Raw genomic sequence first — 113,243 nt, 5'->3', positions numbered from 1 at the left:
GTACAAGGAGATCACGCCGGCGAACTTCACCGAGGGTTCGCAGATGTTCAAGCGCAACGGCAAGTACTACTTCATGTGGTCGGAAGACGGCTGGACCGGCCCCAACTACGCGGTGTCGTACGCGATCTCCGACTCCCCCACCGGGCCGTTCACCAAGATCAGCCGGGTGCTGAGCCAGGACGCCGCCGTGGCACGGGGTTCCGGCCACAACTCCGTGCTCAACGTGCCGGGCACGGACATCTGGTACATCGTCTACCACCGCCGCCCGCTGAGCCGCACCGGCGCGAACGACCGGCAGATCGCCTACGACCGCATGACGTTCAACGCCGACGGCACCATCCAGCCGGTCACCATGCGGGTGAAGGACAACTTCGACGACAACAACGCCGTGGGATGGACCACGCACGGCGGCACCTGGTCTGCGCGCCGCGGCCGGTACGAGACCGGTGCGTCCTTCGGCGGGAAGTCGTTGCTGGACACGAACTTCACGAACTTCGTGCAGGACGTCGACGTGATCCCGAGGTCCGCCACCGGTGACAGCGGCGTCGTGTTCCGCGTGACGCAGGCGAGCACCGGCACGGACGGCTACCGGGGCTACTACGCCGGGATCAGCGGAGCCGGCCAGGTCGTGCTGGGCAAGGCCGACAACAACTGGACGCCGCTCGCGTCCGCACCGGTGACCGTCCGGCCGAACGCCCGGCACCACCTGCGGGTGGAGGCGATCGGCTCGTCGATCAAGGTGTACGTCGGCGACATGAGCACGCCGAAGATCTCCGTGACGGACACCAGCCATCCCAGCGGGGCCAACGGTGTGCGCGTCTTCAACACCGCCGCGGGCTTCGACAACTTCGCCGTCGCCCACCGATGAGGTTCCGGTGTGAGCCGGCCCCGGCCGGGGCCGGCTCACACCGGAATGGCCGCTCAGCTCCCGCGCGGAGCCTCAGCCGCTCGCGTCGCTGAGCGGCTGAGGACACCGGCCGCCAGGAGTCGTCAGCAGCTCGAAGTGCCACATCTCGTTGGCGTACGCCTGGCACAGCCCGTAGTCCGCGCCGTGCTGGACGAGCCAGTCGGCGGCCGCGGTCGGCCCGATGTCGATCGCCTGGCCCGTCACGTGCTTCGACTTCTCCGGCGGGTGCACGAGCTTGCGCGCTTCCTCCTCACTGCGGTACAGCGCGATGGCCTCGTCCAGCAGGCGCTGCTGGTACTCCGCGCTGCGCCAGCCCGAGGTCACCTTCAGCTCCACCCCGCGCGTCCTGGCGTCCGCCGCGGCCGCGCGCACCGCGGCCAGCAGGGCAGGGTCGAGGTTGGCGATGGCGGCGTGCGCGCTGTCGTCCACGGAAATGCTCTCGTTCTCGGGGATGCTCCCGTTCTCCGCCGCGCGGGACGGGGCGGCAGGGGGTGGACCCGCTCCGGGCGCGGGTTCCCGCTCCGGCGCGCAGGCCGTCAGCACGACGACGAGCACGGCGATGAGAGCGGTTCCCCGCCTCCCGCCACATGAGTTCCCGCGGATCGCCGTCACAACCTGATCTCCTCGCGATCGGTGCCGAGTTCAACGCTCCCGACACTGCACGAGTGATGTCATCGGCCCGCGCACGGACCATGCGCGTTGTGCAACGACCCGTCGACAACCCGGACTTCCGTCACCAGGCGAGCGGCAACGCCGAGAGGTAGTCGCCGAGCTTCGCCGCGATCAGGCGGTGGTCGCGCGCGGAGAAGTGCCAGTCGCAGCCGAGCCGGTCCAGCGCCGGGTCGCCGTAGTTCCAGTGGTGGACCCGGCCGTCGCCCTGGTTGTTGCGCTCCTGCACGACCTGGCGGGCCGCGTCGGCGAACGCGCCGGACGCCTCGGGCACGCTCACGACGATCGATGCGGTGGCGCCGTGGCGGCTCCGCAGCCTGTCGAGGAACCCGTGGTAGGCGGACCTGTAGGCGGCGACCAGGCTTTCGTGGCTGGGCCACTGCTCACCGGGGTTGAGCGCGGTGGAGAAGTCGTTGGTGCCCAAGCCGACGACGACGACCCGCGGGCGCCAGCTCCCGGGGTTCTGCCACACGTCGCCGTCGACGTTCAGCAGTGCGCGGTCGTAGTAGGTGCGGTAGCTGGTGCCCGCGGAATGGCCGTTGTAGTTGCGCACCATGCCGAGCCCGGAGAACGCGTTCACCTGGTAGTCGGCGTTCAGCGCGCGGGCGGTGAGCGCGGCGAAGCTCACGTCGGTGTTGGTGTTGCGGGTGACGCCGCCGTTCGCGGAGCAGTCGCGGGTGGTGGACAGGTTGCCGTAGCCGGCGGTCAGCGAGTCGCCGATGAACTCGATCTGCCGCGTGCGCGCCGCGGGCTTGGCGAGAACCGCACCGCCGGCCGCGGCGACGAACCCGCCGAACTCCCCTGCCGCGTGAGGGCTTTCCGTCCGCTTCACCAGCCGCACGTGGTGCTCGGCGTCGGTCAGGCCGTTCACCCAGTGCGTCGTCCTGCCGGGGGTCACCAGCGTCGCGACCGTCGCGCCGTCGACCTGCACGTCGTAGTCGTTCGCCGAGTCGTCGAGCACGATCCCGACCCCGGTGCCGCGGAACCGGCCCTCGAAGTACACGCCGGGCCAGCTGTACCGGCCGGACGCCGTGACCCGTCCCGCGGTGTGCGCCCCGGCCAGCGGCCCCGGCGCGGGCACCGAACCCGTGCACGCCGTGCCGTTGAGGGTGAAGCCGGTGGGCACCGGGTTCGCCGAACCGCTCGTCCTGGCGACGAACCCGATCCCGGTGCTCGCGCCCGTGCCGAGCGAGCCGTTGTGACCGGCGCTGTCGACGACAACCTGCGCACCGGACTGGCGCGCCGACCCGTTCCAGAGCTGGGTGATCGTCTGACCCGCGCCGAAGGACCACTCCAGCCGCCAGCGGCCGACCGCGTCACCGAGGTTCGTCACGTCCACGGAGGCGCTGAACCCGCCCGGCCACTCGTGGGTCACCTGGTAGGCGATCCGGCATCCCGCGGCCGTCGTCGGCGCCGCGCTACCGCTCGTCGTGAGCACCGCTGTCAGCGCGGCCGTGAGGACGGCCGCCACGGCCGATTTCAAGCGGTGCACTCGCGTTCCTCCGTCGGCCGGCTGCGGGCTGTGCGTGTTGGGGGGAACGTCCCCGGCCCGACCGTAGCTTCGAACGGGGTCGAACACGAGACCGTTCGGTGTTCGACGACCACGGCGGTCGAACCCCGTCGAAGCCGTTCCTGCGTTCCGGCCCGCGCTGCCCGGCGATGACGTACCGGGACTGGCCGATGACGACGTCCGGGGGGCAGCGCCGGGGAGCTGCCCCGCCGAACAGGGCTTGCGGCAGCACGATCGGATCCGTCGGCGCGCTTCGGTCAGGCACCGTCCCGACCGCCGAGCGACCGAAGCCGGCCGCACGTGCCCCGGCCGGCTTCGGTCCCGCTGGTGGTCCCGCCTACGCGGTGTGCAGGCTCAGCCCGTAGACGCCGAGGATCTCGTTGATCGGCTGGAACCACGTGCGGCCACCGCTGGAGCAGTTGCCGTAGCCGCCGGAGGTGACACCCTGGGCCTGGTCACCGGTGATGAACGAGCCGCCGGAGTCGCCGCCCTCGGCGCAGACGCTCGTGCCCGCCATCTGGTGCACGTCGCCCTGCGCGTAGCGGATGGTCTCGTTGCGGCTCTGGATCACACCGCAGTGCCACCTGGTCGTCGAGCCGGAGCGGCAGACGGAGGTGCCGATCGGGGCTTCCCACGAGCCGCGCACGAGCACGTCGCTCACGGTGCCCCAGCCGAGCACGACGGGCACGGTCCACCAGCCGCCGCCGACGCGCACCCACGCGTAGTCGTTGCCGGGGAACGAGGAGCCGGCGAAGTTGCCCTGGAAGGAGCGGTCCCAGCCGTACACCGCCTGTCCGTTGCCGCCGCAGTGGCCCGCCGTGACGTAGCCGCCGTGGACGGAGAAGCCGATGGAGCACCGGACGTTGCCGGTGTAGTAGGGGTCGCCGCCGACCGTGCCCGCCGCGAACGGCTCGGGCTGCTGGACACCCGCCGTGTTGACGGTGATGGCGCCGAACTGGCGCGCCTTGTCCAGGAACGCCGCGACCTCGCCGGTCTGCTTGCCCGGCTCGACGTTCACGACGACGGTGCCGGACCGCGGGTCCGGGTGCCAGCTCGCCACGGCGGACGGCACCGCGCCGGCGGCGGACAGCGCGTCGAGGCGGTTCTTGTGCGCGGCCATCGATCCCGCCGAGCGGCCGACGACCTTCGAGACCGCGCCGGTGGCCTCGACGCGGCGCGCGGCCGCCTGGTCGGTCACGGCGACGACCAGCCGGTTCTGCGCCTGGTCGAACCAGCTCCCCGCGTACGCGGTGCCGGCCTCCGCCTCCGCCCGCGGCGCGATCACCGACGCGCGCTGCTCCTTCTCCAGGCGCAGTCTCGCCTGCTGCTCGGTCAGCCCGAACGCCGAGCTCATCGCCGGAAGCAGCCCGGGAGACATCTCCTTCGCCGACGCCGGCAACGGCGTGACGAGGGTGGTTCCGACCAGCGCGAGCGCCAGCGCCGGCACGATTCTGGGCAGGGTCAACCGCATGCTCTTCTCCTTGTCCGTGCAGGGATCGCCACCGGCCCCGTTGCCGGAGGCGACGAACATGAGAGCGCTCTCAAGGTGCAACAAACAGGCCGGAGCGGTCAACCCATGACACAACACCTGTCCGTTCGTGAACAGCGTCGTCCCGGTGCGCACCTGACAGGTGTGAGGCCTTCGTGTGAGGTGGACGGCGCTCGGCTCGTGCGGCGACGATCTCGTTCAGGATCAGCATTCTCGTTGTCCTGCAACAGGATCCGGGAGGGTGGTGTGGGATCAGGTGGTGTGGAACCGGCGCACCGGTGAAGCCGTGGCGCTCGGCGCCGTGGTTCGGGCGGCGGCTCCGCGTGGCCCGGTCCTCGGCAGCACTCGAGCCGAGGTGACCGTGCGGCGCGACCACATGGCGGCCAGCGCGCCGTACGGGTCACGAGCGCCTGGCCGCCACCGCGGGTCAGAGGTCTCCGCCCGGCCGGCGCCCGGCGGAGAGGGCCTCGACCTGCTCGGCGGTGAACGGCGGGCCGAGCAGGTCCTCGCGCAGGGCGTGGCAGCGGAACATGTCCGCGATGTAGTGCATCCGGTCGGGCAGGTCGGCCCAGTCCCGCGCGGCCGTGCCGGCCGGGCTGTCCGGGGTCGGGTCGACGGTCGCCAGCAGCGCCAGCAGCTCCGGGTCGGACAGCTCCGCGAGCAGCGGCGGGAACGTCGCCGGCAGGTCGTCGCTCAGGTCGAGCAGCTCACCGCCCGGCAGCGCGAGGGTCATCAGGTGCCGGGTCACCGCCCGGCGGACCACCGCGCGCGCCTGCTCGGCGAGCTGCTCCACGGCGAGGCGCACGGCGGTGCGCCTGCCGAGCACCGTCAGCAGCGCCAGGCGCAGCCACCTGACCACCCGGTTGCCCGGCAGGAGCAGCTCGAACAGGCGGCGTTCGAGCTCGCGGGGGTCGACCACCGGCGCCTGCATGGCCGCGGCGATCTCCGGCTGCAACCGCGTCTGCTCGTGCAGCCCCACCTCGACGTTGGCCAGCAACAACAACTCGGCGCGCTGCTTCTCCTCGCCGGTGGTCATCGCCCGGTGGTAGCGGGTGAAGGCCTGCCGGAGGTAGCGCTGCCCCTCCGGCGGCTCACCGGGGCGCAGAACTCCCGGATCCGCCGCTCGTCCGCACCGGACGCCGCACCGCCGGGGAACTCGGCCAGGAAGCGGGCGAACTCGCGCGCGACCTCCTCGAAGACCTTGAGGTTCCCCCGTGCCGCCGCGGCACTGACGTCGTCGAGCCGCGCGGTCGCCACCACCGCCTCGCGCACCACGCCGTGGGCGCGGTCCAGCACCTCCCGCGGAACACCCCGCCGCAGACCGCGCACCAGCAGGCCGATGCCCGCGGTCACCTCCGGCGAGGACTTCAGCAGGCGGGTCACCGTGCGCGCCAGGTCCTCCCGCCGGATCGTCTGCCCCACCTGCTTGGACGCCCACACCGCGAAGGTGCACCAGTTCGCCGCCCCGCCGGTGCGCGCCGCCAGCGCCTGTGACAGCAGGTGGTAGCAGTGGGTGATCCGGAGGTTGCGGACGACGGGATCGGTGTGCGCCGCGATCCGCTCGACCTCGCCGATCACCGGCGGGGTGCCCTCGCCGAGCTCGTGCACGTCCGCACCGGTCCGAGTCATGGAAACGACCTTCCTCTCCGTGGCCACACCCCGTAGGTCGTCCGCTGAGCGGCGAACGTGACGCCGGAACCGGCCACGACTTCTCACCGGTGCCCGGCGGAACCGCTGACACGGCCGGGTTTCATCGCGTCGAGCACACCCGGCGGGTGGACGGACGAGGTCCCGTTCGGCATGCCGGCCGCGGGCCTCGCGACCCGGTGAGCACCGGCACCGGACGGGCCCGGTGGGCCGTGGGCGAGAATCGCGGTGTGCCCACTGCGAACGACGCCGGCCACGCCCGGCTGCTGCTGTCCGGGAGCGCCGGGAGCGCGGTCACCGAACTGGTGGTTCCGGCGCTGTTGCTGCGCGCACCCGCCCGGAGGTGGTCGCAGCTCGTCCACGTCTACGTGCCGCACGGTCCGACGGTCGCCTTCAGCGCACGGGACCTCCGCTCCCCCGGCATCGCCGCGGCCACCGAGCTCGCCCGCTCGGCGGGATTCGAGGCGGTGGTCCGGTCGCCGGGCGGGCGGATGGTCGCCTACGACGACGGCGCCGTCGTGATCGACCACCTCGACAGCGCCTCTGACCTCCGCCGGGCGGGCCGCTCGACCTTCGCCGGCAACGCCCGCGAGCACGCGCGGGTGCTGCGCTCGCTCGGTGACGTCGACGCCAGGGTCGGCGAGGTGGCGGGCGAGTACTGCCCCGGCGAGTTCAGCATCAACGTCGGAGGTGTCACGAAGGTCGTGGGCTCGGCGCAACGCGTCACCGCCACCGGTTCCCTGTTCAGCACGGTCGTGCAGGTGGTCGTCTCGGAACGGGTGCGCGCCGTGCTGACCGGCGTGTCGGACGCGCTCGGCTACGACCTGCGGCAGAGTTCCATCGGAGGCCTGGCCGACCACGTTCCCGCGCTGACCGCCGAGGACGTGGCCACGGCGTTCGCGGCGGACTACCGCGACCGGCTGGGGCTGACCGACGGACAGGTGCCGGCCGGAGTGCTCGCCCACGCGTCCACCGCCACGCCGGGCGTGCACGGAGGCTCGCCCTTCCACGTCGACGACTGGACTCGGGCGAACCCCGCGCCGATCACCTGAAGGTGGCCGCGGGGCGGCCGCACCCCACCGGAGGACCTCGGGCACACTGCGACGGCAGGCGCGAGACCCCGCCCGGACGGGCGCGGCTCGGCCTTCCGCTGTTCTCCCCCACCACGGAGCTGACGCATGAGCGCACGTTTCCAGGAACTCGACTGGCGCCGGACCCCGTTGGGCGAGCTCACCCTGCGCCGGCGGCTCGACCCCGGCAGCGGCGAGGAGATCCACGAGATCAAGCTCAACGACGAGTTCCTGATGTCCAGCCTGTTCACCGTCGCCGAGGTCGAGCTGGCCCGGCTCGCGCTCGCCGAACTGCCGCGGGACGACCTCCAGGTCGTCGTGGGTGGCCTCGGGCTCGGCTACACGGCGCGAACGGTGCTGGAAGACCCGCGCGTGGGTGCGCTGGTCGTCGTCGACGCCCTCGGCGAGGTGATCGACTGGCACCGGCAGGGGCTCATCCCGGCCGGGAAGGCGCTGGCGGGCGACCCGCGCTGCCGGCTGGTCCACGGCGACTTCTTCGCCATGCTGCGCTCGGGCGAGGGCTTCGACCCGGCGGCGGCCGGCAGGCGGTTCGACGCGATCGTCGTCGACATCGACCACTCGCCGCGGCACCTGCTGCACCCCGGCAACGCCGACTTCTACGAGCCGGAGGGCCTGCGGCGCCTCGCCGGCCTGCTCCGTCCCGGCGGGGTGTTCGCGCTGTGGTCCAACGAGCCGCCCGAGGCGGAGTTCACCGCCACGCTCGCCGCGATCTTCACCGGCGTCCGGGCCGAGGTCGTCAGCTTCCGCAACCCCTTGCAGGACCGGAACTCCACGAACACCGTCTACCTCGCGAAGCGCGCGGACGACGTGCGCGACTAGTGGCTGCTGTGCTCGCGGGCGGGTTCGCCGCGCTCCTCGCGGACGCCTCCGCCGAGCACGTCGTGCGTGCTGAGCGTGGCCCGGTAACCGAAGAGCAGCAGGGCGTGCAGCAGGAACAGCCACAGCCCGAGCGCGGCCACCCCGCCCGGAACGGCCAGGCCGCCGTAGGGAATGGCCCAGTCCACGGGGATCGCGAGGAACAGCACGAACCCGTGCAGGAAGCCGGTGAGCACCGCGCCGACGGCGACCGCGGCCACGAGGACCGTCCTCATCGGCAGCTCGACCGGTCCCACGAAGGCGAACACCAGGCCGACGGTCGCGCAGACCCCCACCAGGTCCAGGTGGAACGACAGCACGACCCCCAGCGCGGTGGACCAGCCCCCTGCCGCGTACAGCGGGGCGACCACCGGCGTGAACGCCAGGGGCAGCGCGACCAGCAGGGGCGCCAGCACGAGCACCGGCAGGAACGCGATCCGGCCGGCCCAGCCGGTCCACCTGGTCACCCGTTCCCCGGCCGCCTGCCCCAGGCCCCGGCGCAGTCCCTCGCCGTAGAGCGTCGCGGGCAGCAGCGCCGCGGCGAGCAGCGGCCAGGACGCGGTCGTCGCCGCCTCGGCCAGGCTCACCAGCGCGGCGGTGGGGTCGTGGGCCCGCGGCAGTGACCCGCCGAGCGCCCGCGCACCGTCGGTCACGAGTGCCGGGCCGAACAACAGCGCCACTCCGCGCAGGGCGAGCAACAACATCGGCACCAGGCCGAGTCCCGCGAAGAACGTCAGGCCCGCGGCCCACAGCAGGAGGTCCCGGCCGCGCAGCGCGCTTCCCGTGGCCGCCGCCACGGCGCGGAGTACGTGCATGATCGGGACTACCCGAACCTGCGCGATGTCACCCATCGGCCTACCGTGGTGGCGTGACCGGTGACGAGGTGAACCCAGTTGCCGGCTGGTCCCGGCTGCACGGTGAGGACGTGTCCGCCAGCAGGCTCGTCGTCGGCTGGCTGCGGCTCGTGCACGCGCTGGCCCGGCCCCTGGACCGCGTTCACCCCGACCTGGTGTCGGCGGCCGGCGTTCTCGTCGCGGGCGGCGCGGTCGCCGCCGCCGGCGGGGGCGGCCGGTGGCCTCTGCTGGCGCTGCTGCTGGTCGTGTCGGCCGGGGTGCTCGACGGGCTGGACGGCGCGGTCGCCCTGCGCACGGGCCGGGTGCGGCCGCTGGGCGCCGTGGTGGACGCCGTCGCCGACCGGCTGTCGGACCTCTCCCTGGTGCTGGTCCTGCTCGTCCTCGGCGCCGAGGTGTGGTGGTGCGCCGCGATCGGTGCGGCGGTGCTGTTGCACGAGTACGCGCGGGCGAAGGCCCAGGGCGTCGGGATGACGTCGGCGGGTGCGATCACCGCGGCGGAGCGCCCGACCAGGGTGATCGTGGTCGCGGTCGCGTGTGCCGGCGCGGGTCTCGCTCCGGGTGGCACGCCCGGCACCGGGTGGAGCTGGGCGGCCGTGTCGGCCCTGGTGTGGGCCGGGTGCGCCGCGGTCGGGTTCGGCCAGCTCGCGGCCGGCATCCGGCGCGAGCTCACGGGCCGGCCGTGGGCGGACCCGGTGGCGTCAGGCCGGTCCCACCAGGCGGGCGACGATCTGCGCTGACATCGCCACGAGCGGCAGTCCGCCGCCGGGGTGGGCCGAGCCGCCGACGAGGAAGAGGCCGGGCACCGGGGCGCGGTTGGCCGGCCGCAGCAGGGCCGTGCGCGGCCCGTTGGACGACGAGCCGTAGATCGACCCGCCCACCGCTCCCGTGTCGCGCGCCCAGTCTGCGGGCGTGCGGACCTCGCGCCAGCGCATCCGGTGCCGGACGTCCAGCCCGCGGTCGGCCATCACCCGCAGGACCCGGTCGGCGTAGGAGTCGGCGAGACCGGGCGCCGTCCAGTCGACGTCTCCCTGCCGTGGCGCGTTGACCAGCACGAACCACGCCTCGTCGCCTTCCGGGGCGACGGCGGGGTCGTCCGGCGCGCACACGTACACGGTGGGGTCCGGCACCGGTCGCGGCCGGCGGCCGAAGATGGCGTCGAACTCGGCGTCGTAGTCGGCGGGGAACAGCACGCGGTGGTGCGCCGGACCAGGCGTCCTCCCGCGCAGCGCGAGGAGCAGGACGAAGCCGGACAGCGACGGCTGCGCCTTCCGCAGCATCCGGCGCGGACGGCGCGAGCGCCGGTCGGCGAGCAGCTCGCCGTACAGGTGCTCGGCGTCCACATCGGACACCACCACGTCGGCGCGCTGGAGCTCGCCGTCGGCCAGCCGCACCCCGGTCACCCCGCCGGCGCCGGTCTCCACCGCGGTGACCGTCGTGCCGAAGCGGAACCGCACGCCGAGGTCGGCGCAGCGGCCGAACAGGGCGTCACCGAGCCGGCGCAGCCCGCCGCGGACGTACCAACCGCCGAACCGCTGCTCGATGAACGGGACCACCGTCATCAACGCGGGCGTGCGGCGGGGGTCGGAGCCGCTGTAGGTGGCGTAGCGGTCGAGGAGCATGCGCAGCCGCGGATCCGTCAGCCGGCGCTCCCCCACCGTGCGCAATGTGCGCCACGGCGCGATGGCCATCAGGTCGCGGACGCTCGCCGACCGCCGCACCAGGTCGCGCACCCCGCCCAGCGGGTTCTGCAGCACCGGTTCGCCGACGAGGTCCCACAGCCGCTCCGCGCCGGTGAGGACCGCACGCCACTGCCGGGCGGCCTCGGGCCCGAACGCGCGGGTGAGCGCGGCCTCCACCTGCTCCTCGGCGTGGGGCATGTCGAGCTCGGAGCCGTCGGGGAAGCGGTAGCGGCACGTCGGCTCCACCGGCACGATCTCGACGAGGTCGTCGAGCGGTGCGCCGGTGGCCGCGAAGAGGTCGCGGTAGACGTGCGGGAGCGTCAGCAGCGACGGCCCGGTGTCGAAGGTGAACCCGTCGCGCCGCAGGGTGCCGAGCTTGCCGCCGTGGCCGGCCGCCTGCTCGCACACGGTGACGTCGTGCCCGGAGCGCGCGAGCCGCGCGGCCGCGGCGAGACCGCCCATGCCGGCGCCGATCACGGTCACTCGTGCCATGTCAGCTGCTCCCCCGCAGTGATCGGCCCTTCCACCGCAGGCGCCCCGCCCGCCGCGCGCGCCACGACCGCGCGACGAGCGTCAGCAGCACTCCCACCGACACGGGGTGGGCGAGGGCGTCGGGCCACACCCGTCCGCCGGTGTGCCACGCGGTCACGACCCGGCCGAGCACACCGGCCGCGTAGCCGACGGCACCGGCGCGCGACCCCGCGAGCGCGGCCACCGGCGGCAGGACGTACAGCCAGGCGAGCACGACCGACAGCGCCGCCGCGGCGGCCGGGGTGCCGGTGGCCGACCACAGCGACTTCTCGTAGCCGTCCCGCACCTGCGCCCAGTCCTCGTACATCCGGCAGGCCGCCACCGTGCTGCCGTCGACGACCGCGCCGCGGCCGCCGCTGCGCTTGATCTGCCGCATCAGCGCCAGGTCGTCGAGCACGGCGCTGGTGATGGTCGCGAAACCACCGCTGCGGCGGTAGGCGGCGGAGTCCACCACCAGGAACTGCCCGTTCGCCGCGGACAACGAGGGCCGGGGCGAGCGCTCGGCCAGCCGCAGCGGCAGGAACACGAGCCACGACCACTGCAGCAGCGGCTGGACGAGGCGCGTCCCCGCGCCGTCGGCGAGCTGTCGCGGGAACGGCGAGACCACGTCGAGGGAGTGCTCGCGCAGCATGGCGACCGCCGCGGCGACCGCGTGCGGCGCGAGCACGACGTCCGCGTCGACGAACACCAGCACGCGTCCACGCGCCGCGTCGGCGAGCTGCGCGCAAGCGTGCGGTTTGCCGGGCAACCCGGCAGGTGGCGCGCTGCCGGTGATGACGCGGACCCGCTCGTCGCCGCCCGCGACCCGGCGCACCTCGTCGGCGGTGCCGTCGGTCGACCCGTCGTCGAGCACGACGACCTCCAGCTCCGGCACGCCCCGCTGCGCCAGCAGCGACCTGATGGTCGGCGCGATCCGGTGCGCCTCGTCCCGTGCGGGCACCAGCACCGACACCCCCTCCTGGCACTGCGGGGGGTCGGCCGGTGGCACCCGCATCAGCCGGGCGTTCACCAGCGCGTGCGCCGTGGCGGCGAGGGAACCGAGGGCGGCGCCGCGCACCGCCGCGGTGAGCAGACGCCTCATCGGTGTGCCCGCCACAGCGCCAGCGCGAACGGCACCGCCACCACTCCCATGAGCAGACCTCCGGCCAGCGCCACCGAAGGGCGGCCGAAGAACGCCGCGTGCGCCCACACCGAGGAGCCGTAGGTCCACAGGTACAGCACCGGGGCCGGTCCCGCCCGCAGGTCCAGCTCCCGGCGAGCGCGTGGGCGGCCGACGCCGCGGTGCAGCGCCGCGATCATCAGCAAGGCGGTCAGCAGCCAGCCGCCGTAGTTGGTCAGGGGGACACCGGTCACGCCGGGCAGCGCCGGGCTGGGATCGGCCCACACCCAGTGGCCGGCGTCGACCATCTGCGGGTCGAGGAACACGTCCCACGCCGCCAAGGCCCACGCACCGGCCACGACGACCAGCCACGCCGGGCGGGCCCCGCCTGCCGCCCGCACGAGGGCCCTGCCGACGAGCAACGCGGGCCAGCACATCATCACCCAGGCCAGGGCCACGACCACCGGCACTCCCGCGACGTCGACGCCGAGCGTGCCCGTGTAGCGGTACTCGCCGAACGGGAAACCCGTGTGCACACCGAGGGTTTCCGCCACCAGGCCACCGCCGCCGGCGACGGTCACCAGCAGGGCCGCCGCGCGCGGTCCGAAGCGGGCGAAGGCGTCGCACACCGAGGCCACCGCGAACGCGGTCACCGACCCCACCGTGGTGAACAGCCGCTCCCCCGGCTCGGTCATGGAGTAGACGATCTGCGCCACCACGACGAGCGCGCCGCAGACCCACGCCAGCGATGCCACGACGCGCACACGGTTGACCGGTCCGCGTTCTCCGGTGAGCCGCGTCCGCCGCACTCCGGCGCCCTGGTTCACGCCGGCCTCCGGCGGCGGGCGGCCGCGCGCAGGAACGGCACGCGCCCCTGCCGGGGCACCGTCCAGAGCTCCGTTCCCGCCACGCCCCACCGGCTGAGCAGGTGGTTGGCGGCGGCGAACCCGGTCGTGGCCGCGCGCTCCATCAGCGCCACCGGCAGGTCGATCCGCACCAGGTCCCCGGCCATCACCAGGAAGTCGTCCGGCGTGGTCACCGCCGGCCTGGCCCGGTAACCGCCGGCGGGGAACAACGGGCAGTCCGCCCGCCACTCGTGCCGCTCGTCGACCACGGTGGCACCCTTGGTCTCGGGGTAGACCTCGGTGAGCTGCTCCCACAACCGCAGCCTGGCCTCGGCCTCGTCCACATCGGACGGTATGGCGTAGCCGTGCAGCTCGACCACCGAACCGCCGGTGCGCGCCGCCCAGGCCCTCGCCTCGTGCTCGTAGGCGTCGAGCACGCTCACGTTGTCCAGCAGGCCGTACCCGCTGGTGCCGATGAAACCGGGCCGGTCCACCGGCCGGTCGAGCCAGTACCGCGAGACCAGGAACGGCGGCGCGGTCCGCAGTCCCGCCACCTGTGCCCGCCAGCGGTCGTCCCCCAGTGCCGGCGAGGACTCCACGAGGCGGCGCAGTCCCGGCACGTCCGCGGCGAGCACCACCGCGTCGGCCTCGACCACACCGCTCCCGGTGACGACGGTGAACCGCCTCGCCCCGCCCCGTTCCACCGCCCGCACCTCCGCGCCGGTGCGCACCTCGGCGCCCAGGTCGGCGAGGCGGCGGCCGAGCGGGTCCCACAGGCCGTGCGGGAACGGGTCCGCCGCGACGTCGAAGAGCAGTCCCTCGTTCGAGCCGAGGAAGTAGATGTGGAACATCACCGCGAGCTCGGCGGCCGACATGTCCCGGGGATGTGCGAAGAAGCTGCGGGAGAACACCTCGAACGCGAGTGCGTGCGCGGCCTCGGGGAACCGGACGCGGTCCAGGAAGTCGGCCGCGTTGACGCCGTCGAGCTCGTCGTAGATCGCCGGAACGGCGACGTCCAGCAGTTTCAGGGCCGCCTCGGGGTTCATGTCCGGCAGGTCGCGCCAGCGGAACGTCGGGCTGCGCCGCAGGAACGCCAGGACGTTCCACGGTGCGGTCGTCGGCAGCCCGGCGAAGGAGTCGCGGTCACCGCCGGCGTGCCAGAGCGGGTAGTCGGCCATCGGCGTCAGCGCACGGTCGTCCTGGTCGACCCTCCTCAGCAAGGCTCGCAGGTTGTAGTACTGCCGGAAGAACGCGTGGAACCCGCGGGTCATCGTGACGTCGCTGCCGTCAGCCAGCCGCGTGCGCCATCCACCGGCCCGGCCGCCGAGGTAGTCCTCGCGTTCGCACAGCACTACCCGCGCACCGCGTTCCGCGAGCAGCGTGGCCGCCGAAAGACCCGCGATACCACCACCTATGACCGCGGTCACCGGCACGTCGTCGACGAACTGAGAACGTCCCGCGGGCGCGGGAATCCGCACCGCTTTGCGATCCTTCACCGCTGCTCCCTCTCCGACCCGCGGTCGTCGAACGTGTGGATGCGCCCGGACACGGTCCTGCCGTGCGTTGACCACGGGGTCCGCGCAGGAGTTGCGTCACGGGCGTTCAGGCGAGTTGGTCGACACGGTCACAATCGCGAGCGCCGCGCCGGGTTCCGGCGTCGGGGGCACGCGGAGCCGAGGCCGGGCATTCCGGCGGTACCAATGGCGGTACGCGCACCGTTCCCTCCTCATCCGCTCCATGTCTGCCTCGACCGTATGGGCAGTCCGGTCGCCGTGCACAACGAGAGCACGGCAGCGGCGGAAGCAGGAGGCGTCGGCCGTGCCGCAGACCCGCGCCGGGCGGCTGGGGCTGGAGACCAACCGTCACGGAAATCGCGCTTCGCCGCACACGACGAAATCAGTCGAATCACGCTCCACTTCTGGCATATATCGGTTGCGACAAGATCAGCGGATCCCCACACTGAGCCGCCGACGCGGCCGGTGGTCGCCTTCGTGGCCGGGAATTGGCCGAATGGGTGGTAGATGTTCGACGTGATCATTGCCGGGTGCGGGCCGACCGGCGCGATGCTGGCCGCCGAACTGCGGCTGCACGACGTCCGGGTGCTCGTGCTGGAGAAGGAGCCCGAGCCCGCGTCGTCGTTCGTCCGAATAGTCAGCCTGCACTCCCGCAGCATCGAGATCATGGCGATGCGCGGCCTGCTGGACCGGTTCCTCGAACGCGGGAGACAGCGTCCGCTCGGCGGTGTCTTCGCCGGCATCCCCGTCCCCGCACCCGAGGGCTTGGACACCGACCACCCCTATTTGCTGGGAGTCCCCCAGCCGGTCGTCGAGCACCTGCTCGAGGACCACGCCGTCGCGCTGGGGGCGCAGGTCCGGCGCGGGTGCGCGGTGGCCGGCGTCGAGCAGGACGACGAGGGCGTGACCGTCGAACTGGCGGACGGGCAACGGCTGCGGACGCGGTACCTGGTCGGCTGCGACGGCGCGCGCAGCACCGTGCGCAAGCTGCTCGGCGTCGGTTTTCCCGGCGAGCCCTCCCGGACCGACACGCTGATGGGCGAGATGGCGGCGGCCGCCCCGCAGGAGGAGATCGCCGCCAGGGTGGCCGAGACCCGCGAGACCACCCCGGTCTTCACCTTCGCCCCCTTCGGCGAGGGCGTCCACCGGGTGGTGCTCCCCGCCGCGTCGGTCAGCGAGGACCGCGCGGAACCACCCACCTCGACGACTTCAAGGAACGGTTGCGCGCCCTCGCCGGAACAGATTTCGGCGTGCACTCCCCGCGCTGGCTGTCCCGCTTCGGCGACGCCACCAGGCTGGCCGAGCGCTACCGGACCGGGCGGGTGCTGCTGGCGGGCGACGCGGCGCACATCCACCCGCCCGCCGGCGGCCAGGGCCTGAACCTCGGCCTGCAGGACGCGGTCAACCTCGGCTGGAAGCTGGCGGCGCGGGTTCGCGGCTGGGCGCCGGAGACGTTGCTGGACACCTACGAGACCGAGCGCCGGCCGGTCGCCGCGGACGTGCTGCAGAACACCCGCGCGCAGGTGGCACTGGCGTCCGCCGACCCCGGCGCGCGGGCCGTGCGGGGGCTGCTGACCGAACTGATGGGCTTCGACGAGGTGAACCGGCGCCTGATCGAGAAGATCACCGCGACCGCCATCCGCTACGACTTCGGCCATGGTCCCGACCTGCTCGGCCGCCGCCTCCGCGACGTCGGCCTGGCGCAGGGCCGCCTCTACGACCGGCTGCGCCGCGGCCGCGGCCTGGTGCTCGACCGCACCGGGCGGCTGACCCCGGGAGGGTGGTCGGACCGCGTCGGCCTCGTCACCGATCCCGGTGCGGCGCTGGACGCTCCCGCCGTGCTGCTGCGGCCCGACGGGCACGTCGCCTGGGCCGGCGAGCACCAGCGGGACCTCGACGGCCACCTCGCCCGCTGGTTCGGCGAGCCGCACCGGACCTGACGGGATCGGCGTCGATCGCCGCACGCGCATTTCGACCGCACGAGTCGAATTGTCGAATGATTCGACGGACCGGCCGCCACCGATGGCGTAGTGAACGGGCTGAACTTTTCGAAACTTGTTTCGAAAAGTCCGGTCAGCAACTCCCTGCGCCCCCTTTCCTGCCCGGCACACCGCGGCGGAACCGGCTCGGCCGAACAACCGTTCCACCTGCGCCTTCGACAAAAGTCCGAGATCGACTTCGCGGCCCGCAGCAGACCGCCGATCCGGACAACGGCGCGGGAAGTGGGCGGAAGCGGGCCCTTGATCGGCCGAACTGTTCCGGTCAATACTGCTGAACGTCTCGAGTCGAGCGGTATCCGGTTTATGGCGCGAGCCGGATCGCTCGCATCGAGCGCGTATTCCCCAGCTCCACCCGAAACCCGTTCCACCCGCGACAGCAGCGGGTGCTCCTCAGAAAGCGCCGAACATGACGCTGACAGCGAAGTCAGTCGCACGAGCCGCGCTCGTGTCAACCCTGGTCGCCGCCGCAGCGGGCGCCGCCGTCCTCGCGGCCTCGCCCGCGAGCGGCGCCGCCTCCACGCTCGCCGCGGCGGCCCAGCAGAGTGGTCGTTACTTCGGCACCGCGGTGGCCGCGAACAAGCTCGGTGACTCGACCTACGTCGGGATCCTCAACCGCGAGTTCGACATGGTCACGGCCGAGAACGAGATGAAGATGGACGCGACCGAGCCGAACCAGGGCCAGTTCAGCTACGGAAACGCCGACCGGATCGTGAACCACGCGCGCAACCAGGGCAAGCGGGTGCGCGGGCACGCCTTGGCGTGGCACTCGCAGCAGCCCGGCTGGATGCAGAACATGTCCGGCACCGCGCTGCGCAACGCGATGCTGAACCACGTCACCCAGGTCGCGAGCTACTACCGCGGCAAGATCTACGCCTGGGACGTGGTGAACGAGGCGTTCGCCGACGGCAGCAGCGGCGGCCGGCGTGACTCCAACCTCCAGCGCACCGGCAACGACTGGATCGAGGCCGCGTTCCGCGCGGCCCGTGCGGCCGACCCCGGCGCGAAGCTCTGCTACAACGACTACAACACCGACAACTGGTCGCACGCCAAGACCCAGGGCGTCTACCGGATGGTGCAGGACTTCAAGTCCCGCGGCGTCCCGATCGACTGCGTCGGCTTCCAGGCCCACTTCAACAGCGGCAACCCGGTGCCGTCCAACTACCACACGACCCTGCAGAACTTCGCCGCCCTCGGCGTGGACGTCCAGATCACCGAGCTGGACATCGAGGGCTCCGGCAGCACGCAGGCCCAGCAGTACCAGGGCGTCACCCAGGCCTGCCTCGCCGTGGCGCGGTGCACCGGCATCACCGTGTGGGGCATCCGCGACAGCGACTCCTGGCGCGCCTCCGGCACCCCGCTGCTGTTCGACAACAACGGCAACAAGAAGGCCGCCTACACCTCGGTGCTCAACGCCCTGAACGGCGCCACGGGCACCACCACGCCGACCACCACCACTACCACGAGCTCCAGCACGCCCAACCCCGGTGGTTGCACCGCGACGTACTCCGAGGGCGAGAAGTGGAACGACCGCTTCAACGGCCAGGTGACCGTCTCGGGCACGGACAACTGGATCGTCACGGTGACCGTCAGCTCGCCCCAGCGGATCATCGCCACCTGGAACACCAGTGCGACGTGGGAAACGGCCAACGTGATGACCGCACGCCCCAACGGCAGCGGCAACACCTTCGGCTTCACCATCTCGCACGGCGGCAACTGGAACTGGCCCGCCATCTCCTGCCGAGTCGCCTGATCCCCGTGTGAGGATCCCGGCCGTCCACCGGGGTTCTCGCGCGGCACCGGCCCGGCAGCGGCTCATCGGCCGCTGCCGGGCCGTTCAGCGTTCGCGGTAGAGCACGAGGTGTTCGTGGTAGAGGATGCCGTCGCGGACGTCACCGGTGGCGGTGAAGCCGAGGTCGTCGAAGTAGTCGATGTGGTCACCGCTCACGGTGTACCGGCCGGTGTAGGCGCGTTTGCGGCCGTCCCGTTCTTCTTCGTAGCGCCCGTTGGGCAGGAGCTCCTGGCGGATGCGACCGTCTGCCGTGACCCACATGCCGACGTGGGGGTGCGGGGCGGCAGCCGGTCGCTTGCCGGTGCCGGGCGCGTGGCCAGCCTTGACCACCAGCGTGGACGCCATCGCGAGCAAGAAGAGCAAGGTCCTGAACACGATCTGTTCCTTTCGTTGTGGCGCATTGGGTTCAGGCCGGCTGCACGGCCTTCATGATCCGGTCGCGGGACGCCCGGACGTCCTGTCGCAGCGCGGACAGGTCGACGTCGAGGACGGTTCCCGCCCACTTGCGGACGCGGCCCGCGATGAACACCGCGTGGATGTTGCGGGGGTCCGAGCCGAGGACGAGGGTGCCGATCGGGTCGTTGAGGGGCATGTTGTTGAGGTCCTCCGCGTGCACGAGCAGGATGTCCGCCTGCTTGCCCGGCGTGATCGAGCCGGTGACGTCACCGAAGCCGATGCTCTCCGCGCCGTGCAGGGTGGCGAAGCCGAGCACGTCGTGAACGCCGATCCGCGTCGGCGTGGCCGTCGTGCCGTACACGGCGTTGACGGCCCGCATGCGCTGGATGGCGTGCAGGGCACGCATCTGCGTGAACATGTCGCTGGCCAATGCGACCTCGACGTCGATGCTGAGGCCGGGACGGATGCCGACGGCCAGTGCCTCGTCGATGGCCGGGACGGCGGTCTCGAGCCCGATCTGCGCCTCGGAGGTCGGCGCGAGGGACACCGCTGCGCCGGTGTCGGCCATCGCCCGCCAGGCCTCTCCCGTGAGGCCGGTGCAGTGGATCAGTGAGACCTCCGGCCCCAGCACCCCCTCCGCGGCCCACCGCAGGACCGCCTCGGACGAGGGCACCCCGAAGACGGCGTCGACGCTGACGCCGATGTCCAGGTCCCGCGCGATGTCCGCGAGACGCGGGCCGTAGGCGATGCCGGGTCCGGCGATCTCGTCGGTGGCCAGCGCGGCCAGGCGCAGGGTGACGAGGCCGCCGCCCGTGGAGGAGCAGAGGTCCCTCAACCGGCCGAGATCGGCAGGCCACTGGCCGTCCCAGTCGCCGAAGTGCGGCCGCATCGAGGCGTGCACGCCGCGGATGCCGGTGTCGGCGAGAGCTTGGACCGCGGCGTCGGAGTGGCCGGCCGTGCGGGAGTTGTGGGAGAAGTCGAGCATCGTCGTGATGCCGCTGTCGATGGCCGTCAGCGCGGCCAGCTTCGTCCCGACGTACATGTCCTCCGGCCGGTAGGCGGGGGCGATGCCCACCAGGGTGGACGTCACGTACTCGCCGAGGTCGTTGACGTCGGGCATGACCCGGCGAAGCTGCGCCTCCCAGGCGTGCCGGTGCGTGTCGACGAAACCGGGCGCGACGATCGAGCCGGTGGCGTCGACGACAACGGCGTCACCGACCGGCAGCTCGGGAGCGACGGCGGCGATCCGGTCTCCCTCGATCAGCACGTCACCCCTGGGCAGGATCCCGAGGCCGGGGTCCATGGTGACGACCGTGGCGCCGGTCAGCAGTACGCGGCGGCGAGGGTCGGAGGTGTGGCTGCGCAGCAGTTCGAGCGTGGTGGACGTGGTCATCACTGCTTCCTCGTGGTTCATCGGGTCAGGTGGGGCCATTTGGTCATGCGGTCGCGGAGGTCCACTGTGGACGCGTTGGCGGAGAACGTCCCGTCACCGCGGTGGTGGAACTCGCCCGCGCCGCGCTTGGTGGCGTCGAACCAGGCGCGCTCGCCGCGCAGGATCCACAGGTTGTAGTCACCGACGAGCCGGTCGTCGGCGACCGTGCACTCGACGTTGGCGAAGCACTCCGCCACCAGAGGCGCCCGCACCACCGCGGCGGGGGCCGGCGTGAGTCCGAAGCGCTGCCACTTGTCGACCTCGCGGCCGGAGGTGTTGCCGACATCGACCACCCGTTCGGCGAGGTCGATGGACGGGATGGCGATGACGCACTCGCCGGTGTCGCGCAAGGCGTCGTAGCTGTGGTCCCACGGGCCGAGGACGAGGCCGATGAGCGCGCCGTGGGCGATCGGCATGTTGAACCCGTTGGTCATCAGGTTGGCGCGGTGTCCGTCCGAAGTGGACACCAGGACGACGGGTCCCGGCTCGATCAGCCGGTGCACGTCGCGCATCGGGTACTCGGTGAAGCCCTGGTGGTCGAGGGCGGCCGTGGTCATCACGCTGCCTTTCGCGCTTCGGCAGCCCGTGCTGCCGGGGGGAACTCCGGGTTCGGTGAGGTCGTGCGACGGGCTCGCTCGCCGCGGTGTCGATCCGGCGGCGGCGCCGATCAGGCGGGAACGTCCTCGTGAGCGGTGGCGGCGGACTTGTCCCGCCACGGCGCCAGGTCCCGCTCGACCCGCTCCAGCACGACCCGCAGCCGGTCGAGGGTGTCCGGGCCCAGGTAGAGGTGAGCGGGCAGGGTGTCGCCGCTGGTGACCTCGTGGATCAGGGCGGCACCCTTGACCGGGTCGCCGAGCTGGGTGTGGTTGGCCGTGCCGGCCCAGTCGAGGGTCACGTGCGCCGGGGTCCCGTCGTAGTCGGCGATCCGCCGCGCGGCGAGGGACAGCGAGCTGCTGTCGAGGAAGTCGGTGCGCAGCACGCCCGGCTCGACCACCATGGACTGGATGCCGAACGGCGCCAGCTCCGCCGCCAGGGCCTCGCTGATGCCGGCGACGGCGAACTTCGACGCGCTGTACAGGCTCACCCCCGGCTCGCCCTCGAAGCCCGAACGCGACCCGATGTGGACGAGCTTGCCCGCTCCCTGGCGGCGCATGACGGGCAGCACCGCGCGGGTCATGTCGATCAGGCCGAAGACGTTCAGGTCGAACAGGGACCGCGCCTCGGCGTCGGAGATCTCCTCCAGCGCGCCGAGCAGGCCGCGACCCGCGTTGTTGACCAGCACGTCGATGCGGCCGAAGCGGTCGGTGGCTGCCCGCACGGCTGCGGGAATGGCCTGCACGTCGGTGACGTCCAGCGCGACCACCAACGCGTTCTCCGCCGTCTTCAGGTCCTCCGGCACGCGGTCCGGATTGCGCACGGCGACGACGACCTCGTCGCCGGCGCGGAGGGCGGCGCGGGCGATCTCCGCTCCCAGGCCGCGGGACGCTCCGGTGATGAACCAGGTGGACATGGGGATCTCGTTCCTTCCGGCTGTCTGCCCGTGCGGGGCGTCTCCCCGCTGACAGGTTCGAGTTTGTCCACGGAGGACAGCCGGAAGAAGGTCGCGGGTTTCCTGGGAGGAACGCACCCACCCAAGGGCGCCGCGACAGGCCCTGGGTGTTCACCCGCATCAACAACCGTGCGGCTTAGTGCACCTCAGCGTGCGCCGCGTCGGCGTGGGCGCGCAGCAGCTCGAACGCCCGCGCCGTCGGGGAAGCGGGCTCCGCCTGGTAGACGACGAGCTGCTGGTGCGCGGCACCGCTGACGGTGAACGTGGAGAACTGGATGTCCAGGTCCCCGACCCGCGGGTGGCGCAAGTGCTTGGTCTCCTGCGTCTTGGGCTTCACGTCGTGACGTGCCCACAGCGTCGCGAACTCCGGGCTGCGGCCGGACAGCTCGGCCACGACCTCGGCGATGCGCGCGTTGTCGGGGTCGTGCCCGTACGCGGCCCTGATCTCGGCCGCGCAGGAGTGCGCCGCGCGCTCCCACTCCTGGTAGAACTCGCGTCCGGCGGGATCCAGGAACACCATGCGGGCGAGGTTGTCCGCGGGCGTGAAACCCTCGTGCAGCGCGGTGGCCATGCTGTTGCACGCCAGGATGTCCAGGGCGGGTCCGAGGACGAACGCGGGCGAGCCGGACCAGCCGTCCACGAGCTGCCGGAGCTGGGCGCTCACCGGCAGGTCGCCGGTGCGGCGCCACGGCCTCGCCTCCGGTGGCTGGACCAGCAGCCACAGGTACTCGGTGGCCGCGGCGTCGAGCCTCAGCGCCCGCGCCACCGCGTCCACCACCTGCGCCGACGGGCTGGACTCGCGGCCCTGCTCCAGGCGCATGTAGTAGTCGCTGCTCATCCCGGCGAGGATCGCGACCTCCTCGCGGCGCAAGCCCTTCACGCGGCGGCGGCCGTGCTCGGGCAGCCCGACGTCCTGCGGCGTGAGCGCCTCGCGCCGGGCCCGGAGGAAGTCGCCGAGAGGTGTGCCGGTCATGACGTCAACTCAACCTGCGCGGCGGCCCGCCGTCAACCTGGGTGGGACGCACCCAGGCTCGGACCCCGTCGCCTCGCCTAGCCTCGATCGCATGAACGGGGAGCGGAACACAGCGCTGGGCGCGTTCCTGCGCACGCGCCGTGCGCTCGTCCGGCCGGAACAGGCCGGGCTGAGCGCCGCGGGCCGCCGTCGGGTCCCCGGCCTGCGCCGGGACGAGGTCGCGCAGCTCGCCGGGCTGAGCGCGGGCTACTACGCCCGGCTGGAGCAGGGACACGAACGTCCCACCCACCAGACCGTGGAGGGCCTGAAACGCGCACTGCGCCTGGACGAGCAGGCGACCGTCGAACTGCACCGGCTGGCTCGTCCCACCGCGCGCCGGCGGAGAGCCGACCGGGTGGAACGCGTCAGCCCCCACGTCCTCGCCCTGCTCGACGACTGGACCGCGGCGCCCGCCTACGTCCTGGGCTGGTCCGGCGACGTCCTGGCGCGCAACGCCCTCGCCGCCGCGCTGCACAGCCGGTTCGTCCACGGCGACAACCTGCACCGCATGATCTTCCTCGACCCGGCGGGTGCGGAGTTCTTCCGCGACTGGACCACCACGGCCCGCGCCGCCGTCGACGACCTGCGCCAGGCCACCGCGCACGCCGGCGGTGAGCGGGCACTGCGCGAGCTGGTCGGCGAGCTGTCCATCGCCAGTCCGCGGTTCCGGCGGCTCTGGGCAGGACCGGAGCACCGCGGCGCCGTCACCTGGGGCAGCCACTTCTTCCACCCCGACGTCGGCGAGCTGGACCTGCGCGCGGAGATCTTCCTGATCGCGAGCGCGCCCGGCCAGCGACTGGTCGCCCTCCCGGCGCAGCCGGGGTCCCGCTCCGCCGACGCCCTGGTGCTGCTGGGCACGCTGGCGACCTGACCGGCGGGCTCGCGCTCAGGCGGTCTCGCCGACGACGACCTGCACGGTGGAGTACTTGCGGCGCAGCTCCTTGAACGGCTGGTACTCCGGCGAGTCCCAGAACTCCCGGACCGCGGCCTTGCTGGCGAACTCGTGGACCACGAGCGTCGACGGGGCCCAGTCACCTTCGAGCACCAGCGCGTTGCTGTCGATGAGGACGTTGCGCGCGCCGGCCTTCTCGATCAACGGCGTCACACCGTCGACGTACTGCTGGAAGCCTTCCGCGTCCGCGACGTTCAGGTCGATCACGACGTATGCGGTCATGTCCGCGTCTCCTCCTGGGGTGATGGCTTGATCACCTATGACGTTAAGGACCCGATGCGGTCTTTCCAATGCGAGAAACGACCCCTGTCATACGCGAAGAGACCGATCCTGTGTCCGTATCATGGGTTCATGGACGTCTTCAGCGACGTGATCGCCACCGTCCGCGCCGGCCGCGCCAAGTTCACGCGCTCCCGGCTGGGCGGCCGGTGGGGCTACGCGTTCGGCCCCTACCCCGGCGCCGGCTTCCACGTCGTCCTCGAAGGCGGCTGCTGGCTGATCCCGCCGTCCGGTTCCCCCATCGCCCTCGGTGCGGGCGACGTGGTGTTCCTGCCGCACGGCGCCAAGCACGGCATGAGCGACAGTCCGGACAGGACGATCGCGGACCTCCCGCGGGCGCCGGAGGGCGGTCCGCCGGACGACGAGCCCGCACCCGGCCAGACGCAGCTGCTGTGCGGCGCGTACCGGCTGGAACGGGGTCAGGCGCACCCGTTCCTGCACAGCCTGCCCGAGGTGATCCACCTCCCCGCCCGCCTCGGTGACCACTCCGCCCTGCGCACCGCGGTCGACCTGCTCGGCGCGGACCTGATCGAAGCCAGGCCCGGCGCCGCCGCGGCACTGCCCGCCCTGATGGACCTGCTGCTCGTCTACCTGCTGCGCGCCTGGCTCGACGAGGAGGCGGCACGGCACCGCCCGCGCGGAGGGTGGTGCGTCGCGCTCACCGATCCGGTGGTCGCCACGGCGTTGCAGCACATCCACCGCACGCCCGCGCACCCGTGGACCGTCCAGGAGCTGGGGGCCTCGGTCGGGCTGTCCAAGACCGCGTTCGCCCGCCGCTTCACCTCGCTCGTCGGCCAGTCCCCGATGGCCTACCTGACCTGGTGGCGGCTGAGCGCCGCCGCGCGGATGCTGCGCGACGGCGAGGCTCCGCTCGCCGCCATCGCCCGCCAGGTCGGCTACACCTCGGAGTTCGCGTTCGCCACCGCCTTCAAGCGGGAGTTCGGCACCGCCCCCGGCAGGTTCCGCCGCCGGCAGCGCGACAACCAGGACGCCACTGGTGAAGCGGCTGGGGCTCTCGGCTCAGGTCGCGGCTGACGGGATCCCGAACCGGGCCCGCACTCCGGGTGAGTGCAGGACGCTCATCGGCGCACCGGAGACCGGCACCTCCGCCGCGGCGACCAGACCGTCGTCGCAGCGGACGACCGTGGCGCGGTGGAGGTCCCACGGAGCATGGTGGTTCGGGAAGAACGCGGTCCTGCCGAACCACGACGTGTGCAGCCCCCACCGGGCCGTCAGGAACTGCTCCAGCGGGCTCGGCCGGGCAACCCGCTCCCCCACCCGCACGGTGAGCGTGCTCGTCGCGTCCCGGTCAGGCCACCTGCGTTCGCACGTGTAGCTGACCTCGTCCCCGTCGCGCCGCAGCGCCATGTCCGACCACATGTACGGCAACCGCACGAGAGCCCGTGCGCCCAGCACGAACACCGGGCTCGTCGCGTCCATCGAGAGGAACGCGACACCACGCCTCCCCTCCCGGTCGACCGTGTAGAGCCGCACGTTGGTCTCCGGGAAGCTCCAGCGGTGCGTCAACGCCGGCCAGCCCAGCGGGGCGAGGCGGAAGGCGACGAGGCCGACGAACGTGCCACCGCCCATCACGTCCGGCCTCGTCCCCGCGGGCAGCAGGTGCTCCACGGCGCCGGGGTCGACGCGCCAGTGCAGGAACGTGACGTCGTTCCACCACTGGGTCAGCACCGAACGGGCAACACGTCGTGGTGCGTCGAAGGTCATGCCGACGATCCAAGCGCAGCCTTGCTGAGAGTCCGGTCCCCGTCGACCAGGAAGCCTCAAAAGTCCACAAAGGAGGGATGCGCTGCCGAGAACCGCGGTTCGTCGAATGCCTCACCACTTTATTCGTCGAGAAATTGACGACCGTCACGAATCTGCCTATCTTCGGGCTCGGCGCATTCCGGAATCCCCTACCGGAGGTCGACGATGACCGCACGTGGCACCACCCTCATGACACTCGTCAGCACCCTGATCGCCATCGCCGGCGTCGTGCTCGCGCCAGGCGCGTCGGCCGCGTCCCTGGTCGAGGTCACCGGCTTCGGCGACAACCCCGGCCGGATGCGCATGCACGTCTACGTGCCGGACGCCCGCCCGGCCGAGCCGGCGATCGTGGTCGCCATGCACGGCTGCGGCGGCTCCGGTCCCGGCTTCCACTCGAGCAGCGAGTTCTCCTCGCTCGCCGACCGGCACGGGTTCGTCGTCATCTACCCGAGCGCGCAGCAGGAAGCCGGGTTCGGCAAGTGCTTCGACACGTGGTCGGACGCGGCCAAGCGGCGCGGCGGCGGCAGCGACCCGGTGTCGATCGTCTCGATGGTGACCTACGTCCAGCAGCGCTACGGGGGCGACCCCGACCGCGTCTTCGCCACCGGGTCGTCCTCCGGCGGCATGATGACCAACGAGATGCTGGCCCTCTACCCGGACGTCTTCAAGGCGGGCGCGGCGTTCATGGGAGTGCCCTTCCACTGCTTCGCCAACGCCGCCGACTTCCCGCCCGGCAGCAGCAGGTGCACCGGCGGAGGCGGCCTGAACCGCACCCCGCAGCAGTGGGGCGACGCCGTCCGGCAGGCCTACCCCGGCTACACCGGACCCCGCCCGCGGGTGCAGCTCTGGCACGGCACCGCCGACACGCTCGTGCCGTACTCCTTGCTGCAGGAGGAGATCGAGCAGTGGACGAACGTCTTCGGCCTGAGCCAGACACCGACGTCCACCGACACCCCGCGCCCCGGCTGGAACCGCAGCCGCTACTCCGACAAGGTCGAGGCCTACAGCATCCAGGGCGCCGGGCACAGCCTGCCGTCGGCCGGCATGGCCGCCGCAGCCCTCGAGTTCTTCGGCATCACCGGCACCGGCGGTCCGAACCCGCCGCAACCCGGCACGTGCGGCGTCAAGGCCGCTGTCACCGCGTGGAACAACGGCCTGACCGAGAGCATCACCATCACCAACACCGGCACCACGGCCATCGACGGCTGGTCGCTCGCCTTCACCCTGCCCGGCGGGCAGACCATCACCTCGGGGTGGAACGCCACCTACTCGCCGTCGGCAGGGCAGGTCACCGCGCGCAACGCGGGCCACAACGCCACGATCGCCCCCAACCGGTCCGTCGACATCGGCTTCCAGGCCACCCACACCGGCGACACGGCCCCGGCGGCCCCGTTCACCCTCAACGGCGTGACCTGCTCCACCGGCTGATCCGGCGACCGCCGGATCAGCGCGACCTGTTCAGCGCCACCGGTAGTGGACGACCAGGCCGGCGCCGCACAGGAGCGTCAGCACGCCGAAGACGATGCTGACGATGCCGAGACCGGCGATCGAGGTGCCCGCGTTGCAGAGCGCGCTCAGCGCGAGCGCGGTCCACAGCAGGGTGCGGTGGCGCCGGTTGCGCGAGTTCGTCGCGATGTTCGCCGTGGAGTCCGTCGTCGTGTTCATCGTGTTCGTCATGGTGAGAACGCTAATGAACATGTGCCGCCGTGAAGATCCCCTCCACTGCCGGATGTGAGGTGGAGCAGGCTCCACCTCACATCCGCGAGGCGGGTGCCCACCGCGGGCACCCGCCTCGCGCTCAGTGCCGGCCCCAGCCGGGGACGGTGCCGTCGATCGTCACCTCGAACTGGTCGTACTTCGCCATCAGCGTCAGCAGCTCGTCCTCGGTGGGCTTGTTGCCGTCCGCGTACATCTCGGCGAGACCCCGGAAGTACTCCTCGCGGTTGAGGGCCGGGGTGAAGATGATGAGCATCGTGGCCTGGCCCTCGAACGGGTTGCGGAAGCCGTGCGACACCCCCATCGGGACGTTCACGTAGGTCCCGGGCGGCGCGGCGAACGTCTTGCCGTCGAGGTGGAGCTCGACCATGCCGCTCAGGACGTAGAACGCCTCGAGCTGTTCGTTGTGGACGTGCGGCGAGGCGCCGGGCGCTCCCGGAGCCATCCGGTGCTCGTACAGGCCGAGCCGGCCGTCCGTCTCGCTGCCCCTGGCCTTGAAGGTGGTGTGGGTGGTCGTGCCGATCTGCACCGACTCGCCTTCACCGGGAAGCAGGATGTTGGACAACTGCGTCATGTCTGTTCACTCCTCGTTGATGGCTTCGTGCGTCTCGCCGTTGCCGGTCGTCGTGTCGTCCTGGTTGAACCACGACAGGTACCGCTCACCGGTGTCGGGGAACACCGTGACCAAGTTCTTGCCCGCGTGTTCGGCTCGCGCGGAGAGCACCCGGCAGGCGTGCGCCGCCGCACCGGAGGAGACCCCGACCAGCAGGCCCGCCGTGCGGGCGAGCTCCCGCGCCGTGTCGTAGGCGTCCTCGTTGGACACCGTGAGCACCTCGTCGACCAGGTCGACGTCGGTGGTCGGCGCGACGAAACCACCGTTGAGGCCGGGGATGCGGTGCAGACCGCCCCACCCCTGGCTGAGCACCGGGGACCCCTCCGGCTCCACCGCGACGACGCGGATGGCGGGGTTGCGCTCCTTCAGGTAGCGGGCGGTGCCGCTGAGGGTCCCGCCGGTGCCCACGCCGCAGACGAAGACGTCCACCTCGCCGTCGGTGTCGTTCCAGATCTCCGGCCCGGTGGTGGCGTAGTGCGCCGCCACGTTGTCCGAGTTCTCGTGCTGGCAGGCGAACCACGACCCCGGCCGCTCGCGGTGGATCTCCTCGGCCTTGGCGATCGCCGCCGCATACCCCTCCTGGTACGGGGTAAGCACGATCTCCGCGCCGAACGCGCGCAGGAGCTGCAGGCGCTCACTGGTCGCGCTGTCCGGCAGGACGATCACGCACCGGTACCCGCGGGCCGCGGCGATGGCGGCCATCGAGATGCCCGTGTTGCCCGAGGTCGCCTCGACGATGGTGCCCGCGCCCCTGACGAGCTGCCCGCGCCGTTCCGCGCCGTTGATCATGTAGAGCGCGGCGCGGTCCTTGACGCTGGACAGCGGGTTGGCCATCTCCAGCTTGGCGTAGAGGTGCGCCGTGGTCACGCCGAGGTCGAGCCTGACCGTGGGGGTGCCGCCGATCAGGTCCTCGAGCGACTGGGCGGGCGGTCGTGCGGTGAGGGGCTGATTGACTCGGGTTTCCACGAGCCCTCCGATCTCCTGGGTTCGGTCACCAGCTGGGGAACACGGCCGCGCCCTTGTGCTTCTGCCCCGCGACCACCACGGGCTGGCGCGGCCTGGCCGCCTTCGCCACGCTGCGCGTCGACCTCAGGGCCGGCACGGAGAACGGCGCCAGGACGCGGGAGTCCGCCGGCACGTCGCGGATGACGAGGGCCTGGGCGCCCACGACGGAGTCGTGGCCGACGGTGATCGGCCCGAGGAGCGTCGCGTTGGCCCCGACGACCACCCGGTCACCGAGCTTCGGGTGCCGGCGTGAGCCCTCCGGCCGCTGGTTGTCGTGCCACCACCCGACCGCGCCGAGCGTCACCTGGTGGAAGATCGTGACGTCGTCGCCGATGACGACGGTCTCCCCGATCACCACACCCGCGCCGTGGTCGATGAAGAAACCGCGGCCGATCCGCGCACCGGGGTGGATCTCGATGCCGCCGGTGAGCAGCCGGGCGACGACCATGACCAACCGGGCGCTGCGCCGGCGTCCCCGCAGGTGCAGCCAGTGCGACACGCGGTGCCCCCAGGTCGCGATGACCGTCGGGTGCAGCAACGCCTCGCTGCGCGACTCGATCGACGGGTCGCGGTCCAGCACCACGTCCAGATCAGCGGTGAGCGCGCGGAGCAGCGCCCGAGGGGTCACCGGACCGCTCCCGCGGTCTCCTGGCCGCTCTTGCGGAGCTGCCCCATCCTGTTCTCCGCGTAGGCCACCCCGACGAGCACCACCAGGCCGCCCGCGAGGAGGTTCCACGTGACGGGCTCACCGAGGAACAGCACGCTGACCAGCACCGCGAACACGGGCACCACGTAGTTGACCGCCGATGCGGTCGTGGCGCCGACGTCGCCGATCAGGCGGAAGTAGAGCACGTAGGCCAACCCGGTGCTGAACAGGCCGAGGAGCACGATGCTGAGCGTCACCGGACCGGTGAGGTCGGGGGTGCGCCAGCCGAGGAACGGGGTCACCACCGCCTGCAGCACGGCCGCCGAGACGAGCTGCGACGCGGCCAGCGACAGCGGGGCGAGGCCGAGCGGCGACAGGAACTTCCGGACGTACACGAAGCCGATCGCGTAGCTGACGGCCGCGCCGAAGCAGGCCAGCCGCCCGCTGAGCGAACCGAGCGACTCGTGCCACGGGCCGATCAGCAGCACCACGCCGATGAAGCCGAGCGCCAGGCCGACCGCCTTGCGCGAGGTGGCGCGCTCGGTCGGCAGGGCCGCGGTGGCCAGCGCCAGGGTCAGCAGCGGGGTCGCGCCGATGAGGACTCCCGCGATGCCGGCGCCCGTCGTCTTCTCCCCGTAGGACAGCAGCAGGAACGGGATCACGTTGCCGAACAGCCCGGCGGCGGCGATGTGGCCCCAGACCTGGACCGAACGCGGCAGGGCGACCTTGCGCAGGGCCGCGATCGTGAGCAGCACGGCGGCGCCCAGCACGAGTCTGCTGAGCACGAGCTGCCCCGGTGTCAAGCCTTCGAGGGACACCTTGATGAAGGTGAAGCTGCTGCCCCAGAGCAGGGCCAGCACCATGAAGCGGACGACGGATGCCTTGTCCATTGCTTCTCGATTCGGGTCATCTGTCAGTAGTCCCGCAACTTCAGCAGGTGACACTCGCGCCGCGGTCGAGCGGACCCGAACAGAACGCCGCGGCTGATCCGCGGAGCCTGGCCGCCGGTCGTCCCCCGCGGCTACCCGCGAGCGAGGTCGCCGAGCCGCGTGAGCAGCTTCGACAGGCCCGACGCGGTCTCCGGCAGCGACTCCGCAGTGGTGTGCAGCTCGACCTCGCCGTCCGGGTGGGCGAGAGCGGTCACGACGACGTCGTCCTCGCCCAGCCGCCGCGACGCCTGCCCCAGAACGCCACCGCACGTGGCGAACACCGTGAGCACCAGGTCGCCGAACGGCTGGTCCGGGTAGCGGGGCAGCACCAGGCTCTCCGGCCGGCCGTACTCCGCGTCGAACGCGGTGGAGAGCAGGCCGCCCGCGACGTAGGGCGCGGTGAAGTTCAGCACGCCCTGCACGCGGTCGCCGGCGCGGGTGGACGCCGGCACGGGCCGTCCCGCCTGGTCGACGGGCACGATCGCGAGCACGTAACCGACGCACCACGCCTCCGGTTTGATCATGGTGATCCAGCCGTGCGCGCTGTCGAGCCTCCCCGAGGCGGGGACGACCGGCCAGCGCGCGGGCGTGAACGCGACCTCGGCGCGCCACTCCACGGCGACGGTGTCCGGGTCCTGCGTCACGACCGCCGTGGTGATCCGCCCGCCGGCCGGGCCGAACACCGCCGACGACGGGGCCTGCCCACCGGAGGGGCGCAGGGTGACCGTGGAGGAGGTGACCAGCTGGCTGCCCACCAGGACGACGGTGGGCGAGACGGTCTGCTGCGGGTCGATCTGGCGGATGTCGGCGGGTCCGCGGGCGGCGAGCAGGGAGCCGAGCGGGGTGTCGAGCCGGTGGTGGTCCACGCCGGGGTACCAGTTGTCCGGATCGACCGTCGGGATCGACGCGGACGCGCGGATCGTGCCCGCGATCGTGCGACCGGCGCCCTGCTCCAGCGCCGTGCGCCAGGCCAGCACCCCGGCCTCGGTGAGCTCGACGGCGATCGTGGCGGTCCCGGCCAGCGGGGACGCGGTGATGATCGCGGGGGCCGCGGCGACCCCGGCCGGCAGCTCCACGTCCACGACGAGGCCGTGCAGCACCGCGGGCAGGACGGTGAGCGGGGCGCGGCCCGCTTCCGGCGTCAGCAGCTGGTCCTGCCACTTCCAGCGCTCCCTGACGACCTGCTGCACGAGCGGCTGGCCGACGTAGACGCTCACCGAGATCACCGCGGAGCCGCCGGTGGTCGCGATGCCGCCGTCGGGACGCACCTCGCGGCGCACGGTCAGGGCGAAGTCGGTGAGAGCGAGCGTGGTGGGGGTGAACCAGAGGATGTCGAGCGTCTCGTCGGGGCACACCTGGTACCCCGGCCCTTCCTCGCCGGGCGGGAAGTCGATGATCTCCGGCTCGACGTCCTGGTACAGCGGGTTGAGCAGGCGCCGCGGAACCTCCTCCACCGTCCACTTGGGAACGACGCCGAAGTCGTCCGGCGGGTGCGGCAGCTCCGGCTGCTCGATGGCGTAGACGTCGAGCACGTCCTGGGCGACAACGCGTTCCTTCATGACTGCTGCTCCTTCGGCGAGCTGGCGGACAACGGCAGGTACACCCACTCCAGGTCGGCGCCGCGCACTCCGAGCACCACCACCCGGCTGGTGTCCATCGCGGCGATGGCGGCGCCGAGGCGTTCGCAGCGCACCACCAGCTCGCGGCCGCGGCCGCGGCCGGTGACCCGGACGCCGGTGACGGTTCCGCCGCGGTAGCGCACCTCGGCGATGCGCGCGCTCACCCGCACCAGCGGGTCCTGCGGCGGGTCCTGCGCGTGGCCGATCACCACCACACCGGCGCGGGTCCGCCGGGCGAACGCGGCGCCGTCGCCGTCCACACCGATGACCTCGAACGGCACGTCGAGCACGGCGGACTCGTCAGCCGGCACGTCGACGACGTGGCCGAGCGCGGGTACCGGCGTGCCGCGCGCCGCGGTTTCCGGGTCACCCTCGTCCGGAGCGCGGTGCACCCGCGACGGCCGCACGCGCAGCACGAGCGGGCGATCGGTCTCCGCGTCGGGCTCCGGTGTTCTCGCGAGCCTGGTGCGCGGCAGCGAAACCTGCCTCAGCGAGGATCCGGGCGCGGCGACCCGCAGCAGCCGCTTCCCCTGTGCCACCTCCGGCGCCTCGACCAGCAGGTCCACGCCACCGCACACCCACGCGCGCACGGCACCGGCCGGCATCGGCTCGGCGGAGGACGCCCTCACCGTCCAGGTGCCGGGGGTCTCGCCCGCGCGTTCCACGACGAGCTCGGTGCGGCCGGCGTGCTCCACCACCCGAGTGCCCGGCCCCGGCGCGGCGTCCGGGTGCCCCGGCTGCCGCACGGAGATCGCGGTGGTCCGCGCGGGGAAGACCACGACCAGCGTGCCGTCCGCCGCGACGACGCCGAAGCTGACCGCCACACCGTCGCCGGCCGGCGCCCCGCTGAGGACGATCCGCTGCATCCCCGCCGACTCCACCGCGGTGTCGCGCACCGCCTCGCCCAGCGCGTCCGCACGGTCGGCGAGGCGGTAGCGGACGCGGGAGGAGGCGCCGACGGCGCCGGCGAGCCGGGCCAGCAGGCCGGCGTCGTCGGACACCACGCGCACGTCGGCCTGCCCGGCGAGGGCCCGCAGCGAGTCCACCCCGGACGCGGTGACCGGTGTACCGCCCGGCACGGCGAGCAGCGCCACCTCGCCGGTGCCCGCGAGGCCGTCCCGGACGGCCGCGGCGACACCGGCCAGCCCCGTCGCCCCGGTCACGAGGCGCAACCGCGACCCGGCCGCCTCCAGCACGCTCCCGGACGTGCGCGCGGACTCGTGCCACGACTCCTGTCCCGCGGCGGGCTCCGGTTCCGCCGACGAGTTCTCCGCCCACCACGCCGCCTCGTCGGGCGTGGGCTCGGGGACGGGGACGCCGCTCGCGATTCCGGCGACCACGGTCGTCCCGGCCGCGCCGTGGTCGGCCTCCGCGTTGGTGATCACCAGCGCGAAGTCCTGCCGGGGCAGGTCGAACCCACCGGTGAGGGCGTCGGTGGTGAGCCTCAGCGCGGTCACCGAGACCTCGAGCGAGCGGGCCTGTCCCGCGGGCAGGTGGACGCACTGCAGGTTGTCCGCCCCCTCTTCGCGCAGGACGGTGCCGGTGAGCTGGCCGTCCTCCGCCGTCCAGCCGCCGCGGAACCGGTCGGCGCCGCCCCGCCACGTCCGCCCGCCGTCCCGCACCCGCAACGCCAGCCGGTTCACGACCGGGCTCGCCGTGGCGGTGCCGCTGCCGACCGCCCCCGGCGGGTCCGTCCAGGCGAGCGTGATCTTCACCGGCCGTCTCGGGTCGACGACGCGAACCGGGAAACGCCGCGTTTCCCCTTGCCCGGTCAGGAGGTCGGCCTGGTCGAGCGCGATGCGCGCCACGGCGGGGTCGAGCAGGTCGCGCAGCGACAGCCGGCCCCAGCCCTGCTGGCTGTTCGGGATCGGGCCGCCGGCGTCGATCGGCTCGGCGCCGTTCACCACGAGGGCGCGCAGCATCGCGGGCGACGGGTTCACCCCGCCGTGCCAGCGCCGCCACCACTGGGCCAGCAGCGCGCACGCTCCCGCTGTCTTCGGGCTGGCACCCGACGACCCGCCACCCCAGGTGATCAGGTCGCTGACGTAGTCGACCTCGCCGGGGAACACGCCGTGCGCCGCGGACGCGGTCCACTCGCCGGGAGCGACGACGTGCGGCCGGATCCGCCCGTCGCCGCAGTTGCCGTGGCTCGACGGGTGCGAGCCGGTGTAGAGGTCGCGGACGTCGTCGCTGTCCGCGCCGCCGGCCTCGGGCCGGTAGTTCTCGGAGTTGCCCGTGACGATCACGTTCTTCGCGCCTTTGGGCCGGGTCAGTCCGGCCGTGCCGCTGTTGCCGGACGAGAAGCACACGGTCAGCGGAACCCCGTCGGCCGAGCGGACCATCGCGTCGTAGAGGGCTTCTTCCGAGCCGTAGTCCATCGGGTGCACCAGCCTGCGGCCCCAGGAGTTGTTCTGGATCGCGATCGACCGGCCCGCCCTGGCGGCGGTCTCGCCGCACAGCTCGCGGCCGGCCCGGCTGAAGTCCTGCGACAGCACCGTCGCCGCCGGCGCCGTGCCGAGCCCGTAGACGAACCCCGAGGCGTCGCGTTCGGCGCGGTACGCCCCCGCCGCGTGACCGGCGACCATCGTGGCGTGCCAGTCCTTGCGGCCGCCGGCGAGGTCTTCCGCCCGTCCGGCGAACGCGGGGTGGTCCACGTCGACACCACCGTCGACGATGCCGATCACCGCCCCCGCGCCGTCGACGTGGTGTGCGGCGAGCCACGCGTCGTAGGAACCCCGCGGCCGCCCGGCGAGGTCGAGCTGGCCCGCGACGACGAGGGCGGCGACCTCGTCCTCGGGCCGCGCGTCGCCGAACGGCTCCACCGACAGCACGAGCGGCAGGGCGAGGAGCGCCTCCAGGCCTTCCGCGCCCAGGCGGACGCGCACCCGCAGCCGGTGCTCGTCCAGCACGTCGTTGCCCGCGCCGGGCACCGGCTCGGCGACGGCGCGCAGCGCGGCGACCACCCGCGCGCGTTCCCCCGGCGTCGCGGCCAGCACCACGACCGCGTCCTCCCCCGCCTCGGCGAGAACAGGCGGGGCGGTCTTGAGCGCCCCGGTCAGCTCGGTGACCGACCGGATCGCCGGCTCGCCCTCGCTGGTGCGCACCGCGCCGGGCAGCGCCGCGAGGTCGGCGCGCCGCCCCCGCACGAGGTAGCTGTTCTCCGGCTGGTAGCCGAGCACGACGACGCCGCTGCCGCGCACATCGGCGAGCCACCGCGGATCCGGCGGAGCGATGAACTCGACGTACGCGGCGACATCGGGCTCGTCCTCCCGCACGGGGCGGCCCAGCGCCTGCCGGATGGACCGGCGCGCGGCCGAGACCGCCGTCCGGTTCGCCCTGGGCGGCAAGCGCAGACCGGCCGTCGCGACGACGGCACCCGCGTCCTCCGGCCGCTCCGCCGCGGTGGTCGCTTCGACCACCGCGGCGCCGTCGCCGTAGGAGTGCACGAGCCGTTCGCCGGGCTGCGGGGAAACCGGCCGTGCGTGTGCAGGCACCAGATAGGTGTGCGGCATGGCGCCCTCCTCCCGGGCTGGCCGGATCAGACGGTGAGCGTGGTCCGGATGGTCTCGACGTACTCGCCACTCGCGTCGAGGCGGACCTCGACGTCGCGGCTCTCCTTCTCGAACGCGCTCCAGTCGTCGGACGGGCGCAGCCGCACCTGCCGGGACGAGCCGTCGGCCAGCCGCACCCACAGCGACGTGCCGTCGCGGCCGTACTCGACCCCGATCGTCCAGCCCCGCACCACCTCGCCGGGACGGCCGGGAGGCGTGGGACCGGCCGGGCGCTCCTTCTCCGGCCGAGGCTTCTCCGGTTGTGGCCGCTTCGCGCCCTCCGGCCGCCGCGCGGGCAGCGGCTTGGGCCGGTGCGGTCTCGTCTCCTGGTCCGGCCGCCGGGGCGTGAGGTCCACGACGACCGGCCGCGCCTGACCGCGCACGAGGGCGGCCGCGACACCGCCGGCCTCCGGTAGCTGGGTCTCGCTCGTGACCAGGCGGACGGTGCCCGTCGTCAGGTCGGCGAGGATGAACACCGCGGTGTCGACCGGCGGGATCACCGTCTCCGGTGCCCGCCGGATGCGGCCGCCGATCTGCCCGAACGCGCTGAACTTCGCGACGCCCTGCCTGCCCTGCAGGTCGAGCGGGTAGGCGAAGGTCACCGGGGTCGCGGTGTCGAGACGAGCCGAGTCGCGCAGGGGCGCGCTCAGGTGCGGCCCCTCGTAGCTGACGTTGAGGACGAGGAAGTCCTCGGCGGGCGTGGCCGGGTTGAGGACGATCCGATCGTTCTCGGTGACGAACAGGTAGATCTCGGTGCGGCCGACCGACGCCGAAGCCTTGATCACCATCTGGTCGCCGCCCTCGCCGACGGTCCGCTTCTGCACGTCCTTGACGATCGGCCACCTGGGCGTCGTGAAGTTGAGCTGGGTGACGCAGTTGACGACGACGTCGGTGGGCCTGGTGCTGACCACGGTGTAGCGCTCGGTGCCGCCCTCCTTGCCGAACACCGGCGCCCTGGGGATGGAGCCCTCGCTGTAGCTCAGCGACACCGAGGCGCTCTCGAGCTGCTCGTCCGCGTCGACCAGGACCACGGAGTCGAACGCCTGCTGGGCGGGCACGTTGGTGAGGCAGGCCGGGTCGAGACCGCTGAACAGCGCGGCCAGCGAGATGTCCATGCTCTGGTTGAGCCAGGTGGTGCCCCGGAACTCGATGCGCTGGGTGAAGTCGATCGAGTCGGACTGCTGCTGCCACTTGAGCGCGAAGTTCGCGCCGCCGAAGAACCCGCCGCCGTGCTCGGCGTGGGCCGGCGCCACCTGCGGCATCGGGGCGAAGATCTGCTCGAACAGGATCTTCTGCGCCTGCTGGGAGAACGTCTTGACCATCTCCTGGCGCAGGGCCTCCAGGTCGGGCGGCAGGCCCTGGTTGAAGAACACGACCTCGACGGCGCCGGTGCGGGTCATCTCGTCCCACGCGGCCTCGAGCTTGGCACTGCCGCCGTAGAAGAACCCGTTGTAGCTCACGTCGAGCGCGGCCGAGAGGTGCTCGAACATGCGGCGCCCGTGCACGCGCACCTCGGCGCCGATGTCCGGCATCCGGCGCAGGTACTCGTAGCTGATGGTGATGTCACCGTTGATCCCGCTGCCGGTGCGGATGCCCTGCGCCCACTCCAGCGCGCCGACCTCCGTGAGGTTCGCCAGGAACGACAGCGATCCGCCGGGAGTCCCGACGTCTCGCTCGTTGTGCGCCTGGTCCGCGGCGCCGGCCACGGTCGGCAGGTTGAGCCTCGCCTTGCCCTTCTGGGTGGTGAGCGGGTGGAACCGGACCAGGGCGGGATCGGCGACGCCCTGGGCCGCGACGAGCGCCTTGGCCTGGTCGATCGTCGCCGCGTCCATGGACGGCGTGGTGTTGACGGCGATGGTCGCCGCACCGCTGGCGATCTTGATGCTGCCGTCGGGCTGCTGCGTCGTGTAGGTCGTGACCGCGACTCCCGGCTTGCCCCGGTCGTCCAGCACCAGCCGCGGCTGCCGGGCGACGTAGAGCACGAGGTTGGGCTGGTCGCAGTTGAAGAGCGTGTAGTTGCCCGCGGAGCCGAGCGCCCCGGACAGGCTGACCGGCACGCCCTCGGTGAGAAATGTTGACATGATCGTTTCTCCTCGTTGTCGGGTGCCTGGCGGTCAGCCGTGCACCAGCGCGGTCCGGGCGCCGGCGCCGAACTCGCGGTCGAACCGGATGAAGGTGACGTGCGCGACGGCGCCGGTGGCCGGTGGCCACGGGTCGTTGACCCGCACCGAAGTGCCCTCGGGCGTGCCGTCGCCGGTGATGCCGCTGACGACGACGCCGCGGTGCGGCGAGTCCGGCCGGACGACCCAGATGGGGCCCCAGTCCAGCAGCAGCGCCGCCCAGTCCCGCGGTGACAGGCCCGCGACCAGTTCCTCGGCCAGCCGCCACGCGCCGGCCGCCTCCCGGATCCTGGGCCACTCGTACGGGGTGTCGAGGTCCATCCCGGCGTCACCGGCCACCTGCGCGGCCGTGATCGGCTTCCGCTCGCGGGCACCGGCCACCATCGCGATGGCCGCCGCCCAGCCCGACACGGTGGTGGGCTGCGGCACGAGCGCCACGGGCGAGGTCACCGCGATCCCCCGCCCGGCCTCGGCGTCCGGCGGGATCTCCCGCCGCACCACCGGTTCGCCGCGCGGCCCGTCGAACGGGTCGTCGGCGGTGATGATCCGCAACGCACCGTTCTCCACCAGGATGAGCACGGTCCCACCGTCCACCCGGCACTCGCGGGTGCCCTGGACGAGCACGCCGCCGACAGAACCGGCCACGGTCAGCGCGCACTGGGCGGGCCGATCGTCCACGACCGCGTGGGTGATCGTCACCGGCAGGCCGGGTGTCACGGCGGCCGACCGGACAGCACCCCCGCACCTGGTGCTCACCGTCATCGTGTCCGACTCCTGCCAGGTGCCCGCCCGGCCGTCCTCGGACACGACCAGGAGGAACTCCTGCCGCGCCAGCCACCGTTCCGGCCGCAGCAGGACGTGCGGGTCGCCGGGTGAGGTGCTCCCGCGCACCGGCACGACCGGAAGCCGCGGAGGGCTGAAGACGAGCTGCGCCCGGTACCCGACGCTGAACTGCCCGGGGTGCTCGGTCGTCACCGTCACCCTGCGGGTGCCACCCGCCTTGTCGAAGGTGTGCACCTCCGGTGGCCGGAGGTCACCGAAGTCCAGTGACACCACCACGGACGCGACGAGGTCGCACGGGGCGACGTCGACCGTCACGGGAACCGACACCGCGGAGCGCACGTCGTGGACCACGCCGGAGTCCAGACGTGCCAGCAGTTCGGCGACGCTCGCCTCCAGGGTGGTGGTGAGCCACGTCAACCCGCCGACCGTGACGGTCAACGGCAGGTCCGGCACGTCGGCGGCCCGCTTCCACCGCAGCACGTGGACCGGTGGCCCGGTCGTCGCACCGGGACGCACCGCGAACATCAGGTCGAACAGGTTCTCCCTGATCTGGTCGACGAGGCCGTCCCGGACGGCGACCAGCTCCCCCGCCGGCGCTCCGCTGAAGGTCACCTCGACCGCCCCGCCGCGCACCAGGCCCGCCCACGCGGCGCGGATCTCCGCCGCGGTGCCGGACAGCTCACCGTCCGCCGCCCGGTCCAGCGACGCGGATAGTCCGTTGTAGACCTTCCGGCCGTGCAACCGGACGACGGCCGTCGCCGGCGGCATCAGCCTCGGGTACGAGCAGCTCAACCTGATCGTGCCGGCGACGGGACGTCGTCCGGTGACCGCCGCCGCCCACGCGTCCGCCCCCGCGGCGGTGAGGCCGACCTGCAACGTGGTGCCGCCGGGCGGCCCTGGGAGCGTGGCGTCCGCGGCGTCGAGCTCGGCCGACAGAACGGCGTCGCGCACCGGTAGCGGCCGGTAGCGCGGATCCGGACCGCGGTAGCCACCTGCCCGCACGGCGCGCGTCCACGTGTCCTGCAGCGAGAGCACCGCTGCCATGTCTTCGCTGTCCGCCCCGAGGAACTCGAACGTCGCGGCTCCCCCGGTCGTCTCGTAACCCTCGCCGGTCCAGTCGAGGTGACGCGTAACGGTGGCGATCGGCCGGCCGGCGGAATCGGCGGCGAACCGCAACCCGGTGCGGTGGTGGAGCAGCACACCCGGATCCGTGCTCTCCCAGATCCGGTGGCCGCCGACGTCCCAGTGCGCCGCGTCCGCGGCGACCGCGGTCTGCGTGTGGACGGGGTTGCTCATGGCGCTACGACCAGATCGCGTCGCGAACGGCTTGCGGCAGCGCGGGATCGTCTCGCAGGTACGTCCACCCGGCGACCGCGCCCTCCATGTCGGTGATCGCGTTCTGCATCTCCACCATCTCGTCGTCGGTGAGGTCGCCGACGATCGTGTGGACGTCCCGCCCGACCGCCGCGGCGACCTTGTTGGCGTACCTCACCGGGTCGTTGCCGTCGGAGGCTGGCGCGTACCGCTGGAACGCCGCGAGGATCGACAGGTGCGCGTAACCGGGCCCGCGCAGGAGCTGCCGGATCGCGTCGTACCCGAGGTCCCAGGACGGGAAGATCAGGAAGTTGTGCCAGTTCACCTTGCCGGGAAAGGCCCCGTACGCCGGCCCACCGGCGGTGATGTTGCCGGGGTTGTTGTTGAGCCAGGAGAAGCTGCCTTTGCCGCCTTTCATGTGCGGCTGTCCTTCCGCGACCTCCCCCGCGTACACCACGAAGTTGGAGATCTCCCAGCCGTGATCGTCGTAGTCGTGCGGCGCACTGGTCCCGAACCACTCGGCCTGCGGGATGTTCTTCGTGCGGGAGACGTTGCCGTTCCAGTACCAGAGGGCGTCGCCATCGTCGAGTGCCATCGCGTTCACTCACCTTCCGACTGCGAGGGCTGTCCGGTCGAGCACGGACGGTGACTTCGCCGCTCGCTGTGTCAGCCACCTGATCCGCGCCGCAGGTGCCCCTGATACGAATTCCACCGACATTCATGCATTCGGCCTATTCACGATTGCTCCGAGTGGCCGGTCGTCACGCACAGCCCACCGCCGGCGAGACCTCATTCGGCCGTTGAGGGGGTGACCGGGGCGGCTCCGCCGGGTGCAATGAGCCGACGCGGGAAGCCGATGGAGGTTGTGGCATGCGAACACGGCTCGTGGTGTCGTTGCTGGGGCTCGTGCTCTTCGCCGGCGGTGCGCCCGCGTCGGCGGAACCGCTGCACGCCCCGCCGGGCACCGCCCGCGGTGTGCCCGGCGACCAGCCGTTGCCCGGCTACACCATCAACAACCCGCCGTTGCCGCCGCAGGTCGTCGACGGGCAGCCGACGAGGGTGTTGCAGGGCGTCCACCGGCACTCGGCGTACATCGTCGAGGTGCCCGCGAAGTGGAACGGCCGGCTGGCCATGTGGGCCCACGGCTACCGCGGTACCGGCACCGTGCTCACCGTGGACCCGCCGGGCTACGGCCTACGCGCGAGGATGCTCGGCCAGGGGTACGCCTGGGCCGCGTCCTCGTACTACGCCAACGGCTACGACGTCCGCGCCGGCGTCCTGGCGACGCACGACCTGGCGAAGCACTTCGGCACGCTGGTCGCCCGGCCGAAGCAGGTCCTCATCGCGGGGGTGTCGATGGGCGGGCACGTCATCGGCCGTTCGCTGGAGCAGTTCCCCGGCTTCTACGACGGCGCGCTGCCGATGTGCGGCGTGCTCGGCGACCACGAGCTGTTCGACTTCTTCCTCGACTACCAGGCGACAGCGCAGGCGCTCGCCGGGATCCGCGCCTACCCGGTGCCGGCCGACTACCTCACGGCGGTGGTGCCGCGCATCCAGCGGGAGCTCGGCCTGAGCACTCTCGTTCCCGGCGGCCCGGACACCGTCACCGACCGCGGCGCCCAGTTCCGCGCGACCGTCGTCGAACGCAGCGGCGGACCGCGGCCCGGCGACGCGCCCGCTTTCGCGTTCTGGAAGGACTTCCTGTTCGGCCTCGCCACGCCGCCCGACGAGGACGCCCCGCTCGCCCGCGACCCCGGCCGGCTGGCGACGAACCTCGGCACCCGCTACCGGCCGGACTCCCCGGTCGACCTCGACCGCGAGGTGCAGCGGGTGGCGCCGCGCGACTGGCGGTCGCGCCTGTCCCCCGCGCTCACCGAGGTGCCGAGGATCGCGGGCAAGCCGCGGGTGCCGGTGCTCTCCCTGCACGGCCTGGGCGACCTCTTCGTCCCGTTCTCGATGGAACAGGACTACCGGGCCGACGTCGCCCGCAACGGCCAGTCGAGGTGGTTGGTGCAGCGGGCGATCCGCACGGTGGACCACTGCGAGTTCTCGCCGGCGGAAGCCGGTGCGGCGTGGTCCGACCTCGTGACGTGGGCCGGCGGCGGAGCGAAGCCCGCGGGTGACGTGGTGGGTGACCGCGGCGCGGTCGCCGCGCCCGCCTTAGGCTGCCGGTTCACCGACCGCGCCGCCTACGACGGTCCCGGTACGCGCAAGCTGTTCTCCCCTTGCCCCTGAGCGTGCGCGGACGCGGGCGGGCGCACGGTCCTCCCCGTCCCGTGATGGCCAGGCCGTCACGGGAGGGTCGTGATTACCGTGGCCGTGGCCGTGATCCCGGCCACCGCGGTCCCCACCGCCTCGGCCCCAGTTGCCGCGCTCCAGCTCCTTCGCCCGGCGGTGGACCTCACCGGACCACGCGAGCCGCGGGCAACGCGCCGCTCGCCGACAGCAGCCCGGTCAAGGCGGCGCCATCCCCGGTTGCACCGGGTGACGGGCCAGGTCTACCTGATCTCCGTCGTCGTCGCCGCGCTCGCCGCCGTCTACTCGTCCGCGGTCACCAAGAGCGGGTTGGCGCTGCAGGTCGCGTTCTTCGTGCTGATCGTGGCGTGGCTCTACACCGCCGCGAAGGGCTACCGCGCGATCCGGCGGGGCGAGGTGCGGCTGCACCGGGTCTGGATGATCCGCAACTACGCGCTCACGTTCGCCGCGGTGACGCTGAGGCTCTACCAGCTACCGCTCCTCGCGTTGGTGGACTCGGACACCTGGCTGGAGTACCGGGAGGTCTACACCGTGAGCGCGTGGCTGTCCCTGCTCGGCAACGTGCTCGTCGCCGAGTACTTCATCGTCCAGCGCGTCTTCGCCCCGCCTGCCCACAGGGAGAAAACTCGGCGGGAGAAGAGCCGGCGGGAGCAGACGCCCGTGAGCACCGGATGAGCCCCCGTCCGCGAGGATGACCGCCGTGACGCGGTGCGGTCAGGCGACGCCAGAGCCGGCGGGGTTCGACCACAGCACGCTTCGAATCCGAAGCAAGTAGAGTGAGGGGGTGAGCCACGGAACACCACTGGACGCAGACCAGCTTGGCGCGTACTTCGCCCTGATGGAGGTCAGCAGCCTGCTCCAGCACACCGTCGACGAACACCTGCGTGCCGACGGCGACCTGAGCTACGTGCAGTTCCAGATCCTCGCCCGCCTGAGCGACGCCAAGGACGGCAAGCTGCGCATGACCGACCTCGCCGACGGCGTCGTCTACAGCCGCAGCGGCATCACGTACCAGGCCGGGCTGCTGGAGAAGCGCGGCCTCATCACCCGGTCACCCGCCCCGGACGACGAACGCAGCGTCATCGTCACCCTGACCGACGCCGGCCGCGCCCTCGTCGCGCAGGTGCTGCCCGGTCACGTCGACGTCGTCCGGCGCCTGCTGTTCGAACCGCTCCAGCAGCGCGACCTCACCACCCTCAACGACGTCCTCGGCCGCGTTCGCGACCACATGCGCGCCGCTCCCCCGCGCTCGGCCAAGCCGCGCGCCCGCCGCGGCCGGACCGGCTGACAGCGGGCGGGACCGAGTTGAGGTTGCCGCGCAACCGCCGTAGCGTTCACCCGGCTTCCGGTGATCATGCCGGGAGGAACACCTCCAGCAGCGTGGGTGGAAGGAGTGGCCGACGATGGGCGACGGCGTGCAACGCCCCGAGCTCGCGCGGACGGAGGTCCTCGTCGACGGCGGCGTCGTCGTGGTCACGATGACCGGCGAGGTCGACCTGGCGAACACCGACCAGATGCGTGCCGCGCTCGAAGCGCAACTGCGGTCACTGCCCAGGGGGCTGGTCGTCGACCTCGCGCTGGAGTTCCTCGGCTCGTCGGGCCTGTCGATGCTGGTCGAGGTCCAGCGGACCGCGGCGCGGGAAGGCGTCCCGCTCGGCGTCGTGGCCAGCGGCCGCGCGGCCTTGCGCACCCTGGAGCTCAGCGGCCTGGACGAGGCGCTGCCGATGTTCGGCAGCGTGCCGGAAGCCGTCGACTCGTTGCGCCGCAACGACTAGGACCCCGAACGCACCTCCTCCCACCGGCGCCCGGCCACGTCGGTCCACAGTAGACGGACCGGTGCGCTGGCGAGGACGTGCCCGCGAAGGCGCAGTACTGTCACCCCATGACCGATGAACAGGGCGGCCCGGCGCTCGCACCCACGTTGTCCGAATGGCTCAAAGCCCGCGAGGAGACAGCGCGCCACCTGGCCTCGGGTGCGACACCGCCCGTGGACGCCCGGTGGGTCCAGCTCCTCGCCGACCTGCTCGCCACCGAGCGGTCGTGGCAGGACCAGTACACCGGCCTCATCGCCCTCGGCAGCGCGGACGGGCAGTTCCCCTCGTCGAACCGCTGAGACGCGAAAACGGCCTTTCCGGCGCACGCGGTCCCGATGAGGTGTACCGTCAGCGGCAGGGATGGATGCGCACAGCACCCCCGAACCCACGCGCCACGCAGTCGCCCGGCTCGGCACCGCCCAGCCACGGCCACGCACAGGACGCGAAGCAAGCCAGAACCACGAGCACCACACCACCTGCCCTGTTCCCGAACGGAAAGCACCCGATGACCCTGCACACGCCCGACCAGCTGTTCAGCCACCCCGAGACGCACAGCTCGCACGCGACGCCGAGCGCGCTCGACGCCGACCAGCCGTCCTGGACGAACCTCTTCCAGGAACCCGTACCGGCCCAGCGGCCCTCCTCGGAGCACTGAACCCCCGGTTCCACCGGGCCGTCCGTCCGATGTGGAGCCTGTTTCCCCGGCGGCACGAGCCGTCCGACGTCACGCCCGCTCCCGGCCACCGGGCGGCCGTGACGACCGCGGGTTCTCGCCCGAAGCGGTCCGCCGCGTCTCGGCCCTGCCGCCGGTCGGGTATGGCGGCCCACCTCGCCCTGCGCCGTTCCCGAGCGCGGGCGCAGCGCCGCTCACTCCCCCGTGGCGCACACGGCCGAAGCACGCTGACGGCACTCGCGGCGCCGAAGCCCTGGGCGCTCGGGTGCCTCACCCGAACGTGCCACCCGCCCATGTCGCGGCCGTGGCGAAACCCCTCTTCTCCCGTGGATCCGCGTTCCGTGGGGTAGGGTCGGGCTCGTTGGGGTTCCAGTTGCCGGCACCCAGCCGCCACGGCCCCCTTCCAGTCCGGTCCGGTGCTTTCTCCTCCGGCCGGAGATTGGAGCACCGGCTTGCCGCCGGATCGCCCTCACTCCTCCCCGCTCCTCCGGATCTTCTCAGCCCACGGCACGCCGAGCGGTCTCCACCTGCCGCCGCCGCCCCGCCGGGCCGAGGTCACCGGGACGTGGCTCTCAGCAAGGCTGGTGCACGCATGATGCCGACCACACCGCAGGCCAAGGCCAAGGGCGCCGCCACCTGCTTCGCCGAAGCCCGCATCGCCGCGGGAAAGGCGGAAGCCGTCCAGCAGCGCCACGCGGCGCGCAGGGTCGCGGAGCACTCCCGCGACGCGGACGACTGCCGGGACCTGCTGCTGATGCTGGGCCTGTCGGACCTCGCGCCGAGTGGTGAACCGCGCCTGCCGCACGACCTGTCCGCGGACCCGGCCTCCCCGGAGGCGCTCGGCGTGTTCCGGTCGACCGAAGGAGCTCTTCGATGACCCAGGGAACCGTCAAGTGGTTCAACGGCACCAAGGGATTCGGCTTCATCGCCCCTGAGGGCGGCGGCCCGGACCTCTTCGTGCACCACTCCGAGGTCCAGGACTACGACCACCAGGGCATCCCGGACAACCAGGCCGTGGAGTTCGAGGTCGGCGCCGGCGCCAAGGGGCCGCAGGCCGTAAGCGTCCGCGTTCTCTGACGCCGGAAGGGGGCGGGACACCACGCGGTGGCCCGCCCTCCGGCACGATCAGTCGTCCGTCTGGGGTGCGTGGCGTTCCATGCACTCGGCGAGGTCCGACCACCCCATGAGCTGCACCCCGGCCGCCGGGAACTCCCGCACGCCCCGGTGCGTCATGGAGTCGGCCACGAGACGTGCCACCGCTTCCGGCGCGGGCACGACGTCCCCCGTCGAGCGGGCGAGGACGATGGGCGGCTCGGCGGGATCGGTCTCGATCGACACCGTCCAGCCCCTCGTCGCGCTCCAGGCGAGCATGACGTCACGGCCCGGGTACTCCACCGCACGGCCCCCGAGCGCGATGTACGCGGTGGCGGTGTCCGTCACCTCGCAGCTGATGCCGTCGCGCGGCACCTCCAGCGCCTCGGCGACCTTCCGCACGTAGCGCTCGAGAGCGCCGGCCAGCAGGTGTGCGCCCTCCGACGTGGCGGAGGGAGCGGGCTTCGCCCGTGGCAGACCCCGATCGTCGCTGATGGGCGTTGCCGGTGCCATGAGAACCCCGTCTTCCTCAGGTCGCTGCGGAGCCACAACCGACGTGGGCGCAGACCGCGGAGGTGACGAAGCGAGTGGACGAGCCGATCAACGGCCCTGCGCTCACACTCTAGCCGACGTGGGCCGGCGGCGAGGATGACGTGATCATCGGCTGAGCCCGCGGATCCTCTTCGGACGGACGGGACCGTGGATGGTCGTCCGTCCACCCGGGTTGACCACACGACCTGCTCGGCGCGTCGCCGTGACGCACACCACAGCTTCGCGAGAACCTGAACCGCGCGCCCGACGTCTTGCGGAGTGTGAGAGCCATCCGGGGTGAGCCGGCCGACCTCGACGAGGAACAGCTCGTGCGCCGAGTCGCACGGGGCGACCGCGGCGCGTTCGAGGAGCTGTACCGCCGCACCTCGCCGTGGCTGACGGTGCGGCTGCGCAGGCGCTGCTCGGACGAGCAGATCGTCGCCGAGGTGCTGCAGGAGACCTACCTGGCGGTGTGGCGCGCGGCGGACGCGTTCGCCGGCGCCACCGCCGGGGGCAGCGCGGTCGGCTGGCTGTGGACCATCGCCGCCCGCCGCCTGATCGACGCCTTCCGCCGCCGCGCGCACCACGCCCAGCCACCGGCCGCCGCCGCGCCGTCGCGCACCACCCCGGCCGCCGAGGAGTCGGTGCTGGACGGGGTGGTCGGCGACGAGGTCGGGGACGCGTTGCGCAGACTGGCGCCCGAGCTGCGGCAGGTGTTGCAGGCGATGGTGCTCGACGGACTCTCGGTCCGGGAGACCTCGCTCCTGCTCGGCGTGCCGGAGGGGACGGTCAAGACCCGCGCCCGGCGAGCCCGGATCGCGATGAGGGAGGCGCTGACATGACCCCGCACCCGCTCGGCTGTTCCGGCGGCGCCGTCATCGGCCGCGCGCCGAGCACTGATCCCGCGCGGTCGCGGCCAGGCGCGTCCACCGGATCCGGAGAACCGCCGCACCCGCACAGCACCGACGCCCGTCGCCTGAACCGCATCGCTAAAGGCGCCAGCACAACCCCACATCCGCCAGCCGCTCCCCCCAACCGGCACCACGGACACCGACCACGAGCGGCACCCGAGCACAGCACCCGCGTCAGCCCCGCACGAACCGCGACCGAGGAGGCGCTGGCATGACCGCGAACCACCCGGGAGAGCACCTGCTGCGCCGCTACGCGCGCGGCGACGACGACATCGCCGCCGACGAGCTGTGGGCGGTCGAGGCGCACCTGGAAACCTGTGCCCCCTGCCGCGGCCGGCTCGCCCCCGACCCGCTCGCCACGGCGGTGTGGGCCGATCTGGCCCCGCTCGTCGCGCGCACGCCGCAGATGCCGCGTGCCCGGCCGTGGCGGCGGCTGCTGCACGGCTGGGTCTCTCCGGCGGCGGGGCCGTGGCTCGCCATGATGCTGCTCGTCACCGCGGCGGCGGTGGGGCTCGACCAGGCGGGCACGACCGCGGGCGGGCAGGTGCCGCTGGTGCTGCTGGTCGCGCCGGTGCTGCCGGTGCTCGGGGTCGCCGCGTCCTGGGGGCGGTCGTTCGACCCCGCGCACGAGCTCACCGCCGCCACGCCGCGCGCGGGGTTGCCGTTGCTGTTCCGGCGGACGGCGTCCGTGCTGGCCGTGGTCGTTCCCGGGCTGGCGGTGGCCGGCCTGCTGACCGACGTCGCGCCCGCCCGGTGGCTGCTGCCCTGCCTCGCGTTCACCGTCGGCACGCTCGCTCTCGGCGCGCTGGTCGGCATCACCCGTGCCGCGATCGGTCTCGTCGTGGCCTGGGCCGCCGCCATCGTCGCGCCGACCTTCGCGTTCAGCCGGATGCCCATCGCACTCGACGCGGCCGCCACGCCGGTGTGGGCCGGGGCGCTCGCCGCGGGGCTGGTCGTGATCGCGGCGCGCAGGATGGCGTTCACGCGACTGGAGGCGAACCGATGACCGCGCCCACCACCTACGCCTGGGAGATCGAGGCGCGCGGCCTGCGCGTCAAGGCCGGGCGGCGGATGGCCGTCGACGACGTCACCCTCACCCTGGGCCGGGGCGTGCACGGCCTGCTCGGCCCCAACGGCGCGGGCAAGACGACGCTCATCCGCGCGCTCGCCACCGTGCTGCGGCCGGCTTCCGGTGCGCTGTCGCTGCTGGGCGGGACGGACCTGCGCGAGGTGCGCCGCCGCACCGGGTACCTGCCGCAGGAGTTCGGGCACTACCGGCGGTTCACGGTCCGCGAGTTCGTCGCGTACGTGGCGTGGCTCAAGGAGATGCCCTCCCGCGATGTCCCGGCCGCCGTGCAGCGCGCCGTCGACCGGGTGGGGCTCGCCGACCGCGCCGACGACAAGCTCAAGACGTTGTCCGGCGGCATGGTCCGCCGGGTCGGCATCGCGCAGGCGATCGTCAACGACCCGGAGGTGCTGCTGCTGGACGAACCCACCGTGGGCCTCGACCCCGCGCAACGGCTGCGGTTCCGCGAGCTGCTCGTGGAGCTGGGCGCCGACGCGTGCGTGGTCGTCTCGACCCACCTGGTGGAAGACGTCGCCGCCGCGTGCACGGACGTGGTGCTGCTTTCCGAGGGGAAACTCGTCTTCCAGGGCACCCCCGCCCGGCTCGCCGCCGCGGGCACGGCCGAGCACCCCGGCGACAGCCCGATCGAACGCGGCTACAGCGCGGTGCTCGCCACCCGGCGCGAGCGGGGGTCGTGGTGAAGAAATGTGTTGCCGGTCACGGGAAATCGAGAACCGCGGCCGCCTGTGTGCCGTCTTGCCGAAGGTGAAGGGCAAGCCGCACGAGGAGATCACGATGAACGGAATCGAGGCCGACGGCCTGGTGGTGCGCGTGGGCGGCCGCCGTGGCCGCAACGCGGTGAACGGGCTGGACCTGCGGCTCGGCCGCGGTGTGCACGGGCTGCTCGGCCCGAACGGCGCGGGCAAGACGACCCTGATCAGGACGCTGGCGACGGTGCAGGCGCCCACCGCGGGATCGTTGTCGTTGCTGGGCACGCCGGTGAGCGGCCGGCTCAGGCCGGTGCGGCGGCGGCTGGGGTACCTGCCGCAGCACTTCGGCTTCTACAAGCGGTTCAAGGTCCGCGAGTTCGTCGAGTACCTGGCCTGGTTGAAGGAGATGCCGCCGGCGTCGATCCCCGGCGCCGTGCACCGCGCACTGGAACGGGTGGGGCTGACCGACCGCGCCGACGACAAGCTCAAGACGTTGTCCGGCGGCATGGTCCGCCGGGTCGGCATCGCGCAGGCGATCGTCAACGAGCCGGAGGTGCTGCTGCTGGACGAACCCACGGTCGGCCTCGATCCCGCGCAACGGCTGCGGTTCCGCGAGCTGGTGGTCGAGCTCGGGCAGCAGGCGTGCGTGCTGATCTCGACGCACCTGGTCGAGGACGTCGCGGCGGCGTGCACCGACGTGGTGCTCGTGTCGGAGGGATCCGCGGTGTTCCAGGGGACCCCGGCCGATCTCGCCACCGCGGGAACGGACGCCCACGTGGGCGACAGCCCCATCGAGCGCGGCTACTCGGCGCTGATCAGCGCGCGGACCGGCGGAGGTGCCTGGTGACCGGGTTGCGCATCGAACTGCGGCGCTCGACCGCGCTCTGGGCCGGGTTGCTCGTCCTCGTCTCCGGCGCGGGGATGCTCGTGCTGGTCACGTCGGCGAACGCGAGGTGGAAGGGCAACTCGACCTCGGCGGTGCTCGAGCTCCGGCTGCCGCTCGCGTACGTGTGGGCGCTCGTGGTCGGCCTCGCCGTCTTCCAGGGCATGCGGGACAGCCGGGCCGGGGTGACCGAGCTGTTCTCCGCGACGTCACGGCCCGGCTGGGTCCGGCTGGGCACGCTCGCTTCGGCGGTGGCGGCTGTGGTCGCCGCTGCCACCGCGCTGCTGTGCGCGGGTGTGGTCGCCGTGGTCGCGTTCGGCGGCGGGTTCGTCTCCGTCGGCTTCCTCCCGCTCATGGTGACCGTGGTGATCGCGCTGGCGTCGAGCGTCCTGCTGGGCCTCGCCGTGGGGCGGCTGCTGCCCCACCCGCTGACCGTGCCGGTGGCGCTGGTGGCGACGTTCATGGTGGCGACCGCGGCGGGGCGGGCGCTGGACGGGCGGACCGCCGACGACGAGGTGTCCCGGCTGGCACTGCTGGTGCCGGTCCTCGACCCACCGAGCTCGGACCTCGTGACGACGTCGACGTCGGTCGACATCGGGCAGATCGTGTGGTTCACCGGGCTCGGGGTGACGGCGTTCCTGCTGCTGGTGGCGCGCTCCTGGTCCGGACGGCTCGCGGCGCTGGTCCCGGCCGGGCTGGCGGTGGCCCTCGCCTTGTCGATCATGCCGAGCAAGCTCTCCGGCGTGCTGGTGACGGACTCCCTCGCGGGCGAGCTGGTCTGCGACGGCCGGGTCTGCGTGAGCCGGGCCCACGAGGACCGCCTGCCCGTGGTGGCCGCGGTCGGCCGGGAGGTGCTGGCCGCGCTCGCGGTGCTGCCCGGCCCGCCCACCGAGGTCCGGGAGGACACCTCCGCGATGGCCTACCTCACCGCGCCGCAACGCAGCCGCGACGTCGTCTACGTGCGGTCGCAGGGATATCCGCGGGTGCTCACCATGCCCCCGGCGCAGTTGCGGCTGGAGCTGCTCGCCGGCGCGGGCGTCGCCGACTGCTCCACGCCGAACACCATCGACGTCCAGGAAGCCGTCGTGCGCTACCTGACGGCCGGCTACTTCAACGGCGGGCTCGCCGAACTGGCTTCCGAGCCGTACGTGTGGACGAACACGCGCTCGCGTTCCGAGGTCGAGGCCGCCTGGCAGGCCCTGCGGAGCCAGTCCCCGCAGGAACAGCTCAGGCGCGTGGCACAGGTGCGGGAGATGTTGCTGGAGTGCCAGGACTCCTCGCGCGCGCTCGACGTGCTGAGGGCGGCGTGATGAGGCAGCTCGCGTTGTACGCGCGGTCGCGCGGAGTGCCCGCGGCCCTGGTGGTTCTGCCTGTCGTGGTGTTCGTCGCGTGGTTGGCGTTGCACACACCGTGGACCGCGCTCAGCGCGTCGCTGACGTCGCTGGCCGCCGTTCTGGTCGTGACGGTGGGTCTCGCGGGGCAGGACCCGGAACTGGACTCGTCGACGGCCGTGCCGTGGCCGCTGTGGCGGTTCGGGCACCTCGTGGCCGCCGCCGTGCCGGCCGCGGTCTCGGTGCTGCTCGTGCAGCAGCTCGGGCAGGAGCCGTTCGACGCCGCGTTCGTCGTGCGCGACACCGCGGGCATGATCGGGCTGGCCGGGCTGGCGGCGACGGTGGCGGGGGCCCGGTTCGCTCCCGCCGCCCCGGTGCTGTGGTGGGCGGTGGCGGCGATGGTGCCGCCCGGCGACTCGCTGCCCGGCCGGATCGCCACGTGGCCGCTCGGCCCGCCGGACGACGCGGTGACGACGTGGACGGCCGGTGTGCTCTTCGTGGCCGGGGTCGCCGCCTACTCGGCACGCGGCGGGCGGCGCTGAGCGGCTACGGCACCGGTGCGCGCGTGGCGCGGCCGCTGACGAGTCCCGCCGCGACCGCGACGAGCTGGCAGGCGGCGACGACCAGCACGACGACGCCGGGGCCTTGCGGCAGCAGACCGGTGAGCAGCGCGCCCAGCGAGAACGCGCCGATCTTGAGGCTCGCCCCGGTCGTCGACACCTGGCCCAGCAGCTCCGGCGGGCTGTAGCGCTGCCGGGCGGTGATCAACGAGGTCAGCGCCGGCCCCTGCACCAGCCCGGCCAGCAGCGCGAAGGCGAGCAGCCACCCGATGGTCTCCGCGAACGCCCACGGCACGAGCGCCACCCCGAAGGCGGCGATCGTCACGAACAGGACGCGTTCCGGAAGCCATCGGGGCAGGTGCGGCCGCAGCGCCAGCACCGAGATGACGCAGCCGACGTCGAGCACGGCCATCACCACACCGCCCAGGCTCCGGTCCGCGCCGGTGGACTCGACCAGCCACGGCAGCGCCACGACCAGCATCCCGAACCCGGCGAAGCTCAGCACCGACGCGACCGTGGCCGCCCGCAGCGGCGCCGTCCGGACGAGGTGCCGCGCCCCGGCCCGCAACGCCAGGACGAGCGACGGGTGCGACGACACCGGCGCCGGACCGAGCACGAGCCGCAGCGTGCACAGCCCGCCGAGCACGCCCAGCAGGCACACCGCGACCATCGCGACCGCGGGAGACCACGTGAACGCGATCCCGCCTGCCAGCGCGGGCCCCACGATCGCGGTGGCGCTGAACAGCACCGAGTCGTAGGCGGTCACCCGCGGCAGGTCGACGCCGAGCCTGGGCAGCATGCCGGTGAACCCGCCGCTCGTCATCGGCAGCGCCAGCCCCGCGAGCACCGCGAGCAGGGGCATGCCGGGCGGCGGCACGAAGACCAGGCACAACGCCGTGCCGGCGAGCAGGAACTGGTTGCCCGCGAGTGCGAGGAGCGGCCGTCCGGTGCGGTCGAGCCACGCCCCGAGCACCGGACCGGTGACGACCGCGGGCAACGTGTACCCCGCCGTGGTGAGCGCCGTCAGCAGCACGCTCCCCGTGCGGTCCGCGACCAGCAGGACCAGCGCGAACAACACCATCTCGTCGGCGAGGCGAGCCAGTCCGGCCGACCACAGGTACCGCCACATGTGCCGTTCGTACCAGCGGTCCTGCGCGTGGTCGACCGGATTGCGCACCCTCGACGCCGGCCTCGCGGCGCTGCCGGCCCGAGCCGTAGGGTGGCTCACCGCCGGCTTCACCCGCGGTCAGCAGAGCGCTCGAAAAAGTCGGCGAGGTTTTCGTTATCGCCGGTCGCCCGGGACATCTCCTGGTCAGAGAACCCTGGACCGGCAAGTGAGGTGGACATGGCGGTGGCCGAGGAACCCGGCGTCGCGACGGTGGTGGCCGCGCGCGACGGCGACCAGCGCGCGTTGGACGACCTGGTGGCCGGATACCTGCCCCTCGTCTACAACATCGTGGGGCACGCGCTCGGCGGTCACGCGGACACCGACGACGTGGTCCAGGAGACCATGCTCCGGGCGGTGCACGGGCTGTCGTCGCTGCGCGATCCCGCCGGGTTCCGGTCGTGGCTCGTCGTGATCGCGATGAACCAGATCCGGCTGCGGCACCGCGAACGCCAGCGGGTGCCGGTCACCGGTCCGGTGCCCGACGACGTCGCCGATCCCGGCGCGGACTTCGTCGACCTCACGATCATGCGCCTGCACCTGTCGGGGCAGCGGCGCGAGGTCGTGGCGGCGACCCGGTGGCTCAGCGCGGACGAGCGCGAGCTGCTGTCGCTGTGGTGGCTGGAAGCGGCCGGGCGGCTGACCCGCGCGGAGGTCGCCACCGCGCTCGAACTGACGCCGCAGCACACCGCCGTGCGGGTGCAGCGCGTCAAAGCGCAGCTCGACGCCGCCCGCATCGTGGTGCGGGCGCTGGAGCGCACGCCGCGCTGCCCCGAGCTCGCCGACGTGGTCGCGGACTGGGACGGCGACCCCAGCCCGTTGTGGCGCAAGCGGATCGCCCGGCACAGCCGCGCCTGTGCCCGCTGCGAGCGCTGCGGTCACGACCTGGCGGCAGTCGAGGGGCTCATCGCCCGGCTGCCGCTGGTGCCGCTGCCCGCCGCGTTCGGGTTCGAGCAGCCGCTGCTCGCCGGGTCGCAGGTGGGCACCTCCCCGGTCGCGGCGGACCCCGTCACCACCGGCAAACTCAGCCTGTTCCTGCAGGGGACGCTGGTGAAACCGCTCGCGGCCGCCGCGGCCGCGGTGCTGGCCGCGGGCGTCGTGGTCGCCGTGCTGCCCTCGCGCGAGGAGCCGGTCGCCCGGGCGACCACGACCAGCATCTCCAGCACGCCCACGACGACACCGCCCACCACCACACCCCTTTCGTCGGCACCGTCGTCGGCACCGTCGCCCCAGCCACCACCGGCGACGACGACGGTCGCCAAGCCCGTCGCGCCCGCTCCCCCGGCCTCCGTCGCGGCCTCGGCGAAGAAGGGCGTCAGCACGTGGAACTTCGACGGTGTCGGCAAGGCGCTCACCGACGTCCGGGCGGGCTGGTACTACAACTGGGCGGTGCACCCCGACGGTGTCGTCACGCCGCCGAACGTCGAGTTCGTGCCGATGATCTGGGGCGCGAAGTTCACCGACGACGCCACGCTCGCCCGCGCGAAGGCGAACGGCAAGGTGCTGCTCGGGTTCAACGAGCCGGACTTCCCCGACCAGGCGAACATGTCGCCGGAGCAGGCGCTCGACCTGTGGCCGAAGCTGTCCGCGACCGGGCTGCGGCTCGGCAGTCCCGCGGTCGCGCACAGCGGTGACAAGCCGGGCGGCTGGCTCGACCGGTTCATGACCGGTGCGGCGCAACGAGGTCTGCGCGTCGACTTCATCGCGGTGCACTGGTACGGCTCGGACTTCAGCGCGGCCGCCGTCGGGCACCTGAAGAACTACCTCGACGCGGTGCACAAGCGGTACGGCAAACCGGTGTGGCTCACCGAGTACTCGCTCATCGACTTCTCGGGCGGTTCCCCGCGCTACCCGTCCCAGGCGGAGCTCGCGGCGTTCGCCCGCGGTTCCGGCGCGATGCTGGAGAGCCTGCCGTACCTGGAGCGGTACGCGTGGTTCGCGCTGCCCGCCGACAAGCCGGGCACCGGCCTCTACGCCCCCGGCGGCATCCCCAACCAGGCCGGTCAGGCCTACCGCGACGCGGGCTGAGCCCGCGCCGCTCCCGATCCGCACCACCCCTGTGTCAGTTCACCCTGCTCGAAAGGACCTTCGATGACCCACGCCCCCACCACGTCGCGGTTGCGGAGGCGCGTCCTGATCGCCGTCCTCTCCGTGGCCGGCGTCGCGGCCTCCGCGGTGACCGCGAACGCGATGTTCTTCTCCCCGCCCAAGCCACCGAAGGTGGCGATCTCGGCGAGCCCGGCCGCGACCTCCCCGGCGCGGGCGCAGACGCAGGCGCAGGCCACGGCGGCCGACCCCACGACGACCGCGCCCGGATCGACCGGCACGTCCGTCCCCGCCCCCGCGACCACCGAGGCGGTCGCCCTGCCCGCGCAGGAGCCGATCCCGCCGAACGCCGTGCGCGTCGCGGAGTTCGTCGCCGAGTGCCCGTTCACGCACCGGCTGCCGGACGACCCGATCGTCTTCCCGAACCTGCCCGGTGTCTCGCACCTGCACAGCTTCTTCGGCAACGTCTCGACCAACGCCCACTCCGACGTCGAGAGCCTCGCCAAGGCCACCAGCACGTGCAGCCCCAAGGCCGACCTGTCGTCGTACTGGGTGCCCACGCTGCTGGTCGACGGCCAGCCCGTCGAGCCGACCGGCACGACCTTCTACTACCTCGGTGAAGGAGTGCGCGACGACGTGATCGCCCGCACCCGGCCGCTGCCGTACGGGCTGCGGGTCGTCGCGGGCAACGCCAAGGCCACCGCACCCGACGACAGCACGAGGTCGCGCTGGTCGTGCCTGCACGCCGGTCACGTCGGCGCCTCCAAGGACTTCGTGAACTGCCCGGCGGGCACGATGATGGAGTCCTACCTGGACTTCCCGCAGTGCTGGAACGGCAAGGACCTGGACTCCGCCGACCACAAGAGCCACATGGCCTACCCGGTCGCGGGCGACTGCCCGGCGACGCACCCCGTGCCGGTGCCGAAGCTGCGCCAGGTGCTGCGCTACCCGGTGAGCGGCGACCCGGCGCGCTTCAAGCTGGCGTCCGGCCCCGGCTACACGATGCACGGCGACTTCTTCAACGCCTGGCCGGAAGCCGAGATGGCGCAGCGCGTGCGCGACTGCATCAACCGGATCGTAAAGTGCGGACCGGACGGCCGTCCGTAGTGAGGGTTCTCGCCATCGCGGCGGTCCTGGTGGTGGCGGGCTGCGGCGCGACAGTCGCCGCGGCCCCGCCAGCCGGTCCGGCACCGGCCGGTTCGTTGCCGGCCGGTTCGTTGCCGGCCGGTTCGGTGCAGCCCAGTCCGGGACCGGCCGGCCTGTCGCCCACCGACCTGGCGTTCGTGGAGCTGGTGATCCCGCAGAACGAGTCCGCGCTCGCGGCGGTCACGGTGGCGGCGACCAGGCCCGGCTCCGCGCTGCGCCCGGTGGCGAGCCGGGTCGAGGCCGGCTACCGGGCGGAGCTGGCGGTGGCCAGGGAGCTGCTCGCCCTGGCCGGCAGGCAGGAGACCGGTCTGCACGACGGCCACGACATGCCCGGCATGATCACGACCGCGGAGCTGGCGGCGCTCGGAAGCGCCCGGGACACCGCCTTCGACCAGCACCTGGAGCAGCTGCTGCGCACCCAGTTCGAGGAAGCGCGCACCGTCGCCCGCGCCGAGCTCTCGTCCGGCAAGAGCGCACCGGCGCTCGAACTGGGAGCCCGCATCGAGCGCACGCGAGCCGAGTTCCTGGCTCTCCTGGACGCCTCGTAGCCGACCGGATCAGTCCACTTCGGACCGGGCTGCGGCGGCCACTGACGTCACCGGCACGTTCCTGGCGCGCTTCGCGTTGTGACGCAAGGAACGACGGCGAACACCGTCTTGCCGCCGCCCGGCGCCGGGGTCGAACCCCACTCGCTCGTGGCGTTGTCGATCATCACCAGACCCCTGCCGCGGTGCCCGCCCAGCCGTGAGCGCCCCTTGACCGGGTGCTGCGGGGAGGAGTCGTCGACCTCGATCGTGACCTCGCAGGGAGCCCGGCCGTGCAGGAGGCGGAGCCGGCCAGTGCCCCTCGTGTGGTCCAGCACGTTGCTCACCAGCTCCGACACCACTAGGAGCACGTCGTAGCAGTGGTCCGCGCCGAGGGAGTGCAGCACCGCGCCGACCTCGCGGCGGAGATCGGTCAGCTCCAGGTCCGGGCCGATCGGGAAGTCCATGACCAGGGCGTGGGCGGGTTCATCGTCGACGGTCACGGAGCAGCCTGATCACCATCAGCCGATCGCCCGCAGGGCGTCCGGCACCGTCCAGTGCACGTCGACCAGGTCGTCGACCCCGGTGATCCCCAGGACGCGCCGGACGAGACCCGCGCCGGCGACGAGCGCGAACGCGGTCCGCTGCTCGACGGCCCGCTGATCGCTGCGCAGCACCACCTGAACGCCGGTCGACCCCATGAAGGTGACGCCGGTGAGGTCGAGGACGAACAGCCGCGGCCCGGTCGCGAGCTGGGTGTCGACCTCGTCGTCGACCACGTGACCGGTGCACATGTCGATCTCGCCGCGGACGGAGGTGATCGGCGCGCGGGCGCCGGCGTCGACGGTTCTCACGGAGATGAGCAGCGGTCGCCGAGCTGACTGGGTCATGCCGTCGCTCTTCCTGCAGAGATGGGACACCACGCACCGTGCTGCCCTGACACGTGACCGGCCGGCTTCGCACCGGGCACGTCAGGCCGGTGTACCCGGCCGGACCTGCCGCCAAACGCCCGCGCGGGTCTAGGGCTCCCGGCCCGGCTGTTCCGCCCGCAGCGGCGTGACCGTGGCGTCGGTGGAGCCGGGCAGGCGGACCAGCGGTTGCAACGGCAGCGCCACCTCCTGGTCCGACATCGCCGCGAGGTGCTGCAACATGATGCCCTCGCGCAGCGCCCACGGGCAGATCCGCACCTGCTCGACCCCGAGAGCCGACATGGTGGCGTGGGCGACGACGGCGCCCGCGAGGATCTGCCGCGCCCGCGGCTGGGACACGCCGCGCAACCGGCCGCGCTCCTTGGCCGAGAGCCGGGCCAGCCGCGGGATCCACTCCCTGACGTCCCGGACGTGCAGCATCCTGGTCACGAAGGGCCCCTCCCGCTGCGATGCCGCTCCCGCCAGGCGGGCCAGCTGCTTGAAGGTCTTCGACGTCGCGACGACGCGTTGCGGCACGCTCTCCCACCGCAGCCGGTTGACCACCTCGCCCAGGGTGTCGTGGACGTGCTTGCGCAACGCCCTGAGCTGCGCGCGGCTCGGTGGGTCGTCGTGCAGGAACGCACGGGTCAGCCGTCCCGCGCCGACGGGCAGCGACAGGGCCAGCTCGGGCTCGGCGTCGCGGCCGAGGGCGATCTCCATCGAGCCGCCGCCGATGTCGAGCAGGAGCAGCCGTCCCGCCGACCAGCCGTACCAGCGGTGCGCCGCGAAGTAGGTGAGCCGCGCTTCCTGCTGGCCGGACAGGAACTGCGGCCGGATGCCGGCCACCCGCTCGATCTCGTCGATGATCTCCTCGCGGTTGGCCGCGTCGCGGATCGCGGAGGTGGCGAACGTGTAGAGCTGGTCGACGCCGTGCAGGTACGCGGCTCCGACGGCGTCCTTCACCGCTCGCACCACCCGCCGGACACCGTCTTCGTCGATGAGGCCGTCGGGGCGGATGGCCTCACCGAGCAGGGTCGGTTCCTTCACGCAGTGGGCGGGCAGCGGCGGTGCGCCCGCGCGGACGTCCACGATCTGCAGCTGCGCCGAGTTCGACCCGATGTCCAGCACTCCAAGACGCATGGGGGTCCTTCTCCGGTTCCGGTCAGGTCCACGCCGGCTCGGTCACCGGCCGGCGGTCCGGCGCGGGGAGTCCACAGAAGACAGAACGGGCGGCGTTCCGCCACGCGCTTTTCCGGTTCCCCCGCGCGAATCGTTCTCGCGGCACGTTCTCACCTCCTGGTCTCGGGCGGCGAGTACCCGCGCGGTCTTGCCCGAAACTCCTTTCAGGGCAAGGTAACGCCGTGGTGTGACGGCCGGTTCGAGTCCACAGTGGATGATCTTGGGATCTCGGGTGTCCGCCACCGATCCGTTGTGCGGCGCCTCCCGATCGACGGGGTCCGGCGGGACTCGCGGGACGCGGCGAGCCACGCCGATCGGACGGATGCGGCGGTCACGTCGACCACGCGGACGCGGCCCGTTCCGCGGGTGGGCCGCCGAGGCCGCGCAGCGGTGCCGACGAGCACGTCCCGGCACCGCCCGGTTCACCGGCTCGGCCCGCGACCCCGGCGGCCATCGACCCGCGCAACGGCCGAACGGCTCCCGCGGCAATTCCACTACCCGCTGATCCACCTCACCACCCGACACCGAGAGCTACGAAAATCTTCAACAGCTCCCGGCCTCCGCAGGTGGACGAGCCGCGGACCTGCCGTTCCACCCCGCCCCCTGACGACGGCCGACGCCAGACGACCCACTCGTTCAGGTGATCGCCCGACTCCGGCGCGTGACCGGCCACAGTGGACTCATAGGGTGCGAATGCGTTGCCCGCCAGCGGGCGCCGGGGAACTCGTGGAACTCCGATCACGGTCCGCGGCGGGTGTTCCAGTAATGTCGTTCGGGTTCGAGAGGTGAGCTTGAGCAAACAGGTGTCCACCTCCACGTGGTGTCAGCCGTGCAGTGGAGGACCAAGCAATGAGTGGCACGACGGCGTCGGTAGACCGTTCCGCCGAGCAGGACGCGCGAAGAGCAGTGGACCTGCCTGAGCTGCGGCAACTGCTGGCCGGGCTCACGGCCGTGCGCGACGGCGACTTCGGCATCCGCCTGCCCGACGACTCCGACGGTCTGCTCGGCGAGATCGCGACGGTCTTCAACGGCATGGTCGACCAGCTCTCGCTGTTCACCTCCGAGGTCACCCGCGTCGCCCGCGAGGTCGGCACCGACGGCAGGCTGGGCGGTCAGGCCGAGGTGCCGGGGGTCTCCGGCACCTGGAAGGACCTCACCGACTCGGTGAACGCCATGGCGGGCAACCTGACGAGCCAGGTCCGCGACATCGCCCAGGTGGCCACGGCGGTGGCCCGCGGCGACCTGAGCCAGAAGATCGACGTGGACGCGCGCGGCGAGATCCTCGAGCTCAAGAACACCGTGAACACCATGGTCGACCAGCTCTCCAGCTTCGCCGACGAGGTCACCCGCGTCGCGCGCGAGGTCGGCAGCGAGGGCAGGCTCGGCGGGCAGGCGGAGGTCCCCGGCGTCGGCGGGGTGTGGCTCGACCTCACCAACTCCGTGAACTTCATGGCGGGCAACCTCACCGACCAGGTCCGCAACATCGCCCAGGTGACGACCGCGGTCGCGCGGGGCGACCTGAGCCAGAAGATCACCGTCACGGCCCGGGGCGAGATCCTCGAGCTGAAGAACACCATCAACACGATGGTCGACCAGCTCTCCTCCTTCGCCGACGAGGTCACCCGCGTCTCCCGCGAGGTCGGCACCGACGGCCGCCTGGGCGGCCAGGCCGACGTCAAGGGCGTCTCCGGCACCTGGCGCGACCTCACCGACTCGGTGAACTTCATGGCGGGCAACCTCACCGCGCAGGTGCGCTCCATCGCCCAGGTCGCCACGGCGGTGGCGCGGGGCGACCTGAGCCAGAAGATCCGCGTCGACGCCCGCGGCGAGATCCTGGAGCTGAAGGAGACCATCAACACGATGGTCGACCAGCTCTCCTCCTTCGCCGACGAGGTCACCCGCGTGTCCCGCGAGGTCGGCACCGACGGCCGTCTCGGCGGCCAGGCCGACGTCAAGGGCGTCTCCGGCACGTGGAAGGACCTCACCGAGTCGGTCAACGTCATGGCCGACAACCTCACCGCGCAGGTGCGGTCCATCGCCCAGGTGACGACCGCGGTGGCGCGCGGTGACCTGAGCCAGAAGATCCGCGTCGACGCCCGCGGCGAGATCCTGGAGCTGAAGGAGACCATCAACACGATGGTCGACCAGCTCTCCGGCTTCGCCGACGAGGTCACCCGCGTGTCCCGCGAGGTGGGCACCGAGGGCAACCTGGGCGGGCAGGCGACCGTGCGCGGCGTCTCCGGCACGTGGAAGCACCTGACGGACAACGTCAACGTCATGGCGTCCAACCTGACCAACCAGGTGCGGTCCATCGCGCAGGTCGCGACCGCGGTGGCGAAGGGCGACCTCAGCCAGAAGATCACCGTCGAGGCCAAGGGCGAGGTCGCCGCGCTGGCCGGCGTGATCAACACGATGGTCGACACGCTGTCCGCGTTCGCCGACGAGGTCACCCGCGTCGCCCGCGAGGTCGGCACCGAGGGCATGCTCGGCGGGCAGGCGCGCGTGCCCAACGTCGCCGGCACGTGGAAGGACCTCACCGACAACGTCAACTTCATGGCGAACAACCTGACCAACCAGGTGCGCAACATCGCCCAGGTCACCACCGCCGTCGCGCAGGGCGACCTGACGAAGAAGATCGACGTCGACGCCCGCGGCGAGATCCTCGAGCTCAAGACGACGATCAACACCATGGTCGACCAGCTCGGCTCGTTCGCCGCCGAGGTGACCCGCGTGGCGCGCGAGGTCGGCAGCGAGGGGCGCCTGGGCGGCCAGGCCGAGGTCGAGGGCGTCTCCGGCACGTGGAAGCGGCTCACCGAGAACGTCAACGAGCTCGCCGGCAACCTGACCAGGCAGGTGCGGGCCATCGCCGAGGTGACCAGCGCGGTCGCCGAGGGCGACCTGACCCGCTCGATCACCGTCGAGGCCTCCGGTGAGGTCGCCGAGCTCAAGGACAACATCAACTCGATGGTGGGCTCGCTGCGCGACTCCACCAAGGCCAACCAGGACCAGGACTGGCTGAAGTCGAACCTGGCCCGCATCTCCGGGCTCATGCAGGGCCGGCGGGACCTCGCCGTGGTCGCCGAGCTGATCATGGACGAGCTGACGCCGCTGGTGTCGGCCCAGTTCGGCGCCTTCTACCTGGCCGACGACACCGCCGAGCAGCCGGAGCTGCGGCTGATCAGCTCCTACGGGCACCCCGACGACGAGACGCGGCCGACCCGGTTCCGGTTCGGGACCTCGCTCGTCGGCCAGGCCGCCCGCAGCCGCCGCACCATCGCCGTCGACGAGATGCCGGCGGACTACGTCGCCATCAGCTCCGGCCTCGGCCGCACCGCGCCGGTGAACCTCGTCGTGCTGCCGATCGTGGTGGAGGACCAGGTCCTCGGCGTCATCGAGCTGGCGTCGGTGCACCACTTCACCGACATCCACCGCGACTTCCTCGAACAGCTGATGGAGACCATCGGCGTCAACGTCAACACCATCATCGCCAACGCGCGCACCGACGAGCTGCTCGTCGAGTCGCAGCGCCTCGCCGAGGAGCTCCAGTCGCGCTCCGGTGAGCTGCAGGTGCGGCAGGAGGAGCTGCAGCGCTCCAACGCCGAGCTGGAGGAGAAGGCGGCGCTGCTCGCCACGCAGAACCGCGACATCGAGGCCAAGAACCTCGAGATCGAGCAGGCCCGCCAGGAGCTGGAGACCCGCGCGCGGGAGCTCGCGCTCGCCTCGAAGTACAAGTCGGAGTTCCTGGCCAACATGAGCCACGAACTGCGCACCCCGCTGAACAGCCTGCTGATCCTCGCCCAGCTGCTCGCGCAGAACCCGAGCCGCAACCTCACGCCGAAGCAGGTGGAGTACGCGGGGATCATCCACTCGGCGGGCTCCGACCTGCTGGGGCTGATCAACGACATCCTCGACCTGTCCAAGATCGAGGCTGGCAAGATGGACATCACGCCCGAACGCGTGTCGCTGCGGCAGCTGCTGGACTACGTCGAGGTGACGTTCCGGCCGCTCACCTCCCAGAAGGGGCTGAGCTTCCAGCTCACGACCTCGCCGGGCACGCCGCCGGAGCTCGTCACCGACGACACCCGGTTGCAGCAGGTGCTGCGCAACCTCCTGTCCAACGCGGTGAAGTTCACCGAGACCGGTGGCGTGGAGCTGCGCATCGAGCTCGCCGATCCCGCCGAGCTGCCCGCCGCGGTCCGCGCGCACGGCCAGGCGATCATGTTCCGGGTCAGCGACACCGGCATCGGCATCGCCGAACACCAGCTCGAGTCGATCTTCGGCGCGTTCCAGCAGGCGGACGGCACGACCAGCCGCAAGTACGGCGGCACCGGGCTGGGGTTGTCGATCAGCCGCGAGATCGCCTACCTGCTCGGCGGCTCGATCACCGCGGAGAGCACCCTCGGCAAGGGCAGCACCTTCACCCTCTACCTGCCGGTGCACCGCGAGGGCTTCCCCGAGCTCGTCCGGGAGGCGACCGAGCCGGAGACGCCCGCGGTGGCCGCGGAACCGGCGCCGGCCAGCACCCTCAAGCGCAGGCTGCTCGTCGTCGAGGAACGGCCGCAGGGCCTGCTGTCGCTCGTCGCGCAGAGCGCGGTGACCGACCTGTCCACGAGCAACGACCCGCGCGGACCGGTGGAGGTGGTCACCGCGGTCGGCCAGGAGGAAGCCGCGGCCGCCCTGGCGACCGAGCCGTACCACTGCGTCGTGCTGGAGCTGGGCATGCCGGAGGACGCCGCGCTGCGGTTCCTGGAGGCGCTCGACGGTGACACCGCCACCCGCACGATTCCCGTGCTGGCGCACAACAACCGCAGGTTGCCCATCACCTACGAGCAGGAGCTGCAGACCCGCGGCAGCACCCGCCCGCTGGAGCTGCTGTCCAGCCTGGACGAGCTGCGGGAGCGGATCGCGCTGCACCTCAACGCCGACGGCCCGGAGGACGTGCTGCCGCTCGTGCGCCCCGAGCAGCCGCGGCCGCAGCCCACGCTCCAGGTGGACGGTCAGCTCGCCGGGCGGACGGTGCTGATCGTCGACGACGACGCCCGCAACCTCTTCGCCCTGAGCAGCATCCTGGAGCTGCACGGCGTCCGCGTGCTGCACGCGGAGAACGGCAGGGAGGGCATCGAGGCGCTGGTCGGCCACCCCGAGATCGACCTCATCCTCATGGACGTGATGATGCCGGAGATGGACGGGTACGCCGCCACGTCCGCGATCCGCGCCATGCCGGACCACGCGGAGCTGCCGATCATCGCGGTGACGGCCAAGGCGATGCCGGGCGACCGGGACAAGAGCATCGCCTCCGGCGCCAACGACTACGTGACCAAGCCGGTGGACGCCGACGACCTCGTCGCGTGCGTGCACCGCTGGATTCGTTCCCGGTGACCCGCGACGACGCCGGCGTCGGGCGGCTCGCGGGCACGGTCGCCCGCCTGCGCAGGGAGATCGACGAGGCACGGGCCGCCGCGGACGGCCGGGCGCTCGTCGAGCTCGCCAAGGGTGTGCTCGTCGAGCGGCTGCGCTGTGGTCCCGCCGAGGCGGCGGGCCAGCTCGCCCTGCTCGCCGACCGGGCGGGCACCACCCAGCTCGAGCTCGCCGTGGAGATCATCAACGAGGTGTCGGGCGACGTGCTCACCGCGCTGCCCGCGCCGCCCGACGAGCCGCACACCACCGCGGCGGTCCGGTTGCGGACGGCGGAAAGCGGGGTGCTGCACGCGAACGACACGGAGGCCGTCGCCCAGTCGCTGTTCGCCCACGCGCTCGCACCGCTGGGCGCCACCGCCGTGGCGATCTGGTCGGCGGGCGCCGACTCCTCGCTCACCCTCGTCGGGCACGCCGGTTTCGCACCGGGCGAGGCGCACCGCTGGCGGTACGTCCCTCCGGGCGTGCCGACGCCGGCGCGCCGGGCGCTGACTGAGCGGGACGCGGTGTGGATCGCCGACCTCACCGGATCGGGACTGCCGTCGATCGGTGCCGGCCTGCCCGGCCGCGTCGCCGTCCCGGCGGGCACCGGTGGCCGGATCACCGGTGTGCTGGAGATCTGCTGGCCCACCGTGCTCGCGCCGCAGTCGCTGAGCGTGCACAAGCAGGTGGAGGCACTGGCGGAGCTGTCGGCCGCCACCCTCGACAGCACGGCGCCGGCGGCCTTGCCCGACCACGCCGGGCAGGCGCCGTCCGAGCTGGCCGACCTCGCCGACGGGCTGCTCGACCCCGCCTTCGTGCTGGGTCCCGAGGTCTCGCCCGACGGCACCATCACCGACTTCCGGGTGCACCACGTGAACAGCCGGTTCGTCGACATCGCCGGCCGGCCGCGCGCCGCGGTGGCGGGCAAGTCGTTGCTGGAGGCCTACCCGCTGGCGGCGGCCGAGGGCGACCTGTTCGACAAGATCGAGCACGTGCACGCGACCGGCGAGCCGTTCCGCGCCGAGCACATGAGCCTCGCCGCGCTGGTGGACGAGGTCCCGCTGACGGTGACGGCGGCCGTGAGCATCACCCGCCACGGCGTGCTCGTCCTCGTGGTGTGGCGGGTGCAGGACGAGGCCGCGCGCCTGGCCAACCTGCTGCAGCACGCGCAGCGCCTCGGCCGCGTCGGCGGTTTCGAGGAGGAGCAGCAGACCGGCAGGATCGTGTGGAACAGCCAGCTCTACGCGCTCTACGGGCGCGCGCCCGGCACCGATCCCGTGCCGCTGGCGGAGATCGCGGCGCACGCGCACCCCGACGACGTGCCCGCCCTCAACGGGTTCGTGCAGAACGTCCTGGGCGACCACCGGCACGCGTCAGCCGCGTTCCGGCTCCAGCGGCCCGACGGCGTCACCCGGCACGTCCGCGTCATCGCCGAGCCCGTCCTCGACACGCGCGGCACCCTGCTGGCCGTCCGCGGGGCCTACCAGGACGTCTCGGCCCAGCACTGGACCGAGGTCGCCCTGTCGGCGACGCAGGACCAGCTCGCGATCACCGCGCAGGAGGCGGCCGAGCGCAACCGGCTGACGCTGCAGCTCCAGCAGGTGATCATGCCTCCGACGCACCCCACGATCGACGCGTTCGGCCTGCACGTGGCCGTGCGCTACCGGCCGGCCGAGCAGGAGGAGCTGGTCGGCGGCGACTGGTACGACGCGGTCGTGCTGCCCTCCAAGCAGGTCCTGGTGTCGGTCGGGGACATCGCGGGCCACGGCATCCAGGGCGCGACGGGCATGGTCGTGCTGCGCAACGCGCTGCGCGGTCTCGCCGCCACCGGTGCCGGTCCCGCGCAGCTGCTGACGTGGCTGAACCTGGTGACGCACCACCTCACCGACAACATCTTCGCCACCGCGATCTGCGGCCTGTACGACCCGGACACCCGCGTGCTGCGCTGGGCTCGCGCGGGCCACCTGCCGCCGGTCCTGATCAGGAACGGGCAGGGCGACCTGCTGCCGATGCTGCGAGGCGTGATGCTCGGCGCGCTCGCGGAGTCGTTCTACGAAGAGGGCGAGGTCCTGCTGGAGGCAGGCGACACCCTGCTGCTCTACACCGACGGCCTGGTCGAGCGCCGGGACGTGCCGCTCGACGAGTGCCTGGAGCACCTGTGCGAGGCGGTGCGGGAACCCCGGTCGAGTTTGGACGACCTGCTGGACCACCTGCTCGCCCACAGCGAGTCCAACACCGATGACGACACGTGCGTCGTGGGCGTTCAGCTGCGGTGAGCACGGCCGGCCGCACGACGGTGCGGCCGGGTCCGAGGGCCGAACGGTCGCGGCAGGGCGACCGGTCCGTCCACTGTGGATCTCAACGGCCACGGGCGAGTGGACCGTGCGGAGGCCGCCGCGGCAGGCGCCGGAGCAAGGGATCGCGCCGGAGCACTCACCGGCGGCCGGACGGCCCAGCAGGTCGATGCATATCCCGCCGTTCTTCGGGTACTGCCTGAGCTGACGATCTCATTTTCGAGGGAGATGCTGTGGCGACCAAGAAGCCAGGCAAAGTCGTGAAGGACGTGCTCGAGAAGGCGGTCGACAAGGTCACCGAGATGGTGAACCCGCCGATTCCGGGCGTGCCCAACAGCGAGCCGCCGTCCTTCGAGGAACCGACCGAGCCGCGTGGACCGCTGCCGCCCAAGGCGGACCAGACCGGGCCCGAGACCGTGTCGCCGACGGGCGCGCCCACTGGTGCGCCGAAGGTGTCGATGGGCCAGCAGGGCGAGTTCCTCACCACGTCCGTGGGTGCGCGGCTGTACGACACCGACCACTCGCTGAAGGCGGGGGAACGCGGGCCGACGCTCCTGCAGGACCACCACCTGCGCGAGAAGATCATGCACTTCGACCACGAGCGCATCCCGGAGCGCGTCGTGCACGCGCGGGGATACGGCGTGCACGGCACTTTCCAGGGCTATGGCACCGCGTCGAACGTCTGCATGGCCGACTTCCTGGCCGACGGCGTCGAAACGCCGGTGTTCGTGCGGTTCTCGACGGTCGTCGGCTCACGGGGGTCCGCGGACACCGTCCGCGACACCCGCGGGTTCTCGACGAAGTTCTACACCCAGCAGGGCAACTTCGACCTGGTCGCGAACAACATCCCGGTCTTCTTCATCCAGGACGGGATCAAGTTCCCGGACATCATCCACGCGGCCAAGCCGCACCCGGACCGCGAGATCCCGCAGGCCCAGAGCGCGCACGACACGTTCTGGGACTTCGTCTCGACGCACACCGAGGCCACCCACCACGTCATGTGGCACATGTCCGACCGGGGCATCCCCCGGTCGTACCGCACGATGGAGGGCTTCGGCGTCCACACGTTCCGCCTCGTCAACGCCGCCGGCGAGACCGCGCTCGCGAAGTTCCACTGGAAGCCGAAGCTGGGCGTGCACTCCCTGGTGTGGGAGGAGGCGCAGATGATCAACGGCATCGACCCCGACTTCCACCGCCGCGACCTCGCCGACGCCATCGAGTCCGGGGCGTACCCGCAGTGGGAGCTCGGGTTGCAGGTGCTGCCCGACACGCCTCGGCAGACCTTCGAGGGCATCGACCTGCTCGACCCGACGAAGATCGTGCCGGAGGAGCTCGCGCCGGTGCAGCCGGTCGGCCTGCTCACGCTCAACCGCAACCCGATGAACTTCTTCGCGGAGACCGAGCAGGTCGCGTTCCACGTCGGCAACCTGGTGCCGGGCATCGACGTCACCGACGACCCGCTGTTGCAGGCGCGCCTGTTCTCCTACCTGGACACCCAGCTCACCAGGCTCGCCGGGCCGAACTTCAACCAGATCCCGATCAACCGCCCGCACGTGCCGGTGAACGACATGTTCCGCGACGGGTTCCACCAGCACGCGGTGCACGCCGGTGTGGCCCCGTACCGGCCGAACACCCTCGACGGCGGCAACCCGTTCACCGCCCGGGCCGAGGACCGGCCGCTGGTCGAGGTGGCGCAGCCGTTGCCGAAGGCGGTGAAGGTCCGCGAGGCTCCCACGTCGTTCGCCGACCACTACACGCAGCCGAGGATGTTCTGGCAGAGCCTGTCGCCGGTGGAGAAGGAGCACCTCGTGCGCGCCTTCACCTTCGAGCTCGGCAAGTGCTACGAGCAGGCCATCAAGGAACGCCAGCTGGCCGTGCTGGCCAACGTCGACCCGACGCTGTGCAGGGAGGTGGCGCAGGGGCTGGGACTGCCGGTGCCGAACGCCACGGTGCGGCCCAAGAAGGTCGCGCCGAGCCCGGCGCTGTCGCAGGTCGGCAAGACGTGGCCGACCGACGGGCGGCTGATCGGCATCGTGGTCGACCCGGCCGACCTCGACGGCGTGCGGGTGGTGCGCGAGGCCGTGCTGGCCGGCGGCATGGTGCCGTTGCTGATCGCGCCCACCGGCGGCCCGCTGGACGGCAGCGGCCTGGTCGCCCAGCGCACGTTCCTCACCGCGCGGTCGGTCGAGTTCGACGCCCTGCTGCTCGCGGGCAGCCCGCCGCCCGGCCCGGACGCGGTGCCCGCCAGGGACGACAAGGCCGGCGCGCCCGGCACCGCCGTCGACCCGCGGGTGGTCCTGATGGTCCAGGAGTGCTTCCGCCACTCCAAGGCCATCGGCGCGTGGGGAACCGGTCGCGTCGCCCTCGACGCCGCCGGGTGCGCGGCCGGACCGGGGATCGTGACCGGCGACGACGCGACGAAGGTGCTCACGGGCGTGACGGCGCTGCTCGGCGCCCACCGCGTGTGGGAGCGCTTCCCCGCGACGGTCTCCTGAGGCGGCCGGCCGTGACGAGCGGACTCACCCAGGAGGAGCTCGGCTTCCTCCAGTCGATGTTCGACCTGGCCCGCGCCGGTGACACCGAGCGTCTGGTGGAAGCCGTCGACGCGGGCGTGCCGGTGAACCTGACCAACGGCTCCGGCGACACGCTGCTCATCCTGGCCGCCTACCACAACCACCCGGACGCGGTGGCGGCGTTGCTGGAGCGGGGTGCCGACACCGGCCGGGTCAACGACCGGGGCCAGACGGCGCTCGGGGCGGCGGTGTTCCGCCGCTCCGAGCGCTCGGTCACCCTCCTGCTGGAAGCGGGGGCGGATCCGGCTCTCGGGCCCAAGTCCGCCCTCGACGTGGCCCGGTTCTTCGACCTGCCGGAGATGCTGGCCCTGCTGACCGCGCGGCAGGGCTGAGCGCAGGACGGTGTCAACTGCCGGTGGCGGCGGGCGCGAGGGAATCGCGGGTGTCGTAGCGCCAGAACGGGCGCACGCACACCGCCGCCACCCCTACCAGGCCGGCGAGCGGATCGGAACCTCGGATTAGCTTTACAGAAAGCTATCCGTAAAGGTAGCTTGCCGACGTGCCGGAGAGTGCGAAGGACGACGACTTGGTCGGCTCGGTGGTGGCGTGGTGGGCGCGGCACGCGCCGGAGCTGCCGGCGCAGACGATCGAGTTCACCAAGCGGGTCGCGCGGATGCACGCCCTGACCGACCGCGTCACGGTCGCCGTGCTGACGGGCTTCAGCCTGAGCCGCGCCGAGTACGACGTCCTCGGCACCCTCCTGACGGCCGACCGGCCCGGTCTGAGGCCGTCCGAGCTGTCGTCCCGGCTGCTGCTCACCACCGGCGGGCTGAGCAACGTGCTGCGGTCGCTGGAGCGCCGCGGTCTTGCCGCACTGACCTCCGACTCCGCGGACCGGCGCGGCAGGCGCGTCGCGCTGACGCCGGAGGGGGCGGACGTGGCCGGGCGGGTGGTCCGCGAGGTCGTGGCCGCTCAGCACGCGTTGCTGAGCACGGCCTGCGAGGCGGACGTCCGCGTCGGCACGGCGGCGCTCGCCGCCGTGCTCGCCCCGCTCGAGTCCCGCGCCGCCGGCCGCTGAAACCCGGTCACCACACCGCACGGAGGTAGGACCATCTCCCGCTTCACGATCACCGACGTCCACCCGCTCACCCCCGAGGGGACCTTCGGCCCGGTCACCTCCGTGCCCGTCGAGAACGGCGTGATCGGCGTGATCGGTGACAGCGCCGGCGGGGAGGTGGTCGACGGGCGAGGTGGCTACCTGCTGCCCGGGCTCATCGACACGCACGTGCACATCGGCGGCGCCGCCGAGCTCGCCGCCGGGCTCCGCTGGGGCGTGACCACGATGCTCGACATGGGCACGACCCGGTGGGACGAGCTGCGTGCCTTGCGGGACAACGAGTCCGACGACCGTTCCGACGTCCGCGGAGTCTCGTACCCGGCGTGCGCCGTGCGCGGCACCGCCGTGCGCAAGATGGGGTATCCCGCCTCCACCGCGGTGCGCGGTCCCGCCGACGCGGCGCGGTGGGTGGCCGAGCGGCTGCGCCAGGACCCGGACCACCTCAAGATCGTGCTGGAGGAGCGGCCGCTGCCGTTCCAGCCGAGACCCCTGCGTCCGGACACCGTCGCCGCACTCGTGGCCGAGGCCCACCGCGCCGGGAAGAAGGTGGTCGTCCACGCCGCGTCTCCACAGGCCTACGAGATCGCGCTGGACGCGGGCGCCGACGTCATCACCCACGCGCCCATCGGCGCCGCGCTGTCCGCCGGCCTGGCCCGCCGGGTCGCCTCGTCCGGCACGGCCGTCTCCCCCACGCTGGTGATGATGCGCACGATCCTGGAGACCCTCCGGTTGCCGATCAAGCCGCGGTCGCTGCACTTCGGCCAGACGACCGCGTCGGTCGCGGCGCTGCACGACGCCGGCGCGACGATCGTCCTCGGCACCGACGCGAACGCGGACGAGACCTCACCGGCCCGCGTCGCGCACGGCGTCGCCGTGCACGAGGAGCTCGCCCTGCTGGTGGCCGCCGGGCTCAGCCCCGCGGACGCGCTCGCCGCGGCGACCTCGCGCGCCGCGGCGGTGTTCGGCCTGGCCGACCGCGGGGTCATCGCCGCGGGCAAGCGCGCGGACCTCCTGCTGCTCGCCAGGGATCCGACCGCGGACATCACCGCCACGCGCGACATCATCGGTGTCTGGAAGCGCGGCATCACCCCGACGGGTGTTGAAGATCCGGTTCCTGGGCACCCCCTGTCACGACAAGACGAGTGAGGAGGCCGTGATGCAGGGCGATGTCGAGACCTACCACGAGAACGGGACCTGGAAGAACAAGGTCGAGGGCAACTCGCAAGCCTCCAGCACGCACGACACCAAGGACGAGGCGGTCGCCAGGGGTCGTGAGATGGCCGTCGATCGCGGTGTCGAGCACATCATCCGCAACATGGACGGCACGATCAGCGAGAAGAACACCTACCCGCGCAGCAGCGACCCGCGCGACATCCCCGGCTGAGGTTCGAGCCGCGGCACAGAAGTGCGGCGGACCGCGTGAAGGCCGTCCCGGACCCACTCCGGGACGGCCTTCCGCCGTCAGCGGGCGACCGCTCCCGCACCGTCCACATCAGACGGTCGCTCGCCGCCCGCGGGAGTCCGGCGGACCCGCGCGTACGGCTGTGCGGGCTTGCGCTGGGACGTGATGACCTCGGGGCCGGTCGCCTGGTGGTACGCCCGGACCACGTCCGGCACCACGCGCCCCCACGCGTAGCGGATGTGCGTGCGGTCCTGGCCCGCGGCTCCCAGCTCCTGGCGCCGGACCTCGTCCGCGAGCAGGGATCGCAGCGCCCGCGCCAGCAACGCGGGCTTGCGGGGCGGGACGTGCAGGCCCGTCACCTCGTGCACCACGGACTCGGCGAGACCGCCGGCGGTCGACGCCACCACCGGCACGCCGCACGCCATCGCTTCGAGCGCGACGATTCCGAACGACGGACGCCGGGACGGGCACGCCACCACGTCCGCGGAGCGGATCAGCGCGGGCATGTCGGAGTGCCGCACGCGGCCGAGGAAGCTGACGCGGTCGGCGACGCCGAGCCGCTCCGCCAGCGCCGACAGGCGCCGGAAGTCCGCGTCGCCCGCCAGCTCGGACCGGCGGGGACCACCGGCGACCACCAGCTCGGTGCAGCTCACCACCGTGAGCGCGGTGATCAGGTCGTCCACGCCGTCGTGCGGCGCCAGGCCGCCGGCGGTGAGGACGCGGGACCTCCCGTCCCGCGGCGCGGCCGGGCCGTTCGGCGTGAACAGCCGCGTGTCGACACCCCACGGCACGGTGGAGATCCGCGACCGGCGCACGCCCATCCTCGCCAGCTCGTCCGCTTCCTGGCCCGACGAGGCGATCACCGCGGTCACCCCGCCGCCGACCAGCCGCTCGATCTCGGCGGAGCCGCCGCCTTCGAGCCCGTGGTAGCTCTGCACGACGGGGATCGCGCTCCGCCGGGCGCTCAGCACGGCCGCCAGGCCGGACGTCCAGTGGTGGGCGTGGATGACGTCCGGCGCGCCGGAGGCCCACCGGTCGGTCAGGAACTGCGCGAACTCGCCGATGTGCGGGACGACGTCCTCGTCGTCCGGGCCGGCGGGCACGTGCACGACGTCGAAGCCCTCCTCGGCGCGCACCGGGTCCGGCAGGCGCCCGCCCGTCCGCCGGGTGTAGACCGTGAGGTCGTGCCCGAGCCGGCGCAGCTCCTGCGCCAGCTTCGCGACGTGCAGCCGGCGGCCGGCGGCGTCCGGGTCGCGCAGAGCGGTCAGCGGGCTGTCGCACAGGGAGATCATCGCGATCTTCACCTGCTCACCTCCGGGTGCGGCCAGGGGTTGGCGACGCACGTCTTGCCGTCGCGGGGAACGGTGAAGCCCTGAGGACTGGGGGCGGTGATCTCGGCGAGCCTGTCGTTGGAGACCGAGAAGGTCTGCTGCATCATCACGGGCGCGGGTGCGCCGTCGGCGGGACAGGCCTCGTGGCCGTGCCCGAGGAAGTGCCCGATCTCGTGGTTGATCAGGTACCTGCGGTAGCCCTCCAGATCGCCCGCGAACGACTGGGCTCCGCGGAACCACCGCGGCGCGCTCACGTACACGACGCCGCCGGCGTAGCAGGAGGTGTCGTAGGGCAGGTCGAACCCGCAGATGGCCCGGGCGGTTCCCGTCGCGGTGAGCCGGATCCGCACGTCCGGCTCCTCGACGTCCACCCGGCGGAAGGCGACCTCACCCGACGCGGTCCACCCGCGCGGGTCCGCGAGTGCCGCGTCCACCGCCGCGGCGAACTGCTGGTGGGTGTGGGGCAGCACGGCGCCCTGCTCCACCTCGACCGAGTAGGTGCGCACCTGGCCGGTGCCGACCTGCGCCGTGGTGCCCGCGATGGTGCGCCACCAGCCTTCGCCCTCGGCGCGCACGGCTTCGCCCGGCGGGAGCTCCGGTCCCGGCCGGTACCGGACCGGCTTCCTCTCGCCGGACGCCGGTGGCGGTTCCGCGGACGGCGCCGGCGACGAGGACGCCGGCGCGGGCGTCGGTGAGCTGCGCACCGAAATGCTCGTCACCACCGCGGGAGCCTCCGGCTGCGCGAGGGTGCGCGGGGACGGCTCCGGAGGTGGCCAGCTCTTCAGCATGCCGATGGTCACTCCGGCCAGCATCGCGGCGAAGACGTACATGACGATTCTGCCGACGGACATGAAGTCACTCCCCTGTCACGAACAGCTGAACAGCACAGGGCAGGGCGCGTGGTGCAACGCCGCCCGCGCGCCCGGCTGGAGACCTTCCGCCGGAGCGCGTTCCCGGCCGGACACCACGAGCAGGTCGCTCGGGAACAACCGCACCTCCTCGTCCACGGCCCTGGCCTCGCGCACCAGCTCGACGATCACGTCGGGGCAGGCGGCGTGGACGAGGTCCGCGGCGGCGTCGAGCGAGCGGGACGACCCCTGGTACGGCCGGGTCAGCACCCGCAGCCGGGTCGCCCGCCGGGCGCGGCAGAAGGCGATCGCGCGGTGCAGGACGCCCTCTCCCCCGACGGAGTCGAGAACCGCGGTCACCACGCCGAAGCGGCCGGCGAGCGCGGTGGAGGAACCGCCGAGGACCGCGACATCACGGCAGTCGCGGCCCGCCAGCGGCGGAACGGTCAGAGCGGCGTACCGCGAGACGACCACCAACGCGCCCTCCCAGCGCGCGGGGGGCGAACCGTGGTGTTCGATGTGGACGGACAGCTCCCGGTGCTCCGCCAGCAGGGCCGCCACGTCGGTGTGCGCGGGGTCGTTCTCCGCCGCGGCGCGGACGACCAGGCCGACACCGAGCGCCGCGGCGCACGCGGCCGCCCACCGGACGCCGGGAACACCGCAGTCGCGAACGTCGACGAGCACGCACGTGGCCGTGATGCCGGCCGGTTCGTGGGCCAGGGCGGTCACAACGTCACGCTCGGCTCTTCGACGGCGGCCTGCTCGATCTCCGCCGGCGCGGGTTCGCTCCGCCTGGGCAGCGGCAGGTCCGTGGTGATCGCGATCTCGGAGTACCACTGGTCGAGCAGCTGCTGGCGCTCGGCGAGCTCGGCGAGCATGACGCGGGACTGCTCCAGCGCCTCGCCGACGATCTCCCTGGCGCGGCGGCTCGCCTCCGCGAGCCGCCGCTGGGTCTCCTGCTCGGTCTCGTCGAGGAGGCGGGCCTGGCGGGCGGCGGCCTCCTCGGCCTGGTCCACCGCCTGGTCGGCGCGGACCTGGGCCTCGGCCTCGATCTCCTCCGCCTTGCGCTTCGCGACGTGCAGGAGGTAGCGGATGCACCCGGAGACGGCGCTGTTGTCCTTGCTGTACCCCGCGTGGATCATCCGGTACTCGGCTATTTCGGAACGGGCTTCCTCGAGGTGCCGGGCGAGGTCCGCGGCCGTGGCGAGTGCGGCGTCCCGATCGGCGCAGGCGGTCTCCAGGAGCCCTTCGAGCCGGGCGTGCTCCTCGTCGACCTGCTTGCGGTCGTAGCCGAACCATCGGGTGCGGAAGGTCGTGGCACCCTCGTCCAGGAGTTCGTCGAAAGCCATTGCCCGTGTCCTTTCCTGAACGTGGGCGGTGGTGGTCTCCAGGCTGGTACCCCCGTGCCGAACCGCCAGTCATTCCCAACCAGGTATGCACTCTCTCTAGTGAATTCCTTACGGACTGTCATCACCCCGGTGAGCGACACACGAACGCGCCGGGTGGTGGTTCCCGGCGCGTTCCGGCCCGTGCCGGGCTCAGCCCCGCTCGCTGCGCAGGAAGGCGACGTACGCGTCGGCCGCGGCGCGGGCACGCTCCCGCAGCGCCTGCGGATCCGTCGCGGCCGCGGCCTTGAGCCCTTCGCAACTGGAGGCGAGCACGTCGGGTCCGAGAGTGCTCATGGCCATGTCGGGCAACTCGTCCTTCATGCACCTGGTGGCCCGCCCGACGGCATCGGGGTTGCAGTAGTCGTCCGGCGAGTAGCACTTCTCGACGGCACTGTCGAGAACGGGCTTGCTGTCCTTGTAGATGAGCTCCATCCCGCCGAGCCCGGCCAGGGACTTGGGGAGGACGACGTTCTTGAGCTCCTGCACGTCCCCGCGGTCTGTGCCCGGTTGGAGCTGCGCGCCGCAGACGCGGGACACGAACTCCTCACGCGTGATCTTCGTCAGCGTCCCGACGGTGTCGCTGAGGTTGCCGAGGCACGCCACCGCGTTCGCAGCCGTGGGAACGAGCACCAGCGGAATCGCCGCGAACAACGCCGCCAACGCGGTCGTCCTCGTATTCATGTCGTCCTCCTGAGACTCCAGATGATCGGTCACCCGGCCTGTACCCGCGCGTTTGTGAAAAGCACACGGGTTCTCGGGTTCGACCTCATCGAGTGACGGTGAACTCGTGTTCGACTTTGGCGTCCAGCAACAGCGGTGTGGCATTGCGAACGCGGGCGAGCAACTTGTGGTCGCCCTCCTCCGGTTCGAAGCCGGCGAGGATCAGGCGGTTACCCGTGCGGCGAGTGGCGACCACTTCGTCGTCCACGAGCACTTCCACCCGGTCCAGCGTCCTCGTGTCACCGGCTGTGACGCTGATGTTGTTGTAGACGGCCGCCGCCCTCAGGACCGCACCGTCCTCGATGCCGCCGACGGTGAGGCCGGCTCGCTCGATGTGCACCATGGAGCCGATCACGACGGTCGACGACACGGCGAACACGGCGGCGAGGAAGACCAGCAGGAGGAGCTCTGACCTGCGCGGTGAGGCGTGCATCGGTCATCCCGTGGCCAGGGCGGCGAGCCGGTCGGGGCCTCCGTTGAACACGTTCTGGTCGATCGGAGACGACGTGTACTGCCAGATCGTGTGGAACGGCCAGTTGAACGGCATCGGGCCGACCTGGGGCGCGTACCTCGCGAGCCACAACGGGTTCGTGGAACTGAAGTCACCGGTGCGGCCGGTGCACCTGTCCCACCACTGCGTGGACGTGTAGATCACCGGCCAGCGCTTGGTGAGCGCGTGGTAGGTGTCGCTGAAGCTGCGGATCCAGTTCACCATCGCGGCGTGGCTGAGGCCGTAGCAGGTGTCACCGCCGTACGGGTTGTACTCGATGTCGAGCGTTCCCGGCAGCGTCCGCCCGTCCCGCGACCAGCCTCCGCCGTTCTGCACGAAGAACCTGGCCTGCGTGGCACCGTCCGAGCGGTTGGGCAGGGCGAAGTGGTAGGAACCCCTGATCATGCCGACGGCCGCGGAGCCGTCGTACTGCTGGGTGAAGTTGGGGTTGCGGTAGTCCGTGCCCTCGGTCGCCTTGATGTAGGCGAACCGCTTGCCCGACCGCCACCAGTGTCCCCAGTCGACGTTGCCCTGGTGGCTGCTGACGTCGATGCCGTCCACCCTGCCCACGCTGTCGACCCCGAGATCGGGTGGTGTCAGCAGCATGTCACCGGTACCTTCGTGCTTGGCGATCTGCGAGCCCGCGTGGTGGTCTTCCGGCCCTTCTGCCGCGTCCGCGGTCACCGGGCTCAAAATGCTCACGGCCAACGCGATCGCAGCGGTGCGAATGACAAGGCGGCCAGCACGTGATTGCGACGGCATTGGTTTTCCTCCCCGTGCGTGAATGGTTCTGCTGGCCGACTACCCGCCGCAGGAACGGAAAAACCGGGCGTCGATTTCTTGACACTAGAGAGTGAGGACGGGGGTCGTCCCGGCACTCCGGGTGACCAATTGTCCGAAGCGGTTCATTCGATTCGGGCGGCTGGCCGGGAGTGTGATCGGGTAACCGTCGGAGGCCACATTTCAGTGAGGGGAGTCCGACGGTGGATCGCAAGAAGATCGCACGCGGCGTTGCCAAACTCGCCGGTTACTGCCTGCTCTCCGGACTGCTGGTCGCCGGGCTCCTCTTCCCCGCCACCGCGACACTGGGGACGTTGTCGAACAAGATCAGCGATCAGGTGAAGTCGACCCTCGCCCTGATGCTCACCGACCAGCCGCCGCTGATGACGACCGTGACGGACAAGGACGGGGCACCGATCGCGCACCTGTACGACCAGTACCGGGTGCGGACGCCACCGGACAAGCTCTCACCGCACATGAAAACCGCGCTGCTGGCCATCGAGGACCGCCGCTTCTACGACCACCACGGCGTCGACTGGATCGCGACGCTGCGTGCCGCGGCCCGCAACAACTCCAGCGGAACGGTGCAGCAGGGCGCGTCCACGCTGACGCAGCAGTACGTGAAGAACTACCTCGTGCACGTGCTCGCCCGCACCGACAAGAACGCCCAGCGCGCGGCCCAGGAGCAAAGCGTCACCCGCAAGCTCCGCGAGGCGCGCATCGCCGTGGGCCTGGAGACTGCGCTGAGCAAGGACGAGATCCTTGCGCGGTACCTCGACCTCGTCCCGTTCGGGTCGACGATCTTCGGTGTCGCCGCGGCCTCGCAGGCCTACTTCGACACGACGCCGGACAAGCTGACCGTCACCCAGGCCGCGACGCTCGCCGGCATGGTGAACAGCCCGACCGCGCTCGATCCCGAGGCACGGCCGGACAAGGCGCTGGAGCGCCGGAACCTCGTGATCGACGCCATGGTCACGGACGAGAAGCTGTCCAAGGAGGAGGCGGAGCGCTACAAGGCCGCTCCGCTCGGGCTCAGCGAGCCCGTCCGTCCACTCCAGACCGGCTGCGTCGGCGCCGGGCCCTCCTACGGGTTCTTCTGCTCGTTCCTGGTGGAGTACCTGAAGGAGGCCGGTTTCAGCCTGGAGCAGCTCAAGATCGGCGGCTACCGGGTGGAGACCACGCTGGACCCGAAGATCACCGAGCACGCGAAGACCGCGGTCGAGGCGCAGGCGCCGAAGAACACCCCCGGCGTGGCCAACACCATGGCGGTCGTGCGGCCGGGCAAGGACTCGCACGAGGTCGTGGCGCTGGTGGCCAACCGCGACTACGGCCTGAAGAAGGAGCAGTTCCAGACCCAGTTCGACCTGCCGAGCGGCGTGGAGAACAAGTTCGGCACGGGATCGGTCTACAAGGTCTTCACCGCGGCCGCCGCGCTGGAGAAGGGCGTCGGCATCGACACGGTCATCCCCTCGCCCAACACCTACACCTCGAAGGTGTTCAAGGGCGGCGCCGCGTCCTGCCCCTCCACCGGTGAGCCGAACACCTACTGGTACTGCCTGTCCAACCACAACGACCGGTACCCGCCGCAGATGCCGTTGCGGCAGGCGCTCGCCACCTCGCCCAACACGGCGTTCGTGATCCTGGAGGAGAAGACGGGCCTGGACGCGGTGGTGGACATGGCCTCCCGGCTCGGCATGCGCAAGACGATGGCCACGAACATCGCCGGTGTGGCGCCGGACCCCAACGGCCCCAAGGACCTCCGCGTCTCCCAGGCCGAGTTCTACAAGCGCAACGGCAACGCCTCGTTCACCCTGGGCCCCGCGCCGTCGAGCACCCTCGAGCTCGCGAACGTCGCCGCGACGGTCATGAGCGGCGGCGTCTGGTGCCAGCCGACGCCGGTCCGGCGGGTGCTGGACCGGGACGGCAAGCCCGTGGACCTCAAGCGGCCGCCGTGCGAGCAGGCGGTGCCCGAACCCCTCGCCAACGCGCTCGCCAACGGCCTCAGCGAGGACAGCAAGGGCATGGGCACCGCCGCCGCGGCGGCGCGCAAGGTCGACTGGAAGCGCCCGATGATGGGCAAGACCGGGACGACGGAGGAGTACAAGTCCGCCGCGTACCTCGGCGCCACCCCGGACTACGCCGCCGCCGTGCAGGTGTTCAACGACAGCACGTCGCCGAAGGGCATCTGCATCGGCTCGGGTCCGCCCCAGCTCTGCCCAGAGGGCAACATCTACGGTGGCACCATTCCCGCGGCGACCTGGTTCGACACGATGACGAAGGTGCACGCGGGCCTGCCGGAGAAGCCGCTGCCCCAGGTCGAGGACCGCTACCGGCTCGGTGACGAGAAGAACAGGGCGCCCGCGCCGGCCGCGTCGCCTTCCCCCACCCCGACGGTGGTGGCGCCGCCTCCCCCGCCTCCCGCGGCGGTGGCACCGTCACCGGCACCTCGGCCGTCACCCGCTCCCCGGCCGTCGCCCGCCCCGCGGCCGTCAGCCGCTCCCTGGCCGTCACCGACTCCCTGGCCGTCGGTCGTGCCACCCACCCGCTGACGGGTCAGGAGCCCGCAACGGTCCTCACCGGTCCGCGCGGCGTTCGCGGAAGGCGATCATGTTCATCCGGTTGCCGCACCGCACGCTGCAGAACCGCTTGAGGCCGTTGCGGGACAGGTCCAGCAGGAGGCCCGCGCAGTCGTCGGCCGCGCAGATCCGCAGGCGGTCCATCTCGTCCATCCGGATCACGTCGATGAGGGCGAGCGCGGCCTCCACCCGGATCCGCTCCCCCAGCGGGGAGCCGGGCTCGGTGGCGTGCATGTGCCAGTCCTGCGAGTCGTGCCGCACGAGGTGCGGGAGCGCCTTGGCGTCGCGGAGGATCTTGTTCACGGCGACGACGGCGTCATCGCGGTCGAGGGTCCACACGTGCCGGAGCAGCGCGCGCGTGCGGTGGACGTCGCGCAGTTCGGCCTCGTCGTGATCGATCCGGCCCGTGAACGGGTAGCGGTCCAGCAGCTCTTTGAGCTGGCCGACCGTGGCCACCTCGTCCGCGCCGCTGCGCGATGCCGACGGATCGGTGTTGCACAGGGTGACGACGAAGAGGAGCGACTCCTCCGTGTCAGGAGCAAAACGCAAGTTGACTCCTTACCGAGCCCGGCCTAGCGTCAGGGGCGTCAGTCAGGTTAAGCCATGACAACGCACCGGGCCGGGAGGCCAGCATGGGGATCGGCCAGAAAACCACCGGCCTGATCGCGGCAGCGGTCTCGTTCACCTCGTTCGGCACCTCCGGGGCGTTCGTCAAACCGCTGCTGGAGGCGGGCTGGTCGCCGACCGCCGCCGTCACGGCCCGCGCGCTCACCGCCGGGCTCGTGCTGCTGCCGTTCGTCGTGGTCGCCCTGCGCGGCCGGTGGGCCCTGCTGCTGAGGGCCCGCTGGCCGGTGCTCGGCATGGGCCTGGTCGGGGTCGCGGTCACCCAGGTCCTGTACTTCGCCGCCATCCAGCGCATCCCGGTGGCGACCGCGCTGCTCATCGAGTTCCTCGCTCCCCTCCTGCTGGTCGGGTTCGGCTGGGCGGTCAGCAGGCGGGCACCCGCACCCGTCGTCCTGGTCGGCTCGGTGCTCGCGGTCGGCGGTCTGGTGCTCGTGATCGGGCCCGGCGCGATCCAGGCCGTGGACCCGGCCGGCCTGGCCGCCGCCTTCGGCGCCGCCATCGGGTGCGCCGTCTACTTCGTGATCGCCGCGCGGCCCAACGAGGGGCTGCCTCCCGTCGCGCTGGCCGGGGCGGGGCTGCTGCTGGCCGCGCCCGTCCTGGCGCTCATCGGGGTCACCGGCCTGCTGCCGTTCACCGCCACGTTCGACGACCTGACCCTGCTCGGCACCACGACGGCCTGGTGGGTGCCGCTGCTCGTCGTCGCGGTCCTCGGCACCGCGCTCGCCTACGCGGCCGGCATCACCGCCTCGGGGATCCTCGGGTCGCGGCTCGCGTCGTTCATCGCCCTGCTGGAGGTCGTCTCGGCGTCCCTGTTCGCCTGGCTGCTGCTGGGCGAGGAGCTCACCCCGTTGCAGCTCCTGGGCGGCTTGCTGATCCTCGCCGGCATCGCCGCGGTCCGAGCCGAACGGCAGGAGGAGGCGGACCCGGCGCCCGCGGTCGGCGCGTCCTCGCCCTGACGCGACGCGCGGTCCAGCCGGCCGTCCCGTTGTCGTAGGACTGCCAGGGCCAGGACAAGCCCGGCCGGGCTGGCGCACACTGGAGCACGTGCGGGAGTGGGAGTTCGGCCGGACGGTGCGGCGCTGGCGCGACCGGGTGGCACCCGAGGCCGCCGGTGTGCCGGTGGGGCGCCGCCGGCGGGCGAGCGGCTTGCGGCGCGAGGAGCTGGCCGCGCTCGCCGGCATCTCGGCCGACTACCTGACGCGGCTCGAGCAGGGACGCGCGACCGCGCCGTCGGCGCAGGTGGTGGAGTCGCTGGCGAGGGCGCTGCGGGTGTCCGGCACCGAACGCGACCTGCTCCACCGCCTGGCGGGGCACGCCACGCCCGGTCCCGACGTCGTGCCGTCGAGGATCACGCCGAGCGTGCAGCGGCTGCTCGACCGGCTCTCGCACACCCCGGTGGTCGTCCACGACGCCACCTGGACGCTCGTGCTGGCCAACGCGCCCTACAACGCGCTCATGGGCGACACGACCGCCTGGAAGGGCCTGGAGCGCAACGCCGTCTGGCGCAACGTCACCCGCCTGCCCTCACGCGTCGTGCTCACCTCGCGGGAACAGGAGGAGCATGAAGCCCGGCTCGTGGCCGACCTGCGCCTGACGGCTTCGCGCTACCCCGCCGACCTCGCCCTGCGCCGCCTGGTCGCGGACCTCACCGCGGGCAGCCCCCGCTTCACCGAGCTCTGGGACGCCGGGACGGCACCCGCCCAGGCCGGTCCGTCCCGGCGCAAGACCGTCGACCACCCGGCGGCCGGCTTGGTCACCCTCGACTGCGACACGCTCGTCGTCACCCACGACGACCTGCGGATCACCGTCTACACCGCCGAGCCCGGCACCGAGGACGCGGACCGCCTGGCGCTCGCGGTCGTGCTGGGCACCCAGTCGTTGCAGCACTGATCGCCCTCGTCGCGCACCAGGCGCCCGGCCGTCGGCTCGCGGCGGTCACAGCAGCCCGGCCGAGTGGGCGAGGACGGCCAGCCGCACGCGGTTGTCCGCACCTGTCTTCGTCATGAGTGCGGCGACGTGCGTCTTCACCGTCGTCACGCCCACGTGCAGCCGCTCGGCGATGTCCCGGTTGCCCAGGCCCTCGGCCAGGAGCGCGAGCACGTCGAGCTCACGCGGTGTCAGGCCGCGCAGTGCGCTCGACGGCTCCGGGCCGCGTTCCCGCCCGACGACCCTGCCCACCAGCCGACGCAGCACATCAGGACTGAAGGGCTGCTCACCACCAGCGGCCCGCCGGACGGCCGTCAGCAGGTCCTCGGGCGTGGAGTCCTTCACGAGGAACCCGTGCGCGCCGGCGGCCAGCGCGGGGTACAGGTGGTCGTCGTCATCGAAGGTGGTGAGCGCGACGACGCGCGCACCGGGATCGTCGGCGAGGATCCTCCTGGTCGCCGCGATGCCGTCGACCACGGGCATGCGCAGGTCCATCAGGACCACGTCGGGCCGGCACCGCGCCGCCGCGCGCACCGCCTCGGCGCCGTCGGCCGCCTCGCCGACGATCTCGACGTCCGGGGCGTTCTCGCACAGCATCCGCAGACCGGCGCGCACGAGCCGCTGGTCGTCGGCGATGAGGAGCCGGATCACGCCGGCTGCTCCTGCCGCGGCAGGCTGGCGCGCACGACCCAGCCGGCTCCGGCCGGACCGGCGTGGAACGACCCGCCGAGCCGTTCGACCCGCTCCGCCATCCCGGTGAGCCCGTGGCCGTCCGAAGGGAGCCCTGGTGGTGTCAGACCGGGTGGCACGCCGCCGGTGTCGCGGACTTCGACGTCCACGCCGGCGTGCGAGTCGCGGACGCGCAGGTGCACGGCGGCGCCCGGTCCGGCGTGGCGCATCACGTTGGTGAGCGCCTCCTGGACGATCCGCAGCACCACGAGGCGGTGTGACCCGTCCAGGTCCCCGGTGGTGCCGCTGATGTCGGTGCGCACCGCGAAACCCGCGCGGGCGCACCTCTCGGCCGCCTGGCGCACCGCCGTGGTGAGGCAGGCGGGGCTCGCGCCGACCGGCGGGGGAACCGAGGGGTCGCGGAGCACGGTGACCAGGTCCCTCAGGTCGCGCAGCGCCGCCGAGCCGGTGGCGTGCACGTCGTCGAGCACCTCGCGGAACTGCTCGACGTCGCTCGCCGCGTGCCGCGCCACGGCGGAGCGCAGCACCATCGAGGACACGTGGTGGGCCACGAGGTCGTGCAGCTCCCTGGCGACGGCGACGCGGTCGGCTTCCCGCGCGGCCGAGATCTCCGCGTCCCGCACGCGCAGGACCAGCGCCTTCTCCTCGCGCTGCCGCGCGGCGAGCTCCCGCACCGACCTCAGGTGCCTCCCGACGAGGACGGGAACGCCGACGACCAGCGCCACCCTCAACGCGACGACCGCCGGCCGGTCGTCCTCCTGCCCGGCGAGGTAGACCGCGTCGGCCACGACAGCTCCGCCGCACCCGGCCGCGAGCTGCGGCCGCCAGGGCCGCCGCACCGCGAGTTCGCCCAGCGACAGCGCGGCGCAGGCCTGTGCCGCGGCGAGGCCGGGAGCGTCCACCAGGAACGCCGTCAGCACCAGCGCGTTCTGCGCTAGGGACACCGCGAGCGGCAGCCGGCGGCCCGCGACGAACACGAGCGAGGCCGCCACGGGAACGGTCCACGCCGACGGGCTCGTGCCCGGCGCCGGAACCGCGAGCCACAGCGTCGAGACGACCACCAGTGCCAGTGGCGCGAACCTGGGTGCCCATCGCGCCACGACCGGCCGTGCGACGTTCCACGAAGTCACGACGACGATCGTAGGTCGGTCACGTGCCCCCTACCTCCTACCGCGGTAGGAGGTGACTCCTCCCCCAGGCCGCCGGACGGACCTCTCGCAGGAGGTGCTTGTGCCGGGTGATCGCGACGATGGGTTCCTGTCGGCTCAGCCGAGCGAACCCGGAGTCCCGCATGATGATCTGGAACAACGCCCCGTCGAAGACGATCCTCGTCGTCAGGCTGCTGATGGCGGCGATCTTCACCCTCTACGGGTGCGTCAAGCTGTTCGGTGGCCAGTTCTACTACGGCGACTGGGAGAACATGTCCAAGTCGACGGTGGACGGCACCTCGCTGGTGTGGCTGTTCTACGGCTACTCGCCCTTCTACGGCCGGGTCACCGGCCTGTTCGAACTGGTTCCCGCGGTCATGTTGTTGTTCCGCCGCACCACGTTCGTGGGAGCGGCCGCGCTCTTCGTGATCGGGCTCAACATCACGTTGATGGACTTCGCGTTCGACTACCCCTCGGTCAAGTACCTGGCCGCGCTCTACACCATCCTTTGTGGACTGCTGGTGGTGCACGACCGCGGCAAACTGCGCGACATCTTCGCGGACCGGCGCGAGTGACCCATGCTCTTTTCGCATGGCCGGACTGCGAAACCATCGCTGGTTCTCATGCCTTTGGCCGCCTAGCGTCATTGCCATGGCCACTTTCTTCATCACCGGAGCATCCAGGGGAATCGGACGCGAGCTCGTCGACCAGGTCCTGGCGCGCGGGCACCGCGTGGCCGCGACGCTGCGCGACCCGCGGCGGCTGGACGACCTCGCCGAGCGCTACGGCGACAGGGTGTGGCGCCGCGCTCTCGACGTCACCGACACCGCTCAGGTCGAAGCCGTGCTCGCCGAGGCGTTCGAGGCGCACGACCGGATCGACGTCGTGGTCTCCAACGCGGGCAGCGGCGTGTTCGGCGCCGCCGAGGACCTGACCGACGAGCAGGTCGAGAACACCATCGCCACCAACCTCACCGCTTCGATCCAGGTGGCGCGGCGGACCGTGCCGTTGCTGCGGCGTCAGGGCGGCGGCGTGTTCGTGCAGCTGTCCAGCATGGGCGGCCACATCACCTTCCCCGGCTTCGCGATCTACCACGCCACCAAGTGGGGCGTGGAGGGCTACTTCGAGGCGCTGGCCGCCGAGATCGCGCCGTTCGGCATCAGCACGATGCTCGTCGAACCCGGCATGGTCCGCACCAGCTTCTACGACGCGGCGCAGCGCGTCCCGCTCAGCGAGCCCTACCGGGGTGGCCCCGCCGACACGCCGCCCCCGGCGGTCGACGCGATGCCGGGCAGCCAGTCCGGCGTCGCACACGCGATCATCGAAGCGGCGTTGTCCGACGCACCGCCGTTGCGGCTGCTGCTCAACTCCGACGCCTACGAACTCGTGACCACCGCGGTGGCCGCACGGCTGGCCGCGTTCGAGGCGCAGAAGGAGCCGGCGCACGCGGCGGATGCCGATCACGCGGGCCGAGCGGGGCGGCCCTGATACTGGGCGGCCCTGATACTGGGCCTCCCGGATACTGGGCCGCATGTCGGGGATGACCTTGGTCGGGCTGCGCGTCGTCGTCGAGGTGGCGAGGCGCGGCTCGTTCACCGCGAGCGCCGACGCGCTCGGCTACACGCAGTCCGCGGTCTCCCGCCAGGTGAGCGCGATGGAGACGGCCGTGGGCAGCCCGCTGTTCGAGCGGTGGGCCCGCGGCGTCCGTCCCACCCCGGCCTGCGAGGCGCTGCTCGAGCACGCGCGGCAGGTGGTCGCCCACCTGGAGGCCGCGGAGCTGGAGATCGCCGGGCTGCGCGACCGGCTCGCGGGCCGGTTGGCGGTGGGCGCCTACCCCACCGCGGCGGCGAGCTTCGTGCCCAGGGCCGTCGCACGGCTGCGCGCCGCGCACCCCGGCCTCGCGGTCCGGCTCGGCGAGGCGGGCAGCCCGGCGCTGCTGCGCAGACTGCGGGCGGGCCGGATCGAGGTCGCGGTGATCGCGGTCGGCGACGGCCTGCCCGGCTACGACCTGGCCGGCCTGCGCACCGACCCGGTGCCCGTCCGACGCGGGCCCGGCATCGCCGTGGCGAACAGTCACCCGTTCGCCCGGCAGGACGAGGTGGACGTGCGCGACCTCGCCGACCAGGTCTGGATCGTGGGCGTCGGCAAGGAGGGCGACCCGCAGTTCGGCGCGTGGCCCACTCTGACCGCGCCCCACATCGGGCACGAGGCCCGCACCTGGCAGACGCGGCTCGGCCTGGTGGCCGCCGGGCTGGGCGTGTCCGTGCTGCCGGGGCTGGCCGCGGACATCGTGCCGCGGGGTGTCACGTGGGTCCCGGTCCGCGACCCGGGGTTCGTCGAGCGGCGGCGGACCGTCGTCGTCACCGAGGAGGACCGCTCCCCCGCCGCGGACGCGTTCGTGCGGGCGTTGCGGGAGGATTAGCGGTTGGCGTCCCGGTTCGAGGGGGGCCACGATCACGCCGGCCGCGCCGCACGCGCCGCCCGGCGCGACAACTCCCCGAACGCCTCCCGCAACTCCGGCGGTCCCACCACCTCGATCTCGCTGTCGAAGCTCGCCAGCCGCGCGGCGAGCGCGGCCCAGGACCACGACCCGGTCACCAGCCGGGTCCTGGCGGCGCCCGCATCCTCCGCGACACCGTCGCCGACGAACGGCGCCACCTCGGCCAGCGGGCGGTGGAGCACCACCTCGCCCTCGCACGGCCAGGTGTGGGCGCTGCCGGAGCCCTTGAACCGCGCGGAGACGAACGCGGCGACGTCCCCGCCCGGCACCTCGCGCGGGGTGAACCGCGGTCCGCCGGGGATTCGGAGGGTCATCCGGTCGGCGCGGTAGGTGCGCCAGTCCTCGCGTTCGGCGCTCCAGCCGACGAGGTACCAGCGGCCGGCGCGCACCACGAGGTGGTGCGGCTGCACCCGGCGGGGCGGTTGTGGTCCGGCGTCGCCGGAACGGCCCGGTGCGCGGTAGTCGAACCGCACCTCCTCGCGGGCGCGGATGGCGCTGCTCAAGGTGAGCAGGACCTCGGTGTCCACCTGGAGGTCACCGCGGCCGGCCGTGGTGACCTCCAGCGCGTCAATGCGGCGGCGCAGGCGGGACGGCATGACCTGGCGCACGGTGACCAGGGCGCGGGCCGCGGCCTCCTCGATGCCCGCACCGGTGGCCACGGCGAGGCGCAGCGCCACGGCGAGCGCGACCGCCTGCTCCTCGTCGAACAGCAGCGGCGGCATCTGGCTGCCCGCCTCCAGCCGGTAGCCGCCGTCCGGGCCCTTGACGGCGTGGACCACGTAACCGAGCTCCCGCAGCCGGTCGACGTCGCGGCGGACGGTGCGTTCGCTGACGCCCAGCCGCTCGGCCAGCAGGACGCCGGGCCAGTCGCGGCGGGCCTGCAGCATCGACAGCAACGCCAGCAGGCGGCTGGAGGTGGTGGTCGAGGACGCGATCGGCATGGTCCCAGCCTCCCACGAGTAGCGGACGTTCCCTGTCCGCTACCGCTGACATCGTGGTTCTCGTCGCCGGAGACCTCCCGCGACGAGAACCACTTCCGAAGGACCGGAAACCATGTCGCTCAACGCTGTCACCCACCTCAACTTCCGCGGCCAGGCCAGGGAGGCCCTGGAGTTCTACCGGTCGGTGTTCGGCGGGCAGACCACCATCGCCACCTACGGCGACTTCGGTCTGCCCGCGGACGCTCCCGGTGCCGCGAACGTGGTGTTCGGCCAGGTGGTCGCCGACAACGGCTTCCGCGTCATGGCCTACGACGTGCCGGGCGAGAACGCGCCGCTGCCCCAGGGCGAGCCCACCACGCGCCGGGAGAACGGTGCCACGATCACGACCGAGCCGTTCTTCCTCTCCGTCCGCGGCGAGACCGTCGAGGAGGTCGCCGGGCACTGGGAGCTCCTCGCCGACGGTGCGACGGTGATCGAGGCGTTCGGCCCCGCGCCGTGGGCGCCCGGCTTCGGGATGCTGACCGACCGGTTCGGCGTCACGTGGATCCTCGACGTCGCGGCCGAGCAGCGCTGACCGGCGACTCCGACACCCGCCGCGCGACCGACCCGGTCGCGCGGCGGGCAGGCGCCGGCTCGCGGCCCTCCTGACGCCCGGAGCGCACCGGTAGGGTCGCCGAGAACTCGATCACCGACCCGAACCCGTTCCCCCCAGACCTGATCAATCCTGACCGATCATCTCCGGGCGATCACCCCTGAGCGATCAAGGAGTCCGGCGCACATGACCTCCCCTGCCCGCGCCTTCACCGGAACCGCCCTCGCCGCAGCCGCTCTGGCCGCCTGCGTCGCCGGGCCGCTGACCCCGTCCGGCCAGGCGGACCGCGCGTCCGCCGCGGCGGTGCAGCCGCCTCCGGCCGGCGCGGTGCTCGACTACCAGCTCGGCGCCGCCTACCCGCCGCCGGCGGGCGTGACCCTGGTGACGCGCGACAGCAGCGCAGCACCGGCGCCCGGCATCTACACCATCTGCTACGTCAACGGTTTCCAGTCGCAGCCCGCCGACCGCGACGTCTGGCTGAACCAGCGCGGGCACCTGGTGCTCAAGGACTCCTCCGGCAGGCCGGTCGTCGACCCGAACTGGCCGGACGAGCTCCTGCTCGACACGTCGACGGCTGCCAAGCGCACCGAGCTCGCCTCGATCATCGGCGGCACGATCGACCGGTGCGCGAGCAAGGGCTTCCAGGCCGTCGAGGTGGACAACCTCGACTCCTACCTGCGCTCGCGCGGCAAGCTGAGCGTCGACGGCAACCTCGCCCTGGCGAAGCTCCTCGCCGGCCGCGCCCACGAGCGCGGCCTCGCGATCGGCCAGAAGAACTCGGCCGAGCAGGCCGCCCGTGCACGTGCCGAGGTCGGCTTCGACTTCGCGGTGTCCGAGGAGTGCCACCGCTGGGAGGAGTGCTCGTCCTACAGCGAGGTGTACGGCGCGCAGGTGATGGACATCGAGTACACCGATGACCTCCGCGGCACGTTCGAGGACGTCTGCGACGACCCGGACACCCCGGCCACCACCACGTTGCGCGACCGCTACCTCGTCGGACCGAACCACCCGGACTACGCGTTCGACCGCTGCTGAGGCACACCGCTCGCCGCCGGGGGTCAGCGGCGCGCCGCCCGCTCCCCGGCCGGCGCCGGGCCGAGTGGGCCCCCCACGTGCTCCCGGGCCCACTCGGCGAAACTCGTGAGCGGCAGGCCCAGCGCCCTCGCGAACTCCGGCCGGCCCACCATGCCGGTGGTGTTCAGCCGGTCGTGGCCCGCGCCCATGTCCGGCATGCCGGCGGCGCGGGCCTCGTCCTCCGTCATGTCCGGTGCCCGCAGTTCGGTGCCGAGCGCGCCGGAGAGCACCTCGGCGATCTCCGCCATCGACAGGTAGTCGCTCGCGAGTTCCAGCTCCACCCGGTCGAACCGGTCCGGCTCCGCGATCACGGCCGCGACCGCCGTGCCGATGTCGCGCACCGCGACCAGGGAGAGCCGGGTGGTGGGCTTCACCACGCTCACCAAGCCGCCCTCGATCCCGCGCGGGAACAGGAATGCCGACGAGGGCAGGAAGTTCTCCATGAAGAAGCCGGGCTTGAGCAGCGTCCACCGGTCGAAACCGGCCGCGCGGACCCGGTCCTGGATCGCGGCCTTGGTGTTCAAGGACGCCTCCCGCAGGGGGTGCTGCTCGTCCACCACGCGCGGGCCCGCGCCGTCGACGGTCGTCTGGACGAAGTGCCCGACGCCCTGCTCCCGCGCGGCTTCGATCAGGTTGGTGGCCTGGGCGAGCTCGCCGGGGAAGTCGAACCCCTCCCCGGTCAGTTCGGCCATCTGCACCGAGAACACCGCGCGGGCGCCCTGCGCGGCGCGGGACAGCGACTCGCGGTCGCGCAGGTCGCCGACGGCGAGCTCGACGCCCAGCGCCCTCGCTCGTTCGGACTCCGGATCGCGGACCAACGCGCGCACCGGAACGCCTGCCGCGGTCAACGCGCGGACGGCGGCGCCGCCTTGCCGACCGGTGGCTCCGGTCACGAGTACTGGTGCCGACATGGCTCTCCTCCACAGCGGAACGAAAACGGCGGGGTCCGCCGTTTATCCTCCGCTACGATATGGCGGCCCCCGCCATTTATCCAGCACGAGGTTGTCATGGCTGATCAGCAGCGCGCCGACGCCCGGCGCAACCACGAGCGCATCCTCGCCGTGGCCGAGCGGGAGGTCGCCGCACACGGAGCCGGCGCGTCGCTGGAGCAGATCGCCCGCGTCGCGGGCGTCGGCTCGGCGACCGTGCGCCGCCACTTCCCCACCCGGCAGGCGTTGCTGGAAGCCGTGTCCTCGCAACGGATCGAGGCGCTGTGCGAGCGGGCTCGCGAGCTGACCGGCACGGGCGACAGCAGGGACGCACTGCTCACGTGGCTGACCGACGTCGTGGCGTACTGCGTTTCCGCGCGCGGGCTCGCCACCGCGCTGGCCTACGAGGCCGACCCGACGCACGGGAACTCCTGCGCGGCGGCGATCGAGGAGGCGGCGCGACCGCTGCTGCGCCGCGCGATCGACGACGGCGCGGTCTCGGGGGAGGTCACGGTCGCCGAGCTGGTGGCGGTGATCGTCGGCATCGCGATGGCCACGGAACACCACCGGGACCCGGCCGGCGCGGCCGACCGGCTGTTCGCGCTGACCGTGGCGGGGATCAGTCCCCTCCGCTGACCGCCGTGAACACCGCGGGCAACGCGGACGGCGGTGGCGCGGCCTTCGCCACGCCACCGCCGTCCGGTGGACAGGTCAGCGCCAGCCGAGTGCCGGCGCGACGTGCAGGAGGATGTTCTCGATGACGTGCGCGCTGTAGTCGGCACCGAGCTGGTTGGGCACGGTGAGCAGCAGCGTGTCGGCCTCGGCGATCGCCTCGTCCCCGGCAAGCTGCTCGACCAGCACGTCGGGCTCGGCGGCGTACGAGCGGCCGAAGATCGCCCTGGTCGGCCCGTCGATGAAGCCGACCTGGTCGGTGCTCTCGCCGTCACCCCCGAAGTACGCGTCGTCGAGGTCCGTGGTGATCGCGAAGATGCTGCGCGACACCGAGACCCGCGGCTCGCGCTGCCTGCCGGTCTCCGCCCAGGCCTTGCGGAACGCCCGGATCTGCTCGGCCTGCTGGACGTGGAACGGTGCCCCGCCCTCGTCGAACTTGAGCGTGGAGCTCATCAGGTTCATGCCCTGCTCGGCCGCCCACACCGCGGTGCCGTTGGACCCCGCGCCCCACCAGATCCGGTCGCGCAGACCCGGTGAGTGCGGCTCGACGCGCAGCAACCCGGGAGGGTTGGGGAACATCGGCCGCGGGTGCGGCTGGGCGAAACCCTCGCCCTCGAGCACCTTCAGCAGCACCTCGGCGTGCCTGCGGGCCATGTCCGCGTCGGTCTGCCCCTCGGCGGGCTGGTAGCCGAAGTACTTCCACCCGTCGACCACCTGCTCCGGCGATCCGCGGGAGATGCCGAGCTGCAGCCTTCCCCCGGCGATGAGGTCGGCCGACCCGGCGTCCTCTGCCATGTACATCGGGTTCTCGTACCGCATGTCGATCACGCCGGTGCCGATCTCGATGCGCTCGGTCCGCGCGCCGATCGCCGCCAGCAGCGGGAACGGCGACGCGAGCTGCCTCGCGAAGTGGTGCACCCGGAAGTAGGCGCCGTCCGCGCCCAGCTCCTCCGCGGCCACCGCGAGGTCGATCGACTGCAGCAGGGTGTCCGACGCGGACCTCGTCTGCGAGTGCGGGCTGTCCGACCAGTGCCCGAAGGACAGAAAACCGATCTTCTTCATACCGCGCGCGACACTTCCGTCCTCTAGTTGGCCACACGACAGGCCCTCGATCGGTGAACGCACCGGCGGGCGCGGGCATTCCGGCCGGGGCCGGGTCAGAACTGGTTCTCACCGCCGTCGACGTAGATGTTGGCCCCGAGGATGAAGCTGCTCTGCTCCGACGCGAGGAACGCCACGGTCGCGGCGACCTCCTCCGGCGTTCCCATCCGCCCGAGCGGCACCCTGGCGGCGAAGCCCGCCTTGACCTCGTCGGCCTTCTCCTCGCCGACGATCCCCGCGACCGCGGGGGTGTCGATGGTGCCCGGCGAGATCGCGTTCACCCGGACCCCGCGCCCCTTCAGCTCGTTGGCCCAGGTCCGGGTGTAGGAGCGCAGGGCGGCCTTGGTCGCCGCGTACGAACCGAACTCCGCCACGCCGTCATCGGCGCGCACGGAGCAGTTCACGACGACCGAGGACCCCTCGTTGAGCAGGGGCAACGCCTTCTGCACGCTGAACAGGGTGCCGCGCACGTTGACGTCGAAGAGCTGGTCGAAGTGCTCCTCCGTCGTCTGCTCCAGCGTCGCGAACCCGGCCGCGGCGGCGTTGGCGAAGAGCACGTCGAGCCCCTTGCCCCTGGCGCGCACCGCGTCGTAGAGCCGGTCGAGGTCCGCGAGTTCCGCGAGGTCGCCCCGCACCGCGGTGGCGTCGCCGATGGCCTCGACCGCCGCGTCCAGCTCGCCCTGCCGCCGGCCGGTGATGAAGACGTGCGCGCCTTCCGCCGCGAACCGCCGGGCAGCGGCCAGGCCGATGCCGCTGCTGCCGCCGGTCACGACCACCGTCTTGCCTTCGAACTGACCCATTGCCGCCTCCACAGAGTTAAGTACCGTTCGGTACTGAACTCGACCGTAGCACTTGCGCACCGATCGGTACCGAAGGGGTAGGCTCAGGGGCGTGACAGGTCAGGGGAACACCGCTGTCGGCAGGCCCAGGTCCTTCGACACCGACGAGGCGCTGCACCAGGCCATGCTCGTGTTCTGGAAGCAGGGCTACGAGGGCGCGAGCCTCACCGACCTGACCGGCGCGATGGGCATCACCAAGACCAGCATGTACGCGGCGTTCGGCAACAAGGAGCAGCTGTTCCGCAAAGCGCTGGAGCGCTACACCGACGGGCCGGCCGCATACGGGCTGCGCGCCTTGGAGGAGCCGACCGCCCGAGCCGTCGCGGCGGCGTTCCTGAACGGCTCCGTGCGGACCACCACCCAGCCGGACTGCCCTGCCGGCTGCCTCGGCGTCCAGGGCGCCCTGGCCGCCGGCGAGGCGGGCACCCCCGCTCACGAGGTACTGGCGGAGTGGCGCAACGTCGCCGGTCGCCGTCTCGAGGAACGGTTCCGGCGCGCCGCCGAGGAGGGTGACCTGCCTCCGGGCGCGAGTGCCCGGCGGCTCGCCCTCTACGTCATGACGGTGGCGTTCGGCATCGCGGTCCAGGCGGCCGGCGGCATCGGCCGCGCGGACCTCCAGGAGGTCGCCGACGCCGCCATGGACGCCTGGCCGGCCTGATCACCGGCCAGGCGTTGCCCGACGGACCCGAGCCCGGTCACGCGACCTTGACGGAGCCGGCATCCACCGCCCAGTTCGAACCGATCACGCTCGGCATGGTCGGCGACGACAGCAGCAGCACCGCGCGGGCGATCTCCTCCGGCTCGATCAACCGGCCGGTCAGCATGCCCAGCTCACCCGGCAGGGCGTCCACCAGCGTGGCGTGCTCGGCGCCGATGGCCTCCGCCACCTGCGACAGGTAGCCGTCCGCGCCGACGATGTTGTAGGTGCGGGTGAGGGACGGCGACACGGTGTTGACCCGCACGCCCTGGGGGCCCACGCGTTCGGCCAGCGCGCGGGAGAACATGTTCAGCCCCGACTTGGCCACCGCGTAGGGCAGCGGCGTGCCGCCGGGAGCCCCGAGGCGACGGCCGCTGTCGGAGCCGATGTTGACGACGGCGCCGCGCGCCTCGATCAGCGCCGGGAGCGCGGCGCGGATGGCACGCACGACGGAGTGCAGGTTCAGCTCGAAGACGTCCCGCCAGATCTCGTCCCCGCCGTCGAGGACGTTGCCGAGGGACCCCTCCGGCAGCGCGCCGCCGCCGGCGTTGTTGACCAGCACGTCCAGCCGGGGGCCGGCCGCGAGCACCGCGTCGACCATCCGCCGGGGACCGTCCGGTTCGGCCAGGTCGGCGGCGACGAAGGTCGCGCCGGTGGCCTCCAGCTCGGCCGTGGTGTTCCGCGCCACGGCGGTGACCGACGCCCCCTCGGCGCGGAAGGCCCGCACGATCGCGAGGCCGATGCCCTTGCTGGCGCCCGTGACGAGCACGCGCTTCCCGGCGAGGTTCAGATCCATGGTTCACAACTCCTGGTTCGCGGCGGGGTTTGCCTGCCATAAATGCAACACGCCAGTCTCACTTGTGTCAACAAGCGAGACTTATCTGTAGCAGTTATGCTGATCGTTACGCTTGGTCCTCACCATGGAGGTCAGATGAGCGCGTCCACCCCGCACCGTCCGGTCCGCGCGGACGCCGAACGCAACGTGGCCCGCATCCTGGAGGCGGCCAAGGTCGTCCTGGCCGAGGACCCGACCGCGTCGCTGGAACGCATCGCCGACGAGGCCGGGCTCGCCCGCGCCACCGTCCACCGGCGCTTCGCCTCCCGCAAAGCCCTGCTGGAGGCCCTCGTCGCGCAGCTCAACGAGCAGTACCTGCGCGCGCTGCACGAGGCGAAGGTCGACAGCGCCCCGCCGCTGATCGCCCTGCACCGCGTCACCGAGCTCGTCATGGAGATCAAGTTCAGCCACCGCCTCGTCATGGACGTGGTGACCGCCGGCACCCCCGCGCGCTGGTCCTACCTGAGCGCCGAGGTCCGGGAGCGCGCCGAGCTGCTCTTCGCCCGCCTGCACGCCTCGGGGGCCATCACCGCGGCACACCCCTCCTGGTGCCTGAAGATCTACCTGGCGATCCTGGACGAGGTGCACCACCTGCCGGCCGGCGCGCCGGAGCTCGCCTCCTGCGCCGACGAGGTGACCGCGCGCACCACCCTCCAGGTGACGACGGTCCTGGGCGCCCTCGGCGGCGCACCGCTGCCCCACTGAGGTCCACCCGAGCGAGGAGGCTGCCGATGCGTCTGCACCCCGGTGAGGCCCAGGCCACCGGCTGGCGGGTGGTGAAGCTGTCCGACGTCGTCCTGCGGCTGCGCCAGGCCGCACCCGGTCGCCGCCCTCTCGTCGTCGCGGTGGACGGGCGCGGTGGCGCGGGGAAGTCCACCCTCGCCGCCCGGCTGCAGCGGGTCGTCCCCGGATCCGCCGTGGTGCACACCGACGACGTCGCGTGGAACCAGGCCTGTTTCGACTGGGGAGAGCTGATGGCCGAGCACGTCCTGCGCCCGCTGCGCGAGGGCGGGGCGGTGGAGTTCCGGCCGCCGGCGTGGGTCGAGCACCGGCGCAGCGGCACGATCCGGGTGCCGGTCGGCGTGGACGTCGTGTGGGTGGAGGGCACCGGGATCATCCGCGAGGAGCTCGCGCCGTGGATCGACGCCTCGATCTGGCTGCAGGGCGATCTGGACGAGCAGGAGCGCCGGCTCGTCGCGCGTGACGGCGACTCGCCGGCCCAGCGGCGGCACGTCGCCGCGTGGCTGGCCGAGGAGCTGCCGTTCATGCTCGCCGAACAGCCCTGGCGGAAGGCGACGCTGGTGGTGGCCGGGACGACGGACCTGCACCACGACCCCGAGACCGAGGCCGTCGTCGCGAGCTGACCTGCTCCCGGCGCGGGCGGACCGGGGTCAGTCGGCGAACGCGAGGACGTTCGCGTCGGCTCGCGGCAGCGTGAAGCGGATCGTCGTGCCCGTCGTGGCCGCGGTGTCGAGCCAGATCCGGCCACCGTGGTACTCGACGATCTTGCGGCACATGGCCAGGCCGATGCCGGTGCCTGGGTAGCGGTCCTTCGCGTGCAGGCGCTGGAAGATCACGAAGATCCGCTCCGCGTACTGCTCGTCGATGCCGATGCCGTTGTCGCGCACCGTGAACGTCCAGGTGTCGTCCTCGCCGGGCTCGGCGTCGACGCGCACGTGCGGTGGCTGCTCGGCGCGGAACTTCACGGCGTTGCCGATCAGGTTCTGGAACACGCCGACGAGCAGCCGGACCTCTCCCCTGACCTCGGGCAGCGGGCCCACCTCCACCCGCGCCTGCGAGTTCTCCAGGGCGACCGCCAGGTTGCGCAGCGCCTCGTCGACGAGGTCCTCGCCCTTGACCACGACCCACTTCTCGCGCAGGCGGCCGACCCGGCTGAACGCGAGCAGGTCGTTGATGAGCGACTGCATGCGCTTCGCGCCGTCGACGGCGAAGTCGATGTACTGCGTGGCGCGGTCGTCGAGCTGGTCGCGGTAGCGCTTCTCGAGCAGCTGGCAGAAGCTCGCGACCTTGCGCAGCGGCTCCTGCAGGTCGTGGGAGGCGACGTAGGCGAACTGCTCCAGCTCGGCATTGGAACGGCGCAGTTCGGCGGTGGCCGCGTCCAGCGCGGCGTTGCGCTCCCGCGCCTGGGCCAGCTCGTCGACGATGTGGGTGCGCATGACGTCCACGTCGCGGCCGAGCTCCCGCAGCTCCGCGGGACCCGTCACGGTGACCGTGTGCGCGAAGTCCCCCGCGGCCACGAGACCGACCTGGCCGCGGAGCCGGCTCAGCGGCGCCACGACGAACAGGCGCACCGCGACGACACAACCGAGCACCGCCACCAGGAGCACGCCCAAAGCGACGATGCACGTCACCGCCATCCCCGTGGACGCCTCGTTGAGCGCGGCGCGGCTGTCGGCGCGCTGGGCGGCCAGCTCGTCCTGCAACGTCGTCAACGCCGCGCGCACCGCGTCGAAGCGCTCCTTGCCGAGTGCCTCGGCCGGGACGGTGCTGCCCGTCCTCACCGCTGCGATCGCGGGATCGGCGTAGTCGCGGCGCCAGCCGGCCAGTGCCGCGTCCAGAGCGGTCAGGGAAGCCCTGACGACCGGGTCGTCCATCGACGCGATGGTCGCGTGCGCCGGGGACTGGCGTTCCAGCCCCGTCGCGTAGGGCTCGAGGAAGTTGTCGTTGCCGCTGAGCACGAAACCGCGGACGCCGTTCTCCTGGTCGACCACGTGGGTGCCGAGCTGCTGCGAGCTCACCACCGCGGGACCGACCACGTCCAGCAGCCGCGACCGGGAGCGCGACAGGTCACCGATGGCCAGCAGGACCGCCACGGCGGCCCCCAGCAGGACGGCGACCAGCGCCACCGAGATCAGCAACGACCACCGCCGCAGCGATGGACCACCGAGCTCGGTGTTCGGACTCGTCCGCACGGCACCTCCCCGACTACGGCGCAGGGCGCCGTGCTCATCCCCTCGGTGAGCGGCGCAATCCTAAGATCGGCTCCGAGCGCCGTGACGCCGAGGGCTCTCTCACGGCAGCGGTGCGGGGGAACGCGTGCCCGGACGGAGCAGCCGGAACCGGCCGATGTCCTCAATGGACGGACGCGGCACTCCTCGCCCGTTCGTGCCGGATACCGTTCGCCGCGCAGAGCGCAATAGCCGGAAAATGCGGAGAAGTCATCATCCGGAGGTCGGTACCGCGCATTCGGCTTCATTATGGGCACTCGCGCCCATCGGCCGGCGTGGAGATCATCGCCACCGGCAGTTTCCCGCCGGGACCTACCTCGAAGTCCCTCCCTGCCCGACACTGTCGAGGTCGGACGGGGTTGCGCCCTTCCGGTTGTTCACCAGAGCCGATCGTGGACCAGAGGTGGCGGTCACTTGGCAACGTGCGATGAACCATTGCATTTCCGGGTGCTGGGGACATTCGAAGTCACGCGCGGCAATCGCCGATGCACGCCGACGGCACCGAAACAGCGGGCATTGCTCGCACTGCTCGCATTGCACGCCAATGAGTTCGTGGCGACGAGTCGGATCATCGACCGGTTGTGGTCGCGCAGCGCTCCGCGGTCGGCCATCGCGGCGCTGCACGGGTACGTCACCGCGGTGCGGCGGGTGCTCACCCCCGGCTGGACGAGCGCCACGGCGTCGCACCCCGTCCTGGCCACCCGTCCGTCCGGCTACGTCCTGCGGCTGGAGCCGCACCAGCTCGACCTGATCGGGTTCCGCTCGCTCGCGAGGCGGGGGCAGGCCGAGATCGCGGCCGGTGACTGCTCGGGGGCGCAGGAGGCGCTGGGCGCCGCGCTCGGTCTGTGGCGCGGCGCACCGCTCGCTGACCTGCGCGAGACGGGCGTGTTCGACCACGACGTCGCGCGGCTGGAAAAGGAGCACCTGGAGCTGCTGCGGGACCGGTTCGACGTGATGCTCTGCAACGGCGACGGGCACCTCATCGTGTGCGACCTCGAAGAGCTGTGCACGACGTACCCGTTGTGGGAGCGATTTCACGAGCAGTTGATGCTGGCGCTGTGCCAGGCCGGACGGCGTGCGGACGCGCTGACCGCCTACGCCAGGGCGTACCGGGTGCTGTCCAGCCACGCCGGGATCGAGCCCGGCCCGCGGCTGCGGGCCGTGCACCAGGTCGTCCTCAGCGGCGGCGACCCGTTCGACCTCGGGCACCGGCACGATCGCGGGTTCGCCGGGCTACGGGTGGCGCACGCCGTTTCTCCTTAGCCCCCAGTCGAACTGCCGCCGGTAGCAGACGAGCGGCTCGGCCTCGGCCACCGCGGTGCGGGTGACCTCGCCGATCAGGACGGTGTGGTCGCCGTGGTCGAACACGGCCTTCGCGGTGCAGCGCAGGTAGATCGGGGCCGCGCACAGGCGCGGCACGGCCCCGTCCCACTCCCAGCCGACACCGGCGAACTTGTCGGCGCCGCGGCTCGCGAACGTGCGCGCGGTGCGTTCCTCGTCACTGCCGAGCACGTGCACGCCGAACTCCGCGCACCGCGCCAACGGGTCCCGGCAGCGCGAGGCGTGGTCGAGGACGACCAGCACCGACGGTGGAGCCACGCTGTAGGAGCAGATCGACGAGACGAGCAGCCCGCACGGCTGCCCGCCCGCCTGCCGCGTGGTGACCACGGCCAGGCCGGACACCAGCCTGCTCATCGCGTCGGTGAACGCGGCCACCGGCAGTGCGGAGGCCACGTCCTCCGTTGCGGTCACGGCGGTCCTCCTCAACCGGCCGTCGCGGCCGCGCACAGTTCCCTGCGGTGTCGCGCGTCCTCGTCGTCGGTCACCGCGAGCACCGCGTCGTAGTCCGCGATCGCCGCGTCGAGCTCGCCGGACTCCTCGTACGCGACCGCGCGGTTGTACCGGACCTCGGGGTTGTCGTCGAGGGTGATGGCCCGGCTGAGGTAGCTGATCGCGTCGCCGAGGTCGCCGGACGCGACGGCGATCGTGCCGCGGACCGCCCAGGCCTCGGCGAGCTCCTCGTTGCGCAGCACCGCTTCGGCCAGCGCCTCGGACGCCGCGGCGTGCTCGTCCCGTTCGACGAGCAGCTGTCCCTTGAGGCACAGCAGGTGCGCGTTGTCCGGCGCCAGTTCGAGAGCGGCGGTGACCTCGCGCCACGCCCGGTCGACGTCACCGCGGGCGAGCAGGAGGCCGGCGAGGTTGATCCTGGCGTCGACGTGCCGCGGGTCCAGTTCGACGACGTAGGCGAAGTCGGCCAGGGCGCCGTCGACGTCGCCGAGGGCCAGGCGCGCGTCGCCGATGTTGTAGTAGGCCTCGGGGAACGGCGGCGAGAGCCGCAGCGCCTCGCGGTAGGCGGTGATCGCCTCCTCGTCGCGGCCGAGCCTGCGCAGGATGTTGCCGACGTTGAAGTGGTGCTCGGGGAAGTTCGGGTCCCGTTCGAGGACGTGGGTGTAGTCGGCGAGCGCCTCCTCCAACCGGCCCATCGCGCCGTAGACCTGTGCCCGGTTGTAGCGCAGCACCAGGCGGTGCAGCGCGTGCTCGTGCGGCTCCAGCTCACGGTCCAGCCTCGCCATGCCCTCCTCGACCAGCGCCAGCGCCACCTCCGGCCGCTGCTCGCGCACCTCCACCAGGGCGAGCCCGTTGCGGGTGAAGACGGACTGGAACGCCTCCTTCTTGGGGTCGGAGAGCTGCGAGGCGATCGCGATCGCGAGGTTCATCCACGCCCGTGCGCGCACGTAGTCCCGTTGGGGCTCGGGGTAGTGCCGCGCGTGCAGCATCGCCGTCGAGTACGCCAGTTCCAGGTGGACAGCCGGGTCCTGGGAGGCGGCACGGCCCTCGGCGTAGAGCGCCTCCGCCTCGTCCGCGCGTCCGACCGCCGCCAGCACGATCCCGGTCTGGAAGGTGAGGTGCCACCACAGCTCGGCGTCGCCCTCCCGGTCGGCGACCGCGCGGCCGCGCAGGCCGAGGTCCGCGGCGGCCTGGTAGAGCCCGGTCTTGTGGCAGTGGTCCAGGGCGTCGCGCAGCGCGCGGGCGCCGGCTCCCGCGGGGTCGCTGCCGTGCTCCAGGTGGTACGGGATGGCGCCGAGGTGCAACGAGAACTCGCCGGACCGCGCGAGCACCTCGGCCCTGGCGTCGTGCAGCGCGGCCCTCGCCGCACCCGGCAGGGCGAGGTAGGCGGCGAGCAGCCGCGGGTCGTCGCCGGTGCCGTCACTGTCCACATAGGCCTGTGCGGCGTCGTCCGGCGCCGGCTGTTCCGGCGCAGGACCGGGTTCGACCACGTGCGCGTGTGCGGCGATGGTCCGCGCCAGCGACACGTCGATCTCACCGCGCGGGTCTGCCAGCGGCTCCCGGTTCGTGCCCACCACCACGGTGAGGCCGGGCAGGTCCCCGCGGCGCAGCAGGACCGCGACGAACTCCTGGTCCGACGGGTCCGCCTCGTGCGCGTTCTCGATCACGAGGGTGCGCGGCCCGCCGCCCAGTGCCGCCAGGTAGTCGCGCAGCACCTCGGCCAGGCCGTTCGCGATGTTGCGGGTGTGCAGCCGCGAGTAGTAGCGGGTGCGTTCGCTGTCCTGCACGGCCCATTCGAGCGTGTGCCACGCGCTCGGCACCCGCCCGGCCAGCTCCGGCGTGCTGGTGAGCAGCTCGATGTTGTGCCGCTCCCCCAGCCGCGGGCAGCGTTCGAGCAGGTCGTCGGCGATCCGGCGCAGCAAGGACCCCGCCGCGGTGTACGGCCCGCGCAGCCGCCGGTGGGCGTCGACCACCGCCCAGACCGGCGGCAGGTCCAGCTCGGCGAGCGCGTGCGCCCGGTCGCGTCGCCGGTCGGCCCGGATCCAGTAGCGGCTGTCCATGGTGCGTCCTTTCAGTGGATGACGTGCTGCAGACGACGGTCCCGGCGCGTCTGCACGCGTTCCCGGACCATGAGCCAGCCGAGCACCGCGCACTGCGCGACCGCCGCGGCGCCGAAGACGACCGAGTCGAGCAGCAAGGGCGTGGGCACCTCGTCACCGGTGAGCCGCTCGACCACACCCGTGGCGAACCGGTAGACCACGGGCGCGCCGGCGAGGACGAAGGTCGTCAGGCTCGCCGTGTAGCCGACCACGACGAGCCACGAGTACCAGCGCGCCGCCCGGCGGTCGACCGGGTGCAGCAGCGACTCGTCCACCTCGGGACGTCCCAGCAGCCGCCTGACCCGGTTGCCGACCATCCGGCGTGCGGCGCCGTGCAGGTCCACACAGCCCAGCACGGTGCTCACCAGCACGTAGATGTCCGTGCGCAGGTAGAAGAAGAACTGCCAGATGACCCGGAGCAGTGCGGCGAACGCGACCGCGAGCAGGAAGCGCCCCACGCCCGACAACGCGCCATCGGGGTGCCGCGTGAGGTCAGCCGCGATGGTGCACGCGGCGATCCCGAGGACGTCGGCCAGCAGACCGGCGACGATCGGCAGGTAGCGCTTCCGGCGCGGCACCGCCACGAGCCCGTCGAGCGAGGTCTCCAGCACGATGAAGTAGAGCCGCCGCCCTATTCTCAGCCGCGACCGGACACCGAGCCTGCGCCCGGCCAGGGCGTGGAAGGACTCGTGCAGGAAGAGAAGCGGAACCGCCGCCAGGAAAAGCCCGGCCTGGATGACCGTGTAATAGTCGGAGAAGAATATGTTGCGATAAGTCGGCCGCAGGTCCGGGGTGGTCACCATCGCGAACAGCGCCCAACCGGCCAACGCCGCGTAGGCGATCCACGCCGGCGGCGAGAACAACGCGGCCCCGAGCCGCGCGAAGCGCACGGGTGCCGCCGGGACGACCTGGTCGCCGGAGGTGCGCACGAGGCCGAGCTCGTGCAGCGCCGCGACGACGTCCTCGATGTCGACCTCTTCCCCGTGGGTCCGCTCGAACCACGCGGCGGCCTCGCGCGGGGTGTCGCCCGCGACCAGCCTGCGCACGAGATCAGCGCCTTCACCGGGGAAGATGCCGTACGAGTCGACGTCGGCCCTGCCGATCGTCACCTCGTCGCCGTCCTCCAGGAACACCAGCGGGTGCAGGGGCACCGGCCGGTCCGGGTCGAACTCGGTCACCACGTTCCCTCCCCGGCGACTGGCCGGGTGCGCCGGGCACGGAGGCCCGGCGCACCCACGCCGCGCCCTTAGACCGGCTTGACGTTGTACTGCGAGCAGGCGGCTGCCGTGAGGCGAACCGGGCCCACCTTGCGAATCGTGATCCGCTTCATCTTCGACTTGGTCTTCTCCATGAGTGCACCTCCTCCTGAGCACGAGACCGACATCGGGAAGTCTGCCCGCACCGTCCAAGAAAGCTCCAACAGCGCCCCAAAATGTATTTCTGCGGAAAAACACCGCGTTTTCCGCATTGGCATAGGGTGGTCACATGGCTGAACTGCTGACCATCGACGACGTGCGGGCCGCGGCCGAGGTGCTCGCCGGACGGGTGCTGCGCACGCCGGCGCTTCCCTCGCCCGGGTTGTCCGCGCTGCTGGGCGCCCCCACGACGGTGAAGCTGGAACTGTTGCAGCGCAGCGGTTCCTTCAAGACGCGCGGCGTGTTCACGAAGATCCTCTCGCTCTCCGACGAGGCGAGGGCGGCGGGAGTCGTCGGGGTGAGCGGCGGCAACCACGGCATCGCGCTGGCCGACGTCGCCGGTGAGCTCGGCGTGGCCGCCACCGTCGTGATGCCGTCCTCGGCACCCGCGCGGTCGGTGGCCCTCGCCCGCGCCTCCGGCGCGGACGTGCGCCTCACCGACGACCTGCCGTCGGCCTTCACGTTGCTGAACACCCTGGTGGAGGCGGGCGCGACCCTCGTGCACCCCTACGACGACCCGGTCGTGGCCGCCGGTCAGGGCACGGTGGGCCTGGAGTTCGCGACCGACGCCCCGGACCTCACCGACGTGCTGGTGAGCATCGGCGGCGGAGGTCTCATCGCGGGCGTCGCGACGGCGTTCCACGCCCTCGTGCCCGGCGTCCGGGTGTGGGGCGTGGAGGTCGAGGGCGCCGACGCGATGCACCGCGCACTCGCCGCGGGCGGCCCCGTGGAGATCACTCCGACGTCGATCGTCTCGACGCTCTCGGCACCACACGTGTCACAGCTCACCTACGACCACGCCGTCGCACTGCTCGAAGACGTGCTGGTGGTGTCCGACGCCGACGCCGTCCAGGGCACGATCACGCTGGCGGAGACGCAGAAGGTGTGGGCGGAGCCCGCCGCGGGCTGCCTCGTGCCGGCGGCCCGGATGGTGCTCGACCGGGTCGGGGCCGGTGCGCGCCTCGGGATCGTGGTGTGCGGTGGGAACGTGACCGTGGCGGACTTGGTCCGGTGGGCGGAGCTCTGATGTCGGTGGCGCGGTGTCCGGCCGGTGCGTGGGCCGGTGCCGCGGTGCGCGGGTGAGCGGCTCGGAATCGCGGGGTGCTGCTCGGGTTCTGCTGTGCGGCGGCAACCCGGCCACCACGGGACGGGTTCCGCTGGACGCACCTCCGCCCACAGCTCCGAACTCTGGCGTGCGACAGCAACCCAGCCACCACGGGACCTGTCCCGCCGAACGCACCTCCAACACCGGCGGCGCAGTCCCCCACCGAACAAACCTCAGGCCCGGCCCCGAAGACCGCCGCCCCTCAGGCCGACCGGAACCGCACGAACACGTCATCCGCCCCCACCGCGGTGAACAGCTCCTGGTTGGCCGGCTCCCGAACCGCCGCGACGATGATCGCGGCCGGGTTGAGGCTGCGCACGGCCATGGTGATCACCAGACCGTCCACGTCGTCGGGGACGGCGACGACGACCCGCGCCGCGAACTGCGTCCCCGCCTGCCGCAGCGCGCAGATGTCGCGTCCGTCGCCGGGCACGATCCTGGCTCCGTTGGCCAGTGCGCCCATCAGCGCGACCGAGTCGGGGTCCAGCACCGCGACCTCGGGGTGTTCGAAGTGCAGTGGAAGGTGCCGCAGGACGTCCAGAGCCGCGTCCCCGTAACCCACCACCACGGTGAGACCTGTCACCGTGACTCCTCATCGGCAGATGTGATCGCTTGTCGTGACGGGCTCAGCCGTCGCGGTGTCTCGGCCTTGCGCGGCGGACGGTCGTTGGCGATCAGGACGGCCATCCACGGCAACGGCACGGACAACAGGATCAGGGCGAGCGCGAGCCACCAGATGTCCGCGAAGACCACGGCCAGCACGAAACACGGGATGCGCAGGCTCATCATCACCGCGTACCTGCGGCGCCGGGCCGCGAGCTGGTCCTGGTACGACGGGGCGGCCGAGGTGATCAGCACGGGGTGTTCGCGTCGAAACGAGTTCACAACCAGACCTCCGTTCCACCAGTGGTTCGCAGCGGAGGCCGATGCGGTTCGTGTCTCCTCGGTCACGTCGAGACCCGCTGACGCGCCTGGGCGCGTGCACCGGAGGGTGCACGCGCCCAGGCAGCGCGGTGAGGCGGTCAGTCCTTCTTGAAAGCGTCCTTGACCTTCTCCGCCGCTTCGGAGAGGTGACCCTTGGTCTGGTCGACCTTGCCCTCGGTCTCCAGGCCCTTGTCATCGGTCGCGTCGCCGACGCCTTCCTTGACCTTGCCCTTGAGCTGGTCGGCCTTGGCGTCGAGCTTGTCGTCGGTGCCCATGTGTCCTTCCCGGCACCTGAGTCTCAGGTGCGACGTCACACCGAGGATTCCCGCGCGCACGAACCTCAATCGTCGGATGCGGGGACAAGGCGGAAGAACTTCGGACGACTTCCGGCGGTCAGAACACGGCGGTGGGGTTGACGGGAACACCGGTCAGGCCGTGGACGCGCGGCGGCGCGACGGTGAGCATGAAGCTGTAGCGCCCGAGTTCCGCGCACAACGCCGCGAGGCCGTCGACCTCGGCCGCGTCGATCAGCGGCATGGCCATGCGTCCCAGTCCGACGCCGTGCAGCGGCGACGGGCCGGCCGGGTCCAGTGGTGGGTGCGCGTCCCCCTTGTCGCCCGCGAAGAGCGCGACACCTCGGCGGTGCATCCAGCGCACCGCGTCCAGGCTGATGCCGGGGGTGGGCGTGCCGGGGAACGGCGTGCTCGGCCAGCCGAGCCGCACCACCAGGGCGTCGCCTTCGCGCACCTCGACGCCCTGGCGCCGCTCGGCCTCCTCGAAGTCCTGCGACGTCACGGCGTGGCCGGGCGCGAGAGGCCCTTCGACGGCCAGGTCGAGCAGGACCCCGCGCGTGACGATGCCGGCGGCGAAGGCCGACGTCGACGCGTGGGTGACGCCCGCGGCGGTGACGACCTGCTCCCTGGGGCGTCCCGGGTAGACCTCGCCGTCGTGCGACCAGTGCGCGAGCGCGTCCAGGTGCGTCGACCTGGCGTGGTGGTTGGTCACCAGCACCAGGTCGGCCGCCACGCCCACGCCGGTGTGGCTCATGAACTGCTGCACCGGGGAGGCGTCCACCGTCTCCGGCGCGAACGGGCCGCTGATCATCGGGTTGGGCGTGATGGGCAGCGCCAGCGAGACCCACCGGCCGGTGCGCACCTCCGCGGCCGCCCTCGCCCTGACGTCGTCGGTGATGAGGTTGAGCGTGCCGAGCTCGTCGTCGGCTCCCCAACGGCCCCAGTTGTCCGGCAGGTCGGGATCGGTCATGTGGTCGTGCGTCCTCTCGGTGATCTGTTCGGCTTGTCCCCGCGCTCAGGAGTGGTGGTGTTTCCGTCCGACGGCACCGACCTCTTCTCCCTCGCCCAGCACGACGAACTGGCCCATCATCCCGTCGTCCTCGTGCTGCAACAGGTGGCAGTGGTACATGTACGGCGTGTTCGGGTCCGTGTGGCCGCTGAAGCGCATCGCGAGCCGGTAGCGCTTGCCCTGGACCAGCAGGACGGTGTCCTTCCAGCCACGCAGAGGGGGCTCCGGCGGTCCGCCGTCGACCGCCAGGACCTGGAACTGGACGTCGTGGACGTGGAAGTTGTGCAGGAAGCCGTTGTCGTTGGTCACCTCCCACACCTCGACGGTGCCCTCGCGGACGCCGAAGTCGATGCGGTCCATGGCCATCGCCTGACCGTTGATCCGGTCGGACGCCAGCGCGAAGGTCCGTTCCCGCGCGACCGGCTGACCGGCGAGGTCCGGTGCGGCACCGAGCACCGCGGGCAGCTCTGTGTCGTCGGACAGCGCACCGGCGGCGCGGAACTGGCAGAGGTCGAAGCGGTCGTCGAAGCCGTCGAGCCGGCCCAGGGCGCCGCCGTTCGCCGACGGGTAGGACCGCAGCTCGACCCGCTCCCCCGCCGTGAACGCCACCACGACCTCGGCCCGTTCGCCCGGTGAGAGGGAGAGGCGATCGGTCTCCCACGGCGTGGCGAGCAGGCCGCCGTCCGTGGCGACGAGCGCGAAGCGGCGGTCGTCGGAGAAGCCGAAGTTGTACATGCGCGCGTTGGAGCCGTTGAGCAGCCGTAGCCGCACAAGTCTTGTGGTGACGTCGAAGTACGGTCCGATGGCGCCGTTGATGACGATCTCGTCGCCGATCACGCCCAGCGAGCCGCCGAGCGGGACCGGCTGCTCGAACTGGTTGGCGCCGTCGAACGCGCGGTCCTGCACGATCAGCGGGATGTCGTCGACGCCGTACCGGGACGGCAGGTTCAGCGCGTCGGTGGCGTCGTCGTCCACGATGAACAGCCCGGTCAGGCCGCGGTAGGTGTGGTCGCCGGTGGCGCCGTGCACGTGCGGGTGGTACCAGAGCGTCGCGGCGGGCTGGTCGACCGTCCACTTCGGCGCCCAGGTCTCGCCGGGCCGCACCGTCTGGTGTGGACCGCCGTCCATGGCCGCTGGCAGGCGCATCCCGTGCCAGTGCAGCGAGGTCTCCCGGTCCAGGCCGTTGCGCACGGCGCACTCGACCAGGTCGCCGCGGCGGGCGCGGATCGTCGGACCCAGGTAGGTGCCGTTCACGCCCCACGTCCTGGTCGCCGGGCCGTCCTTGAACCGGGTCTCGCCCGGCTGGAGGCCGAGCGTGAAGACCTTCGCTCCGGCCGCACCGGTCCCCGGCGTGGCCAGCGCGGGGATCGGCAGCGCGCGGTCGAAGGCGATTTTCCCGACGGTGTCCCGCTTCGCGGCGAGCCAGTAGGCGCCGAAGCCACCGCCGCCGAGGGCGGCGGCACCCCCGATGCCCCAGCCGAGGGCCTTCAGAACCGTGCGACGTCTCATGGGACGACCGTCCCGCGGCGGGCGGTGCCGTCGCGTCGGCGAGAACTACGTAGATCCGAGGTCCGGCAGGTCCCTGAGCTGCCGGCGGGAGGTGATGCCGAGCTTGCGGAAGACGTTGCGCAGGTGGGCGTCGACGGTGCGCGGGCTGAGGAACAGCCGGGCCGCCACCTCGGCGGACGTCGCGCCGGTGGCGACCAGGCGCGCGATGTGCAGCTCCTGCATGGTGAGCTGGTCGCGGGTGTGCGCGGACCGCCCGCGGGCCGTCTCGCCGGTGGCGCGCAGCTCGTCCGCGGCCCGCCCGGCGAAGGCCTCGAGCCCGGCGCCCGCGAACAGGTCGTGGGCGGTGCGCAGGTGCGGGCGGCAGTCCCGCCGGCGGCCCGCGCGGCGCAGCCACTGCCCGTACAGCAGGTGCGCCCTGGCCCGGTACGGGAGCAGCGGGCTGTCCGCCAAGCGGTCGACCGCCTCCCGGTAGTCGTCCTCGTCGCCGGTGACCAGTGCGCGCGCGTAGGCGGCGATGCCCAGGCCCGCCGCGGTGCCGGCCGCTTCGGTTCGTTCGGTCAGCGAATCCAGCGCGGCGACGGCGTCGTCGTGCGCACCGCACCGCACCGCGGCCTCCACCAGTTCGGGGAGGCTGAACCCGGCGAGGAAGAGGTCGCCGAGCCCCACGGCCCGCCGGGCGGCGGCCAGCGCGGCCGGGTGGTCGCCCAGACCGTTGTGCAGCACCGCGGCCGCCCAGTGGACGTTGGCGACCAGGTGCCCCGCGCCTCGCGTGGCCGCCGCCGTGGCCTCCTCGAACAGTTCCAGGGCCTCGTGCCGGCGGCCGCGCATCGCCGCCAGCTGCAACCGGTGGTACATGACCGGAGGCCCACCGGTCGCGTCGGCGATCGCGTCGTCCTCGGCGATCGCGGCCATCGCGCGGTCGAGGTCGCCGGACAGCGCGGCGAACGACGCGGCCTGCGCGAGACCCAGGCGCAGCACCAGGGGTGATCCCGACTCACGACCGTTCTTCACGAGCCACTCGGTGATCGCCGCGTGGGTCCGCACGTCCCACAGCTCCGCCGCGAGCGTGACCGCGAGCGCGGGACGCCGGGTCCACAGCGCGCCGTCGGCGCCGTCGAGGGCGTTCCTGAGCAACGGGACGGCGGCGCGGTGCCCCTGCGTCGTCAGCACGGCCAGCGCGTCCAGGACGTCGGGGTCGTGCGGCGCGGGCGACGACCGCGCGGCGCTCAGCACCTTGTCCATCATTCCGCTCGCCCGGCCGACGAGCAGGCTCATCTCGAGCGCGTCGAGGTAGCACTCGCGGGCGCGCTCCGGGTGCAGCGGCGCGAGCCGGTCCGCCGCGCGCAGCATGAACTCCGGGCCGTCGCCGTCACCCGCCCGCACGAACGCGACCTGGCCCCGCAGCAGGTCGGCCTCGGCGCGCCGGACCTCGTCCAGACCGGCGCCGTCGACGTCCGCGAGCAGTTCCGCGGCCCGGTCGGCGGCGCCCGCGTCGAGCTGGGCCCGCGCCGCCGCGAGCACCCGGCCCACGCGCTTGGCGGGGTCGAGCGACAGCTCGGCCGCGCGTTCGAGGAAGGCCGCCGCGGCCACCACGCCGCCCCGGGCCCTGGCCCTGGACGCCGACCGCTCGAGCTCGGCCGCCACGTCGTCGTCCGGGCCCGCGCCCGCCTGGGCGCGGTGCCATGCCCGCCGGTCCGGGTCCACGACCGGGTCGGTGACCTCGGCGAGCACCCGGTGGGCGAGCCGGCGTTCGCCCACCCCGGCCGCCTGGTAGGCGGCGGTGCGGGCGAGCGGGTGGAAGAACCGGACGCGGGTGCCGAACTCGACCAGGCCGGTGGCGCTCGCGACCGCGGTCGCGGCCGGCAGGTCGATCTCCAGCCGGCGGGCGGCTGGCCACAGCAGCGCGGGGTCGCCGGTCGGGTCGGCGCTCGCGATCGTCAGCAGCAGCCGGGCCTGCGCGGGCAGCCCGGCGAGCGCCGCCGCGAACCCGCGCTCGACCCTCGACGGCACCGGGGACGTGTCCGGCGGGGCGAAACCGCCCGCCCTCGGCAGTGCCAGCAGCGCCAGCGGGTTCCCGCGGGCCTCGGCGACGATCCGGTCGCGGACCTGCTCGTCGAGCGCCTCGTGGCTCTGCGCGGCGAGCAACGCCCTGGCGTCGGTGTCGCTCAGCCCTCCGACGGTCAGGCCCGGCACGTCGTCCAGCTCACCCGGCGGGGACGGCAGCCGGACCCCGAACAGCACGGCGACGGGCTCGCCGCCGATCCTGCGCGCCAGGAACATCAACGCCCTCGACGACTCCACGTCGAGCCACTGGGCGTCGTCGACCAGGCACAGCAGCGGCCGCTCCCCTGCCGCCGCCGCGAGCAGGCCGAGGGCCGCGAGACCGATGCGGAACACGTCCGGCGTGCCGGTGACGAGCCCGAACGCGACCTTGAGGGCGTCGCGGTGCGCGGCGGGCAGCTCGTCGAGGTGCCGCAGCACCGGCCGGCAGAGCTGGTGCAGCGCGGCGAACGGCAGCTCCGCCTCGTACTGCGACCCGGACGCCTCGGCGACCACGAACCCGGCCGCGGACCGGCGGGCGTGGTCCAGCAACGCGCTCTTGCCGATGCCCGCCTCACCGCGCAGGACCAGCGCGCCGCCCTGACCGGCCCGCGCCGCACCGGTGAGCTGGTCGATGCGGCGGATCTCGTGCTGCCTTCCGAGGAGTGATCCGCGCGTACGCATGCTTCGTACGGTAGCGAGCGTCCGGCCGGTGCTCGCGCCACGACGTCTCACATCGCCTGGCACGTCCGGTCGCCACCGGACGATGTCGGGGGTGGAGGAGGCGTGGTGGCGAAATCGCTGAAGTCGCGGACGACCGGGTCGTCGCCGGGATCGCGCTGGTGGCCGCGGCAGCGGGGCCGGCGGTCGTGCTCCGGTCGTCGGCCGAGCAGAGGTCCTGGGCCAGTGCCGAGGGGGCGGTGCAGCAACGGCTGAGGTCGGGCAGGAGCGTCTCGGTCGAGGTCGCCTACCCGCTGCCGGACGGGACGAGGCAGGTCACGACCTTGTCGGAGAACGGGCCGGCCCGGCACCTGGGGTGAGCGGGTGACCGTGCGCTACGACCTGGAGAACGGCCGGGTCGTCGCCGCCCTGGCCGACAACGACCAGGCGCACTCGGTGGCCGGCGGCGTGCTCGGCTTCCTGGTCCTCGGCGGGATCTTCGTGAACCTCCTGGCCTGGGTGCCCTGGCGTCCAGGATGACTCGGCGCGACTGGTCCGGATCATCCGGTCGGCCGCGCCGAGTCCACTCAGGTCAGTTCAGCACGCACAGCAGCGAGCACGCCTTGGCGGCGGACCAGTCGCTGTAGAGCCGGCCGCCGTTCACCGGCGTGTACTTCGCCTTCGCCTTGTTGGTCAAGGGGAACAGCGACAGCAACGCGTACGTGGAGCAGTGCACCTGCTTCGACTCCCCCGGTTGCAGCGTGAACGGGCCGGTCTGGCAGGCGGGTTCCACGTCGTCGACCACATGCGCGTCAGCGATCGGGATCGGGCCGTTGTTGGTCACGGTGACCCGCCAGTACGCGGTCGCGTGCAGCAACCCGAGGACTCCCACCGGCGCCTCCTTCACCCACGGCCCGGCGCCGCCCGCTTTGCAGTGCGACGGTGTGTGCGAGCCGCAGATCTCCTTGTTCACCACCACATTCGGCATGCATCCGGCACCGGGCGCCACCTGCCGTGTCACGGTGTTGGACGTGAAGCTGCCCGTCACGTCGGTACCGCCCGCGGTGTTGGCGACCGACGTGACCGCGCACTCCGCGGAGATGGTGGTGCGGAAGCACATCTGCGGCGCGTCCCCGGTGAACTCCACGACCAGCGACGGCTGGTTGCCGCCGCCGAAGTCGGCCGCGTTGTTCAACACGAGCGACGCCGTGACGGTCAGCGAGGTGGCGGAGACACCGCTCAGGTCGATCGTGCCGTCCGGGGCGAAACCCGGTGTGGCGACGGGGTTCCCACCCTGGTCGACGACCTGCGCGCGGGACGCGCCGAAGTTCACGTTCGCCGGTGTCACACCGGTGAGCCGCGCCTTGGTGTAGGTCACCGCGTGCGGTTTGCCGTCGCAGTAGAACTGCGACGGGGTGAGCGACACGGAGGCGCCGCTGCGCACGCAGGGCGACGCCCCCGTGTCAGGATCCATCGAGAACAGCACACCGCTGTCGCCCAGGCCGATCAGGCAGCCGGTGGGGACGTCGTAGGCGTAGCCGTAATCTCTCGTCTGGCCGTTGTTGACGTTGGGGTGGGTGATGCGCGCCGGGAGTCCGGCACACAACGTTCCCGTGCTCCAGTCGTGGCACACCGAGGCACCCTCGTACGGGCCACCCCAGATGCCGAAGTAGCTGCGCACGCGGTCACCGGTGCGCACCACCTCCGGGGTGAACACGAGGACGCCGCCTTCCAGCCCGGCGGGGCCCGGCGGGCTGGGCAGGGACGCACCGTCGATCGTGTAGCAGGTGGTGACGTTCAGGCCGCCGGTCGTGCTGGAGCACACACCGGTCTCCGCACCCGTTGTGCTGTAGGCCGTGTAGGCGTTGTAGGTGTAGTTGCCGAACGGCCCGACCGCCTTCGGGGAGGCCCAGCCGGCGCACGCGCCCGTGGTCGCCGGGTCGAAGCAGCCGAGCACCGGGGTGCCGGTGCCCGGCGGCAGCGACGACGACGCGAACACCTTGCCGGCGGCGACCGCCAGCGCTCCGAGGTAGTAGCCCCCGCTGTTGGACAACGGCACGATCGGCGCGTACGGCTGGCCCGCGCACGGGCTCTGCGTGGCGATCGTCCAGCACACCACGTGCCCGGAGGTCGCCACGCCGTAGAGGTCTCCGCCGTTGCGGACGAGGCCCGCCATCTCGAACGTCTGCCCGGTGCGGGTCATCAGCGGCCAGTACCCGCAGTTGCCGGGCGCGGCGAGGTCGAGGCACCCGACGCCGATCGAGGTCGCCGTGGTGGCCGAGTAGTACACGCGGGCGGCGTTCGCAGGGTCGCGGACGTACTGCGGTTCGAGGGGGCTCGCGATGTCGCCGGTGCTGCCCGTGCCGAACGCGCCGGGTGTCGTGTTGAGCGGTTTCGGCCACGGGCCGCCCGCGCACAGCGCGCCGGTCGTGAGGTCGGTGCACACCAGCTTCGGGTCGGCGGCGGCCACGTGGTGGTAGACGTTCCACGCCTGGAGGCGGCCGTCGGGCGTGCGGTGCAGGATCGGGGTGAACCCGTCGCCGCCGGTGGAACTCGCGCTGGCCTGGACCGGTGGCGTGAGGAAGCCGGACAGGGCGGTTCCACCGTTGCGCACGTTGGGGTTCGTCGCGCTGAGGGGGCTGCCTTCCGAACGGGTCCAGCCCGGCGGCACCTGCAACGAGCCCGGCACGTAGGTCTGTCCCGCGCCGACGGTGTCGGTGATGGTGGCGGCGCCGGGAGCGCCGTTCGCGTAGGACACGACCCAGGTGGCGGTGTCTCCGTGGGCGGCGGGATCGGACACGCCTTGCACGGACTTGGTGAGCGTGGAAGCGGGTGGCTGGGCGGCCACGGGGGCGGCGGCGGTGAGCGCGCTGCCCGCGAGCACGGACGCGAGCGCCATTGCCGGCCAACGTCTTCGCACGAGCAGAATCCCTTCAGCGGTGGTGGGAGTCGGTCCGGGAACCGATGCGAAGACGGTAAGGACGTGTCCTGAGCCCCTTCCACGTCCTCACCCGCGTGCGTGGGATGTCTGCCTCATCAGACCAATGCGGTTCG

General features: G+C 72.4%; 106 protein-coding genes and 1 pseudogene (1 of these 107 only partly in view). 49 read left to right on the top strand and 58 right to left on the bottom strand.

The window, feature by feature from the left end; all coding sequences use genetic code 11:
- Positions 1-868, top strand: partial view of a glycoside hydrolase family 43 protein gene (locus tag BMW88_RS16790; protein ID WP_245777840.1) — the 3' portion only. It extends 629 nt beyond the left edge of the window; only the last 868 of its 1,497 coding nucleotides appear in the window; the start codon falls outside the window, past its left edge; it ends in the stop codon at positions 866-868.
- A gap of 72 nt (positions 869-940) precedes the next feature.
- Here the strand turns inward: BMW88_RS16790 and BMW88_RS16785 are convergent, their stop codons facing one another.
- From BMW88_RS16785 to BMW88_RS16765, 5 genes are all read right to left on the bottom strand, one after another.
- Positions 941-1,462, bottom strand: coding sequence for a M15 family metallopeptidase (locus tag BMW88_RS16785; protein WP_245777839.1), 522 nt, complete (start codon positions 1,460-1,462; stop codon positions 941-943).
- Positions 1,463-1,640: 178 nt separating this feature from the next.
- Positions 1,641-3,068, bottom strand: a complete 1,428-nt coding sequence (locus BMW88_RS16780) for a cellulose binding domain-containing protein (protein WP_218148089.1) — start codon at positions 3,066-3,068, stop codon at positions 1,641-1,643.
- 355 nt (positions 3,069-3,423) lie between these two features.
- Positions 3,424-4,557: a S1 family peptidase gene (locus BMW88_RS16775; RefSeq protein ID WP_089951694.1), complete on the bottom strand. Its 1,134-nt coding sequence runs from the start codon at positions 4,555-4,557 to the stop codon at positions 3,424-3,426.
- Between the two features lie 445 nt (positions 4,558-5,002).
- Positions 5,003-5,611, bottom strand: a complete 609-nt coding sequence (locus tag BMW88_RS16770) for a hypothetical protein (protein ID WP_089951630.1) — start codon at positions 5,609-5,611, stop codon at positions 5,003-5,005.
- Complete coding sequence (locus BMW88_RS16765) at positions 5,608-6,204, bottom strand: hypothetical protein (protein ID WP_089951629.1); 597 nt, start codon at positions 6,202-6,204, stop codon at positions 5,608-5,610. Before BMW88_RS16765 ends, BMW88_RS16770 begins: the two co-directional genes overlap by 4 nt.
- A 248-nt stretch (positions 6,205-6,452) precedes the next feature.
- On the opposite strand from BMW88_RS16765, the gene BMW88_RS16760 reads away from it, so the two are divergent.
- Together BMW88_RS16760 and BMW88_RS16755 are read left to right on the top strand one after the other, a co-directional pair.
- Entirely contained in the window at positions 6,453-7,274 is an 822-nt protein-coding gene (locus tag BMW88_RS16760; RefSeq protein WP_143116105.1) for a lipoate--protein ligase family protein, read from the top strand.
- A gap of 126 nt (positions 7,275-7,400) precedes the next feature.
- Positions 7,401-8,132, top strand: coding sequence for a spermine/spermidine synthase domain-containing protein (locus BMW88_RS16755; RefSeq protein ID WP_089951627.1), 732 nt, complete (start codon positions 7,401-7,403; stop codon positions 8,130-8,132).
- On the opposite strand, the gene BMW88_RS16750 is transcribed toward BMW88_RS16755, so the two are convergent.
- Positions 8,129-9,019 (bottom strand): YhjD/YihY/BrkB family envelope integrity protein, encoded by an 891-nt coding sequence (locus BMW88_RS16750; protein ID WP_089951626.1) that lies wholly within the window; start codon positions 9,017-9,019, stop codon positions 8,129-8,131. The two genes, BMW88_RS16755 and BMW88_RS16750, sit on opposite strands and share 4 nt — an antisense overlap.
- A gap of 17 nt (positions 9,020-9,036) precedes the next feature.
- On the opposite strand from BMW88_RS16750, the gene BMW88_RS16745 reads away from it, so the two are divergent.
- On the top strand, positions 9,037-9,759 hold the full coding sequence (locus BMW88_RS16745; protein ID WP_245777838.1) for a CDP-alcohol phosphatidyltransferase family protein: 723 nt from the start codon (positions 9,037-9,039) through the stop codon (positions 9,757-9,759).
- On the opposite strand, the gene BMW88_RS16740 is transcribed toward BMW88_RS16745, so the two are convergent.
- Genes BMW88_RS16740 through BMW88_RS16725 form a run of 4 tightly spaced genes read right to left on the bottom strand, consistent with a single transcriptional unit; the run spans position 9,721 to position 14,672 of the window.
- Entirely contained in the window at positions 9,721-11,193 is a 1,473-nt protein-coding gene (locus BMW88_RS16740; RefSeq protein WP_089951625.1) for a phytoene desaturase family protein, read from the bottom strand. The genes BMW88_RS16745 and BMW88_RS16740 overlap by 39 nt on opposite strands.
- Before the next feature lies 1 nt (position 11,194).
- Positions 11,195-12,313 carry a glycosyltransferase family 2 protein gene (locus tag BMW88_RS16735; RefSeq protein WP_089951691.1) on the bottom strand — a complete coding sequence of 373 codons (1,119 nt, stop codon included), beginning with the start codon at positions 12,311-12,313 and terminating at the stop codon, positions 11,195-11,197.
- Positions 12,310-13,158 carry a carotenoid biosynthesis protein gene (locus BMW88_RS16730; protein ID WP_245777837.1) on the bottom strand — a complete coding sequence of 283 codons (849 nt, stop codon included), beginning with the start codon at positions 13,156-13,158 and terminating at the stop codon, positions 12,310-12,312. The genes BMW88_RS16735 and BMW88_RS16730 overlap by 4 nt, the downstream gene beginning before the upstream one ends.
- Positions 13,155-14,672 carry an FAD-dependent oxidoreductase gene (locus BMW88_RS16725; RefSeq protein ID WP_177221138.1) on the bottom strand — a complete coding sequence of 506 codons (1,518 nt, stop codon included), beginning with the start codon at positions 14,670-14,672 and terminating at the stop codon, positions 13,155-13,157. The genes BMW88_RS16730 and BMW88_RS16725 overlap by 4 nt, the downstream gene beginning before the upstream one ends.
- Before the next feature lie 525 nt (positions 14,673-15,197).
- Between BMW88_RS16725 and BMW88_RS44005 the strand changes: the two are divergent.
- Positions 15,198-16,630, top strand: a pseudogene (locus BMW88_RS44005) (FAD-dependent monooxygenase).
- 466 nt (positions 16,631-17,096) lie between these two features.
- Positions 17,097-18,440: a glycoside hydrolase family 10 protein gene (locus BMW88_RS16715; RefSeq protein ID WP_089951623.1), complete on the top strand. Its 1,344-nt coding sequence runs from the start codon at positions 17,097-17,099 to the stop codon at positions 18,438-18,440.
- Positions 18,441-18,524: 84 nt separating this feature from the next.
- Here BMW88_RS16715 and BMW88_RS16710 read toward each other — a convergent pair whose 3' ends face one another.
- From BMW88_RS16710 to BMW88_RS16690, 5 genes are all read right to left on the bottom strand, one after another.
- Positions 18,525-18,824, bottom strand: coding sequence for an Atu4866 domain-containing protein (locus tag BMW88_RS16710; RefSeq protein ID WP_218148097.1), 300 nt, complete (start codon positions 18,822-18,824; stop codon positions 18,525-18,527).
- 61 nt (positions 18,825-18,885) lie between these two features.
- A complete protein-coding gene (locus BMW88_RS16705; protein ID WP_245777836.1) occupies positions 18,886-20,268 on the bottom strand; it encodes an amidohydrolase family protein in 1,383 nt (460 codons plus the stop codon).
- 17 nt (positions 20,269-20,285) lie between these two features.
- Complete coding sequence (locus tag BMW88_RS16700; protein WP_218148088.1) at positions 20,286-20,864, bottom strand: flavin reductase family protein; 579 nt, start codon at positions 20,862-20,864, stop codon at positions 20,286-20,288.
- A gap of 110 nt (positions 20,865-20,974) precedes the next feature.
- Positions 20,975-21,817, bottom strand: a complete 843-nt coding sequence (locus tag BMW88_RS16695) for an SDR family NAD(P)-dependent oxidoreductase (protein ID WP_089951621.1) — start codon at positions 21,815-21,817, stop codon at positions 20,975-20,977.
- Positions 21,818-21,992: 175 nt separating this feature from the next.
- Positions 21,993-22,829, bottom strand: a complete 837-nt coding sequence (locus BMW88_RS16690) for a helix-turn-helix transcriptional regulator (protein ID WP_089951620.1) — start codon at positions 22,827-22,829, stop codon at positions 21,993-21,995.
- Positions 22,830-22,920: 91 nt separating this feature from the next.
- Here BMW88_RS16690 and BMW88_RS16685 point away from each other — a divergent pair, with 91 nt between their 5' ends.
- Entirely contained in the window at positions 22,921-23,739 is an 819-nt protein-coding gene (locus BMW88_RS16685; protein ID WP_089951619.1) for a helix-turn-helix domain-containing protein, read from the top strand.
- 15 nt (positions 23,740-23,754) lie between these two features.
- On the opposite strand, the gene BMW88_RS16680 is transcribed toward BMW88_RS16685, so the two are convergent.
- On the bottom strand, positions 23,755-24,042 hold the full coding sequence (locus BMW88_RS16680) for a DUF1330 domain-containing protein (RefSeq protein ID WP_089951618.1): 288 nt from the start codon (positions 24,040-24,042) through the stop codon (positions 23,755-23,757).
- A 129-nt stretch (positions 24,043-24,171) separates the two neighbouring features.
- Here BMW88_RS16680 and BMW88_RS16675 point away from each other — a divergent pair, with 129 nt between their 5' ends.
- Positions 24,172-25,134, top strand: coding sequence for an AraC family transcriptional regulator (locus BMW88_RS16675; protein ID WP_089951617.1), 963 nt, complete (start codon positions 24,172-24,174; stop codon positions 25,132-25,134).
- On the opposite strand, the gene BMW88_RS16670 is transcribed toward BMW88_RS16675, so the two are convergent.
- Complete coding sequence (locus BMW88_RS16670; RefSeq protein ID WP_089951616.1) at positions 25,120-25,824, bottom strand: YqjF family protein; 705 nt, start codon at positions 25,822-25,824, stop codon at positions 25,120-25,122. The genes BMW88_RS16675 and BMW88_RS16670 overlap by 15 nt on opposite strands.
- A 204-nt stretch (positions 25,825-26,028) precedes the next feature.
- Here BMW88_RS16670 and BMW88_RS16665 point away from each other — a divergent pair, with 204 nt between their 5' ends.
- The gene (locus BMW88_RS16665) at positions 26,029-27,291 is read left to right on the top strand and encodes an extracellular catalytic domain type 1 short-chain-length polyhydroxyalkanoate depolymerase (RefSeq protein ID WP_245777835.1); all 1,263 of its coding nucleotides are present in this window, start codon (positions 26,029-26,031) and stop codon (positions 27,289-27,291) included.
- Between the two features lie 30 nt (positions 27,292-27,321).
- Here BMW88_RS16665 and BMW88_RS16660 read toward each other — a convergent pair whose 3' ends face one another.
- From BMW88_RS16660 to BMW88_RS16615, 10 genes are all read right to left on the bottom strand, one after another.
- Positions 27,322-27,540 carry a hypothetical protein gene (locus BMW88_RS16660; RefSeq protein WP_089951615.1) on the bottom strand — a complete coding sequence of 73 codons (219 nt, stop codon included), beginning with the start codon at positions 27,538-27,540 and terminating at the stop codon, positions 27,322-27,324.
- 121 nt (positions 27,541-27,661) lie between these two features.
- Entirely contained in the window at positions 27,662-28,153 is a 492-nt protein-coding gene (locus tag BMW88_RS16655) for a cupin domain-containing protein (RefSeq protein WP_089951614.1), read from the bottom strand.
- Positions 28,154-28,159: 6 nt separating this feature from the next.
- Positions 28,160-29,158 (bottom strand): cysteine synthase A, encoded by a 999-nt coding sequence (gene cysK / locus BMW88_RS16650; RefSeq protein ID WP_089951613.1) that lies wholly within the window; start codon positions 29,156-29,158, stop codon positions 28,160-28,162.
- Between the two features lie 25 nt (positions 29,159-29,183).
- Complete coding sequence (epsC, locus tag BMW88_RS16645; RefSeq protein ID WP_177221136.1) at positions 29,184-29,825, bottom strand: serine O-acetyltransferase EpsC; 642 nt, start codon at positions 29,823-29,825, stop codon at positions 29,184-29,186.
- Positions 29,822-30,733: a DMT family transporter gene (locus BMW88_RS16640; RefSeq protein ID WP_089951612.1), complete on the bottom strand. Its 912-nt coding sequence runs from the start codon at positions 30,731-30,733 to the stop codon at positions 29,822-29,824. The genes epsC and BMW88_RS16640 overlap by 4 nt, the downstream gene beginning before the upstream one ends.
- Positions 30,734-30,864: 131 nt before the next feature.
- Positions 30,865-32,331, bottom strand: a complete 1,467-nt coding sequence (locus tag BMW88_RS16635; RefSeq protein ID WP_089951611.1) for a hypothetical protein — start codon at positions 32,329-32,331, stop codon at positions 30,865-30,867.
- On the bottom strand, positions 32,328-35,903 hold the full coding sequence (locus BMW88_RS16630) for a S8 family serine peptidase (RefSeq protein ID WP_089951610.1): 3,576 nt from the start codon (positions 35,901-35,903) through the stop codon (positions 32,328-32,330). Before BMW88_RS16630 ends, BMW88_RS16635 begins: the two co-directional genes overlap by 4 nt.
- A gap of 26 nt (positions 35,904-35,929) precedes the next feature.
- Positions 35,930-38,023 (bottom strand): hypothetical protein, encoded by a 2,094-nt coding sequence (locus BMW88_RS16625; RefSeq protein WP_143116104.1) that lies wholly within the window; start codon positions 38,021-38,023, stop codon positions 35,930-35,932.
- Between the two features lie 33 nt (positions 38,024-38,056).
- Positions 38,057-40,141: a papain-like cysteine protease family protein gene (locus tag BMW88_RS16620; RefSeq protein ID WP_089951608.1), complete on the bottom strand. Its 2,085-nt coding sequence runs from the start codon at positions 40,139-40,141 to the stop codon at positions 38,057-38,059.
- Between the two features lie 4 nt (positions 40,142-40,145).
- The gene (locus BMW88_RS16615; RefSeq protein ID WP_089951607.1) at positions 40,146-40,754 is read right to left on the bottom strand and encodes a hypothetical protein; all 609 of its coding nucleotides are present in this window, start codon (positions 40,752-40,754) and stop codon (positions 40,146-40,148) included.
- Between the two features lie 275 nt (positions 40,755-41,029).
- Here BMW88_RS16615 and BMW88_RS16610 point away from each other — a divergent pair, with 275 nt between their 5' ends.
- The 8 genes from BMW88_RS16610 (at position 41,030) to BMW88_RS16580 (ending at position 45,979) form a co-directional block, all read left to right on the top strand.
- Entirely contained in the window at positions 41,030-42,394 is a 1,365-nt protein-coding gene (locus BMW88_RS16610) for an alpha/beta hydrolase family protein (protein ID WP_089951606.1), read from the top strand.
- Between the two features lie 249 nt (positions 42,395-42,643).
- Positions 42,644-43,090: a DUF2306 domain-containing protein gene (locus BMW88_RS16605; protein WP_245777848.1), complete on the top strand. Its 447-nt coding sequence runs from the start codon at positions 42,644-42,646 to the stop codon at positions 43,088-43,090.
- Positions 43,091-43,199: 109 nt separating this feature from the next.
- On the top strand, positions 43,200-43,703 hold the full coding sequence (locus tag BMW88_RS16600) for a MarR family winged helix-turn-helix transcriptional regulator (protein ID WP_089951604.1): 504 nt from the start codon (positions 43,200-43,202) through the stop codon (positions 43,701-43,703).
- A 115-nt stretch (positions 43,704-43,818) separates the two neighbouring features.
- Entirely contained in the window at positions 43,819-44,190 is a 372-nt protein-coding gene (locus tag BMW88_RS16595) for an STAS domain-containing protein (RefSeq protein WP_089951603.1), read from the top strand.
- 107 nt (positions 44,191-44,297) lie between these two features.
- Positions 44,298-44,528 (top strand): hypothetical protein, encoded by a 231-nt coding sequence (locus BMW88_RS16590; protein WP_089951602.1) that lies wholly within the window; start codon positions 44,298-44,300, stop codon positions 44,526-44,528.
- A gap of 206 nt (positions 44,529-44,734) precedes the next feature.
- A complete protein-coding gene (locus tag BMW88_RS41890) occupies positions 44,735-44,884 on the top strand; it encodes a hypothetical protein (RefSeq protein WP_177221135.1) in 150 nt (49 codons plus the stop codon).
- Between the two features lie 610 nt (positions 44,885-45,494).
- On the top strand, positions 45,495-45,779 hold the full coding sequence (locus tag BMW88_RS16585; RefSeq protein ID WP_089951601.1) for a hypothetical protein: 285 nt from the start codon (positions 45,495-45,497) through the stop codon (positions 45,777-45,779).
- Positions 45,776-45,979, top strand: coding sequence for a cold-shock protein (locus tag BMW88_RS16580; protein ID WP_089951600.1), 204 nt, complete (start codon positions 45,776-45,778; stop codon positions 45,977-45,979). The genes BMW88_RS16585 and BMW88_RS16580 overlap by 4 nt, the downstream gene beginning before the upstream one ends.
- 48 nt (positions 45,980-46,027) lie before the next feature.
- Here the strand turns inward: BMW88_RS16580 and BMW88_RS16575 are convergent, their stop codons facing one another.
- Complete coding sequence (locus BMW88_RS16575; protein ID WP_089951599.1) at positions 46,028-46,507, bottom strand: DUF6292 family protein; 480 nt, start codon at positions 46,505-46,507, stop codon at positions 46,028-46,030.
- 308 nt (positions 46,508-46,815) lie between these two features.
- Between BMW88_RS16575 and BMW88_RS16570 the strand changes: the two genes are divergently transcribed.
- From BMW88_RS16570 to BMW88_RS16545, 6 genes are all read left to right on the top strand, one after another.
- Positions 46,816-47,367: an RNA polymerase sigma factor gene (locus tag BMW88_RS16570; protein WP_089951682.1), complete on the top strand. Its 552-nt coding sequence runs from the start codon at positions 46,816-46,818 to the stop codon at positions 47,365-47,367.
- Positions 47,368-47,647: 280 nt separating this feature from the next.
- Complete coding sequence (locus tag BMW88_RS16565; RefSeq protein WP_089951598.1) at positions 47,648-48,442, top strand: zf-HC2 domain-containing protein; 795 nt, start codon at positions 47,648-47,650, stop codon at positions 48,440-48,442.
- Positions 48,439-49,203 (top strand): ABC transporter ATP-binding protein, encoded by a 765-nt coding sequence (locus tag BMW88_RS16560; protein ID WP_089951597.1) that lies wholly within the window; start codon positions 48,439-48,441, stop codon positions 49,201-49,203. Before BMW88_RS16565 ends, BMW88_RS16560 begins: the two co-directional genes overlap by 4 nt.
- A 94-nt stretch (positions 49,204-49,297) precedes the next feature.
- A complete protein-coding gene (locus tag BMW88_RS16555) occupies positions 49,298-50,059 on the top strand; it encodes an ABC transporter ATP-binding protein (RefSeq protein ID WP_089951680.1) in 762 nt (253 codons plus the stop codon).
- The gene (locus tag BMW88_RS16550) at positions 50,056-51,405 is read left to right on the top strand and encodes a hypothetical protein (protein ID WP_089951596.1); all 1,350 of its coding nucleotides are present in this window, start codon (positions 50,056-50,058) and stop codon (positions 51,403-51,405) included. Before BMW88_RS16555 ends, BMW88_RS16550 begins: the two co-directional genes overlap by 4 nt.
- Positions 51,402-51,968 carry a hypothetical protein gene (locus BMW88_RS16545; protein WP_143116103.1) on the top strand — a complete coding sequence of 189 codons (567 nt, stop codon included), beginning with the start codon at positions 51,402-51,404 and terminating at the stop codon, positions 51,966-51,968. The genes BMW88_RS16550 and BMW88_RS16545 overlap by 4 nt, the downstream gene beginning before the upstream one ends.
- A 4-nt stretch (positions 51,969-51,972) precedes the next feature.
- Here the strand turns inward: BMW88_RS16545 and BMW88_RS16540 are convergent, their stop codons facing one another.
- Positions 51,973-53,214, bottom strand: coding sequence for an MFS transporter (locus BMW88_RS16540; protein ID WP_245777834.1), 1,242 nt, complete (start codon positions 53,212-53,214; stop codon positions 51,973-51,975).
- 117 nt (positions 53,215-53,331) lie between these two features.
- On the opposite strand from BMW88_RS16540, the gene BMW88_RS16535 reads away from it, so the two are divergent.
- From BMW88_RS16535 to BMW88_RS16525, 3 genes are all read left to right on the top strand, one after another.
- Entirely contained in the window at positions 53,332-55,179 is a 1,848-nt protein-coding gene (locus tag BMW88_RS16535; protein ID WP_089951594.1) for a sigma-70 family RNA polymerase sigma factor, read from the top strand.
- Positions 55,180-55,242: 63 nt separating this feature from the next.
- The gene (locus tag BMW88_RS16530; RefSeq protein WP_218148086.1) at positions 55,243-56,304 is read left to right on the top strand and encodes a DUF1996 domain-containing protein; all 1,062 of its coding nucleotides are present in this window, start codon (positions 55,243-55,245) and stop codon (positions 56,302-56,304) included.
- A complete protein-coding gene (locus BMW88_RS16525) occupies positions 56,304-56,891 on the top strand; it encodes a DUF305 domain-containing protein (RefSeq protein WP_177221134.1) in 588 nt (195 codons plus the stop codon). Before BMW88_RS16530 ends, BMW88_RS16525 begins: the two co-directional genes overlap by 1 nt.
- Positions 56,892-56,938: 47 nt before the next feature.
- Here the strand turns inward: BMW88_RS16525 and BMW88_RS16520 are convergent, their stop codons facing one another.
- The 3 genes from BMW88_RS16520 to BMW88_RS16510 all read right to left on the bottom strand — a co-directional run bounded on the left by BMW88_RS16520 (position 56,939) and on the right by BMW88_RS16510 (position 58,915).
- Positions 56,939-57,370 carry an ATP-binding protein gene (locus BMW88_RS16520; RefSeq protein ID WP_089951592.1) on the bottom strand — a complete coding sequence of 144 codons (432 nt, stop codon included), beginning with the start codon at positions 57,368-57,370 and terminating at the stop codon, positions 56,939-56,941.
- 18 nt (positions 57,371-57,388) lie between these two features.
- On the bottom strand, positions 57,389-57,757 hold the full coding sequence (locus BMW88_RS16515) for an STAS domain-containing protein (protein WP_089951591.1): 369 nt from the start codon (positions 57,755-57,757) through the stop codon (positions 57,389-57,391).
- Positions 57,758-57,886: 129 nt separating this feature from the next.
- Entirely contained in the window at positions 57,887-58,915 is a 1,029-nt protein-coding gene (locus tag BMW88_RS16510) for a Ppx/GppA phosphatase family protein (protein ID WP_089951590.1), read from the bottom strand.
- Positions 58,916-59,803: 888 nt separating this feature from the next.
- Here BMW88_RS16510 and BMW88_RS16505 point away from each other — a divergent pair.
- From BMW88_RS16505 to BMW88_RS16475, 7 genes are all read left to right on the top strand, one after another.
- The gene (locus tag BMW88_RS16505; RefSeq protein ID WP_089951589.1) at positions 59,804-64,333 is read left to right on the top strand and encodes a HAMP domain-containing protein; all 4,530 of its coding nucleotides are present in this window, start codon (positions 59,804-59,806) and stop codon (positions 64,331-64,333) included.
- Entirely contained in the window at positions 64,303-66,627 is a 2,325-nt protein-coding gene (locus tag BMW88_RS16500) for a SpoIIE family protein phosphatase (RefSeq protein WP_089951588.1), read from the top strand. Before BMW88_RS16505 ends, BMW88_RS16500 begins: the two co-directional genes overlap by 31 nt.
- Before the next feature lie 251 nt (positions 66,628-66,878).
- Positions 66,879-69,140 (top strand): catalase, encoded by a 2,262-nt coding sequence (locus BMW88_RS16495; RefSeq protein ID WP_089951587.1) that lies wholly within the window; start codon positions 66,879-66,881, stop codon positions 69,138-69,140.
- An 11-nt stretch (positions 69,141-69,151) separates the two neighbouring features.
- Entirely contained in the window at positions 69,152-69,550 is a 399-nt protein-coding gene (locus BMW88_RS16490) for an ankyrin repeat domain-containing protein (RefSeq protein ID WP_245777833.1), read from the top strand.
- Between the two features lie 167 nt (positions 69,551-69,717).
- Complete coding sequence (locus BMW88_RS16485) at positions 69,718-70,236, top strand: MarR family winged helix-turn-helix transcriptional regulator (protein WP_089951586.1); 519 nt, start codon at positions 69,718-69,720, stop codon at positions 70,234-70,236.
- A gap of 102 nt (positions 70,237-70,338) precedes the next feature.
- Positions 70,339-71,421 carry an amidohydrolase family protein gene (locus BMW88_RS16480; RefSeq protein ID WP_177221133.1) on the top strand — a complete coding sequence of 361 codons (1,083 nt, stop codon included), beginning with the start codon at positions 70,339-70,341 and terminating at the stop codon, positions 71,419-71,421.
- Between the two features lie 10 nt (positions 71,422-71,431).
- Positions 71,432-71,659: a DUF2188 domain-containing protein gene (locus tag BMW88_RS16475; protein WP_218148085.1), complete on the top strand. Its 228-nt coding sequence runs from the start codon at positions 71,432-71,434 to the stop codon at positions 71,657-71,659.
- A gap of 77 nt (positions 71,660-71,736) precedes the next feature.
- On the opposite strand, the gene BMW88_RS16470 is transcribed toward BMW88_RS16475, so the two are convergent.
- The 7 genes from BMW88_RS16470 to BMW88_RS16440 form a co-directional block, all read right to left on the bottom strand.
- Positions 71,737-72,981, bottom strand: coding sequence for a glycosyltransferase (locus BMW88_RS16470; RefSeq protein ID WP_089951583.1), 1,245 nt, complete (start codon positions 72,979-72,981; stop codon positions 71,737-71,739).
- The gene (locus tag BMW88_RS16465) at positions 72,978-73,859 is read right to left on the bottom strand and encodes a DUF3152 domain-containing protein (protein WP_245777832.1); all 882 of its coding nucleotides are present in this window, start codon (positions 73,857-73,859) and stop codon (positions 72,978-72,980) included. The genes BMW88_RS16470 and BMW88_RS16465 overlap by 4 nt, the downstream gene beginning before the upstream one ends.
- Before the next feature lie 15 nt (positions 73,860-73,874).
- Positions 73,875-74,585 carry a hypothetical protein gene (locus tag BMW88_RS16460; RefSeq protein WP_089951582.1) on the bottom strand — a complete coding sequence of 237 codons (711 nt, stop codon included), beginning with the start codon at positions 74,583-74,585 and terminating at the stop codon, positions 73,875-73,877.
- Positions 74,582-75,205: a hypothetical protein gene (locus BMW88_RS16455; protein WP_089951581.1), complete on the bottom strand. Its 624-nt coding sequence runs from the start codon at positions 75,203-75,205 to the stop codon at positions 74,582-74,584. Before BMW88_RS16455 ends, BMW88_RS16460 begins: the two co-directional genes overlap by 4 nt.
- A 189-nt stretch (positions 75,206-75,394) precedes the next feature.
- The gene (locus tag BMW88_RS16450; RefSeq protein ID WP_143116102.1) at positions 75,395-75,925 is read right to left on the bottom strand and encodes a hypothetical protein; all 531 of its coding nucleotides are present in this window, start codon (positions 75,923-75,925) and stop codon (positions 75,395-75,397) included.
- An 85-nt stretch (positions 75,926-76,010) separates the two neighbouring features.
- Positions 76,011-76,397: a hypothetical protein gene (locus BMW88_RS16445; RefSeq protein ID WP_089951579.1), complete on the bottom strand. Its 387-nt coding sequence runs from the start codon at positions 76,395-76,397 to the stop codon at positions 76,011-76,013.
- Positions 76,398-76,400: 3 nt separating this feature from the next.
- Positions 76,401-77,216 carry a lysozyme gene (locus BMW88_RS16440; RefSeq protein ID WP_089951578.1) on the bottom strand — a complete coding sequence of 272 codons (816 nt, stop codon included), beginning with the start codon at positions 77,214-77,216 and terminating at the stop codon, positions 76,401-76,403.
- Between the two features lie 221 nt (positions 77,217-77,437).
- On the opposite strand from BMW88_RS16440, the gene BMW88_RS16435 reads away from it, so the two are divergent.
- Positions 77,438-79,783, top strand: coding sequence for a transglycosylase domain-containing protein (locus tag BMW88_RS16435; protein WP_245777831.1), 2,346 nt, complete (start codon positions 77,438-77,440; stop codon positions 79,781-79,783).
- 24 nt (positions 79,784-79,807) lie between these two features.
- Here BMW88_RS16435 and BMW88_RS16430 read toward each other — a convergent pair whose 3' ends face one another.
- The gene (locus BMW88_RS16430; RefSeq protein ID WP_089951577.1) at positions 79,808-80,359 is read right to left on the bottom strand and encodes a CGNR zinc finger domain-containing protein; all 552 of its coding nucleotides are present in this window, start codon (positions 80,357-80,359) and stop codon (positions 79,808-79,810) included.
- Positions 80,360-80,442: 83 nt separating this feature from the next.
- Between BMW88_RS16430 and BMW88_RS16425 the strand changes: the two genes are divergently transcribed.
- Together BMW88_RS16425 and BMW88_RS16420 are read left to right on the top strand one after the other, a co-directional pair.
- Positions 80,443-81,390: an EamA family transporter gene (locus tag BMW88_RS16425; protein ID WP_089951576.1), complete on the top strand. Its 948-nt coding sequence runs from the start codon at positions 80,443-80,445 to the stop codon at positions 81,388-81,390.
- An 88-nt stretch (positions 81,391-81,478) separates the two neighbouring features.
- On the top strand, positions 81,479-82,324 hold the full coding sequence (locus BMW88_RS16420) for a helix-turn-helix transcriptional regulator (RefSeq protein ID WP_089951575.1): 846 nt from the start codon (positions 81,479-81,481) through the stop codon (positions 82,322-82,324).
- Between the two features lie 45 nt (positions 82,325-82,369).
- On the opposite strand, the gene BMW88_RS16415 is transcribed toward BMW88_RS16420, so the two are convergent.
- Entirely contained in the window at positions 82,370-83,011 is a 642-nt protein-coding gene (locus BMW88_RS16415) for a response regulator (protein WP_089951574.1), read from the bottom strand.
- The gene (locus BMW88_RS16410) at positions 83,008-84,180 is read right to left on the bottom strand and encodes a sensor histidine kinase (RefSeq protein ID WP_177221132.1); all 1,173 of its coding nucleotides are present in this window, start codon (positions 84,178-84,180) and stop codon (positions 83,008-83,010) included. The genes BMW88_RS16415 and BMW88_RS16410 overlap by 4 nt, the downstream gene beginning before the upstream one ends.
- 161 nt (positions 84,181-84,341) lie before the next feature.
- Here BMW88_RS16410 and BMW88_RS16405 point away from each other — a divergent pair, with 161 nt between their 5' ends.
- The 3 genes from BMW88_RS16405 (at position 84,342) to BMW88_RS16395 (ending at position 86,620) form a co-directional block, all read left to right on the top strand.
- On the top strand, positions 84,342-84,773 hold the full coding sequence (locus tag BMW88_RS16405) for a hypothetical protein (protein ID WP_089951572.1): 432 nt from the start codon (positions 84,342-84,344) through the stop codon (positions 84,771-84,773).
- 76 nt (positions 84,774-84,849) lie between these two features.
- Positions 84,850-85,686: an SDR family oxidoreductase gene (locus tag BMW88_RS16400; RefSeq protein ID WP_089951571.1), complete on the top strand. Its 837-nt coding sequence runs from the start codon at positions 84,850-84,852 to the stop codon at positions 85,684-85,686.
- A 43-nt stretch (positions 85,687-85,729) separates the two neighbouring features.
- Positions 85,730-86,620 carry a LysR family transcriptional regulator gene (locus BMW88_RS16395; RefSeq protein ID WP_089951570.1) on the top strand — a complete coding sequence of 297 codons (891 nt, stop codon included), beginning with the start codon at positions 85,730-85,732 and terminating at the stop codon, positions 86,618-86,620.
- A gap of 32 nt (positions 86,621-86,652) precedes the next feature.
- On the opposite strand, the gene BMW88_RS16390 is transcribed toward BMW88_RS16395, so the two are convergent.
- Positions 86,653-87,639 carry a helix-turn-helix transcriptional regulator gene (locus BMW88_RS16390; RefSeq protein ID WP_089951569.1) on the bottom strand — a complete coding sequence of 329 codons (987 nt, stop codon included), beginning with the start codon at positions 87,637-87,639 and terminating at the stop codon, positions 86,653-86,655.
- 112 nt (positions 87,640-87,751) lie between these two features.
- Here BMW88_RS16390 and BMW88_RS16385 point away from each other — a divergent pair, with 112 nt between their 5' ends.
- Entirely contained in the window at positions 87,752-88,213 is a 462-nt protein-coding gene (locus BMW88_RS16385; protein WP_089951568.1) for a VOC family protein, read from the top strand.
- Positions 88,214-88,417: 204 nt separating this feature from the next.
- Positions 88,418-89,266 (top strand): endo alpha-1,4 polygalactosaminidase, encoded by an 849-nt coding sequence (locus tag BMW88_RS16380; RefSeq protein WP_089951567.1) that lies wholly within the window; start codon positions 88,418-88,420, stop codon positions 89,264-89,266.
- Between the two features lie 23 nt (positions 89,267-89,289).
- Here the strand turns inward: BMW88_RS16380 and BMW88_RS16375 are convergent, their stop codons facing one another.
- Positions 89,290-90,216, bottom strand: coding sequence for an NmrA/HSCARG family protein (locus BMW88_RS16375; RefSeq protein WP_089951566.1), 927 nt, complete (start codon positions 90,214-90,216; stop codon positions 89,290-89,292).
- A 96-nt stretch (positions 90,217-90,312) separates the two neighbouring features.
- On the opposite strand from BMW88_RS16375, the gene BMW88_RS16370 reads away from it, so the two are divergent.
- On the top strand, positions 90,313-90,870 hold the full coding sequence (locus BMW88_RS16370; RefSeq protein ID WP_089951565.1) for a TetR/AcrR family transcriptional regulator: 558 nt from the start codon (positions 90,313-90,315) through the stop codon (positions 90,868-90,870).
- A 75-nt stretch (positions 90,871-90,945) separates the two neighbouring features.
- Here BMW88_RS16370 and BMW88_RS16365 read toward each other — a convergent pair whose 3' ends face one another.
- Positions 90,946-91,968, bottom strand: a complete 1,023-nt coding sequence (locus tag BMW88_RS16365) for an LLM class flavin-dependent oxidoreductase (protein ID WP_089951564.1) — start codon at positions 91,966-91,968, stop codon at positions 90,946-90,948.
- Positions 91,969-92,063: 95 nt separating this feature from the next.
- Positions 92,064-92,807 (bottom strand): SDR family NAD(P)-dependent oxidoreductase, encoded by a 744-nt coding sequence (locus tag BMW88_RS16360; RefSeq protein ID WP_089951563.1) that lies wholly within the window; start codon positions 92,805-92,807, stop codon positions 92,064-92,066.
- Positions 92,808-92,898: 91 nt separating this feature from the next.
- Here BMW88_RS16360 and BMW88_RS16355 point away from each other — a divergent pair, with 91 nt between their 5' ends.
- Positions 92,899-93,504: a TetR/AcrR family transcriptional regulator gene (locus tag BMW88_RS16355; protein WP_218148084.1), complete on the top strand. Its 606-nt coding sequence runs from the start codon at positions 92,899-92,901 to the stop codon at positions 93,502-93,504.
- A gap of 37 nt (positions 93,505-93,541) precedes the next feature.
- Here BMW88_RS16355 and BMW88_RS16350 read toward each other — a convergent pair whose 3' ends face one another.
- Positions 93,542-94,339 carry an SDR family NAD(P)-dependent oxidoreductase gene (locus tag BMW88_RS16350; RefSeq protein WP_089951562.1) on the bottom strand — a complete coding sequence of 266 codons (798 nt, stop codon included), beginning with the start codon at positions 94,337-94,339 and terminating at the stop codon, positions 93,542-93,544.
- Positions 94,340-94,474: 135 nt separating this feature from the next.
- On the opposite strand from BMW88_RS16350, the gene BMW88_RS16345 reads away from it, so the two are divergent.
- Together BMW88_RS16345 and BMW88_RS16340 are read left to right on the top strand one after the other, a co-directional pair.
- The gene (locus BMW88_RS16345; RefSeq protein WP_089951561.1) at positions 94,475-95,083 is read left to right on the top strand and encodes a TetR/AcrR family transcriptional regulator; all 609 of its coding nucleotides are present in this window, start codon (positions 94,475-94,477) and stop codon (positions 95,081-95,083) included.
- A 26-nt stretch (positions 95,084-95,109) separates the two neighbouring features.
- Positions 95,110-95,742 carry a uridine kinase family protein gene (locus BMW88_RS16340; RefSeq protein ID WP_089951560.1) on the top strand — a complete coding sequence of 211 codons (633 nt, stop codon included), beginning with the start codon at positions 95,110-95,112 and terminating at the stop codon, positions 95,740-95,742.
- Positions 95,743-95,769: 27 nt separating this feature from the next.
- Here the strand turns inward: BMW88_RS16340 and BMW88_RS16335 are convergent, their stop codons facing one another.
- Entirely contained in the window at positions 95,770-97,311 is a 1,542-nt protein-coding gene (locus tag BMW88_RS16335) for a sensor histidine kinase (protein WP_089951559.1), read from the bottom strand.
- Between the two features lie 285 nt (positions 97,312-97,596).
- On the opposite strand from BMW88_RS16335, the gene BMW88_RS16330 reads away from it, so the two are divergent.
- Positions 97,597-98,610 (top strand): AfsR/SARP family transcriptional regulator, encoded by a 1,014-nt coding sequence (locus BMW88_RS16330; protein ID WP_089951558.1) that lies wholly within the window; start codon positions 97,597-97,599, stop codon positions 98,608-98,610.
- Here BMW88_RS16330 and BMW88_RS16325 read toward each other — a convergent pair.
- The 3 genes from BMW88_RS16325 to BMW88_RS16315 are packed head-to-tail and all read right to left on the bottom strand — an operon-like array spanning position 98,581 to position 102,415.
- The gene (locus tag BMW88_RS16325) at positions 98,581-99,099 is read right to left on the bottom strand and encodes a flavin reductase family protein (protein WP_143116101.1); all 519 of its coding nucleotides are present in this window, start codon (positions 99,097-99,099) and stop codon (positions 98,581-98,583) included. The genes BMW88_RS16330 and BMW88_RS16325 overlap by 30 nt on opposite strands.
- Before the next feature lie 11 nt (positions 99,100-99,110).
- Positions 99,111-101,195: a tetratricopeptide repeat protein gene (locus BMW88_RS16320; RefSeq protein WP_089951556.1), complete on the bottom strand. Its 2,085-nt coding sequence runs from the start codon at positions 101,193-101,195 to the stop codon at positions 99,111-99,113.
- 11 nt (positions 101,196-101,206) lie between these two features.
- On the bottom strand, positions 101,207-102,415 hold the full coding sequence (locus BMW88_RS16315; protein WP_089951555.1) for a hypothetical protein: 1,209 nt from the start codon (positions 102,413-102,415) through the stop codon (positions 101,207-101,209).
- 304 nt (positions 102,416-102,719) lie between these two features.
- On the opposite strand from BMW88_RS16315, the gene BMW88_RS16310 reads away from it, so the two are divergent.
- Positions 102,720-103,676, top strand: a complete 957-nt coding sequence (locus tag BMW88_RS16310) for a threonine ammonia-lyase (protein ID WP_245777829.1) — start codon at positions 102,720-102,722, stop codon at positions 103,674-103,676.
- Between the two features lie 280 nt (positions 103,677-103,956).
- Here the strand turns inward: BMW88_RS16310 and BMW88_RS16305 are convergent, their stop codons facing one another.
- From BMW88_RS16305 to BMW88_RS16280, 6 genes are all read right to left on the bottom strand, one after another.
- Positions 103,957-104,337, bottom strand: a complete 381-nt coding sequence (locus BMW88_RS16305; protein ID WP_089951554.1) for an NAD-binding protein — start codon at positions 104,335-104,337, stop codon at positions 103,957-103,959.
- Positions 104,334-104,639, bottom strand: coding sequence for a DUF3099 domain-containing protein (locus tag BMW88_RS16300; RefSeq protein ID WP_245777828.1), 306 nt, complete (start codon positions 104,637-104,639; stop codon positions 104,334-104,336). Before BMW88_RS16300 ends, BMW88_RS16305 begins: the two co-directional genes overlap by 4 nt.
- A 137-nt stretch (positions 104,640-104,776) precedes the next feature.
- Complete coding sequence (locus BMW88_RS16295; RefSeq protein ID WP_089951553.1) at positions 104,777-104,953, bottom strand: CsbD family protein; 177 nt, start codon at positions 104,951-104,953, stop codon at positions 104,777-104,779.
- A gap of 118 nt (positions 104,954-105,071) precedes the next feature.
- Positions 105,072-105,941: a cyclase family protein gene (locus tag BMW88_RS16290; RefSeq protein ID WP_089951552.1), complete on the bottom strand. Its 870-nt coding sequence runs from the start codon at positions 105,939-105,941 to the stop codon at positions 105,072-105,074.
- A 45-nt stretch (positions 105,942-105,986) separates the two neighbouring features.
- The gene (locus BMW88_RS16285; RefSeq protein ID WP_089951551.1) at positions 105,987-107,489 is read right to left on the bottom strand and encodes a multicopper oxidase family protein; all 1,503 of its coding nucleotides are present in this window, start codon (positions 107,487-107,489) and stop codon (positions 105,987-105,989) included.
- A 45-nt stretch (positions 107,490-107,534) separates the two neighbouring features.
- Positions 107,535-110,213: an AAA family ATPase gene (locus BMW88_RS16280; protein ID WP_089951550.1), complete on the bottom strand. Its 2,679-nt coding sequence runs from the start codon at positions 110,211-110,213 to the stop codon at positions 107,535-107,537.
- Positions 110,214-110,371: 158 nt separating this feature from the next.
- Here BMW88_RS16280 and BMW88_RS16275 point away from each other — a divergent pair, with 158 nt between their 5' ends.
- Positions 110,372-110,569, top strand: coding sequence for a hypothetical protein (locus BMW88_RS16275; RefSeq protein ID WP_089951549.1), 198 nt, complete (start codon positions 110,372-110,374; stop codon positions 110,567-110,569).
- Positions 110,570-110,573: 4 nt separating this feature from the next.
- The gene (locus BMW88_RS41885; protein WP_177221130.1) at positions 110,574-110,729 is read left to right on the top strand and encodes a hypothetical protein; all 156 of its coding nucleotides are present in this window, start codon (positions 110,574-110,576) and stop codon (positions 110,727-110,729) included.
- A gap of 52 nt (positions 110,730-110,781) precedes the next feature.
- On the opposite strand, the gene BMW88_RS16270 is transcribed toward BMW88_RS41885, so the two are convergent.
- Positions 110,782-113,088, bottom strand: a complete 2,307-nt coding sequence (locus BMW88_RS16270) for a DUF7617 domain-containing protein (RefSeq protein ID WP_089951548.1) — start codon at positions 113,086-113,088, stop codon at positions 110,782-110,784.
- Positions 113,089-113,243: the final 155 nt, after the last annotated feature.

It is taken from the genome of Lentzea xinjiangensis, assembly GCF_900110955.1.
Lineage (GTDB): Bacteria > Actinomycetota > Actinomycetes > Mycobacteriales > Pseudonocardiaceae > Lentzea > Lentzea xinjiangensis.
The sequence above is the reverse complement of the archived record's forward strand: the minus strand, read 5'-3'. Positions and strand labels throughout refer to the sequence as shown.

Coding starts and splice junctions, on each gene's coding strand:
- BMW88_RS16775 (WP_089951694.1), bottom strand. CDS start 4,557: ATGCGGTTGACCCTGCCCAGAATCGTGCCGGCGCTGGCGCTCGCGCTG.
- BMW88_RS16770 (WP_089951630.1), bottom strand. CDS start 5,611: ATGACCACCGGCGAGGAGAAGCAGCGCGCCGAGTTGTTGTTGCTGGCC.
- BMW88_RS16765 (WP_089951629.1), bottom strand. CDS start 6,204: ATGACTCGGACCGGTGCGGACGTGCACGAGCTCGGCGAGGGCACCCCG.
- BMW88_RS16755 (WP_089951627.1), top strand. CDS start 7,401: ATGAGCGCACGTTTCCAGGAACTCGACTGGCGCCGGACCCCGTTGGGC.
- BMW88_RS16750 (WP_089951626.1), bottom strand. CDS start 9,019: ATGGGTGACATCGCGCAGGTTCGGGTAGTCCCGATCATGCACGTACTC.
- BMW88_RS16740 (WP_089951625.1), bottom strand. CDS start 11,193: ATGGCACGAGTGACCGTGATCGGCGCCGGCATGGGCGGTCTCGCCGCG.
- BMW88_RS16735 (WP_089951691.1), bottom strand. CDS start 12,313: ATGAGGCGTCTGCTCACCGCGGCGGTGCGCGGCGCCGCCCTCGGTTCC.
- BMW88_RS16715 (WP_089951623.1), top strand. CDS start 17,097: ATGACGCTGACAGCGAAGTCAGTCGCACGAGCCGCGCTCGTGTCAACC.
- BMW88_RS16710 (WP_218148097.1), bottom strand. CDS start 18,824: ATGGCGTCCACGCTGGTGGTCAAGGCTGGCCACGCGCCCGGCACCGGC.
- BMW88_RS16705 (WP_245777836.1), bottom strand. CDS start 20,268: ATGACCACGTCCACCACGCTCGAACTGCTGCGCAGCCACACCTCCGAC.
- BMW88_RS16700 (WP_218148088.1), bottom strand. CDS start 20,864: ATGACCACGGCCGCCCTCGACCACCAGGGCTTCACCGAGTACCCGATG.
- BMW88_RS16695 (WP_089951621.1), bottom strand. CDS start 21,817: ATGTCCACCTGGTTCATCACCGGAGCGTCCCGCGGCCTGGGAGCGGAG.
- BMW88_RS16690 (WP_089951620.1), bottom strand. CDS start 22,829: ATGACCGGCACACCTCTCGGCGACTTCCTCCGGGCCCGGCGCGAGGCG.
- BMW88_RS16685 (WP_089951619.1), top strand. CDS start 22,921: ATGAACGGGGAGCGGAACACAGCGCTGGGCGCGTTCCTGCGCACGCGC.
- BMW88_RS16680 (WP_089951618.1), bottom strand. CDS start 24,042: ATGACCGCATACGTCGTGATCGACCTGAACGTCGCGGACGCGGAAGGC.
- BMW88_RS16675 (WP_089951617.1), top strand. CDS start 24,172: ATGGACGTCTTCAGCGACGTGATCGCCACCGTCCGCGCCGGCCGCGCC.
- BMW88_RS16670 (WP_089951616.1), bottom strand. CDS start 25,824: ATGACCTTCGACGCACCACGACGTGTTGCCCGTTCGGTGCTGACCCAG.
- BMW88_RS16665 (WP_245777835.1), top strand. CDS start 26,029: ATGACCGCACGTGGCACCACCCTCATGACACTCGTCAGCACCCTGATC.
- BMW88_RS16660 (WP_089951615.1), bottom strand. CDS start 27,540: ATGACGAACACGATGAACACGACGACGGACTCCACGGCGAACATCGCG.
- BMW88_RS16655 (WP_089951614.1), bottom strand. CDS start 28,153: ATGACGCAGTTGTCCAACATCCTGCTTCCCGGTGAAGGCGAGTCGGTG.
- BMW88_RS16640 (WP_089951612.1), bottom strand. CDS start 30,733: ATGGACAAGGCATCCGTCGTCCGCTTCATGGTGCTGGCCCTGCTCTGG.
- BMW88_RS16635 (WP_089951611.1), bottom strand. CDS start 32,331: ATGAAGGAACGCGTTGTCGCCCAGGACGTGCTCGACGTCTACGCCATC.
- BMW88_RS16630 (WP_089951610.1), bottom strand. CDS start 35,903: ATGCCGCACACCTATCTGGTGCCTGCACACGCACGGCCGGTTTCCCCG.
- BMW88_RS16625 (WP_143116104.1), bottom strand. CDS start 38,023: ATGTCAACATTTCTCACCGAGGGCGTGCCGGTCAGCCTGTCCGGGGCG.
- BMW88_RS16620 (WP_089951608.1), bottom strand. CDS start 40,141: ATGAGCAACCCCGTCCACACGCAGACCGCGGTCGCCGCGGACGCGGCG.
- BMW88_RS16615 (WP_089951607.1), bottom strand. CDS start 40,754: ATGGCACTCGACGATGGCGACGCCCTCTGGTACTGGAACGGCAACGTC.
- BMW88_RS16610 (WP_089951606.1), top strand. CDS start 41,030: ATGCGAACACGGCTCGTGGTGTCGTTGCTGGGGCTCGTGCTCTTCGCC.
- BMW88_RS16595 (WP_089951603.1), top strand. CDS start 43,819: ATGGGCGACGGCGTGCAACGCCCCGAGCTCGCGCGGACGGAGGTCCTC.
- BMW88_RS16590 (WP_089951602.1), top strand. CDS start 44,298: ATGACCGATGAACAGGGCGGCCCGGCGCTCGCACCCACGTTGTCCGAA.
- BMW88_RS41890 (WP_177221135.1), top strand. CDS start 44,735: ATGACCCTGCACACGCCCGACCAGCTGTTCAGCCACCCCGAGACGCAC.
- BMW88_RS16585 (WP_089951601.1), top strand. CDS start 45,495: ATGATGCCGACCACACCGCAGGCCAAGGCCAAGGGCGCCGCCACCTGC.
- BMW88_RS16580 (WP_089951600.1), top strand. CDS start 45,776: ATGACCCAGGGAACCGTCAAGTGGTTCAACGGCACCAAGGGATTCGGC.
- BMW88_RS16575 (WP_089951599.1), bottom strand. CDS start 46,507: ATGGCACCGGCAACGCCCATCAGCGACGATCGGGGTCTGCCACGGGCG.
- BMW88_RS16565 (WP_089951598.1), top strand. CDS start 47,648: ATGACCGCGAACCACCCGGGAGAGCACCTGCTGCGCCGCTACGCGCGC.
- BMW88_RS16560 (WP_089951597.1), top strand. CDS start 48,439: ATGACCGCGCCCACCACCTACGCCTGGGAGATCGAGGCGCGCGGCCTG.
- BMW88_RS16555 (WP_089951680.1), top strand. CDS start 49,298: ATGAACGGAATCGAGGCCGACGGCCTGGTGGTGCGCGTGGGCGGCCGC.
- BMW88_RS16535 (WP_089951594.1), top strand. CDS start 53,332: ATGGCGGTGGCCGAGGAACCCGGCGTCGCGACGGTGGTGGCCGCGCGC.
- BMW88_RS16530 (WP_218148086.1), top strand. CDS start 55,243: ATGACCCACGCCCCCACCACGTCGCGGTTGCGGAGGCGCGTCCTGATC.
- BMW88_RS16515 (WP_089951591.1), bottom strand. CDS start 57,757: ATGACCCAGTCAGCTCGGCGACCGCTGCTCATCTCCGTGAGAACCGTC.
- BMW88_RS16510 (WP_089951590.1), bottom strand. CDS start 58,915: ATGCGTCTTGGAGTGCTGGACATCGGGTCGAACTCGGCGCAGCTGCAG.
- BMW88_RS16505 (WP_089951589.1), top strand. CDS start 59,804: ATGAGTGGCACGACGGCGTCGGTAGACCGTTCCGCCGAGCAGGACGCG.
- BMW88_RS16475 (WP_218148085.1), top strand. CDS start 71,432: ATGCAGGGCGATGTCGAGACCTACCACGAGAACGGGACCTGGAAGAAC.
- BMW88_RS16465 (WP_245777832.1), bottom strand. CDS start 73,859: ATGTCCGTCGGCAGAATCGTCATGTACGTCTTCGCCGCGATGCTGGCC.
- BMW88_RS16455 (WP_089951581.1), bottom strand. CDS start 75,205: ATGGCTTTCGACGAACTCCTGGACGAGGGTGCCACGACCTTCCGCACC.
- BMW88_RS16450 (WP_143116102.1), bottom strand. CDS start 75,925: ATGAATACGAGGACGACCGCGTTGGCGGCGTTGTTCGCGGCGATTCCG.
- BMW88_RS16445 (WP_089951579.1), bottom strand. CDS start 76,397: ATGCACGCCTCACCGCGCAGGTCAGAGCTCCTCCTGCTGGTCTTCCTC.
- BMW88_RS16440 (WP_089951578.1), bottom strand. CDS start 77,216: ATGCCGTCGCAATCACGTGCTGGCCGCCTTGTCATTCGCACCGCTGCG.
- BMW88_RS16425 (WP_089951576.1), top strand. CDS start 80,443: ATGGGGATCGGCCAGAAAACCACCGGCCTGATCGCGGCAGCGGTCTCG.
- BMW88_RS16405 (WP_089951572.1), top strand. CDS start 84,342: ATGATGATCTGGAACAACGCCCCGTCGAAGACGATCCTCGTCGTCAGG.
- BMW88_RS16400 (WP_089951571.1), top strand. CDS start 84,850: ATGGCCACTTTCTTCATCACCGGAGCATCCAGGGGAATCGGACGCGAG.
- BMW88_RS16395 (WP_089951570.1), top strand. CDS start 85,730: ATGTCGGGGATGACCTTGGTCGGGCTGCGCGTCGTCGTCGAGGTGGCG.
- BMW88_RS16390 (WP_089951569.1), bottom strand. CDS start 87,639: ATGCCGATCGCGTCCTCGACCACCACCTCCAGCCGCCTGCTGGCGTTG.
- BMW88_RS16385 (WP_089951568.1), top strand. CDS start 87,752: ATGTCGCTCAACGCTGTCACCCACCTCAACTTCCGCGGCCAGGCCAGG.
- BMW88_RS16380 (WP_089951567.1), top strand. CDS start 88,418: ATGACCTCCCCTGCCCGCGCCTTCACCGGAACCGCCCTCGCCGCAGCC.
- BMW88_RS16375 (WP_089951566.1), bottom strand. CDS start 90,216: ATGTCGGCACCAGTACTCGTGACCGGAGCCACCGGTCGGCAAGGCGGC.
- BMW88_RS16370 (WP_089951565.1), top strand. CDS start 90,313: ATGGCTGATCAGCAGCGCGCCGACGCCCGGCGCAACCACGAGCGCATC.
- BMW88_RS16365 (WP_089951564.1), bottom strand. CDS start 91,968: ATGAAGAAGATCGGTTTTCTGTCCTTCGGGCACTGGTCGGACAGCCCG.
- BMW88_RS16360 (WP_089951563.1), bottom strand. CDS start 92,807: ATGGGTCAGTTCGAAGGCAAGACGGTGGTCGTGACCGGCGGCAGCAGC.
- BMW88_RS16350 (WP_089951562.1), bottom strand. CDS start 94,339: ATGGATCTGAACCTCGCCGGGAAGCGCGTGCTCGTCACGGGCGCCAGC.
- BMW88_RS16345 (WP_089951561.1), top strand. CDS start 94,475: ATGAGCGCGTCCACCCCGCACCGTCCGGTCCGCGCGGACGCCGAACGC.
- BMW88_RS16340 (WP_089951560.1), top strand. CDS start 95,110: ATGCGTCTGCACCCCGGTGAGGCCCAGGCCACCGGCTGGCGGGTGGTG.
- BMW88_RS16330 (WP_089951558.1), top strand. CDS start 97,597: ATGGGCACTCGCGCCCATCGGCCGGCGTGGAGATCATCGCCACCGGCA.
- BMW88_RS16320 (WP_089951556.1), bottom strand. CDS start 101,195: ATGGACAGCCGCTACTGGATCCGGGCCGACCGGCGACGCGACCGGGCG.
- BMW88_RS16310 (WP_245777829.1), top strand. CDS start 102,720: ATGGCTGAACTGCTGACCATCGACGACGTGCGGGCCGCGGCCGAGGTG.
- BMW88_RS16295 (WP_089951553.1), bottom strand. CDS start 104,953: ATGGGCACCGACGACAAGCTCGACGCCAAGGCCGACCAGCTCAAGGGC.
- BMW88_RS16290 (WP_089951552.1), bottom strand. CDS start 105,941: ATGACCGATCCCGACCTGCCGGACAACTGGGGCCGTTGGGGAGCCGAC.
- BMW88_RS16285 (WP_089951551.1), bottom strand. CDS start 107,489: ATGAGACGTCGCACGGTTCTGAAGGCCCTCGGCTGGGGCATCGGGGGT.
- BMW88_RS16280 (WP_089951550.1), bottom strand. CDS start 110,213: ATGCGTACGCGCGGATCACTCCTCGGAAGGCAGCACGAGATCCGCCGC.
- BMW88_RS16270 (WP_089951548.1), bottom strand. CDS start 113,088: ATGGCGCTCGCGTCCGTGCTCGCGGGCAGCGCGCTCACCGCCGCCGCC.